The sequence below is a fragment of the Pseudomonas sp. DCB_BI genome, assembly GCF_026240995.1.
Classification (GTDB): domain Bacteria; phylum Pseudomonadota; class Gammaproteobacteria; order Pseudomonadales; family Pseudomonadaceae; genus Aquipseudomonas.
This window is the reverse complement of record NZ_JAPFCG010000003.1, coordinates 113,603-226,946: the sequence shown is the minus strand read 5'-3', so window position 1 is coordinate 226,946 and position 113,344 is coordinate 113,603. Positions and strand designations below refer to the sequence as shown.

General features: G+C 62.9%; 108 protein-coding genes (2 of these 108 cut by a window edge). 39 read left to right on the top strand and 69 right to left on the bottom strand.

From position 1 onward, the window contains the following. The 8 genes from gltB to pilM all read right to left on the bottom strand — a co-directional run. Window positions 1-388, bottom strand: partial view of a glutamate synthase large subunit gene (gene gltB, locus OO258_RS05035; RefSeq protein WP_266029063.1) — the 5' end (the start) only. Its footprint begins 4,058 nt before the window's first position; the window shows 388 of its 4,446 coding nt (coding positions 1-388); it begins with the start codon at window positions 386-388; the stop codon falls past the left edge of the window. Between the two features lie 374 nt (window positions 389-762). Continuing rightward, entirely contained in the window at window positions 763-2,376 is a 1,614-nt protein-coding gene (locus OO258_RS05030) for an AAA family ATPase (RefSeq protein ID WP_266029062.1), read from the bottom strand. A gap of 15 nt (window positions 2,377-2,391) precedes the next feature. Next, window positions 2,392-3,489 (bottom strand): 3-dehydroquinate synthase, encoded by a 1,098-nt coding sequence (gene aroB / locus OO258_RS05025; RefSeq protein ID WP_110745162.1) that lies wholly within the window; start codon window positions 3,487-3,489, stop codon window positions 2,392-2,394. A 97-nt stretch (window positions 3,490-3,586) separates the two neighbouring features. Beyond that, window positions 3,587-4,105, bottom strand: coding sequence for a shikimate kinase AroK (gene aroK / locus OO258_RS05020; protein ID WP_003249147.1), 519 nt, complete (start codon window positions 4,103-4,105; stop codon window positions 3,587-3,589). Window positions 4,106-4,109: 4 nt separating this feature from the next. Next, window positions 4,110-5,372 carry a type IV pilus secretin PilQ gene (locus OO258_RS05015; protein WP_266029061.1) on the bottom strand — a complete coding sequence of 421 codons (1,263 nt, stop codon included), beginning with the start codon at window positions 5,370-5,372 and terminating at the stop codon, window positions 4,110-4,112. Continuing rightward, complete coding sequence (locus OO258_RS05010) at window positions 5,296-6,297, bottom strand: pilus assembly protein PilP (protein ID WP_266029116.1); 1,002 nt, start codon at window positions 6,295-6,297, stop codon at window positions 5,296-5,298. The genes OO258_RS05015 and OO258_RS05010 overlap by 77 nt, the downstream gene beginning before the upstream one ends. 11 nt (window positions 6,298-6,308) lie before the next feature. Beyond that, window positions 6,309-6,845, bottom strand: coding sequence for a PilN domain-containing protein (locus tag OO258_RS05005; protein ID WP_266029060.1), 537 nt, complete (start codon window positions 6,843-6,845; stop codon window positions 6,309-6,311). After that, window positions 6,842-7,723: a type IV pilus biogenesis protein PilM gene (pilM, locus tag OO258_RS05000; RefSeq protein ID WP_266029059.1), complete on the bottom strand. Its 882-nt coding sequence runs from the start codon at window positions 7,721-7,723 to the stop codon at window positions 6,842-6,844. Before pilM ends, OO258_RS05005 begins: the two co-directional genes overlap by 4 nt. 180 nt (window positions 7,724-7,903) lie before the next feature. Between pilM and OO258_RS04995 the strand changes: the two genes are divergently transcribed. After that, window positions 7,904-10,354 carry a penicillin-binding protein 1A gene (locus OO258_RS04995; protein ID WP_371921796.1) on the top strand — a complete coding sequence of 817 codons (2,451 nt, stop codon included), beginning with the start codon at window positions 7,904-7,906 and terminating at the stop codon, window positions 10,352-10,354. Window positions 10,355-10,808: 454 nt separating this feature from the next. Here OO258_RS04995 and OO258_RS04990 read toward each other — a convergent pair whose 3' ends face one another. The 3 genes from OO258_RS04990 to rpmE all read right to left on the bottom strand — a co-directional run bounded on the left by OO258_RS04990 (window position 10,809) and on the right by rpmE (window position 13,295). Beyond that, a complete protein-coding gene (locus OO258_RS04990; protein ID WP_266029058.1) occupies window positions 10,809-12,077 on the bottom strand; it encodes a malic enzyme-like NAD(P)-binding protein in 1,269 nt (422 codons plus the stop codon). Between the two features lie 169 nt (window positions 12,078-12,246). After that, a complete protein-coding gene (locus tag OO258_RS04985; RefSeq protein ID WP_266029057.1) occupies window positions 12,247-13,077 on the bottom strand; it encodes a thermonuclease family protein in 831 nt (276 codons plus the stop codon). Window positions 13,078-13,079: 2 nt separating this feature from the next. After that, window positions 13,080-13,295 carry a 50S ribosomal protein L31 gene (gene rpmE / locus OO258_RS04980; protein WP_056794359.1) on the bottom strand — a complete coding sequence of 72 codons (216 nt, stop codon included), beginning with the start codon at window positions 13,293-13,295 and terminating at the stop codon, window positions 13,080-13,082. A 167-nt stretch (window positions 13,296-13,462) separates the two neighbouring features. Between rpmE and OO258_RS04975 the strand changes: the two genes are divergently transcribed. The 3 genes from OO258_RS04975 to OO258_RS04965 all read left to right on the top strand — a co-directional run bounded on the left by OO258_RS04975 (window position 13,463) and on the right by OO258_RS04965 (window position 18,306). Next, the gene (locus OO258_RS04975) at window positions 13,463-15,682 is read left to right on the top strand and encodes a primosomal protein N' (protein ID WP_110745170.1); all 2,220 of its coding nucleotides are present in this window, start codon (window positions 13,463-13,465) and stop codon (window positions 15,680-15,682) included. 187 nt (window positions 15,683-15,869) lie between these two features. Beyond that, a complete protein-coding gene (gene argS / locus OO258_RS04970; RefSeq protein ID WP_266029056.1) occupies window positions 15,870-17,606 on the top strand; it encodes an arginine--tRNA ligase in 1,737 nt (578 codons plus the stop codon). A gap of 1 nt (window position 17,607) precedes the next feature. Then, the gene (locus OO258_RS04965; protein ID WP_110745172.1) at window positions 17,608-18,306 is read left to right on the top strand and encodes an SPOR domain-containing protein; all 699 of its coding nucleotides are present in this window, start codon (window positions 17,608-17,610) and stop codon (window positions 18,304-18,306) included. Between the two features lie 66 nt (window positions 18,307-18,372). Here OO258_RS04965 and OO258_RS04960 read toward each other — a convergent pair whose 3' ends face one another. Beyond that, window positions 18,373-18,792 carry an NINE protein gene (locus OO258_RS04960; RefSeq protein ID WP_110745173.1) on the bottom strand — a complete coding sequence of 140 codons (420 nt, stop codon included), beginning with the start codon at window positions 18,790-18,792 and terminating at the stop codon, window positions 18,373-18,375. 166 nt (window positions 18,793-18,958) lie between these two features. On the opposite strand from OO258_RS04960, the gene OO258_RS04955 reads away from it, so the two are divergent. Next, complete coding sequence (locus OO258_RS04955) at window positions 18,959-19,588, top strand: C40 family peptidase (RefSeq protein ID WP_110745174.1); 630 nt, start codon at window positions 18,959-18,961, stop codon at window positions 19,586-19,588. 349 nt (window positions 19,589-19,937) lie between these two features. Here the strand turns inward: OO258_RS04955 and OO258_RS04950 are convergent, their stop codons facing one another. Beyond that, window positions 19,938-20,945, bottom strand: a complete 1,008-nt coding sequence (locus tag OO258_RS04950) for a type IV pilus twitching motility protein PilT (RefSeq protein WP_266029055.1) — start codon at window positions 20,943-20,945, stop codon at window positions 19,938-19,940. Window positions 20,946-21,010: 65 nt separating this feature from the next. Between OO258_RS04950 and OO258_RS04945 the strand changes: the two genes are divergently transcribed. The 9 genes from OO258_RS04945 (at window position 21,011) to OO258_RS04905 (ending at window position 27,569) form a co-directional block, all read left to right on the top strand. Continuing rightward, a complete protein-coding gene (locus tag OO258_RS04945; RefSeq protein ID WP_266029054.1) occupies window positions 21,011-21,697 on the top strand; it encodes a YggS family pyridoxal phosphate-dependent enzyme in 687 nt (228 codons plus the stop codon). A 38-nt stretch (window positions 21,698-21,735) separates the two neighbouring features. Then, complete coding sequence (proC, locus tag OO258_RS04940; protein WP_110745177.1) at window positions 21,736-22,554, top strand: pyrroline-5-carboxylate reductase; 819 nt, start codon at window positions 21,736-21,738, stop codon at window positions 22,552-22,554. Window positions 22,555-22,564: 10 nt separating this feature from the next. Beyond that, window positions 22,565-23,155, top strand: a complete 591-nt coding sequence (locus tag OO258_RS04935; protein ID WP_110745178.1) for a YggT family protein — start codon at window positions 22,565-22,567, stop codon at window positions 23,153-23,155. Window positions 23,156-23,243: 88 nt separating this feature from the next. Beyond that, complete coding sequence (metX, locus tag OO258_RS04930; RefSeq protein WP_266029053.1) at window positions 23,244-24,383, top strand: homoserine O-succinyltransferase MetX; 1,140 nt, start codon at window positions 23,244-23,246, stop codon at window positions 24,381-24,383. Between the two features lie 7 nt (window positions 24,384-24,390). Continuing rightward, window positions 24,391-25,011: a methionine biosynthesis protein MetW gene (gene metW / locus OO258_RS04925; RefSeq protein ID WP_003249106.1), complete on the top strand. Its 621-nt coding sequence runs from the start codon at window positions 24,391-24,393 to the stop codon at window positions 25,009-25,011. A gap of 22 nt (window positions 25,012-25,033) precedes the next feature. Further along, window positions 25,034-25,468: a DUF4426 domain-containing protein gene (locus OO258_RS04920; protein WP_266029052.1), complete on the top strand. Its 435-nt coding sequence runs from the start codon at window positions 25,034-25,036 to the stop codon at window positions 25,466-25,468. Beyond that, a complete protein-coding gene (rdgB, locus tag OO258_RS04915) occupies window positions 25,465-26,061 on the top strand; it encodes an RdgB/HAM1 family non-canonical purine NTP pyrophosphatase (protein ID WP_016502062.1) in 597 nt (198 codons plus the stop codon). Before OO258_RS04920 ends, rdgB begins: the two co-directional genes overlap by 4 nt. After that, the gene (gene hemW / locus OO258_RS04910; RefSeq protein ID WP_266029051.1) at window positions 26,058-27,233 is read left to right on the top strand and encodes a radical SAM family heme chaperone HemW; all 1,176 of its coding nucleotides are present in this window, start codon (window positions 26,058-26,060) and stop codon (window positions 27,231-27,233) included. Before rdgB ends, hemW begins: the two co-directional genes overlap by 4 nt. A gap of 9 nt (window positions 27,234-27,242) precedes the next feature. Beyond that, window positions 27,243-27,569: a DUF3392 family protein gene (locus OO258_RS04905; RefSeq protein ID WP_086978608.1), complete on the top strand. Its 327-nt coding sequence runs from the start codon at window positions 27,243-27,245 to the stop codon at window positions 27,567-27,569. 628 nt (window positions 27,570-28,197) lie between these two features. On the opposite strand, the gene trmB is transcribed toward OO258_RS04905, so the two are convergent. The 4 genes from trmB to OO258_RS04885 form a co-directional block, all read right to left on the bottom strand. Next, window positions 28,198-28,920 (bottom strand): tRNA (guanosine(46)-N7)-methyltransferase TrmB, encoded by a 723-nt coding sequence (trmB, locus tag OO258_RS04900; protein WP_060516925.1) that lies wholly within the window; start codon window positions 28,918-28,920, stop codon window positions 28,198-28,200. Window positions 28,921-28,929: 9 nt separating this feature from the next. Beyond that, complete coding sequence (locus OO258_RS04895; RefSeq protein ID WP_266029050.1) at window positions 28,930-29,742, bottom strand: thiazole synthase; 813 nt, start codon at window positions 29,740-29,742, stop codon at window positions 28,930-28,932. 54 nt (window positions 29,743-29,796) lie between these two features. After that, window positions 29,797-29,997, bottom strand: a complete 201-nt coding sequence (thiS, locus tag OO258_RS04890; RefSeq protein WP_110745194.1) for a sulfur carrier protein ThiS — start codon at window positions 29,995-29,997, stop codon at window positions 29,797-29,799. A 102-nt stretch (window positions 29,998-30,099) separates the two neighbouring features. Then, the gene (locus OO258_RS04885) at window positions 30,100-30,471 is read right to left on the bottom strand and encodes a DUF423 domain-containing protein (RefSeq protein ID WP_110745185.1); all 372 of its coding nucleotides are present in this window, start codon (window positions 30,469-30,471) and stop codon (window positions 30,100-30,102) included. A gap of 64 nt (window positions 30,472-30,535) precedes the next feature. Between OO258_RS04885 and mtgA the strand changes: the two genes are divergently transcribed. Further along, window positions 30,536-31,249, top strand: a complete 714-nt coding sequence (gene mtgA / locus OO258_RS04880; RefSeq protein ID WP_266029115.1) for a monofunctional biosynthetic peptidoglycan transglycosylase — start codon at window positions 30,536-30,538, stop codon at window positions 31,247-31,249. A 90-nt stretch (window positions 31,250-31,339) separates the two neighbouring features. Here the strand turns inward: mtgA and rpoH are convergent, their stop codons facing one another. The 4 genes from rpoH to ftsY form a co-directional block, all read right to left on the bottom strand. After that, window positions 31,340-32,194: an RNA polymerase sigma factor RpoH gene (gene rpoH, locus OO258_RS04875; protein WP_003249083.1), complete on the bottom strand. Its 855-nt coding sequence runs from the start codon at window positions 32,192-32,194 to the stop codon at window positions 31,340-31,342. A 111-nt stretch (window positions 32,195-32,305) separates the two neighbouring features. Continuing rightward, entirely contained in the window at window positions 32,306-33,331 is a 1,026-nt protein-coding gene (ftsX, locus tag OO258_RS04870) for a permease-like cell division protein FtsX (protein WP_110745186.1), read from the bottom strand. Beyond that, window positions 33,328-33,999, bottom strand: a complete 672-nt coding sequence (gene ftsE / locus OO258_RS04865) for a cell division ATP-binding protein FtsE (protein ID WP_012274659.1) — start codon at window positions 33,997-33,999, stop codon at window positions 33,328-33,330. The genes ftsX and ftsE overlap by 4 nt, the downstream gene beginning before the upstream one ends. Before the next feature lie 2 nt (window positions 34,000-34,001). Then, window positions 34,002-35,558, bottom strand: coding sequence for a signal recognition particle-docking protein FtsY (gene ftsY / locus OO258_RS04860; RefSeq protein WP_266029049.1), 1,557 nt, complete (start codon window positions 35,556-35,558; stop codon window positions 34,002-34,004). 231 nt (window positions 35,559-35,789) lie between these two features. On the opposite strand from ftsY, the gene OO258_RS04855 reads away from it, so the two are divergent. From OO258_RS04855 to OO258_RS04830, 6 genes are all read left to right on the top strand, one after another. Further along, complete coding sequence (locus OO258_RS04855) at window positions 35,790-37,145, top strand: M16 family metallopeptidase (RefSeq protein ID WP_266029048.1); 1,356 nt, start codon at window positions 35,790-35,792, stop codon at window positions 37,143-37,145. Further along, a complete protein-coding gene (locus OO258_RS04850) occupies window positions 37,138-38,628 on the top strand; it encodes a M16 family metallopeptidase (protein WP_266029047.1) in 1,491 nt (496 codons plus the stop codon). Before OO258_RS04855 ends, OO258_RS04850 begins: the two co-directional genes overlap by 8 nt. Next, window positions 38,628-39,230: a 16S rRNA (guanine(966)-N(2))-methyltransferase RsmD gene (gene rsmD, locus OO258_RS04845; protein ID WP_266029046.1), complete on the top strand. Its 603-nt coding sequence runs from the start codon at window positions 38,628-38,630 to the stop codon at window positions 39,228-39,230. The genes OO258_RS04850 and rsmD overlap by 1 nt, the downstream gene beginning before the upstream one ends. Window positions 39,231-39,324: 94 nt before the next feature. Then, window positions 39,325-40,626, top strand: a complete 1,302-nt coding sequence (locus OO258_RS04840; RefSeq protein ID WP_266029045.1) for a M16 family metallopeptidase — start codon at window positions 39,325-39,327, stop codon at window positions 40,624-40,626. Next, window positions 40,619-41,986, top strand: coding sequence for a M16 family metallopeptidase (locus OO258_RS04835; protein ID WP_266029044.1), 1,368 nt, complete (start codon window positions 40,619-40,621; stop codon window positions 41,984-41,986). Before OO258_RS04840 ends, OO258_RS04835 begins: the two co-directional genes overlap by 8 nt. A 66-nt stretch (window positions 41,987-42,052) precedes the next feature. Next, on the top strand, window positions 42,053-43,045 hold the full coding sequence (locus OO258_RS04830) for a hydrolase (protein WP_110747154.1): 993 nt from the start codon (window positions 42,053-42,055) through the stop codon (window positions 43,043-43,045). 12 nt (window positions 43,046-43,057) lie between these two features. Here OO258_RS04830 and OO258_RS04825 read toward each other — a convergent pair whose 3' ends face one another. Continuing rightward, on the bottom strand, window positions 43,058-43,912 hold the full coding sequence (locus OO258_RS04825; protein ID WP_266029043.1) for a sulfurtransferase: 855 nt from the start codon (window positions 43,910-43,912) through the stop codon (window positions 43,058-43,060). A gap of 35 nt (window positions 43,913-43,947) precedes the next feature. Further along, window positions 43,948-44,613: a TetR/AcrR family transcriptional regulator gene (locus OO258_RS04820; protein ID WP_266029042.1), complete on the bottom strand. Its 666-nt coding sequence runs from the start codon at window positions 44,611-44,613 to the stop codon at window positions 43,948-43,950. Window positions 44,614-44,764: 151 nt separating this feature from the next. On the opposite strand from OO258_RS04820, the gene OO258_RS04815 reads away from it, so the two are divergent. The 3 genes from OO258_RS04815 to OO258_RS04805 all read left to right on the top strand — a co-directional run bounded on the left by OO258_RS04815 (window position 44,765) and on the right by OO258_RS04805 (window position 47,186). Then, on the top strand, window positions 44,765-46,195 hold the full coding sequence (locus OO258_RS04815; RefSeq protein WP_266029041.1) for a coniferyl aldehyde dehydrogenase: 1,431 nt from the start codon (window positions 44,765-44,767) through the stop codon (window positions 46,193-46,195). 151 nt (window positions 46,196-46,346) lie between these two features. After that, the gene (coaD, locus tag OO258_RS04810; RefSeq protein ID WP_016489662.1) at window positions 46,347-46,826 is read left to right on the top strand and encodes a pantetheine-phosphate adenylyltransferase; all 480 of its coding nucleotides are present in this window, start codon (window positions 46,347-46,349) and stop codon (window positions 46,824-46,826) included. 108 nt (window positions 46,827-46,934) lie between these two features. Beyond that, window positions 46,935-47,186, top strand: coding sequence for a YfhL family 4Fe-4S dicluster ferredoxin (locus OO258_RS04805; RefSeq protein WP_003249063.1), 252 nt, complete (start codon window positions 46,935-46,937; stop codon window positions 47,184-47,186). Between the two features lie 210 nt (window positions 47,187-47,396). On the opposite strand, the gene mutM is transcribed toward OO258_RS04805, so the two are convergent. Both mutM and OO258_RS04795 read right to left on the bottom strand, forming a co-directional pair. After that, window positions 47,397-48,209 carry a bifunctional DNA-formamidopyrimidine glycosylase/DNA-(apurinic or apyrimidinic site) lyase gene (mutM, locus tag OO258_RS04800; protein WP_266029040.1) on the bottom strand — a complete coding sequence of 271 codons (813 nt, stop codon included), beginning with the start codon at window positions 48,207-48,209 and terminating at the stop codon, window positions 47,397-47,399. Between the two features lie 3 nt (window positions 48,210-48,212). Next, window positions 48,213-49,031, bottom strand: coding sequence for an HDOD domain-containing protein (locus OO258_RS04795; RefSeq protein ID WP_266029114.1), 819 nt, complete (start codon window positions 49,029-49,031; stop codon window positions 48,213-48,215). 180 nt (window positions 49,032-49,211) lie between these two features. Here OO258_RS04795 and OO258_RS04790 point away from each other — a divergent pair, with 180 nt between their 5' ends. Further along, on the top strand, window positions 49,212-50,408 hold the full coding sequence (locus OO258_RS04790) for a class I SAM-dependent rRNA methyltransferase (RefSeq protein WP_110747141.1): 1,197 nt from the start codon (window positions 49,212-49,214) through the stop codon (window positions 50,406-50,408). A gap of 59 nt (window positions 50,409-50,467) precedes the next feature. Here the strand turns inward: OO258_RS04790 and OO258_RS04785 are convergent, their stop codons facing one another. Next, on the bottom strand, window positions 50,468-51,124 hold the full coding sequence (locus OO258_RS04785; RefSeq protein WP_110747139.1) for a magnesium transporter: 657 nt from the start codon (window positions 51,122-51,124) through the stop codon (window positions 50,468-50,470). 478 nt (window positions 51,125-51,602) lie between these two features. Between OO258_RS04785 and ilvD the strand changes: the two genes are divergently transcribed. Then, window positions 51,603-53,444: a dihydroxy-acid dehydratase gene (gene ilvD, locus OO258_RS04780; protein WP_060544907.1), complete on the top strand. Its 1,842-nt coding sequence runs from the start codon at window positions 51,603-51,605 to the stop codon at window positions 53,442-53,444. A 95-nt stretch (window positions 53,445-53,539) separates the two neighbouring features. Here ilvD and OO258_RS04775 read toward each other — a convergent pair whose 3' ends face one another. Beyond that, window positions 53,540-54,595: a haloacid dehalogenase-like hydrolase gene (locus OO258_RS04775; RefSeq protein ID WP_266029039.1), complete on the bottom strand. Its 1,056-nt coding sequence runs from the start codon at window positions 54,593-54,595 to the stop codon at window positions 53,540-53,542. Between the two features lie 244 nt (window positions 54,596-54,839). Between OO258_RS04775 and OO258_RS04770 the strand changes: the two genes are divergently transcribed. Next, window positions 54,840-56,231 carry an L-cystine transporter gene (locus OO258_RS04770; RefSeq protein ID WP_266029038.1) on the top strand — a complete coding sequence of 464 codons (1,392 nt, stop codon included), beginning with the start codon at window positions 54,840-54,842 and terminating at the stop codon, window positions 56,229-56,231. A 132-nt stretch (window positions 56,232-56,363) separates the two neighbouring features. On the opposite strand, the gene OO258_RS04765 is transcribed toward OO258_RS04770, so the two are convergent. Continuing rightward, window positions 56,364-56,879 (bottom strand): dihydrofolate reductase, encoded by a 516-nt coding sequence (locus OO258_RS04765; RefSeq protein WP_266029037.1) that lies wholly within the window; start codon window positions 56,877-56,879, stop codon window positions 56,364-56,366. 54 nt (window positions 56,880-56,933) lie between these two features. On the opposite strand from OO258_RS04765, the gene OO258_RS04760 reads away from it, so the two are divergent. Beyond that, a complete protein-coding gene (locus OO258_RS04760) occupies window positions 56,934-58,325 on the top strand; it encodes a DUF2868 domain-containing protein (protein ID WP_266029036.1) in 1,392 nt (463 codons plus the stop codon). Further along, a complete protein-coding gene (locus tag OO258_RS04755) occupies window positions 58,318-59,682 on the top strand; it encodes a GTPase/DUF3482 domain-containing protein (RefSeq protein ID WP_266029035.1) in 1,365 nt (454 codons plus the stop codon). The genes OO258_RS04760 and OO258_RS04755 overlap by 8 nt, the downstream gene beginning before the upstream one ends. 122 nt (window positions 59,683-59,804) lie before the next feature. Here the strand turns inward: OO258_RS04755 and OO258_RS04750 are convergent, their stop codons facing one another. The 5 genes from OO258_RS04750 to OO258_RS04730 form a co-directional block, all read right to left on the bottom strand. Continuing rightward, window positions 59,805-60,830, bottom strand: a complete 1,026-nt coding sequence (locus OO258_RS04750; protein ID WP_266029034.1) for a putative 2-aminoethylphosphonate ABC transporter substrate-binding protein — start codon at window positions 60,828-60,830, stop codon at window positions 59,805-59,807. Window positions 60,831-60,848: 18 nt separating this feature from the next. Then, window positions 60,849-62,573, bottom strand: coding sequence for a putative 2-aminoethylphosphonate ABC transporter permease subunit (locus tag OO258_RS04745; protein WP_266029033.1), 1,725 nt, complete (start codon window positions 62,571-62,573; stop codon window positions 60,849-60,851). 1 nt (window position 62,574) lies between these two features. After that, window positions 62,575-63,633 carry a putative 2-aminoethylphosphonate ABC transporter ATP-binding protein gene (locus OO258_RS04740; RefSeq protein WP_266029032.1) on the bottom strand — a complete coding sequence of 353 codons (1,059 nt, stop codon included), beginning with the start codon at window positions 63,631-63,633 and terminating at the stop codon, window positions 62,575-62,577. Between the two features lie 146 nt (window positions 63,634-63,779). Continuing rightward, the gene (locus OO258_RS04735; RefSeq protein ID WP_266029031.1) at window positions 63,780-64,649 is read right to left on the bottom strand and encodes a LysR family transcriptional regulator; all 870 of its coding nucleotides are present in this window, start codon (window positions 64,647-64,649) and stop codon (window positions 63,780-63,782) included. A 9-nt stretch (window positions 64,650-64,658) separates the two neighbouring features. After that, window positions 64,659-66,872 (bottom strand): heavy metal translocating P-type ATPase, encoded by a 2,214-nt coding sequence (locus OO258_RS04730; protein ID WP_266029030.1) that lies wholly within the window; start codon window positions 66,870-66,872, stop codon window positions 64,659-64,661. Between the two features lie 83 nt (window positions 66,873-66,955). Between OO258_RS04730 and cadR the strand changes: the two genes are divergently transcribed. Then, the gene (gene cadR / locus OO258_RS04725) at window positions 66,956-67,399 is read left to right on the top strand and encodes a cadmium resistance transcriptional regulator CadR (RefSeq protein WP_010955676.1); all 444 of its coding nucleotides are present in this window, start codon (window positions 66,956-66,958) and stop codon (window positions 67,397-67,399) included. A gap of 113 nt (window positions 67,400-67,512) precedes the next feature. Here cadR and OO258_RS04720 read toward each other — a convergent pair whose 3' ends face one another. The 3 genes from OO258_RS04720 to OO258_RS04710 are packed head-to-tail and all read right to left on the bottom strand — an operon-like array spanning window position 67,513 to window position 70,139. Continuing rightward, window positions 67,513-68,484: a thymidylate synthase gene (locus OO258_RS04720; RefSeq protein WP_266029029.1), complete on the bottom strand. Its 972-nt coding sequence runs from the start codon at window positions 68,482-68,484 to the stop codon at window positions 67,513-67,515. A gap of 49 nt (window positions 68,485-68,533) precedes the next feature. Further along, on the bottom strand, window positions 68,534-69,340 hold the full coding sequence (lgt, locus tag OO258_RS04715; protein ID WP_110747109.1) for a prolipoprotein diacylglyceryl transferase: 807 nt from the start codon (window positions 69,338-69,340) through the stop codon (window positions 68,534-68,536). A gap of 16 nt (window positions 69,341-69,356) precedes the next feature. Next, on the bottom strand, window positions 69,357-70,139 hold the full coding sequence (locus OO258_RS04710) for a sulfite exporter TauE/SafE family protein (RefSeq protein WP_266029028.1): 783 nt from the start codon (window positions 70,137-70,139) through the stop codon (window positions 69,357-69,359). A 129-nt stretch (window positions 70,140-70,268) separates the two neighbouring features. Here OO258_RS04710 and OO258_RS04705 point away from each other — a divergent pair, with 129 nt between their 5' ends. Then, window positions 70,269-71,015, top strand: a complete 747-nt coding sequence (locus OO258_RS04705; protein ID WP_266029027.1) for an NRDE family protein — start codon at window positions 70,269-70,271, stop codon at window positions 71,013-71,015. A 115-nt stretch (window positions 71,016-71,130) separates the two neighbouring features. Here OO258_RS04705 and ptsP read toward each other — a convergent pair whose 3' ends face one another. Next, a complete protein-coding gene (gene ptsP / locus OO258_RS04700) occupies window positions 71,131-73,410 on the bottom strand; it encodes a phosphoenolpyruvate--protein phosphotransferase (protein ID WP_110747102.1) in 2,280 nt (759 codons plus the stop codon). Window positions 73,411-73,432: 22 nt separating this feature from the next. Continuing rightward, window positions 73,433-73,912, bottom strand: a complete 480-nt coding sequence (locus tag OO258_RS04695; protein ID WP_110747162.1) for an RNA pyrophosphohydrolase — start codon at window positions 73,910-73,912, stop codon at window positions 73,433-73,435. Between the two features lie 141 nt (window positions 73,913-74,053). Here OO258_RS04695 and OO258_RS04690 point away from each other — a divergent pair, with 141 nt between their 5' ends. Further along, a complete protein-coding gene (locus tag OO258_RS04690; protein ID WP_266029026.1) occupies window positions 74,054-74,710 on the top strand; it encodes an HAD family hydrolase in 657 nt (218 codons plus the stop codon). 130 nt (window positions 74,711-74,840) lie between these two features. On the opposite strand, the gene OO258_RS04685 is transcribed toward OO258_RS04690, so the two are convergent. Continuing rightward, on the bottom strand, window positions 74,841-75,266 hold the full coding sequence (locus OO258_RS04685; protein WP_266029025.1) for a DUF2269 domain-containing protein: 426 nt from the start codon (window positions 75,264-75,266) through the stop codon (window positions 74,841-74,843). Between the two features lie 38 nt (window positions 75,267-75,304). Next, complete coding sequence (gene ilvA / locus OO258_RS04680; protein WP_266029024.1) at window positions 75,305-76,819, bottom strand: threonine ammonia-lyase, biosynthetic; 1,515 nt, start codon at window positions 76,817-76,819, stop codon at window positions 75,305-75,307. Window positions 76,820-76,953: 134 nt separating this feature from the next. On the opposite strand from ilvA, the gene rpiA reads away from it, so the two are divergent. Continuing rightward, window positions 76,954-77,628, top strand: a complete 675-nt coding sequence (gene rpiA, locus OO258_RS04675) for a ribose-5-phosphate isomerase RpiA (protein ID WP_110747094.1) — start codon at window positions 76,954-76,956, stop codon at window positions 77,626-77,628. Window positions 77,629-77,732: 104 nt separating this feature from the next. On the opposite strand, the gene OO258_RS04670 is transcribed toward rpiA, so the two are convergent. The 4 genes from OO258_RS04670 to OO258_RS04655 all read right to left on the bottom strand — a co-directional run bounded on the left by OO258_RS04670 (window position 77,733) and on the right by OO258_RS04655 (window position 81,854). Continuing rightward, complete coding sequence (locus OO258_RS04670; RefSeq protein ID WP_110747092.1) at window positions 77,733-78,635, bottom strand: SdiA-regulated domain-containing protein; 903 nt, start codon at window positions 78,633-78,635, stop codon at window positions 77,733-77,735. A 90-nt stretch (window positions 78,636-78,725) separates the two neighbouring features. Beyond that, window positions 78,726-79,646 (bottom strand): SdiA-regulated domain-containing protein, encoded by a 921-nt coding sequence (locus tag OO258_RS04665; protein WP_266029023.1) that lies wholly within the window; start codon window positions 79,644-79,646, stop codon window positions 78,726-78,728. A 120-nt stretch (window positions 79,647-79,766) separates the two neighbouring features. Beyond that, window positions 79,767-80,432 carry a fumarylacetoacetate hydrolase family protein gene (locus tag OO258_RS04660; protein ID WP_266029022.1) on the bottom strand — a complete coding sequence of 222 codons (666 nt, stop codon included), beginning with the start codon at window positions 80,430-80,432 and terminating at the stop codon, window positions 79,767-79,769. A 15-nt stretch (window positions 80,433-80,447) separates the two neighbouring features. Further along, the gene (locus OO258_RS04655) at window positions 80,448-81,854 is read right to left on the bottom strand and encodes an FAD-binding oxidoreductase (protein WP_266029021.1); all 1,407 of its coding nucleotides are present in this window, start codon (window positions 81,852-81,854) and stop codon (window positions 80,448-80,450) included. 171 nt (window positions 81,855-82,025) lie between these two features. Here OO258_RS04655 and serA point away from each other — a divergent pair, with 171 nt between their 5' ends. Then, window positions 82,026-83,255, top strand: a complete 1,230-nt coding sequence (gene serA / locus OO258_RS04650; protein WP_110747083.1) for a phosphoglycerate dehydrogenase — start codon at window positions 82,026-82,028, stop codon at window positions 83,253-83,255. A 47-nt stretch (window positions 83,256-83,302) separates the two neighbouring features. On the opposite strand, the gene OO258_RS04645 is transcribed toward serA, so the two are convergent. Continuing rightward, window positions 83,303-83,779: a DUF4399 domain-containing protein gene (locus tag OO258_RS04645; RefSeq protein ID WP_266029020.1), complete on the bottom strand. Its 477-nt coding sequence runs from the start codon at window positions 83,777-83,779 to the stop codon at window positions 83,303-83,305. A gap of 220 nt (window positions 83,780-83,999) precedes the next feature. Between OO258_RS04645 and OO258_RS04640 the strand changes: the two genes are divergently transcribed. Next, window positions 84,000-84,488, top strand: coding sequence for a transporter substrate-binding domain-containing protein (locus OO258_RS04640; protein ID WP_266029019.1), 489 nt, complete (start codon window positions 84,000-84,002; stop codon window positions 84,486-84,488). Between the two features lie 87 nt (window positions 84,489-84,575). On the opposite strand, the gene OO258_RS04635 is transcribed toward OO258_RS04640, so the two are convergent. Together OO258_RS04635 and OO258_RS04630 are read right to left on the bottom strand one after the other, a co-directional pair. Continuing rightward, the gene (locus OO258_RS04635; RefSeq protein WP_266029018.1) at window positions 84,576-85,079 is read right to left on the bottom strand and encodes a DUF523 domain-containing protein; all 504 of its coding nucleotides are present in this window, start codon (window positions 85,077-85,079) and stop codon (window positions 84,576-84,578) included. Continuing rightward, window positions 85,066-85,698 carry a 2OG-Fe(II) oxygenase gene (locus OO258_RS04630; RefSeq protein ID WP_266029113.1) on the bottom strand — a complete coding sequence of 211 codons (633 nt, stop codon included), beginning with the start codon at window positions 85,696-85,698 and terminating at the stop codon, window positions 85,066-85,068. The genes OO258_RS04635 and OO258_RS04630 overlap by 14 nt, the downstream gene beginning before the upstream one ends. A 113-nt stretch (window positions 85,699-85,811) precedes the next feature. Between OO258_RS04630 and OO258_RS04625 the strand changes: the two genes are divergently transcribed. Further along, window positions 85,812-86,564: a DUF2059 domain-containing protein gene (locus tag OO258_RS04625; RefSeq protein WP_110743309.1), complete on the top strand. Its 753-nt coding sequence runs from the start codon at window positions 85,812-85,814 to the stop codon at window positions 86,562-86,564. Here the strand turns inward: OO258_RS04625 and OO258_RS04620 are convergent, their stop codons facing one another. Beyond that, window positions 86,565-87,491, bottom strand: coding sequence for an alpha/beta hydrolase (locus tag OO258_RS04620; protein ID WP_266029017.1), 927 nt, complete (start codon window positions 87,489-87,491; stop codon window positions 86,565-86,567). A 157-nt stretch (window positions 87,492-87,648) separates the two neighbouring features. Here OO258_RS04620 and OO258_RS04615 point away from each other — a divergent pair, with 157 nt between their 5' ends. Further along, window positions 87,649-88,218, top strand: coding sequence for a DUF6436 domain-containing protein (locus tag OO258_RS04615; protein WP_266029016.1), 570 nt, complete (start codon window positions 87,649-87,651; stop codon window positions 88,216-88,218). Here the strand turns inward: OO258_RS04615 and OO258_RS04610 are convergent. After that, window positions 88,197-88,763: a sugar O-acetyltransferase gene (locus OO258_RS04610; protein WP_266029015.1), complete on the bottom strand. Its 567-nt coding sequence runs from the start codon at window positions 88,761-88,763 to the stop codon at window positions 88,197-88,199. The two genes, OO258_RS04615 and OO258_RS04610, sit on opposite strands and share 22 nt — an antisense overlap. 86 nt (window positions 88,764-88,849) lie before the next feature. Between OO258_RS04610 and OO258_RS04605 the strand changes: the two genes are divergently transcribed. Further along, window positions 88,850-91,213: a penicillin acylase family protein gene (locus OO258_RS04605; protein ID WP_266029013.1), complete on the top strand. Its 2,364-nt coding sequence runs from the start codon at window positions 88,850-88,852 to the stop codon at window positions 91,211-91,213. Window positions 91,214-91,360: 147 nt separating this feature from the next. On the opposite strand, the gene OO258_RS04600 is transcribed toward OO258_RS04605, so the two are convergent. From OO258_RS04600 to OO258_RS04535, 14 genes are all read right to left on the bottom strand, one after another. Next, on the bottom strand, window positions 91,361-92,146 hold the full coding sequence (locus OO258_RS04600) for a MetQ/NlpA family ABC transporter substrate-binding protein (RefSeq protein WP_266029012.1): 786 nt from the start codon (window positions 92,144-92,146) through the stop codon (window positions 91,361-91,363). A gap of 175 nt (window positions 92,147-92,321) precedes the next feature. Continuing rightward, a complete protein-coding gene (locus tag OO258_RS04595; protein WP_266029011.1) occupies window positions 92,322-93,152 on the bottom strand; it encodes a sigma 54-interacting transcriptional regulator in 831 nt (276 codons plus the stop codon). Between the two features lie 64 nt (window positions 93,153-93,216). After that, window positions 93,217-93,798 carry an alpha/beta hydrolase gene (locus OO258_RS04590; protein WP_266029010.1) on the bottom strand — a complete coding sequence of 194 codons (582 nt, stop codon included), beginning with the start codon at window positions 93,796-93,798 and terminating at the stop codon, window positions 93,217-93,219. Between the two features lie 283 nt (window positions 93,799-94,081). Next, the gene (locus OO258_RS04585; RefSeq protein WP_266029009.1) at window positions 94,082-94,483 is read right to left on the bottom strand and encodes an ExbD/TolR family protein; all 402 of its coding nucleotides are present in this window, start codon (window positions 94,481-94,483) and stop codon (window positions 94,082-94,084) included. A 1-nt stretch (window position 94,484) separates the two neighbouring features. Next, entirely contained in the window at window positions 94,485-95,204 is a 720-nt protein-coding gene (locus tag OO258_RS04580) for a MotA/TolQ/ExbB proton channel family protein (RefSeq protein WP_266029008.1), read from the bottom strand. Between the two features lie 30 nt (window positions 95,205-95,234). Beyond that, entirely contained in the window at window positions 95,235-96,029 is a 795-nt protein-coding gene (locus tag OO258_RS04575; protein ID WP_266029007.1) for an energy transducer TonB, read from the bottom strand. A gap of 440 nt (window positions 96,030-96,469) precedes the next feature. Continuing rightward, a complete protein-coding gene (locus tag OO258_RS04570; RefSeq protein WP_110743321.1) occupies window positions 96,470-97,459 on the bottom strand; it encodes a sulfate/molybdate ABC transporter ATP-binding protein in 990 nt (329 codons plus the stop codon). 3 nt (window positions 97,460-97,462) lie between these two features. Beyond that, on the bottom strand, window positions 97,463-98,335 hold the full coding sequence (gene cysW, locus OO258_RS04565) for a sulfate ABC transporter permease subunit CysW (protein ID WP_110743322.1): 873 nt from the start codon (window positions 98,333-98,335) through the stop codon (window positions 97,463-97,465). A gap of 11 nt (window positions 98,336-98,346) precedes the next feature. Then, window positions 98,347-99,165 carry a sulfate ABC transporter permease subunit CysT gene (gene cysT, locus OO258_RS04560; RefSeq protein ID WP_010955699.1) on the bottom strand — a complete coding sequence of 273 codons (819 nt, stop codon included), beginning with the start codon at window positions 99,163-99,165 and terminating at the stop codon, window positions 98,347-98,349. 203 nt (window positions 99,166-99,368) lie between these two features. Next, complete coding sequence (locus OO258_RS04555; RefSeq protein ID WP_110632752.1) at window positions 99,369-100,376, bottom strand: sulfate ABC transporter substrate-binding protein; 1,008 nt, start codon at window positions 100,374-100,376, stop codon at window positions 99,369-99,371. 48 nt (window positions 100,377-100,424) lie between these two features. After that, window positions 100,425-100,607 carry a sulfur starvation response protein OscA gene (oscA, locus tag OO258_RS04550; RefSeq protein WP_003258557.1) on the bottom strand — a complete coding sequence of 61 codons (183 nt, stop codon included), beginning with the start codon at window positions 100,605-100,607 and terminating at the stop codon, window positions 100,425-100,427. Window positions 100,608-100,812: 205 nt separating this feature from the next. Further along, window positions 100,813-103,866, bottom strand: a complete 3,054-nt coding sequence (locus OO258_RS04545) for an efflux RND transporter permease subunit (protein ID WP_266029006.1) — start codon at window positions 103,864-103,866, stop codon at window positions 100,813-100,815. Then, complete coding sequence (locus OO258_RS04540; protein WP_266029005.1) at window positions 103,863-104,930, bottom strand: efflux RND transporter periplasmic adaptor subunit; 1,068 nt, start codon at window positions 104,928-104,930, stop codon at window positions 103,863-103,865. The genes OO258_RS04545 and OO258_RS04540 overlap by 4 nt, the downstream gene beginning before the upstream one ends. Continuing rightward, complete coding sequence (locus tag OO258_RS04535) at window positions 104,927-106,015, bottom strand: efflux RND transporter periplasmic adaptor subunit (protein WP_266029004.1); 1,089 nt, start codon at window positions 106,013-106,015, stop codon at window positions 104,927-104,929. Before OO258_RS04535 ends, OO258_RS04540 begins: the two co-directional genes overlap by 4 nt. A 314-nt stretch (window positions 106,016-106,329) precedes the next feature. On the opposite strand from OO258_RS04535, the gene OO258_RS04530 reads away from it, so the two are divergent. Beyond that, entirely contained in the window at window positions 106,330-106,785 is a 456-nt protein-coding gene (locus tag OO258_RS04530; RefSeq protein WP_266029003.1) for an REP-associated tyrosine transposase, read from the top strand. A gap of 109 nt (window positions 106,786-106,894) precedes the next feature. On the opposite strand, the gene OO258_RS04525 is transcribed toward OO258_RS04530, so the two are convergent. The 6 genes from OO258_RS04525 to OO258_RS04500 all read right to left on the bottom strand — a co-directional run. Then, window positions 106,895-107,788 (bottom strand): ABC transporter permease subunit, encoded by an 894-nt coding sequence (locus OO258_RS04525; RefSeq protein ID WP_266029002.1) that lies wholly within the window; start codon window positions 107,786-107,788, stop codon window positions 106,895-106,897. Beyond that, window positions 107,785-108,705, bottom strand: coding sequence for an ABC transporter permease subunit (locus OO258_RS04520; RefSeq protein WP_009681714.1), 921 nt, complete (start codon window positions 108,703-108,705; stop codon window positions 107,785-107,787). The genes OO258_RS04525 and OO258_RS04520 overlap by 4 nt, the downstream gene beginning before the upstream one ends. Then, window positions 108,702-109,844 carry a polyamine ABC transporter ATP-binding protein gene (potA, locus tag OO258_RS04515; RefSeq protein WP_110743329.1) on the bottom strand — a complete coding sequence of 381 codons (1,143 nt, stop codon included), beginning with the start codon at window positions 109,842-109,844 and terminating at the stop codon, window positions 108,702-108,704. Before potA ends, OO258_RS04520 begins: the two co-directional genes overlap by 4 nt. Before the next feature lie 71 nt (window positions 109,845-109,915). Further along, window positions 109,916-111,010, bottom strand: coding sequence for a polyamine ABC transporter substrate-binding protein (locus tag OO258_RS04510; RefSeq protein WP_266029001.1), 1,095 nt, complete (start codon window positions 111,008-111,010; stop codon window positions 109,916-109,918). A 158-nt stretch (window positions 111,011-111,168) separates the two neighbouring features. Next, on the bottom strand, window positions 111,169-112,266 hold the full coding sequence (locus OO258_RS04505; RefSeq protein WP_266029000.1) for a polyamine ABC transporter substrate-binding protein: 1,098 nt from the start codon (window positions 112,264-112,266) through the stop codon (window positions 111,169-111,171). Window positions 112,267-112,437: 171 nt separating this feature from the next. Then, a protein-coding gene (locus OO258_RS04500) for an aspartate aminotransferase family protein (RefSeq protein WP_266028999.1) crosses the window boundary here: on the bottom strand, window positions 112,438-113,344 show its 3' portion. It continues 455 nt past the right edge of the window; 907 of the gene's 1,362 nt are visible here — the last part of the coding sequence; the start codon falls outside the window, past its right edge; its stop codon occupies window positions 112,438-112,440.

Below are 113,344 nucleotides of genomic sequence, written 5' to 3'. Positions count from 1 at the left end.
GCACGCTGGTGTCGATCGGGACCTTGCGCCAGCCGACCAGCTTCAGGCCGGCAGCCTGGATTTCGCGGTCCATGTTGGCGCGGGCAGCTTCGGCTTTGACCGGGTCTTGGTTGAAGAACACCATGCCGACGGCGTACTGCTTGGGCAGCTCAACGGCGAAGTGCTCCTGAGCCACGGCACGCAGGAATTGATCGGGCTTCTGCATGAGCAGACCGCAACCGTCACCGGTCTTGCCGTCGGCGTTGATACCACCGCGGTGGGTCATGCAAGTCAGCGCCTGCATGGCGGTTTGCAGAAGGTGGTGGCTCGGCTCGCCCGTCATATGGGCGATCAGGCCAAAACCACAGTTGTCCTTGAATTCTTCGGGATGGTACAGACCTGTTTTCATAGACACATTCTCACCAGGTTCACCTCTCTACCGGAGGTAAATCTCTTTTTTAACAACCACTTACCATCCACGCCGATCAAATGCCAGCTTTTTTGCGGTGGCCATGGAAAACCATTGTTGCACAGCGACAGCGATGCCCACAAATTTTCATGTCTCACCATTGAAAATTTATGTCGCAATTTTGAATGTTTTTACGCCATGCGCCGTGATAGCGGCTTGGCTTGAGTCTGAAGCGTTTCAGCCATGACTGCAACTCGGGGCTTGTGGCCGGCAGCCTGGGACAGAAAAGCCTGCCGCGCTCAGGCGCAGCAGGCTAGTCGAAGTTCAGTAGTCGCTCAGCAACTGGGCGGCGGGGTGGTGCCGCCCGGCAGGTATCAGCGGGCCGAGGCCAGCTCTTGTTGGACGCTGGCGACGGTACGTGGCCAAGGTTTACCAGCCTGGACCTTCGCTGGCAAGTTCTTGATTGCCGCAACCGCTGCATCACGGTTGGCGAAGCTGCCGTAAGTCACTACATACAGTGGCTTGCCCTGCAGGTTTTTCTTGAAGTAGCGATAGTCGCCACCCTGGGCCTTCACGTAGGCCTGGGCCGAAGCCTCGGAGCTTGTGCCGAGGATCTGCACCACATAATTGCCCGGTTTTTGGCCGGCGTACCAGCCACCATTGGCACCCCCAGCGGCGGCTGGTTTTTCAGCAGGCTTGGCGGCCGGCTTGGCCACCGCGACCTGCGTCGGCGCGGGTGCAGGCTTGGCCGGTGCAACCGGCTTGGCAGGCTGGGTTGCAACAGGCTTCGACGCTGGCGCAACCGGCTGCACCGGCTGTGCCGGCGCACTCGCGACTGGCTGGGCCGGTGCAGGTGCAGGGCCAGCCGGCACGCCTTGCGGTGGCGCGATGGTTGTCACGGTGGGTGGCGGGTTGCCTGGCTGCAGGTCGGTTTCACCGGCCGGGCTGCCTTCTTCACCTTCGCCCATGCCTGCTGCCTGGGCCAGCGGCTCGCGCATTACCGGCTGCGACTGGCCAACCAGCGGCAACGGCATCGGCTGGGACGAGCCAGAGAACTCGATGTTGGCGCCCTGCTTGCCATCGCCCAGCGGCAACTGGGCCTGGGCGGCCGGCGCATCGGCAGGGGCCTTCTCGCCTTTCTTGGGCATCAACACCGCGGCCGCAACGGCGACCACGACCACAGCGGACAGCGCGAGCACATGTTTTTTAGGCATCTTGAACCCCATGGTTGGTCGCTTGACCGTCGAGCGGCTGGCGATCATGGCTTCGATCAAAGTGTCACGGGCGACCTGGTTGATGTTGCCAGGCCAGCCGTCGGAGTTTTCATGGATATCGACGATCTGTTCACGGCTGAACACCTCGATGCCCCGGCCAGCCCCTTCCAGGCGCTGCTCCAGGTACTCGCGGGTCTCCTCTTCACTGTAGGGGGCAAGCTCGATGATGTGGAAGCGCTCTTCCTCGACATTGAGCTCGTCCAGCCCGGCAATCAGCGATGGTTCACCGAACAGGAACACGTGCGGGCGCCCTTCCGGTACCCCCGCCGCCAATTCCAGCAACGCTTGGAGTGCCGACTCGTCGAGTTGTTCCGCATCGTCCACCAGCAAATACACTTCCTGACCGGTCAGCGCCAGCTGCACCACCTTGGACAGGATCGCCTGCACCTCAGGCTGGTCCACATCCAGCTCCTGAGCAACCTGGGCCAGCATGGCCGAGGCATCGCTGGCACTGCGGGCAGACACCACCACACTTTTTACAGCTTGCTTGTTGGTGCTGGCCACCAGGGCCTGGCGCAGCAGCGACTTGCCACTGCCCAACGGGCCGCTGACCACCAGCATCAGCTGGCTGTAACGTGCCAGATGGTGCAGCTGGCCGAGCACGGGCTTGCGCTGGGCCGGGAAAAACTTGAAGCCGGGCACGCGGGGCGCGAACGGATCGTGGCTCAACTGGTAATGGTCGAGAAAGGCCTCATCGGCATGCAAACTGGTCATTGCGCTGTCACAACCTCAAAGCTGGGCCACGATCGCGCGGTAATCCGCCGACAGCGTGGCCTGAAGAATCTCTTTCGGATAGTCGTCGGTCACAACGGCCTCGCCCATCTGGCGCAGCAGCACCAGACGCAGACGACCGTCGAGCACCTTCTTGTCGACCGCCATGTGCTCCATGAAATGCGCCGGGGTCATTTCCTGTGGTGGCACCACCGGCAAACCTGCATCCTGCAACAGGCGGATACCGCGATCGCGCTCGGCCTGGTCGATCCAGCCAAGGCGCATGGACATCTCCAGGGCCATCACCGTGCCCGCGGCCACGGCTTCGCCGTGCAACCACACGCCATACCCCATGTGGGTCTCGATGGCATGCCCGAAGGTATGCCCCAGGTTCAGCGTGGCCCGCACACCAGACTCGCGCTCATCAGCCCCCACCACAGCGGCCTTGGCTGCACAGGAGCGGCGGATGGCCTCGGTCAGGGCCGCCGAATCGAGGGCGCGCAGGGCCTGCATATTGTCTTCAAGCCAAGCGAGGAACGGCTTGTCGCAGATCAGGCCGTACTTGATCACTTCGGCCAGGCCTGCCGACAGCTCGCGCGCGGGCAGGGTCTGCAGACTGGTGGTGTCGATCAGCACCGCGTTGGGCTGGTAGAAGGCACCGACCATATTCTTGCCGAGCGGGTGATTGATGCCGGTCTTGCCACCGACCGAGGAGTCGACCTGGGACAACAGGGTGGTCGGTACCTGGATAAAGTCGACGCCGCGCTGGTAGCAGGCGGCGGCGAAGCCGGCCATGTCACCGATCACGCCGCCACCCAGGGCGACCACCGTGGTACGGCGGTCATGCCGCGCCGTCAGCAGGCCGTCGAAGATCAGCTGCAGGGTTTCCCAGTTCTTGTAGGCTTCGCCATCGGGCAACACCACCGGCAGCACCGCGTAGGCACCCAGGGTCTTGGTCAGGCGTTCGAGATACAGGGGCGCGACGGTCTCGTTGGAAACAATGGCAACCTGCCGCCCGGCAATGTGCGGCGCCAGCAGTTCGGCCTGATCCAGCAGGCCTTCGCCAATGTATATCGGGTAGCTACGCTCGCCCAGGTCGACCTTCAGTGTCTGCATGTATCCCCACAATGTGCTTGGGCGCGGCGCCGTTCGGGCAACCTGCGCGATAACGTTGAGCCTCGACTCGGCGCTGGTCGCCGAGGATAGTCCCGGGTTAACGGGGCGGCAACTGCTGCAAGCGCTCGAGAATATCGATCACCACCATGCGTGGTGGCCGCTCGTCGGTTTCTACCACCACGTCGGCGATCTCCCGGTAGAGCGGGTCGCGGGTTTCCAGCAAGGTCCGCAAGGTGGCCTCGGGATTGGCGGTGCGCAGCAACGGCCGGTTACGGTCGCGCGCGGTGCGGCCAACCTGCTGCTCCACTGAAGCATGCAGGTAGATGACCCGGCCACCCTGATGCAGCGCCTGGCGGTTGGCTTCACGCATGACTGCACCGCCGCCGGTCGCCAGGACCACGCCGTCGAGGGCGCACAGCTCAGCGATCATCGCCTGCTCGCGATCACGGAAGCCCGGCTCGCCTTCCTTGTCGAAAATCCACGGGATGTTGGCGCCGCATCGCAGTTCGATTTCCTTGTCGGAATCCTTGAACAGCAGGCGCAGCTCTTTGGCCAATAGGCGTCCAATGGTGCTTTTACCAGCGCCCATGGGTCCCACAAGTATCAAATTTCGCACAGAATCAACGACTCACAGCAATCGCCTGGTCACTCATGATACGCGGAGTCAGGAAGACCAGCAGCTCGGATTTTTTCTCTTGTAATGCATCGCGTCGAAACAGCCGCCCAACATACGGCAGATCGCCCAAAAATGGCACCTTGTCGACCACATTGTTTTGCGCAGTCGAGTAGACGCCACCGATCACGATCGTTTCACCGTCTGCCACACGAACCTTGGCATTTACCTCGTTCTTGCGGATCGGCGGCACGTTGTTCAAGGCATTGACGTAATCCGGCTCGTCCTTGGTCACCCTCACCGTCATGATCACCTTATTGTCCGGGGTAATCTGCGGGGTCACCTCCAGCGACAGCGAGGCCTCGCGAAACGACACCGAGGTGGCGCCACTCTGGCTGGTTTCCTGGTACGGCACCTCGGTACCCTTGAGGATCCGCGCGGTCTCCTTGTCGGCCGTGACCACCTTGGGCTGCGAAATGATCTCGCCATTGCCACTCTTTTCCATGGCGCTGAGTTCCAGGTCAAGCAACACGTCCCCGCGCAGCAGCCCAAGCCCGACACTGCTGGCGGCACGCTCCACCCCGAGGTCGACGAACAGCTCTTTGCCGGGGCGCAACCTGTCACCGTAGAGCGGCCCACCCCAGCGCACCCCCAGGCTTTTCTCGTAATCGACATTGGCCTCGACAATACGCGCCTCGATCGCCACCTGGCGGACAGGCACGTCCAGCTGCAGCAGCAGCTGCCGCAGCTCGGCAAGACGGTCAGCTGGCAGGTGCGCCACCAGGGTATTGGTACGCTCATCGGCGCTCAGGCTACCCGTGTGCATGCCGTCGCCCGCCAGGCTCGCCAGCAGCAGCTCTACCAGCTCGGCCGCCTTGGCGTGGTGAATGGGCAACAGTTGTCGATGCAAAGGCTGCAGGTGTGCTTCCAATGCTTGTTCCACCCGGCTGTCGGCTGACTGCGCGGCAAAATCAGCTGCCGGCGCCACCAGCAGCACATTGCCCTCCTGGCGCCGGGCCAGGCCCTTGCTGCGCAACACCAGATCAAGGGCCTGCTCCCACGGCACATCCTGCAAACGCAAGGTGACATTACCTTGCACCGCGTCGCTGGCAACCAGATTGATGCCGGCGTAATCCGCCAGTACCTGCAACACAGCGCGCACCTCAACATCCTGGAAGTTCAGCGAAAGGGGTTCACCCTGGTGGGGAGTCGCCGACGCCAACGGTATCCACAGCAGGGTTGCCAGCAGGTATTTCATCCACTTCTTCATGCTTGTCCGGGGCCTCCTTGCCCAAGCGCCCGGCGAGGGTGATGAACGCCGCGCGTTCGTGCCACTCTCCCGCCATGAACAACCGTTCACGCACTTCGACCTGTTGTGGGTCGATGTGCCTCACCACACCCTGATCGCGCCCTAAGCGGTCACCGGGGCGCACGCGATAGAGCTTGCCAGCGCCCATCAGCAACGCTTCATGGAACGCTCCACGTGCCAGGCTGCCAACCATTCGCAGCTGCGCCAATGGCACACCCACCAGGCCGGAGCCAGACGATCGCGTGGTAGCGGGGGCGAACGGATCTACTGAAGGCGCTGCCATGGCCGCCCGTGCCGGCACGTGGGCGAGCATTGCTGGCGCTGACAGGGGCCCAGGCGAGTGATAGGCATCGAGCCGCAATTGCAGGCGCAAAAGCCCAGCCTCGCGATCAGCCGCTGCCAGGCGCATGTCGCCGCTACGTAGCACCCGCGCCTGGCCCAACCATTCGTCCAGCCACAGCCGCAAGGCCGGGTAATGCCCAACCACCTGCAGTTCGAGCGGTACCCTGTGGAAACCGGTTTGTAGCTCACCTTCCTGGACGTCGAGGCGCTCGACATGCAGGCCATGCGCATGCCCCGAAACCGTCAGGCGCTCAAGCAGGTCGCTCATGCTCTCCCCCGCAGCCAGCTGCCAGCGCGCTGCCTGTAACCGCTGCTCGGCAACCGCCACAGCCGCCTGCAGTCGCTGCAGCTCGGCCAACTGCGATGCGCCGCTCGCCTGCAGCTGATTCAGTTCCGCACGCCTGACGTCCTCCTGCGCTTGTTGCTGCAATAGCGCCGGCAAGCGTAACGCGCAGCCCACACTGAATAGCCCAACAGCCAGCAACACTGGCGCCAGCCGCCGAAAGCGAGCGGAGCGCTCAGCCACACTCAGCCAGGCGAGCAATGCCGCGCTATTCACGACCAGAACGCCGAAACGCGCGCGATCAGCAGAAACTCATCGCCGCCCGGCAGGCTTCTCAGGTGTTTGAGCTCCAGGTCGAGCAATACGCTCGAACGGTTCAAGTCACGCATGAACTGCGCAACCACAGCCCCGGAGGCTGCCAGCCCGGTCATCTGTAAGCGGCCGCTTTCCAGGCTGAGGTCCAGTAACTGCAACCCCTCTGGCAACGCCCCCTCTAGGTCAGCGAACACCCCGGCCAGCACACCCTGGTGTGCACGCAATCCCTCCAGCGCCGCAGCTCGGACGAGCAGCGTGTCATGCTGTGCACGCACATCGGCCAGCGGTTGCAACTGCTCGCCCAGCAAATCGAGGGCTACCTGCTGCCTGGCATTGGCCAGCGCCTGTTGCTGCCCGCGCTGGCGGGCCAGCTGATCCACCAACGTCACCGCGCACAATGCCAATAATGCGCCAGCCACCAGCTGGCCGCGCCAGCGCCGCAAAGCCGCCTGACGCTGCCGTTCACGCCACGGCAGCAGGTTGAGCCGCATCATGGGCGCAACCCTCCGACAGCCAAGGCGCATGCCAGCAGCATCGAGCCGTCGACGTGTTCAAGCCCCGCCAGGCCAGGCAGGTGTCGACACGGCACGCCCAGCCGGCTGCCGAGGTCTTGCAGCCAGACCGGATCGAGCGACGCGCTGCTTGTAACCCACAGCTCTGCAGGCAGACGTTCCTCAGCTAACAGGGCCTGCAAATGCCCTGATAGTTGCCCAGCCATCTCCCCACCATCCGCCTGCAGCTCATGGCGCTGGAAGGCCCTGCCCGGCTGCCAGCCATAAAGGGTCACGCTGCGGGCCTCGATGCGCAGCAGCGCCACTCCCTCCAGCTCGCCCGGTGGCAACATGCGACACAAGGCAATGCTGTCGACCTCGACGGCTTCAAGCTGCAAGCCCGCCTGTTCAACAACGGACTCAAGTGACGCCAGCGCGCTCTGTCGACAGGCAGCGACCATCACCTCGGAGCAGCCTGGCTGCACGCTGGATGCCCCCATGACCTGGTAATCGAGGGCCAGATCCTCCAGCGGAAACGGAAAAAGCCGCTCGGCGTCAGCCAGTAGCTGCGCTTCAAGCTGCGCCCCATCGTGCGCCGTTGGCAAATGGCACGTTTTACAGATGACCTGGCAGGCCGGCAGTGCCAAGGCCACCTGCCGCTGCCTGAGACCGCTCCGTCGGTAGGCACGCTGCAGCGCCGCTGCTGCTACGCCGGGCTCTGCGATCCAGTTTGCGCCCGCTGTGGCCTGCAAAGGTTCTTGCGCCGAACCCACCACCCGCCAATGGCGATTGCGCCGTTGCAGTTGCACCAGGCGAATGGCCTCGGGGGCAATTTCCACTCCCACCAGTGAACCGGCATCCTTGCCGAAGCGTCCAAGCATCGCGGCTTCCTTGTTGTCTGTTGCAACCCCGCGGCAACACTGGGCCGAGACTGCCCGACGAGGCGACGAGCAGCCTGGCCGGTAACCCGGAGAGGCGAAAAATGCTTATAATGCCCAGCGTTTTTTGGTCCGCTGGACCTGCGTGCAATCCACTCCCAACCTGGACACCGAAAAGCCTTGATACGTCTGCTGAAGTTCTTCTGGTGGTCTTCCGTCGCAGTCATCTGCGCGCTCGTACTCGGTGTGAGCGGTGCGTTTCTGTATCTTAGCCCCAGCCTGCCCTCGGTCGATTCGCTCAGAAGCATCCAGTTGCAGATCCCTCTCAGGGTGTACAGCAGCGATGGCAAGCTGATTGCCGAGTTCGGCGAAATGCGCCGCTCCCCGATCCGCTTCGCGGAAATTCCCCCACAGTTCATTCAGGCGCTGCTGTCAGCCGAGGACGACAATTTCCTCAACCACTACGGTGTCGACCCCAGCAGCCTGATGCGCGCCGCCACCCAGCTGGTGAAGACCGGGCACATTCAGACCGGCGGCAGCACCATCACCATGCAGGTGGCGAAGAACTTCTTCCTCACCAGCGAGCGCAGCTTCTCGCGCAAGACCAACGAAATCCTGCTGGCCCTGCAGATCGAACGTGAGCTGACCAAGGACGAAATCCTTGAGCTGTACGTGAACAAGATCTACCTGGGCAACCGCGCCTACGGTATCGACGCAGCGGCACAGGTGTACTACGGCAAGTCGATCCGTGACGTGAGCCTGGCGCAGATGGCAATGATTGCCGGCCTGCCCAAGGCACCGTCGCGCTTCAACCCGCTGGCCAACCCGGTGCGTGCCAAAGAGCGCCGCGACTGGATCCTCGGCCGCATGTACAAGCTGGGCAAGATCGACCAAGCCAGCTACGAATCTGCCCTGGCCGAGCCGCTCAACGCCAGCTACCACGTGCCGACACCTGAGGTGAATGCGCCGTACATCGCCGAAATGGCTCGCGCGGAGATGGTCGGACGCTACGGCAGCGATGCCTACACCGAAGGCTTCCGGGTCACCACCACCGTTCCGAGCGACATGCAGGAAATGGCCAACAAGGCCATTCTCAACGGCCTTTCCGATTACGACGAACGCCACGGCTACCGTGGCCCTGAAGCACGCTTCCCCGGCCGTACCCAGGCAGCGTGGCTGCAGGAACTGGGCAAGCAGCGCACCCTTGGCAGCCTGGAGCCAGCCATCGTTACCCAGGTGGAAAAAACCGGCCTGACGGTACTGACCCGGGACGGTCAACAGGCCGAGGTTGCCTGGGACACCATGAAATGGGCGCGCCCGTTCATCAACAGCAACTCAATGGGCCGCGCACCGCAATCGCCAGCTGACGTAGCGCAGGTGGGCGACTTGGTACGCCTGCAGCGCCTTGAGGATGGCAAGCTGAAGTTCAGCCAGGTGCCCGGCGCGCAGAGTGCACTGGTCACCCTCGACCCCTACAACGGCGCGATTCGCGCCCTGGTCGGCGGTTTCTCGTTCGAGCAGAGCAATTACAACCGCGCCATGCAGGCCAAACGCCAGCCAGGCTCGAGCTTCAAGCCATTCATCTACAGCGCCGCGCTGGACAGCGGTTACACCGCCGCCAGCCTGGTCAACGACGCGCCGATCGTGTTCGTTGACGAATCGGTAGACAAAGTGTGGCGGCCGAAGAACGACACCAACACCTTCCTCGGCCCGATCCGCATGCGTGAAGCGCTGTACAAGTCGCGCAACCTGGTGTCGATCCGCCTGTTGCAGGCCATGGGTGTAGACCGCACCATCGACTACATCGCCAAGTTCGGCTTCAACAAGCAGGACCTGCCGCGCAACCTGTCGCTGGCCCTGGGTACCGCCACCCTGACGCCGATGGAGATCGCCACTGGCTGGAGCACCTTTGCCAACGGTGGCTACAAGATCAACCCGTACCTGATCGACCGCATCGAAAGCCGCAGCGGCGAGACGCTGTTCACCGCCAACCCGCCTCGCGTTCCGCAAGGCGCCCAGGACCAGGCCGGCCTGGCTGCACCTGAACAGCCGATCAGCACCGCAGCCATGCCTGGCGAAGCACCATCGGCCTTCGGCCAAGTGGCACCTGTGCCGCAGACGCCGGCTGTGGCCGAACAGATCATCGACGGGCGCACCACCTACATCCTTACCAGCATGCTGCAGGATGTGATCAAGCGTGGTACTGGCCGCCGGGCGCTGGCCCTGGGCCGCACTGACCTGGCAGGCAAGACCGGTACCACCAACGAATCCAAGGACGCCTGGTTCTCCGGGTACAACGCCGATTACGTGACCACGGTGTGGGTTGGTTTCGACCAGCCGGAAACCCTCGGCCGCCGCGAGTATGGCGGTACCGCGGCGCTGCCGATCTGGATGAGCTTCATGGGCGCGGCGCTGAAGGACAAGCCGGCGCATACCCCTGCAGAGCCGGAAGGCATACTCAGCCTGCGCGTAGACCCGGTCAGCGGGCGTGCGGCCTCGCCGAGCACACCGAATGCTTACTTCGAGCTGTTCAAGGCCGAAGACTCGCCGCCGTCAGTGGATGAACTGGGCAACGGCGCAGCGCCGGGCAGCCCGCTGCCGGCTGACGAAGCGGCGCCGATGGATCTGTTCTAAGGCAGGGCGCCTTATTCGGGTTTTGCGTGGGCGCGTGAATCGAGCGCCGCCCGCGCGGCGCTTCGCGGGGCAAGCCCGCTCCCACAGCTGTTGCAACGTGCCGAACCTCTCAGGCCATGGTCGCGTCTCAAGACATACACCAAGGCTGGCAACGCCGCTTCCACAGGTACTCCGCAGGCTTGAGGCTGATGCAGTCCCTGGGCAAACAACTGGCTTGCAAAGCACCTGAAAACTGGCCCGATCATGGTGCAAGCCACTGGCTTGCGCAATTTCTGGAATCTTGCGCGATCCCTGTGGGAGCGTACACCCGCGAAGCGCCGCGCGGGCGGCGCTCGATCTCACAGCCAACGAACATGTCGGGACGAACGCCTCGCAAACCCCACACTTTCCAATGCCCCAACAAAAAGCCCCGGCTCATGCGAGCCGGGGCTTTTTCATGTCGCTACGGGACTAATCAGCCGTTGAACACGTCATCCACGCTGGTCAGCGGGTAGTGCTTCGGATACGGCAGGGTAGCAACGCCGGATTCGATGGCGGCCTTGGCCACCGCGTCGGAAACGACGGTGATCAGGCGTGCGTCCAGGGGCTTCGGAATGATGTACTCACGGCCGAACTCCAGAGCCTGTACGCCGTAGGCATCGCATACTTCCTTCGGCACTGGCAGCTTGGCCAGGTCTTTCAGGGCGACGGCGGCAGCGATCTTCATTTCTTCGTTGATGCGCTTGGCGCGAACGTCCAGGGCACCACGGAAGATGAACGGGAAGCCCAGTACGTTGTTGACCTGGTTCGGGTAGTCGGAACGGCCGGTAGCCATGATCACATCGCTGCGAGTGGCGTGTGCCAGCTCTGGCGAGATTTCCGGGTCCGGGTTCGAGCAAGCGAACACGATCGGGTTGGCAGCCATCGACTTAAGGCCTTCTGGGCTCAGCAGGTTCGGGCCGGACAGGCCTACGAACACGTCGGCGCCGTCGAGCGCGTCAGCCAGGGTGCGCTTGTCGGTCGCGTGAGCGAACTGCGCCTTGTACTGGTTCAGGTCGTCACGACCAGCGTGAATCACGCCGCTACGGTCGATCATGAAGATGTTCTCGACCTTGGCGCCCATGCTCACCAGCAGCTTCATGCAGGAGATGGCGGCAGCACCGGCACCCAGGCAGACGATCTTGGCGTCTTCCAGCTTCTTGCCGGCGATTTCCAGGGCGTTGATCATGCCGGCGGCGGTAACGATGGCGGTACCGTGCTGGTCATCGTGGAACACCGGGATGTCGCACTGTTCGATCAGGGTGCGCTCGATTTCGAAGCACTCTGGCGCCTTGATATCTTCGAGGTTGATGCCACCGAAGGTAATCGAGATGCGGCGAACGGTGTCGATGAACGCTTGCGGGCTTTCCGATTCGACTTCGATGTCGAACACGTCGATACCAGCGAAACGCTTGAACAGAACACCCTTGCCCTCCATGACCGGCTTGGAAGCCAGTGGGCCGAGGTCACCCAGACCGAGGATGGCAGTGCCATCGGAAATCACCGCAACCAGGTTGCCTTTGCCGGTGTATTTGTAAGCCAGCTCTGGATCACGGCCAATTTCACGCACCGGCTCGGCAACACCTGGGCTGTAGGCCAGGGCGAGGTCACGGGCAGTGGCAGTGGGCTTGGAGAGTTCGACGCTCAGTTTCCCCGGACGAGGTTGAGCGTGATATTCGAGAGCGGCGGTTTTCAGGTCTGACATGGTGGGCATTCCGCTATTTACTGTTCTGACGGACCGCCGAGGATACGCAAAGAGCCGGGGAGTCACAAGACTGGTCGGTCACTTGTGTCAAGGCCTTTAGCCTACGACTTTACGCTAAAACCCACGGGGGCATACGCCTCACAGTGTGTACAATCCAATAGCGAAATGTCTACATCTTTCGACCTGAAATGCGCTGCAACATGCTCGGATCGGTCAATGGCAAGACCCAGCGCCGCTGGCCGGGCTTGAGGACGCCCCTGCGGGAACGATCCAGCACCCAGCCACGCGCTTCGACCTGGCGTCCCTTGAGGTTATCGAAGAAGCGGTCAGGGAAGTTACGTCGCAGACGAGCGGGAACCTGCAGCACCATGGCGCTGCCCAGGTTAAGCCAGACCCCGCCACGGTTGCGCTCGATGCTTTCGACACGGCCACTCACAAGCGCAAACCCCGACTGCCTGACATCGCTTGCGGGCACCACGGGCGAGCGCCGCCACAGGCCCACGCCGGCCCGGCGCGCAGCGTGCTCGGCAAGCTGCTGGCAGCCACTGAGGCGCACATTGGGGGCAACCGCCACATGCAAGCCCAAGCCTTCCCTGAGCAGTTGTGCCTCAAGATTGTCGCCATTAGGGCCGTATACATGCGCCAGTGTACGGCCGTATTTGTCTTTGGACTCGACCCCTGGCACAAGCCCGACGCGCCCGTCACTGCCCTTCACCAGGGCTTGCAAGCGCCGCTTGGCGGCTTCGGCATAGGGCTCGCTGGTGCGCCCCTTTCGGCCGATTTCCGGGGCGTTGATACCGATCAGCCGCACTCTGCGGCCATCGACCAGGCGCAAGGTGTCGCCATCGACCACCGCTCTCACCATGACCTGCTGCGGCCGATCCGGCAGCGGGCAAAACGCCAGGGCCGGTAACTGCCAGACGGCGGCCACAAAAAAGGCGCCCACGAGGGGCGCCTTCTTCAGCCGCAATGCGAAGCCCGAAGGATTCGCCATGCGCATGATTACTTCTTGGTACCGAACATACCGAAGCGATCGGCGAACTTCTGTACGCGACCACCGGTGTCCAGGACTTTCTGCTTACCGGTGTAGAACGGGTGGCACAGGTTGCAAACGTCGATCGACAGGGTGTTGCCCAGGGTCGAACGGGTTTCGAACTTGTTGCCGCAGCTGCAGGTGACTGCAACTACTTCGTAGTTCGGGTGGATACCTTCTTTCATGGTCACTTCCTCGAGCTGCGTGCCGCCACCCAACACCAATTGTTGAATACCGCACGTAATTAGGCGGCGAATAATACCAGAGCACAGCGCCAGTGCAAGTTGTCGCTTGCACCGACCGTCGTCTGCTAGGCTCGCCACTTCTTGTAACGCCCTCCGAGACTTTCCGCGTGCCCGACGTCATCCTGCGCCTTGCCCTGCCCTCCCCGCTGCGCCGCCTGTTCGATTACCAGGCCCCGGCGAGCATGGCACGCCAGGCCCTGACCCCGGGCATGCGCATTCGGGTGCCCTTCGGCCGTCGCGAAATGATCGGCGTGCTGGTAGAGGTGTGCGCACAAAGCGATGTGCCCGCCGACAAGCTCAAGCCGGCCAGCGCCCTGCTCGATCCGGTGTCGCCGATCCCGCCGTCGCTGTTCAAGCTGTGCCTGTGGACCGCGCAGTACTATCAGCACAGCCTGGGTGACACCTTGAGCTGGGCCTTGCCGACGCTGCTGCGCCAGGGCGAACCCGCCGAAATGCGCCAGGAACGCTTCTGGCGCATGGCCCCCGATGCCCGCCTGGACGACCCGCGCATCGCCCGTGCGCCGCGCCAGCGCGACGCCCTCAAGACCCTGGCCCAGCACCCGCACGGCGTGGCCCACAGCCTGCTGGCCAAGCTCAACTTGAACAAGGACAGCCTTGACCTGCTGCTGGCCAAGGAGCTGGTGCAGATCGAGGTGCGACGCCACCTTCCAGCGCTGCGCCATGAACATTGGCTGGCACAGCCGGAACTGCCGCTCAATGAAGAACAGCGCGATGCCTTTGACGCCGTGCGCGAGGGCTTTGGCGGTTTCGGTGCGTTCCTGCTGGCCGGTGTCACAGGCAGCGGCAAGACCGAGGTCTACCTGCAACTGATCCGCGAAACCCTGGAAGCCGGCAAGCAGGCGCTGGTGCTGATCCCGGAGATCAACCTCGGCCCGCAAACCCTGGCGCGCTTCGAGCAACGCTTCAACGCGCGCATTGCCCTGGTGCATTCGGCGGTGAACGACCGCGAACGCCTGGATGCCTGGCTGGCAGCGCGGGACGGCGAGGCCGACATCATCATCGGCACCCGTTCGGCATTGTTCACGCCAATGAAAAACCCTGGCCTGATCATCATCGACGAAGAACACGACGGCTCGTATAAACAGCAGGAGGGCCTGCGCTACCACGCCCGCGACCTGGCGCTGGTGCGCGCCCACCAGGAGAACATCCCGATCCTGCTTGGCTCGGCCACGCCGTCGCTGGAAACCCTGCACAATGCCCTCACCGGGCGCTACCGCCTGCTACGCATGAACCAGCGTGCCGGCGGTGCGCGCCCGCCGCGCATGCTACGCCTGGATGTAAAAAGCCTGCCTCTGGACAGCGGCATCAGCGGCCCGCTGCAGCAAGCGATTCGCCAGACCCTCGAAGCCGGCCAGCAGGTGCTGGTATTCCTCAACCGCCGCGGCTTTGCCCCGACCTTGCTGTGCCACGATTGCGGCTGGCTGTCGGAATGCCCCCGCTGCGATGCGCGGATGACCGTGCACCAGCGGTCTGGCGTGCTGCGCTGCCACCACTGCGGCTATGACGAACGCTTGCCGCACCAGTGCCCGCAATGCAACCACGTAGACCTGCGCCCGGTCGGTGCCGGCACCGAGCGCGCCGAAGAACGCCTGAAAGTGCTGTTCCCGGACTACCCTATCCTGCGTGTGGACCGCGACAGCACGGCTCGCAAAGACGCCATGCATAACCTGTTCAGCACCATCCAGAAGGGCCAGCCGAGCATTCTTGTCGGCACCCAGATGCTCGCCAAGGGCCATCACTTCCCCAGAGTGACGCTGGTGGCCATCCTCGATGCAGACGGCGGGCTGTTTTCCGGCGACTTCCGCGCCAGCGAGCGGATGGCGCAACTGATCGTGCAGGTGGCCGGACGTGCCGGCCGGGCTGAAGAACCCGGCAAGGTCATCATCCAGACCCACCTGGCCGACCACCCGCTGCTGGTTCAGCTGACCGAGCAGGGCTACTTCGCCTTCGCCGAGCAAGCCCTGGACGAACGCCGCGCCGCCGGGCTGCCGCCATACTCGCACCTGGCCCTGCTGCGCGCCGAGGCCCACAAGCCGGGGCAGGCCGAAGGCTTCCTTGACGAAGCCTGCGCCGCCGCCGAGCGCCTGGTGGCCGAACAACGGCTACCGGGCATCGAACTTCTTGGCCCGGTACCGGCTCCCATGGAACGCCGCGCCGGTCGCTTCCGCGCGCAACTGTTGATACAGGCCAATACCCGGGCGCCTTTGCATCGACTGATCAGCGCCTGGTTGCTAGTGTTGGAGCAGCTACCGAGCGGGCGTCAGGTTCGCTGGTCGCTGGATGTCGACCCGGTAGACCTTTATTGATTTCAGGAAGCAAATACCTCCAGTGGGAGCGGCCTCGCGTCGCGAAACGGCCGCAAAGCGGCCCCGGCATTCTTGAGGCTGGCAAGCCCCAAAGGTTGGCAACCCGCTCCCAGCCACGGATAATGCCCAGTTTTTCCACCTGCGCATCCAAGCGCTCCACCGCGCTTGCGGTCGAAAAGAGATCCCCATGAAAGACACCATTCGCCAGCTGATCCAGCAAGCCCTCACCCAACTCGTCACCGACGGTGTGCTGCCTGAAGGGCTGTCGCCGGCGATCCAGGTGGAAAACGCCCGGGACAAGACCCACGGCGACTTCGCCAGCAACATCGCCATGATGCTGGCCAAGCCGGCCGGCATGAAGCCGCGCGACCTGGCCGAAAAACTCATCGACGCCCTGCCGGCCAGCGCCGACATCAGCAAGGTCGAGATTGCCGGTCCAGGCTTCCTCAACTTCTTCCAGAACACCGACGCCCTGGCTAGCCGCCTGGATGCCGCCCTGGCCGACGCCCACCTGGGCGCACGCAAGGCCGGCCCTGCACAAAAGGTGGTGATCGACATGTCGGCACCCAACCTGGCCAAAGAAATGCACGTCGGCCACCTGCGCTCGACCATCATTGGTGACAGCGTGGCGCGGGTGCTGGAGTTCCTTGGCGACGACGTCGTCCGCCAGAACCACGTCGGCGATTGGGGCACCCAGTTCGGCATGCTGATGGCCTACCTGCAGGAAAACCCGATCACCAGCGACGAGCTGTCGGACCTGGAGAACTTCTACCGCGCCGCCAAGAAACGCTTCGACGAATCGGAAGATTTCGCCACCCGCGCCCGCGGGCTGGTGGTCAAGCTGCAGGCCGGCGACCCGGACTGCCTGGCCCTGTGGACACGCTTCAAGGACATCTCGCTGTCGCACTGCCAGAAAACCTACGAGCTGCTCAACGTCAAGCTGACCATGGCCGACGTGATGGGCGAAAGTGCCTACAACGACGACTTGGCCAATGTGGTGGCCGACCTCAAGGCCAAAGGCCTGCTGGTCGAAGACCAGGGCGCCCAGTGCGTGTTCCTCGACGAGTTCAAGAACAGCGACGGTGACCCGCTGCCAGTGATCGTGCAGAAGGCCGACGGCGGCTACCTGTACGCCACCACCGACCTGGCTGCCGTGCGCTACCGCAGCAATGTGCTCAAGGCTGACCGTGCCTTGTACTTCGTCGACCAGCGTCAGGCCCTGCACTTCAACCAAGTGTTCGAAGTGGCCCGCCGCGCAGGCTTCGTCGGCCACCCGATGCAAATGGAACACATGGGCTTCGGCACCATGAACGGCGCCGACGGCCGCCCGTTCAAGACCCGTGACGGCGGCACGGTGAAGCTGATCGACCTGCTGACCGAAGCCAAGGAGCGCGCCTACGCGCTGGTCAAGGAAAAGAACCCTAGCCTGGCCGACGAAGACCTGCGCCACATCGGCGAGGTGGTGGGCATTGGTGCGGTGAAATACGCTGACCTGTCCAAGCACCGCACCAGCGACTACAGCTTCAACTTCGAACTGATGCTCAACTTCGAGGGCAACACCGCGCCCTACCTGCTGTACGCCTACACCCGCGTGGCCGGCGTGTTCCGCAAGTTGGGCAAGGGCTTTGACGAAGTCGAGGGCAACATCGTGCTGCAAGCCGCCCACGAGCAGGACCTGGCCGCACGCCTGGCGCAGTTTGGCGAAATCCTTAACAACGTCGCCGAAAAAGGCACGCCACACGTGCTGTGCAGCTACCTCTACGACCTGGCCGGCCTGTTCTCCAGTTTCTACGAGAACTGCCCGATCCTGGCTGCCGAAACCCCTTCGCAGCAGCAGAGCCGCCTGCGCCTGGCAGCACTGACCGGCCGCACCCTCAAACAAGGTCTGGAACTGCTCGGCCTGGAAACCCTGGAGCGCATGTAAGTTGGCTGCCAAGAAAAAACCTGCCCCAAAACGCGGCGCCAGCCGCCAGACGGCGCCGGCCAAGCAGCCGATTCCCGGCTGGGTATGGCTGGCGGTCGGCCTGACCGTAGGCGCGTTCATCGTATTCCTGATGAAACTTGAACCTGGCGGCGATGACATCAAGCGCGCCAAGCCCGAGCAGCAGAAGGCGGAGAAAGTGGCCGAAGCCGGCAAGCCGGCGCAGGCCACCCCGCAGCAGCCGGTGAAGCCGAAGTACGACTTCTACACCCTACTGCCGGAGTCCGAGGTGATCGTGCCGCCAGAGGCCGTGCCCGAGAAAACGCCACCAGTACCGGCCCAGCCGGTAACCCCGGTGACCCCGGCCGAAGCGGCGAAAATCGATACCGCGCGTGCCCAGGCCGCGCTACTCGGCCAGACCCCGCCACCAGCACCACCGGTCATCAAGCCGGCTGCAACGACCCAGTACTTCCTGCAGGCCGGTTCGTTCCGCAAGCAGGCCGATGCCGACAAGGTACGCGCACAGATCATCCTGCTGGGCCAGTCGGTGAAGGTGGAATCGGGCACGGTCAAGGAAGAAACTTGGTACCGCGTGCTCGTCGGCCCGTTCAGTAACCGTGAACAGCTGACCGGGGCGCAGAAGCAACTGGCCGGGGCTGGTTTCGGCAACCTGCTGCTGCAACAGCGCCAGACCCGCCAGTAACCGCCCGCGGGTAACCTGAGCATCTGCAGGAGCAGCCTTGCGCTGCCCTGCTCCCCCATGAACGCCTCAACCGCGCCCTGCGTTCCGCTCGGAAACCTGGCCGTTCAGCGTCCAGAAGTCGTACAGCACGCCCACCAGGAACAGCCCGCCGGTAAAGAAGTAGATGATCGCGGTCACCCACTTGCCTTGATACAACCGGTGCAGGCCAAAAACCCCTAGGAAGGTCAGTAGTATCCAGGCGATGTTGTAGTCGATGCGCCCCGACTGGAACCTCAGGTCGGCTTCACGGTCCATGGACGGGATCAGAAACAGGTCGATCAGCCAACCGATGCCCAGTAGCCCGAAGGTGAAGAACCAGATGGTCCCCGTTACCGGCTTGCCGTAATAGAAGCGATGCGACCCGGTGAAGCCGAAAATCCACAGCAGGTAGCCAATGGTCTTGCTGTGGGTGTCGTGGAATGGCGTTCCCTGTTGATAACTGTTCATTCATAGCCCTCGTGGGTTATCCGAAAATTTTCTAAAAAAAAATGTGACTTTCTCGTCGCAGGCCGACGTACGGCAGCTAGGCAATCGACCAACGGATCAAAGATTGATCAAAAAGCTGTTATAAAGTTGCGCGCCCAACACATAACTATTCATAAGAGCTTCATCTATGCCGCCTTTATTCAAGACATGGCTGACCCTCTGCCTATTATTGCCCCTGGCCGCCCACGCCACCAATCGTGAGCAACGTCTTCCTAATGGTTTCACCGGCTATACCACCAATGCCTCGGTGAAACACGCACCGGCCAAGCACGCCCCGCTGCGCGCTCGTCCGGCCAATGCCGCCAGCAGCCGCAGCGGCATGCCGGTTGCCGCCATGTCGCCCAAACAGAGCAGCGATGTGCTCAGCCGTGCGGTGAATGTGCTTGGCACCCCCTACGTTTGGGGTGGCAGCAGCCCGAAAAAAGGCTTCGATTGCAGCGGGCTGGTCAAATACGCATTCAACGACGTTGCCGACGTCGACCTGCCACGCACCTCGAATGCCATGGCCCAGGGCCACGGCGTGAAGGTGGCCAAAGGTGACCTGAAGCCGGGCGACCTGATCTTCTTCAATATCAAGAGCCGCCGGGTCAATCACGTAGCCATCTACCTGGGTAACGACCGCTTCATCCACGCGCCACGCCGTGGCAAGCGCGTGAGCATCGATACCTTGAGCAAGCCTTACTGGCAGAAGCACTACGTGGTGGCCAAACGGGTGCTGCCGAAAGAGCAGCAACAGCTGAATCTGGCCAAGCGCTAAAAAGGTCAGACCTTTTCCCAGGCAAGCCCGCTGCCACCGCCAGCACAGCCTTTAAACCTGTGCCGTACCTGTGGGAGATTCCATGGTTTCTGGCAATGGCATCAGGGTTGCCAGGTGCTCGCCATGGCATCTTCAGCGTCTGTGAGATCGAGCGCCGCCCGCGCGGCGCTTCGCGGGGCAAGCCCGCTCCCCCATTTGTTTCGGGCCAGTATGACCTGTGCCTGACGCGCCCGACCGCCTGGGTTGTACGACGCGATATCGAGGTGTACGCCAAGGCGTTCGCGCGAAAATCCCACAGAAATAATTGGCCCGAAACAAATGTGGGAGCGGGCTTGCCCGCGAAGGGGCCTCAAGAGGCACTATGCCCTCTGATCAGTCCGCTCTCCTTCAGCCCCCGCATCGCCCCCTCCATCGTCCGCATCCCTTGCGCTGCACCCGCCTGCATCACCGAGCACAACTGCGCCATCCGGCCCTCCCGGACCAGGTTTCGCACTGCCGGCGTAGCCACCAGCACTTCCCGCGCCGCAACCCGGCCACCGCCCACACGCCTGACCAGCACCTGCGCCACCACCATCTGCAACGACTCGGCCAGCATGGCCCGTACCAACCCCTTTTCCTCGGCAGCAAACACCTCTACCAGCCGGTCGATGCTGCTGGCCGCCGAACGCGCATGCACGGTCGCCAGCACCAGGTGCCCAGTCTCGGCTGCACGCAAGGCCAGGCGAATGGTTTCAAGATCGCGCAACTCGCCAATCATGATCACATCCGGATCCTGGCGCAGCGCACTGCGCAGGCCCTGAGCGAAGCCACTGCTATGGCGACCGACCTCACGCTGATTGACCAGGCTCCGCTGGCTGCTGTGGATAACTTCGACAGGGTCTTCCAGGGTGATGATGTGCAGCGCCCGCTCCCGATTGAGCTGGTCGAGCAGTGTCGCCAGCGTGCTGGACTTGCCACTGCCGGTCGGGCCACCCACCAGGATCAAGCCATTCCGATACTGCGCAACAGCTTGAAACACATCCGCCAGGTCAAGCTCCTCCAGCGTAGCGATACGCCCCGCAATCAGGCGGAAGGTGGCCGCGGGCCCATTCAACTGGCGAAACAGGTGGACGCGAAAGCGCCCTAGTACAGGTAACTCCAGCGCCATGTCCAGTTCATCGCCCTGTGCCCACTGCGTGCGCCGCTCATCATCCAGCACGCCAGCCATGGCCTCGATCAAGGTATCTGCACCCAAGGGCGGCGAATTCATGCGCTGCAACTCACCATCCACGCGCTGCATCGGTATCTGGCCCGCCGCCAGGTGCAGGTCCGAAGCCCCCGCCTCCATGGCCCGGGCCAACAGGTCGGTCACTTCCATGAGACTCCCCAAAGGCCTTCAAGCAGGTAGAATGCCGCAAACCCTAAAGCTGCCGGCATCCATCCATGTCCACCCTAGCAGACAACCTTTCCGCGATTTCCGCCCGTATCGCCAGTGCTGCCCAGGCAGCCGGGCGTGAACCGGCCAGCGTTCAGTTGCTGGCCGTGAGCAAAACCAAGCCCGCCGCCGCGATCCGCGAGATGCACGCTGCTGGCGTGCGCGATTTCGGGGAAAACTACCTACAGGAAGCACTGACAAAGCAGCAGGAACTCGGCGACTTGCCCTTGATCTGGCACTTCATCGGCCCCATTCAGTCGAACAAGACCAAAGCCATTGCTGAGCATTTCGACTGGGTACATTCCGTGGACCGCCTGAAAATCGCCCAACGCTTGTCGGAACAGCGCCCTGCCGGGCGGGGGCCGCTGAACATCTGCCTGCAGGTGAATGTCAGTGGCGAGGACAGCAAATCCGGTTGTGCTCCCGCCGACTTGCCAGCCCTGGCCAAGGCTGTGGCGGCACTGCCTAACCTGCGCCTGCGCGGCTTGATGGCCATTCCCGAACCCACCGATGACCGCGCCGCCCAGCAGGCAGCCTTCGCCAGTTTGCGCACCTTGCAAGAGGGCCTGGACCTGGGCCTGGATACCCTGTCCATGGGCATGAGCCACGACCTCGAAGCGGCGATTGCGCAGGGTGCGACCTGGGTACGTATCGGTACCGCCCTGTTCGGTGCCCGCGACTACGGCCCTAACTGATTGCATGCTTAACTCACTCTTCCCCACAAGGACCTGACATGAGCAAGACTCGTATTGCGTTTATCGGCGCCGGCAACATGGCCGCCAGCCTGATCGGTGGTCTGCGTGCCCAAGGCCTGGAAGCTTCGCAGATCCGCGCCAGCGACCCGGGCGCCGAGACCCGCTCGCGCATCCAGGCCGAGCATGGCATCGAAGCCTTCGAGAACAATGCCCAGGCCATCGACGGCGCCGACGTAATCGTGCTGGCGGTCAAGCCGCAGGTCATGAAAGCGGTGTGCCAGGCCCTGCAACCCAACCTCCAGGACGGTCAGCTGATCGTGTCCATTGCCGCCGGCATCACCTGCGCCAGCTTGCAAAGCTGGGTAGGCGCCCGCCCGGTGGTGCGCTGCATGCCAAACACCCCGGCGCTGCTGCGCCAGGGCGTGAGCGGCCTGTATGCCACCGCCGAGGTATCTGGCGAACAGCGCCAGCAAGCCGAGCAACTGCTGTCGGCCGTGGGCACCGCCCTGTGGCTGGAGCAAGAACAGCAACTGGACGCCGTGACTGCGGTGTCCGGCAGCGGCCCGGCGTACTTCTTCCTGCTGATCGAGGCCATGACCGCAGCCGGCGAAAAACTCGGCCTGCCACGCGAGACCGCCTCCCAGCTGACCTTGCAGACCGCCTTGGGCGCGGCGCACATGGCCGTTGCCAGCGATGTCGATGCTGCCGAACTGCGCCGCCGTGTCACCTCGCCCGCCGGCACCACCGAAGCGGCAATCAAGTCGTTCCAGGCCAGCGGCTTCGAAGCCATTGTCGAGCAGGCGCTGCAGGCTGCGGCCACGCGCTCCGCCGAGCTGGCCGAACAACTGGGCAAATAAGGAGTTTTAGATGAATGCACTGTCCGGCGCCGCGATCTTCGTGGTGCAAACCCTGGTCAGCCTGTACCTGGTGATCGTCCTGCTGCGCTTTGTGCTGCAACTGGTCAAGGCCAACTTCTACAACCCGCTGTGCCAGTTCGCCGTCCGCGCCACGCAGCCGCTGCTCAAGCCGATCCGCCGCATCATCCCCAGCATTGGCGGCCTGGACACCTCGTCGCTGCTGCTGTCGGTACTGATCCAGGCGCTGCTGATGGCCTTCGTGCTGATGGTCACCTATGGCACCTTCGGCGACGTCCTGCACCTGCTGATGTGGGCTATCATCGGTATCACCTCGCTGTTCCTCAAGATTTTCTGGGTGGCCATGATCGTCATGGTGATCGTCTCCTGGGTTGCGCCCAACAGCCACAACCCGGCTGCCGAGCTGGCCTACCAGATCAGCGAACCGGTGCTGGCACCGTTCCGCCGCATCGTGCCCAACCTGGGCGGCATGGATATTTCGCCGATCTTCGCCTTCCTCGCGATCCAGGTGATCCAGTCGTTCGTCATGCCACCGCTGGCCGCCTACGCCGGCATGCCGCAAGAGCTGTGGCGGATGATCTGACCCCGCTTGCCCCCAGCCGCAAGCCTTTGCTTGCCGCTGGGGGTAGCGCTCTTTAGACTTACGCCTCCGTCAAGCGTGAGCAGGGTCGATGTCCACTGTCTTTCCCGAAGATTCTGTCGGTCTGGTAGTACCGCAAACCGCCCGGTTCGATGAACCGCTGGCCTTGGCCTGTGGCCGCTCCCTGGCCGGCTACGAGCTGGTCTACGAGACCTACGGCACCCTGAATGCCAGCGCGAGCAATGCCGTGCTGATCTGCCATGCCCTGTCCGGCCACCATCATGCCGCTGGCTACCATGCCGCCACCGACCGTAAGCCGGGCTGGTGGGACAGCTGCATCGGCCCCGGCAAACCGATCGATACCAACCGGTTCTTCGTGGTCAGCCTGAACAACCTCGGCGGCTGCAACGGCAGCACCGGGCCCAGCAGTGTCAACCCGGCCACCGGTAAACCGTATGGCGCCGAGTTCCCGGTATTGACCGTGGAAGACTGGGTGCACAGCCAGGCACGGCTGGCCGACCGCCTGGGCGTCCAGCAGTGGGCAGCTATCGTCGGCGGCAGCCTGGGTGGCATGCAGGCACTGCAATGGACCATGACCTACCCCGACCGCGTACGCCACTGCGTCGACATCGCCTCGGCACCCAAGCTGTCGGCGCAGAACATCGCCTTCAACGAAGTGGCGCGCCAGGCCATCCTCACTGACCCCGAATTCCATGGAGGCTCGTTCCAGGACCAGGGCGTGATTCCCAAGCGTGGCCTGATGCTGGCGCGCATGGTCGGCCACATCACCTACCTGTCCGATGATTCGATGGGTGAAAAATTCGGCCGTGAGCTGAAGAGCGACAAGCTCAACTACGACTTCCATAGCGTCGAGTTCCAGGTCGAGAGCTACCTGCGCTATCAGGGCGAGGAGTTTTCCGGCCGTTTCGATGCCAACACCTACCTGCTGATGACCAAGGCGCTGGACTACTTCGACCCGGCTGCCGCCCAAGGCGGCGACCTGGCAGCCACCCTGGCAGGGGTCAAAGCAGACTACTGCATCATGTCGTTCACCACCGACTGGCGCTTCTCCCCGGCCCGTTCGCGGGAGATCGTCGACGCCCTGATGGCGGCGCGCAAGAACGTCTGCTACCTGGAGATCGACTCGCCTTACGGCCACGATGCCTTCCTGATCCCCACACCTCGCTACATGCAGGGTTTCTCGAACTACATGAACCGCATTGCCATCTGAGGACAGCATGAGAGCCGATCTGGAAATCATCCACGACTGGATCCCCGCCGGCAGCCGGGTACTTGACCTGGGCTGCGGCAGCGGTGAACTGCTGGCCTCGCTGCGTGACCGCAAGCAGGTCACCGGCTATGGCCTGGAGATCGACGCCGACAACATCGCCGCGTGCGTGGCCAAGGGCGTCAACGTCATCGAGCAGGACCTGGACAAGGGCCTGGGCAACTTCGCCAGCAACAGTTTCGACGTAGTGATCATGACCCAGGCCCTGCAGGCCGTGGAGTACCCTGACCGCATCCTCGACGAGATGCTGCGCGTGGGTCGCCAGTGCATCATCACCTTCCCCAACTTCGGTCACTGGCGCTGCCGCTGGTACCTGGCGACCAAAGGCCGCATGCCGGTATCGGACTTCATGCCGTATACCTGGTACAACACGCCGAACATCCACTTCTGCACCTTCGCCGACTTCGAAGAACTGGTGCACGAACGCAGGGCAAAGGTACTCGACCGCCTGGCCGTCGACCACTTGCACCGTAACGGGTGGGGTGGCCGGCTATGGCCTAATCTTCTAGGTGAAATCGGCATCTACCGCGTCAGCAGCCCGGGCCTGCAAGAACACCAGCTCGCCGTCTGACGTCCACTGGAGGAATTGCCCCATGCGTCGCCTAGCCCTGTTCCTGATCAGCCTGTGCCTGGCATTGCCGGTACTGGCTGCCGATGCCGCCCGGCCCGAGCGCAAGGAAGTGTTTGGCGATGTGACGGTGCATTACAGCGCATTCACTTCGAGCATGCTCACACCCGAGGTGGCTGCGGCCACCGGTCTGGTGCGCAGCAAGAACCAGGGCGTGCTCAACATTGCCGTGCTCAAGGCCGGCAAGCCCGCCCCGGCACTGGTCAGCGGCACGGTCAAAGACCTGACCGGGCGCAGCAGCCCGCTGTCGTTCAAGCAGGTTACCGAACAGAGTGCGGTGTACTACATCGCCCAGTTCAAGATCGAACAACCCGAAACCGTCACCTTCGACCTGACCATCGAAACCGGCGGCATCAGCAACTCCCTCAGCTTCAACCAGGAAGTGTTCCCAGGCGAATGATGAATTTCCAGCAACTCGTATTGGCCAGCCATAACGCCGGCAAACTCAAGGAACTCCAGGCCATGCTCGGCCAGTCCGTGCAGCTGCGCTCGATTGGCGAGTTCAGCCAGGTCGAGCCGGAAGAAACCGGCCTGTCGTTCGTCGAGAACGCCATCCTCAAGGCACGCAACGCCGCGCGTATTTCCGGCCTGCCGGCCCTGGCCGACGATTCTGGCCTGGCCGTGGACTTCCTCGGTGGTGCGCCGGGCATCTACTCGGCACGGTATGCCGACGGCAAGGGTGACGCGGCGAACAATGCCAAGCTGCTCGAAGCCCTGAAAGACGTGCCCGAAGCCGAGCGCGGCGCGCAGTTCGTCTGCGTCCTGGCACTGGTACGCCATGCCGACGACCCGCTGCCGATCCTGTGCGAAGGCTTGTGGCACGGCAGCATCCTGTTCGAGGCCAGCGGCGAGCACGGTTTCGGCTACGACCCGCTGTTCTGGGTACCGGAGCGCAACTGTTCCAGCGCCGACCTGGCCCCGGCAGATAAAAACCAGCTCAGCCACCGCGCCCGTGCCATGGCCCTGCTGCGCCAACGTCTGGGCCTGGCATGATCGAAATGCTGTCCTCTCCCGGCGCGGCGGGCTTTGCCAGCCTGCCGCCGCTGGCGCTGTACATCCACATTCCGTGGTGCGTACGCAAATGCCCTTACTGCGACTTCAACTCCCACGCTGCCGGGCCTGAACTGCCGGAAGACGCCTACGTCTCGGCCCTGCTGGACGACCTCGACCAGGAAATGGCCGCCGTTCAAGGCCGACCGATCAGCTCGATCTTCTTCGGGGGCGGGACGCCCAGCCTGTTCAGCGCCGATGCCCTTGGCCGCTTGCTGCGCGGTGTTGAGCAACGCATTCCGTTCGCGCCAGACATCGAGATCACCCTGGAAGCCAACCCGGGCACCTTCGAGCAGGACAAGTTCAAGGCTTACCGGCAGACAGGCATCAACCGCCTGTCGATCGGCGTGCAAAGCTTTCAGCCAGCCAAGCTGCAGGCGCTGGGGCGCATCCACAACGGTGACGAGGCGGTGCGAGCCGCCGGTATGGCGCGCGCGGCCGGGTTCGACAACTTCAACATGGACCTGATGCACGGCCTGCCCGACCAGTCGCTGGAAGACGCGCTGGGCGACCTGCGCCAGGCCATCGACCTGGGACCGACGCACCTGTCGTGGTACCAATTGACCGTGGAGCCGAACACGGTGTTCTGGAATCAGCCGCCAGAGCTGCCCGAAGACGACATCCTCTGGGACATCCAGGAGGCCGGCCAGGCACTGATGGCTGACCATGGCTATCGCCAGTACGAGGTATCGGCCTATGCCCAGGCAGGCCGAGCGGCGCAACACAACCTCAACTACTGGCGCTTTGGTGACTTCATCGGCATTGGTGCCGGCGCCCACGGCAAGCTGACCTTCGCCGACGGGCGCATCCTGCGCACCTGGAAAACCCGCCTGCCCAAGGACTACCTGAACCTGGCCAAGCCGTTCAAAGCTGGCGAGAAGCTGCTGCCGGTCGACGAGCTGCCGTTCGAGTTCCTGATGAACGCCCTGCGGCTTACCGATGGCGTGGAGGCCGAACTGTTCACACAGCGCACGGGTTTGCCGCTGGCACAGCTGCGCGAGGCACGCCGCGCCGCCGAACAAAAGGGCCTTTTGCAGGTCGAACCGGATCGACTGGTGGCCACGCCAAGGGGCCAGTTGTTCCTCAATGACCTGCTGCAGTATTTCTTGACCTAAGGATGACCCATGGATCTGGTACTTGATCTGCTCGCGACGGTTTCCCGCTGGAGCCGCGGCAACCTGTCGGAGATTTCACTGGCCTTGGTAGGCTGCCTGCTGGTGCTGTTCGGCAGCGATGTCAAAGCCTGGGCCGAACAACGCCTCGGTGGCCTAGCGGGTGCACTGCGGGTGCCGTTCATGGCCCTGATGGTGATGATCGGCAGCGGTGCGGCACTGATCTACGCCACGCCGTGGGTGGTGAAGGGGCTGGGCCAGTTCAACAACTACGCGCTGGCGCCGGTGTTGCTGGTGGTGCTGGTGTTGATTGGTGTGGTGGCTGATCGCCGAGGGTAAGGGTTGCAAAAAGCTGCCCCGGGAAACCAGGGCAGCCCTACCACCTGACTAGCCCTTAACGGGCATCATCGAAGTGGTCACGCATGAAGTCCCGAACGGTCTTGAGCACAATCAAGATCCGAATGAGCTTCCAGACGCGGCTCAGCGCATCAAGCAAACGCTTCATATGCCTTGGCCTCCGTGTTGGCGGGCCAATCTTCCAGCATCTAACCGGCACTTCGATGCCTTCGAAAACTCTGGGGACGTGTTCGGTGAAGTGGCCAGGTTAATGGCCCTTCGAAGTCAGTTACCGGCACGGTTCTCAGGCCGTGTCGAAGGGGCCGGAAAGCAGAATTCTTCTCCTACCCGACCCATCACCGAATTTTTCCCCACAGGAGCAACACGATGATAATTGGGATGCGCAATCAAAGCTGTTAACCGCGCAGACACACGTGATGCTGGAATTTCTGATCGTTGACGCGCCCTTTTTGGCTGCTTATGATCCCCTGACTGTGGGGACGTTTTCGGTGAAGTCCCAGAGCGAAGGATACTCAGTCCTGTCGCTCACAAAAAAACCGCCTTTCTCAAGGCGGTTTTTTTCGCCCGCATTTCTGCAAGCACCAGCACATCGAAAGGCCAGATCAGCCGATCAATCCGCCTTCTCGAACTTCAAGTCCCACACCCCATGCCCCAGCCGCTCGCCGCGGCGTTCGAACTTGGTGATCGGGCGCTCTTCCGGGCGTGGCACGTAGGTGCCGTCGGCTGCACGGTTGCGATAGCCCGGGGCGGCGCTCATCACTTCCAGCATGTACTCGGCATACGGCTCCCAGTCGGTGGCCATGTGGAACACGCCACCGGGCTTGAGCTTGCGACGTACCAGCTCGGCAAACTCCAGCTGGACGATGCGGCGCTTGTGGTGGCGCGCCTTGTGCCAAGGGTCTGGGAAGAACAGCATCAGGCGGTCGAGGCTGTTGTCCGCCACACAGCGGTTCAGCACTTCGATGGCATCGCAGTCGTACACCCGCAGGTTCTTCAGGCCCTGAGTCAGTACGCCGTTGAGCAGCGCGCCGACACCCGGGCGGTGCACTTCCACACCGATGAAGTCCTGTTCAGGCGCGGCAGCCGCCATTTCCAGCAGGGAATGGCCCATGCCGAAGCCGATCTCCAGGGTGCGCGGCGCCGAACGGCCGAACACCTGGTCATAGTCCACCGGGCTGTCGGCCAGCGGCAGGATGTACAGCGGGCCGCCCTGGTCCAGGCCGCGTTGCTGGCCTTCGGTCATGCGCCCGGCGCGCATCACGAAGCTTTTGATGCGGCGGTGTGGGCGGGCTTCGCCGTCGGGGGTGATCGGCGTATCGTGCGATTCAGTCATCAGGAGCTCTTACTTGATCAGACCATCCAGCGGCGAAGAGGCGCTGGCATAGAGTTTCTTCGGCATACGCCCGGCCAGGTAGGCCATGCGACCGGCGACAATGGCGTGCTTCATGGCTTCGGCCATCAGCACCGGCTGCTGGGCGTGGGCGATGGCCGAGTTCATCAGCACTGCCTCGCAGCCCATTTCCATGGCGATGGTGGCGTCGGAAGCGGTACCCACACCGGCATCGACCAGCACCGGCACCTTGGATTCTTCCAGGATGATCTGCAGGTTGTAGGGGTTGCAGATGCCCAGGCCGGTGCCAATCAGGCCAGCCAGCGGCATGACCGCGATGCAGCCGACTTCGGCCAGCTGACGGGCGATGATCGGGTCGTCGCTGGTGTACACCATCACGTCGAAACCTTCCTTGACCAGCACTTCGGCGGCCTTGAGGGTTTCGATCACGTTGGGGAACAGGGTTTTCTGGTCAGCCAGCACTTCCAGCTTGACCAAGGTCCGCGACTCATGGGACTTGTAGCCATCGAGCAGCTCACGGGCCAGGCGGCAGGTACGAACTGCCTCGACGGCGTCGAAGCAACCTGCGGTATTTGGCAGGATGGTGTACTTGTCGGGCGACAGTACGTCGAGCAGGTTCGGCTCGCCCGCATTCTGGCCAAGGTTGGTCCGGCGCACGGCCACGGTGACGATCTCGGCACCCGAGGCCTCGGTTGCCAGGCGGGTTTCTTCCATGTCACGGTACTTGCCGGTGCCAACCAGCAGGCGCGACTGGAAAGTGCGCCCGGCCAGGATGAAGGGCTTGTCGCTACGAACGTTGCTCATCGTTGTTCCTCGGGAAAAGGTTGCAGGGCTTGCTTGAGAACCGCCAGGCTGCTGTCAGCCGCCACCGATGGCGTGAACCACTTCGACCTGGTCGCCGTCGTTCAGCAGCGTGCTGTCGTGCTGGCTACGCGGCACGATATCCAGGTTCAGTTCCACGGCAATGCGGCGCCCGCTCAGCTCCAGGCGCGTCAGCAGGGCTGCAACGCTCTCGCCGGCAGGCAGTTCGTAAGGTTCACCGTTCAGTTGAATGCGCATGCGCACGGCCACCATTGTTCGTTGGGGCCCGCATTCTAGCGCCGAACCGCCCTGCAACCCAAGGGCGGTGCGCGCCATTAGTCGCGATTGTGGACCACTCGGTCAGCCCAGCCGCCAGGCTGCCAGGCCCAGGCACAGCCAGCCGGCAAGGAAGCACAGGCCACCAATCGGGGTGATGATGCCCAGCTTGCCCAGGCCGCTGAGGGTCAGCAGGTACAGGCTGCCGGAGAACAGCACGATGCCTATGACAAACAGCCCCCCGGCCCAACCGACCAGGCGCCCGGGCAGGTGAGCAGAAAGCAGGGCAACACCGAAGATCGCCAGGGCATGTACCAACTGATAGGTCACGCCGGTATGAAAGATCGCCAGGTAGTCGGCCGTCAGACGATTCTTCAGGCCATGGGCGGCGAACGCGCCCAGGGCGACGCCGGTAAAGCCGAAAAAAGCGGCAAGCATCAGGAAGCTGCGAAGCATGGGACGACTCCTTGTATCGGGTCTGTATAATGGCCCCTTCCACCCAAACGGCCAAGCCATCGCCATGCTGCCAACCCTTATCCGCCGCCTCTCCCGCGCCCTGCTTTGGTTCGCTGCCGGCAGCATCGTGCTGGTGCTGGTGTTCCGCTGGGTGCCGCCGCCCGGCACGGCGTTGATGGTCGAGCGCAAGGTGCAGTCATGGGTGAGTGGCGAGCCGATCGACCTGCAGCGCGACTGGGAGCCATGGGAAAACATCTCCGATGAGCTAAAGGTCGCAGTCATTGCCGGCGAGGACCAGAAGTTCGCCAACCATTGGGGTTTCGACATCCCTGCCATCCAGGCGGCCCTGGCCTACAACGAGCGCGGCGGCAGCATTCGCGGGGCCAGCACCCTGACCCAACAGGTGGCCAAGAACCTGTTCCTGTGGTCCGGGCGCAGCTGGTTCCGCAAAGGGCTGGAAGCCTGGTTCACAGCCTTGATCGAGCTGTTCTGGTCCAAGGAGCGGATTCTTGAGGTTTACCTGAACAGCGCCGAATGGGGCAAGGGAGTGTTTGGGGCCCAAGCCGCGGCGCGCTATCACTTTGGTGTGGATGCCAGCCGGCTCAGCCGCCAGCAGGCCGCGCAACTGGCGGCGGTGCTGCCCAGCCCAATCAAGTGGAGTGCCAGCCGGCCAAGCGCCTACGTGGCCAGCCGGGCCGGCTGGATTCGCCGGCAGATGAGCCAGTTGGGCGGGCCGGGTTACCTGATGCAGCTCGACACCTCACGCAGCAAGCTTTGAATTTCGCGGTGATGCGCAGATCGAGCGCCGCGCACAAAAAAGCCGCTCGCCCCATCGGGGCCAGCGGCTTTCTTTACAATCAAGGCTCGATCAGGCAGCGATCAGCGCCTTGACCTTGTTCATCGCATTTTTCTCCAGCTGGCGAATTCGCTCAGCCGAAACGCTGTACTTGTCAGCCAGCTCATGCAACGTAGCCTTTTCTTCGGCCAACCAGCGCTGGTAGAGAATATCGCGGCTACGCTCGTCAAGCCCTTGCAGCGCTTCGTGAAGGTTGCTGGTGGAGTTGTCGCTCCAGTCGGCATCTTCCAGTTGCACCGCAGGGTCGTAACGATGGTCTTCCAGGTAGTGCGCAGGCGACTGGAAGGCGCTGTCGTCGTCAGCCTCGGCTGCCGGGTCGAAGGCCATGTCCTGGCCGCTGAGGCGGCTTTCCATCTCGCGCACTTCGCGCGGCTCGACACCCAGGCTTTCCGCCACGCGATGCACTTCGTCGTTGTTCAACCAGGCCAGGCGCTTCTTCTGGCTGCGCAGGTTGAAGAACAGCTTGCGCTGGGCCTTGGTGGTGGCCACCTTGACGATGCGCCAGTTGCGCAGGATGAACTCGTGGATCTCTGCCTTGATCCAGTGCACGGCGAACGACACCAGGCGCACGCCCATTTCCGGGTTGAAGCGCTTGACGGCCTTCATCAGGCCGACGTTGCCTTCCTGGATCAGGTCGGCCTGGGCCAACCCGTAGCCGGCGTAGCTACGGGCGATATGTACGACGAACCGCAGGTGGGCCATCACCATTTGACGAGCGGCCTCGACATCCTGCTCATAATAGAGACGCTCGCCCAGATCACGCTCCTGCTCGACCGTCAGCAGCGGAATGCTGTTGACCGTGTGCACGTAGGCTTCCAGGTTTGCACCGGGTACCAGGGCATAGGCAGGTTGCAACGATGTGGTCATTCAAGAACCTCCGACTTTCAAAACTCGCGCCTTGTGGGCGCTGCCAACATTGACCTGGAACGACGGTACAAGTTCCGCAGTGAAGAAAATGTCAATGCTGGCACGTAAAAACTATCGCGGCGCCAGCTCGTTCAGGTGGCGGGCGACTGCAATCCATGCACCGATATACCCCAACAGCACCGCTCCGATCAAGAGCGACAGACCATCGGACGCCGGCACCCCACCCAGGGCGAAGTCACTGCCATACAGCCCGGAAAGCCCTACCACCGCCTCGTTCAGCCAGTTCAGGCCAAACGCCAGGATACCCCACGCCAGCAACCCCGCGCCCAGGCCATACAGGGCGCCCATGTACAGGAAAGGCCGGCGCACGTAGGCGTCGGTGCCACCGACCAGCTTGATCACTTCGATCTCGACGCGGCGGTTTTCAATGTGTAGACGAATTGTGTTACCGATTACTAACAGCAGGGCAGAAATCAGCATCACGGCCAGACCAAAGACGAAGCGGTCACCCAGCTTGAGGATAGCGGCCAGCCGCTCGACCCAGACCAGGTCCAGCTGCGCCACTTCCACCCGTGGCAGCTCCGACAAGCGCTGACGCAAGGCGTCCAGGGCCGGCTTGTCGACCTCGGTCGGAGTGACTACCACCACCCCTGGCAACGGGTTGTCAGGCAGTTCGCGCAGGGCCTCGCCCAAGCCGGACTGTTGCTGGAACTCTTCAAGCGCCTGCTCGCGGCTGACATATTGCGCATCCGCCACGCCAGGCATGCCCTTGATCTCGTCGCGCAGCGCCTCTCCGTCACGGCTGCCGGCATCCAGCTTGAGGTACAGCGAAATCTGCGCTGCGCGCTGCCACGAGCCGCCCAGTTGCTCGACGTTCTTCAGCAGCAACGACAGGCCCATCGGCATACTCAGTGCCACCGCCATCACCAGGCAGGTGAAGAAGCTGCCGATCGGCTGCTTGCCCAGGCGGCGCAGGCTGTCGGCCATGCTGGCACGGTGGCTTTCCAGCCAGGCATGCAGCAGCGTGCGGAAATCCGGGCCGTCATCGTCTTCACCGCGCTTTTTCTTCGCAGGTTGCGGGTCGGCCGGCTTCGGCGCAACCCGCTCGGAAACCTTCGGCGTACGTGTAGTGCTCATTGGCCGGCCTCCCCATCGCCGATCAAGCGGCCGCGCTGCAAGGTGAGCATGCGGTGACGCATGCGCGCAATCAGTGCCAGGTCGTGGCTGGCGATCAATACCGTGGTGCCCAACCGGTTGATGTCCTCGAACACGCCCATGATTTCTGCCGCCAGCCGAGGGTCGAGGTTACCGGTGGGTTCGTCAGCCAGCAGTAGCGCCGGCTGATGGACGATAGCGCGGGCAATGCCGACCCGCTGCTGCTGCCCGGTGGACAGGTCGGCCGGGAACAGCTCGCCCTTGTCGGACAGCGACACGCGCTCCAGGGCCGAGTCCACGCGCTTGGCGATCTCGGCCTTGGACAGGCCGAGAATCTGCAGCGGCAAGGCGATGTTGTTGAACACCGTGCGGTCGAACAACAGCTGGTGGTTCTGGAACACCACGCCGATCTGCCGGCGCAGGAACGGGATTTGTGCGTTGCTGATCTGGCCCAGGTCCTGCCCGGCCAGCATCAGCTTGCCGCTGGTCGGGCGTTCCATGGCCAGCAGCAGGCGCAGCAAGGTGCTCTTGCCGGCACCCGAGTGGCCGGTGACGAACAGGAACTCGCCCCGGCGCGCCCGGAAACTCAGCTCATGCAAACCGACATGACCATTGGGATAGCGCTTGGCAACCTGTTCGAATCGGATCATGGTCAGTCTCGCTCGGCGAACAGAGCCTTGACGAACGGCTCGGCTTCAAAGGTGCGCAGGTCGTCGATGCCTTCACCGACGCCGATGAAACGGATCGGGATGTTGAACTGCTTGGCCAGGGCGAAGATCACCCCGCCCTTGGCAGTGCCGTCCAGCTTGGTCAGGGCCAGGCCGGTCAGCTCGACGCTCTGGTTGAAATACTTGGCCTGACTGATGGCGTTCTGGCCGGTGCCGGCGTCAAGCACCAGCAGCACCTCGTGCGGCGCCTCAACGTCAAGCTTGCCGATGACCCGGCGGACCTTCTTCAGTTCTTCCATCAGGTTGTCTTTGGTGTGCAAGCGGCCGGCAGTGTCGGCGATCAGCACGTCAACGCCACGGGCCTTGGCGGCCTGCACGGCGTCGAAGATCACCGAGGCAGAATCGGCACCGGTGTGCTGGGCGATGACCGGGATCTGGTTCCGCTCGCCCCACACCTGCAGTTGCTCGACCGCCGCGGCACGGAACGTATCACCCGCGGCCAACATGACTTTCTTGCCTTCCAGCTGCAGTTTTTTCGCCAGTTTGCCGATGGTGGTGGTCTTGCCGGCGCCATTCACGCCCACCACCAGGATCACGTAGGGCTTGTTCTGCGCCTGCACTTTCAGCGGCTGCTCGACCGGGCGCAGCAATGCTGCCAGTTCTTCCTGCAGCGACTTGTACAGGGCGTCGGCGTCGGCCAGTTGCTTGCGGGCGACCTTCTGGGTCAGGTTCTGGACGATGGCCGAGGTGGCTTCCACACCCACGTCGGCGGTCAGCAGGCGCGTCTCGATCTCGTCGAGCAGGTCGTCGTCGATGACCTTCTTGCCGAGGAACAGACTGGCCATGCCCTCGCCGATGCTGGCGCTGGTCTTGGACAGGCCCTGCTTCAGGCGGGCGAAGAAGCCGGGTTTGGCTGGTTCGGTAACGGTTGCGGCCGCCACACGCTCGGCCTCGGACTGCACGGGCTCTGCTACCGGGCGCTCAGGGATCGCTGGCGGAGCCTTCGGCTCCAAGTCAGGGACGAGAGCGACGGGCTCCTCGGCAACGGGCAAGACCAGGTTGCTGACCGGGGGTTCAACGGCTTGAACGACCTGTGCTGCTATTGGCGCAGGGGTTTCGACCTGTGGGGCGACAGGCTCGGCATTCGCGGGCACGCCCATGCCCACAGGGGTAGGCTCAGGCACCGGAGTAACCACAGGGGCCGGCGCAAGCTCAGGAGCCGGGGCAGCCACTGGGACAAGTGCAGGCTGAGGGACCGGCGCAACCACCGGGGCAGGTGCAGGCTCAGGGGCCAATGCTGGCTCGGTAGCCCGAGGGGCCTCAGGTGCAGGTACGGGGGCTTCTGCAACCGTCGGTGCCACCGGAGCAGCTTCAAGCTGCTCGACGGCGGACGCCGGTGCTACAGGCTCTACAGCCTGGGGTTCAGGGGCTTGTGGCTGTTCGGCGACAGGTTGCTGCGGCTTCTTTCGAAACCAGCTGAACAGGCCTTTCTTCTCGCCAGCCTCGGCCGGCGCTTTCTTGTCGTCGTTGGAACCAAACATGGAGGACGGCTATCTCAGGGTAGCGATGAGCCAGCAATGGCTCATCGGGAATTCTCTCTACGCAGAACAGACTATCTTGAAGCCGGCTGGTTCATGCGCAACGTTTTGTCTTAGTGTCCTGCGGGCCAGAACGGCGACAGGCATGGTCGCCAGGCAACCGGATCAGTATCCTAGCACCTCCTGGCCCGCCGACGCTAAACCCAGCGGGCCGTCGAACAGGTTGAACACCTTATGAATGCTCTAGCCCGCCGCGCCGCAGGCCTGTTGCTCGGCACGCTCTGCCTGCCGCTCGCAGCCTTCGCCGCCGATGTGCAACCCACCCACGAATTCATCCTCGACAACGGCCTGAAGGTGGTCGTGCGCGAAGACCACCGCGCCCCGGTGGTGGTCTCGCAGATCTGGTACAAGGTCGGCTCCAGCTACGAAACGCCGGGCCAGACCGGGCTGTCGCACGCGCTGGAACACATGATGTTCAAGGGCAGCGCCAAACTTGGCCCCGGCGAGGCCTCGCGGGTACTGCGTGACCTGGGCGCTGAAGAGAACGCCTTCACCAGCGACGACTACACCGCCTATTACCAGGTGCTGGCACGCGACCGCCTGCCGGTAGCGCTGGAGCTGGAGGCCGACCGCCTGGCCAGCCTGCGCCTGCCGGCCGACGAGTTCAGCAAGGAAATCGAGGTGATCAAGGAAGAACGCCGCCTGCGTACCGACGATCAGCCCAACGCCAAGGCTTTTGAGCTGTTCCGCGCCATGGCCTACCCGGCCAGCGGTTACCACACCCCGACCATCGGCTGGATGGCCGACCTGGAACGGATGAAGGTAGAGGAACTGCGCCACTGGTACGAATCCTGGTACGCGCCCAACAACGCCACGCTGGTGGTAGTTGGGGACGTCACACCCGACGAGGTGAAGGGCCTGGCGCAGAAGTACTTCGGCAGCATCCCCAAGCGCGCCGTGCCGCCAACCAAGCTGCCACTGGAGCTGGCCGAGCCTGGCCTGCGTCAGCTGACCCTGCATGTACGCACCCAGCTCCCAAGCCTGATCTATGGCTTCAACGTGCCCGGTCTGCCGACTGCCAAGGACCCGCGTACCGTGCATGCCCTGCGCCTGATCTCGGCACTGCTCGACGGTGGCTACAGCGCCCGCATGCCAGCCCGGCTGGAACGTGGCCAGGAGCTGGTGGCCGGCGCATCTTCCAGCTACAACGCCTTCACCCGAGGCGACAGCCTGTTCCTGATTTCGGCCACACCGAACGTACAGAAACAGAAAACCATGGCCGACGTCGAGAAAGGCGTGTGGCAATTACTGGACGAACTCAAGACCACCCCGCCCAGCGCCGAAGAGCTGGAGCGGGTACGTGCACAGGTCATCGCCGGTTTGGTCTACGACCGCGACTCCATCAGCAGCCAGGCCACCACCATTGGCCAGCTGGAAACCGTCGGCCTGTCCTGGAAACTGATCGACAGCGAACTGGATGAGCTAAAGCGCGTCACCCCGCAGGACATCCAGAACGCCGCGCGCACCTACTTCACCCGCGAACGCCTGAGCGTTGCCCATGTTTTGCCTGAGGAGCCCGCTCATGAGTGATCGTCGCGCACCACGCCCAACCCTGCTGGCCACCGGCATCCGCGCCCTGGCGCTGGCGGCAGTGCTGGCCGCCCCGGCCATGGCCGACAACGCCGCCAAGGCCGACAGCAACGCGGCTCGCCCGGCCAATACCTTGCAGTCGCTGGCCGAGCTGGATGGCAAAGCGCCCAGCCGGCGCCAGCTGAACATCCAGCACTGGAACACCGCCGAGGGTGCCCGGGTACTGTTTGTCGAGGCCCGCGAACTGCCGATGTTCGACCTGCGTGTCACTTTCGCTGCCGGCAGCAGCCAGGACGGCGGCACGCCAGGCCTGGCTGCGCTGACCAACGCCATGCTCAACGAAGGTGTGGCCGGCAAGGACGTGACCGCTATCGCGGAAGGTTTCGAAGGACTAGGCGCAGACTTTGGCAACGGTTCCTACCGCGACATGGCCGTGGCCTCGCTGCGTAGCCTCAGCGCCAAGGACAAGCGCGAGCCGGCGCTCAAGCTGTTCACCGAGGTGGCCGGCAAGCCTAGCTTCCCTGAGGACGCCCTCAAGCGCATCAAGAACCAGATGCTGGCGGGTTTCGAGTACGAGAAGCAGAACCCCGGCAAGATTGCCGGCAAGGCGCTGTTCGCCAACCTCTACGGCGACCACCCCTACGCTCACCCAAGCGACGGCACCGCCGAAAGCATAGACGGCATTAGCCTCGCACAGCTGCGGGCCTTCCACGCCAAGGCCTATACCGGCGGCAACGCAGTGATCGCCCTGGTCGGCGACCTCAGCCGCGCCGAGGCTGAAGCCATCGCCGCGCAGGTGTCTGCCGGCCTGCCCAAGGGCCCGGCGCTTGCCGCACCGGCTCAGCCCGCCGATGCCAAGGCAGGCCTTACCCATATCGACTTCCCGTCCAAGCAGACCCACCTGATGCTGGCTGAACTGGGCATCGACCGCCAGGACCCGGACTGGCCAGCGCTATCGCTGGGCAACCAGATCCTCGGCGGCGGTGCGTTCGGTACCCGGCTGATGAGTGAAGTGCGAGAAAAACGCGGCCTGACCTACGGTGTGTACTCGGTGTTCAGCCCGATGCAGGTCCGCGGCCCGTTCATGATCAACCTGCAAACCCGGGCCGAGCTCAGCGAAGGCACGCTCAAGCTGGTGCAGGGCATTCTCGCCGACTACCTGAAGACAGGGCCCAGCCAACAGGAACTGGACGACGCCAAGCGTGAGCTGGCCGGCAGTTTCCCGCTGTCCAATGCCAGCAATGCCAGCATCGTCGGCCAACTCGGCGCCATCGGCTTCTACAACCTGCCTCTGACCTGGCTGGAGGACTTCATGCAGCAGTCCCAGGCGCTTACCGTCGAGCAGGTCAAGGCAGCCATGAACAAACACCTGTCAGCCGATAAACTGGTGATCGTCACCGTTGGCCCGAAAGTGCCACAGAAAGCGCTGCCAGCACCCACTGACAAGCCCTCCGAGCAGCCGCTCGGGGTACCGGAGCACTAATGCCAAGATCCACCCCTCCCGCCCGCCCGCAAACAGGCCAAAGCAAGGGCCAGGGCCACCTGCGCATCATCGCTGGCGAGTGGCGCAGCCGCCGCCTGGCGGTGCCTGAAGGCGAAGGCCTGCGGCCAACGCCCGACCGCGTGCGCGAAACCGTCTTCAACTGGCTGGCACCCTACATCGAGGGCGCCCGGGTGCTGGACGCCTTCACCGGCAGCGGTGCCTTGGTGCTCGAAGCCCTGTCCCGCGGGGCGGAAGATGCGGTGGCGCTGGACAGCAACCCGGCGGCCATCGCCAACCTCAAGAACAACCTCGAGATCCTGCGCTGCCCGCGCGGGCAGATCCTGCAGACCGATGCCTTGCGCTACTTGCAAGGCCCGGCCAAGCAGCAGTTCGACGTGGTGTTCCTCGACCCTCCGTTCAACCAGGATCTGCTGGCCAACACGTGCAACCTGCTAGAGCAACACCAGTGGCTGAGTGAACAGGCGTGGGTCTACACCGAAAGCGAGGCAGCGCCGTCGAGCTTGCAGCTGCCAGGCAACTGGCGCCTGCACCGTGAAAAAAAGACTGGCCAGGTGCACTACGCACTTTGGCAGCGGGCCTGACCACGTAACCCGGGGCTGGTGTATTTAGTTACCGCCAACCGGCCTGGGGCATGGCTGAAGCTTCTCCTTCGATTCTTGCAGGAGCGCGTCAACCATGCCCCGAAACCCTTCCCCGCCTGCGCCCACCAGCGCAGTAAGCGCTTTTACACTGGCCAATGGCTTGCGTGTGTACCTTCGTGAAGACAGGCGCGCGCCGCTGGTCAGTGCGCAACTGTGGTATCACGTCGGCTCCAGCTATGAGCCTGAAGGCCACACTGGCCTTTCTCACGCACTGGAGCATCTGCTGTTCGAAGGCAGCAGCAAATTGGCCGGCGGCCAGTACTCCGCGTTCATGGCCCGCCTGGGTGGCAATCCGAATGCATTCACTGCCCAAGAAGCCACGGTCTTCCCGCTTACTTTGCCCAGCAATCGCCTGGAGATTGCGTTGGAAGCCATGGCCGACGTGATGGCAAGCGCAACCCTCGACAGCGCACCCTTCGCTCGCGAACTGGCGGTGGTCATGGCCGAGCGACGTGAAAATATCGATAACACCCCTCTCGCGCTGGCCCTGGAGCATCATCAGCTACTGGCCTATGGCAACAGCGGCTACGGCACGCCAGTGATCGGTCACAAAGCGGACCTTGGCCACATGACGCTGGCTGCAGCACGTACCTGGTACCAAAGCTGGTATCACCCTAACAACGCCACGCTTGCAGTAGCCGGCGACATTGCCTTGCCACAGCTGCAAACCCTGGTAACCCGGCACTTTTCAGCGATCCCCGCCAATCGCCTGCCGCTGCGACAAACCCACAAAGCCCCGCCCGCTCTTGTACGGCGCGACCAGACCCTGCGCTTGCAAGGCCTGTACACGGGCGTGATCCTCAGTTTCAACCTCCCCAGCCAATGTACCGCCGAGTCTGATGAGCAAGCTTATGCACTGAGGCTGCTACCCGACATCCTGGCCGACGGTCAAGCCAGCACCTTGCAACGCAGGTTGGTGTTGGAGGAACCGCTACTACGGGGGATCCGGTCAGATTATGAGCCCTGGCAACGGGGCGACAGCCTGCTGACCCTCTACGCCTTCTGCAGCCCACAGGTTACGCCAGAAGCAGCAGCCGAAAGGCTGATGCTGGAAATCAATGCGTTCCGCCACTCAGCCCCCTCCAAGGAAGGCCTTCAACGCGCCAAAGCGCGGCTGCTGGCCAGGCGAATGTTCGAAATGGACGATATCGGCAAACAGGCAGAAACCATCGGCAAGCAGGCCAGCTGCGGCCTGGACCCCGTGACGCTGGACGATGAACGGCAGGCCATCAACGCCGTGACAGCCGAACACGTTGGCCAGGCTGCCCTGGACTTCCTCACCGAAGACCGAGCCGCTATTACTTTTATGCACACCAAGGAGAGCGCTGATGAGTGACACTATTGCGCAGCCCCAGCAGACGGCCGATGGCGATGATATTTTTGGCGGCCTGATCTCTGCCCAGGGGCTGGACCTGAACCAGCTCACCCCCCATCAGACACATGTGCAAGCCTGGACAACAGCAACAGGCGCAGGTGTGAAGTTCGTCGAAGCACGTGGGTTACCTATCGTCGATGTGGTATTGCGGTTCAAGGCCGGCACAAGCCAAGACACCCTGCAATCCGGCCTGGCAGCCCTGACGCTGTATATGCTCGACGAGGGCAGCCAGCTTTACACCGCCGCCCAGCAAGCCGAGCGCATGGAGCGGCTGGGCGCGATCATGGACAAACAGGTCCGCCTGGAGCACGCGACATTGAGCCTGCGCAGCCTGAGCAGCAAAGCCCTGCTTGATCCTGCCTTGGCGCTTTTCATCGATCTTGCCGCACGCCCTGCCTTTCCAGCCCTTGCATTGGAGACGGTGAAGCGCCAGCTGTTGCAGTCCAATGCATCACGAGAACGGCGCCCCGACATCAGGGCCCGGAGCGAAGTTTTCCGCCATTTGTTCAAGGGGCACCCCTACGGCAACCCGTGGGGCAGCACAGCCGAGGGTATGGCAACTGTCACCCCTGAGGACTTGCGGGCATTCCACCAGCGTGCTTATTCCGCCAGTAACCTGGAAATGGTGTTGGTCGGGGACCTCTCGCTTGCTGATGCACAAGCCATTGCCCAGCAAATAAGCCAGGCCCTGCCCCAGGGCTGGTCCGCCGTTGAGCTGCCTGCCGTGCCGGCAGCAGCCAGTGCAACTGTGAACATCGAGCAGGAGGGTGCCAGCAGTGCATTGGTGTTGGCAGTGCCCATGAACGTACCCGCCAATGACCCGGAGTATCCAGCGCTGGTGTTGGCTAGCGAGGTATTGGGGGCAGACCTCGAATCCCGCCTGATGGTGGAAATGCGCCAACGCCGTGGGCTGACCTACGGTATCTACAGTCGAGTGTCGCCCATGAGTGCCGGTGGCCTGTTGAGCATCTCGTGGGAAATCGCCCCTGCGTACGTGCAAGGCTCGCAGGCTTTGGTAGAGGAGCTGCTGCGCGACTTCATCGACCAAGGCCCGACCCAGGCCGAGCTGGACCTGGCGCGCAATCGTCTGGCCGGGCAACAGCTACGCGGGATAGCGCAAAACAAGAGCCTGGCAGCGTTGCTCGCGCAGATCACCCATCAAAACCAGCCCGCGGACCATTTGAACACCTACATCGAGCGCATCGGCAGGCTGACCCCAGCGGACCTTCGCGCTGTCATGCAGCGCCGGCTCGACCTGGACCAGAAGGTGCTGGTCAGTGTCGGCCCTCAAGCCGAGCAGCAAGCGTTGCCGGCCCTCTAACAATAGCGCAGGTACTGTGGCGCTGTTTCATGGCACTCTAGGCAGGCACAACATGAGTCGCCCAGCATGCCCACTACCAGCGCCACGTTCCACCCAGCCTTCGGCCTGTCCAACCCCCATCTGCAAACGCTGTGGGGGCCATTGTGGCGCAAGCTGCCGGACCTGCCACGTAGCCGCGAACGCTTGTGGCTGGCCGACGGTGACTTCATCGACCTGGACTGGCACGGCCCGCACCAGCCGCATGTGCCATTGGTGCTGGTGCTGCACGGGCTGACCGGTTCGTCCCATTCGCCGTACGTCAAAGGTCTGCAGCAAAGTTTGCACGCACGCGGCTGGGCCAGTGTGGCAGCGAACTGGCGCGGCTGCTCGGGCGAGCCCAATCTCCTGCCCCGCAGCTACCATTCCGGCGCCAGCGAGGACCTGGCCGAAATTGTCAGCCACCTGCGCGCCCAGCGCCCACTGGCGCCGCTGTATGCGGTGGGTTACTCGCTGGGGGGCAACGTTCTGCTGAAATACCTGGGCGAGAGCGGGGTCGCCAGCCAGCTGGAGGCGGCGGTCGCAGTATCGGTGCCGTTTCGCCTGGACCACTGTGCCGACCGCATTGGCCAAGGTTTCTCCAAGGTTTACCAAGCGCACTTCATGCGCGAAATGCTGGCGTATGTACAGCTCAAGCAGCAGCACTTTCACGCCAACGGCCAACATGACCGGCTGGCGACGCTGCAGCGCTTGGGGCCACTGACCAAGTTGCGCACATTCTGGGACTTCGACGGCAGGGTTACCGCCCCCCTGAACGGGTTTCGCGACGTGCACGACTACTATCGTCGCTCATCGAGCCATTTCTTCCTGGGCCAGAACCGCACGCCGACGCTGATCATCCATTCCAGCGATGACCCGTTCGTGTCCTGCCACAGCTTGCCCACAGCCCGTGAACTGGCATCGCAAACCCGCTTCGAACTGCATAGCCGTGGCGGGCATGTGGGCTTTGTGGACGGCAGCCTGCGCAATCCGGGGTATTACCTGGAGCGCCGGATTCCGCAGTGGCTGGTCGAAGGTACCTAGCCCGAGCGGAATCTATTCGCCCGTAGCCACGCCGTGCGCGGGATTGTTGATCCACTCACTCCACGACCCGGCATACAGCTTGCCTAGCGGGTAGCCCGCCAGCGCCAAGGCAAACAGGTTATGGCAAGCCGTCACCCCAGATCCGCAGTAAGACACCAACTGCTCCGGCGCCCGCCCGGCAAGCATTTCGGCAAAGCGCTGCCTGAGCTGGTCCGCCGGCAAGAAGCACCCATCAGCGCCCAGATTGTCGGTAAACGCTGCGCATCGGGCACCTGGAATATGCCCTGCCACCGGGTCGATCGGTTCTACTTCACCGCGGAAACGCGGCAAGGCACGTGCATCGATCAACGTCAGGTCAGCACTGCCCAGGCGCTTGCCCAGATGCTCGGCATCGATCAGCAGCCTGGCGTCAGGCTCACCGCTGAAGGTGCCTTCGCGTCTGGGCGGTGGGTCCAGGCTCAGCGGCAGATGCGCCGCGTGCCAGGCCTTGAGGCCGCCATCGAGAATCGCCACGCCGCTGCGCTTGCCCAGCCAGGCCAGCAGCCACCAGGCGCGGGCGGCAAAGGCGCCAGGGCCATCATCGTACAGCACCACCTCGCTGTCGTTATCCAGGCCCCACTCACGCAGGCGCGCAACCAGCCGCTGCGCATCGGGCAACGGGTGGCGCCCGGTGCGGCCCTTGCTCACCGGCCCGCTGAGGTCACGGTCCAGGTCGGCAAAATGCGCGCCGGCAATATGCCCCTGGGCATAACTGCGTTGGCCATAGTCCACATCCTCGAGGGCAAAGCGGCAGTCGAGGATCACCAACTTGGGCGAGTCCAGGCGCTCGGCCAACTGCTGCGGGGTGATCAATTGCGCAAGCGGCATGACAATCTCCTGATCGATGGCACAAAGGCCCCGGGCTAGAGCTCCAGGGCCTGGTTGAACGGAACGTGAAATTCCTGGCACAGCGCGTCCACGGCATTGCGTGCGTTATCGGTGACAAAGCCGAGTTCCAGCACCAGCACCTGATAGACGCCGCGCTTGAAGGCTTCTTCACCCAGGTGCGCGGAATGTTCACGCGTGGTGCTGAGAAAACGTACCCATGAGGTCAGCACGATCCAGGCATTGATGGTCAGCGACTCGATCTGCGCCGGCGCCATGACCAGGATGCCAGCCTCGACGAAGCCACGGTAGATCGCCTGGCCCTGGTGCAGGCAGCGCTCGGAAAAGCGCCGGTAACGGCCGGCCAGCTCCGCGTCGCTATCCAGCAGGTGCTCAAGGTCGCGGTGCAGGAAACGGTAGTTCCACATCGCCGCGAGCAAGGCCTTGAGGTAGAAGCGCTTGTCCTCCACCGTGGCTGTTCGTCCTTGTGGAGGGCGCAGGAAGCTGTCCACCAGCGCTTCGTACTGGCTGAACAACACGGCGATGATCGCCTGCTTGTTGGGGAAGTGGTAATACAGGTTGCCGGGCGAGATTTCCATGTGCGCGGCAATGTGATTGGTACTGACACTACGTTCGCCCTGCTGATTGAACAGTTCCAGGCTGTTCTGCACGATGCGCTCTCGAGTCTTCATGCGCGGGGCCATGCTCAGCTCCCAATCTGCGGGCTTTCGACAAAGGGTCATCTTACGGCGATTCACGCCGCTGATGCACCGTTGCCTTGCATGAAAATAGTCGCACTATGGTACCAATCAAAGTATAGGCTCCAGAGACCTCAAGCCCAGCCGGGAGACCGCTGTGAACTCGACCATTGCCTCGCCTCCTGTGCATTCCGACAGCGAACTTGAAGCCTCGTTCGCCGCCCAGCGCCAGGCGTTTGCCGGCAACCCCATGCCCCCTGCAGCCCAGCGCCGGCAGTGGCTTGAAAGCCTGCGCGAGGCTCTGCTGGCAGACCAGCAGGAACTGATCGCGGCCATTGATGCAGACTTCAGCGGGCGCAGCGCCGATGAGACTTTGCTGGCCGAGTTGCTGCCGTCAGTGCAAGGCATCCGCCATGCCGAACGCCACCTGCAGCGCTGGATGCGCCCGGCCAGACGGACCGTGGGCATGGCGTTCCAGCCGGCCAGCGCACGGGTCCTGTACCAGCCATTGGGCGTGGTCGGTATCATCGTGCCGTGGAATTACCCGCTGTTCCTCGCCATCGGCCCGTTGACCGGCGCACTGGCCGCCGGCAACCGGGTGATGCTCAAGCTCAGCGAGGCGACCCCCGCCTGTGGGCTGGCCCTGAAGTCACTGCTGCAGCGGGTATTCCCCGAAGACCTGGTCAGCGTCGTGCTTGGCGAGGTCGAGGTTGGCCAGGCGTTCGCCCGCCTGCCCTTCGACCACCTGCTGTTCACTGGTGCCACCAGCATCGGCCGTCAGGTCATGCTGGCAGCCGCACAAAACCTGACCCCGGTGACCCTGGAACTGGGCGGCAAGTCCCCGGCCATCGTCTCGGCCAGCGTGCCGCTGGATGCCGCCGCTGAGCGCATCGCCTTCGGCAAGACGCTCAACGCCGGCCAGACCTGCGTCGCACCCGACTACGTACTGGTGCCACGCGAGCGCCTCAACGACTTTGCCGATGCCTATCGCAATGCCGTGCAGCGCATGTACCCACACATCGCCGACAACCCCGACTACAGCGCCATCATCAACCCTCGCCAGCTCAAGCGCCTGGAGCACATGCTGGAGGACGCCCGCAGCAAGGGCGCGCAAGTGATCGACCTGTACACCCACGAAGCGCGCCAAGGCCGGCGCCTGCCCCCGCACCTGCTGACAAAGGTGAACGACAGCATGCAGGTGATGCAGGATGAAATCTTCGGCCCGCTGCTGCCGCTGGTGCCTTACGACACCCTCGATGACGCGCTGGCGTACATCAACCAGCGCCCGAGGCCGTTGGCGCTGTACTACTTCGGCTACGACCGCAGCGAACAGCAACATGTCCTGCAATACAGCCATTCCGGCGGGGTGTGCCTGAACGACACCTTGCTGCACGTGGCCCAGGACGACCTGCCATTCGGCGGCATCGGGCCTTCCGGCATGGGGCACTACCACGGCCATGAAGGCTTCCTGACCTTCAGCAAGGCCAAGGCGGTATTGGCCAAGCAACGCATCAACGCCGCCCGGCTGATCTACCCGCCTTATGGCAAAGCCCTGCAGCGCCTGGTCTACAGGGTGTTCATCCGTTGACAGCAAAGCGCTGGTCGCCCGCCAGCACACAGCGCATGACAACGAATACGCCCACTGTCTATAGTGCCATCAGCCGGCCGCACGACTTGGCCGGGGCGCCGTCGCTGCGCTACCATCCGACTCCCCAACGCACTCCAGCCAGGATGACGCGATGAACCGAGTGTTGTACCCGGGTACTTTCGACCCCATTACCAAAGGCCATGGCGACCTGGTCGAGCGCGCTTCGCGCCTGTTCGACCACGTGATTATCGCGGTGGCTGCCAGCCCCAAGAAAAACCCACTGTTCCCGCTGGAACAACGGGTAGCGCTGGCCCGTGAGGTCACCAAGCACCTGCCCAATGTCGAAGTCATCGGCTTCTCTTCGCTGTTGGCGCATTTCGCCAAGGAACAGGGCGCCAATGTGTTTCTACGCGGCCTGCGTGCGGTGTCCGACTTCGAGTACGAGTTCCAGCTGGCGAACATGAACCGGCAACTCGCTCCTGATGTCGAGAGCCTGTTCCTCACGCCGTCGGAGCGTTATTCGTTCATTTCCTCGACCTTGGTCCGGGAAATAGCCGCATTGGGTGGTGATATCAGCAAGTTCGTCCACCCGGTGGTGGCCGAGGCGCTGACCGAACGCTTCAAGAAGTAATCTTTAGCGCCTGATCATCGCGCCCACGTGCACTGCGGGCGCGAATGCGGCACAATTGTGCCCATTGCGTTGAATATGCCCGGGCAACGCGCCCCGGCCGGAGTCCCCATGTCCCTGATCATCACCGACGATTGCATCAACTGCGACGTCTGCGAACCCGAGTGCCCGAACGAGGCCATCTCCCAAGGCGAAGAGATCTACGTGATCGACCCTAACCTGTGCACCCAGTGCGTGGGTCACTACGATGAGCCGCAGTGCCAGCAGGTCTGCCCGGTCGACTGCATCCCGCTGGATGAAGCGCACCCAGAGACCGAAGAACAGCTGATGGCCAAGTACCGCCGGATCACTGGCAAGGGCTGATCACCTGCCCCTCTCTGCATGGCTCCCATAGAACAAAACATGACTTATTGATTTGGCAGGGACTCCGTGGGAGCGGGCTTGCCCCGCGAACACCGGCAAAGCCGGTGCCATACACCGCGCGGCCCCCTTCGCGGGACAAGCCCGCTCCCACAATGACCGGCGTTCTCTGCGTGACAGCACATTTACTTCAATAGGCTTGCAGCGAACGTTTCATCGTTGGCAGCGCGGGCAGTACACGCTCGCCCGCTGCCCCAGCTTCACTTCGCGCAACGTCGTGCCGCATACCTTGCACGGCTGTCCACCGCGCCCGTAGACGAACAATTCCTGCTTGAAATACCCCGGCTGCCCGTCGCCACCGATGAAGTCGCGCAGGGTGGTGCCGCCCTGCTCGATCGCCGCCGCCAGCACTCGCTTGATCTCGATCGCAAGCTTCAGGTAACGCGCCCGGGAAATCCCGCCCGCCTCGCGCCGTGGGTCGATACCCGCGGCGAACAGCGCCTCGGTGGCGTAGATGTTGCCTACCCCCACCACCACCGCGTTATCCATGATGAACGGCTTGACCGCCATCGACCGCCCACGCGAGAGCTGGAACAACCGCTCACCGTCGAACAGGTCGGTCAGCGGCTCTGGCCCCAGGCGCAACAGCAACTCGTGGTTCAGTGGGTCCAGGCTCCAAAGCATGGCACCAAAGCGGCGCGGATCGGTGTAGCGCAGCATCAGCCCCGACTCCAGCTCGATATCCACATGCTCATGCTTGGCCGCCGGTAAGCCCAGCTCGACCACGCGCAGGTTGCCCGACATGCCCAGGTGGCTGATCAACGTACCGACCTCCGCATTGATCAGCAGGTACTTGGCGCGCCGCTCGACACTCACAATACGTTGCCCCGAAAGCCGCACATCGAGGTCTTCGGGGACCGGCCAGCGCAGGCGCCGGTCGCGCACTACCACACGGCTGACGCGCTGGCCTTCCAGGTGCGGCGCAATACCGCGCCGGGTGGTTTCTACTTCAGGTAATTCCGGCATGTGTCAGTGCCCGCCCAGCTCGCGAATGTTCTGCTTGAGGTTTTCGAAATCGTATTCCGACAAACCAATGTAATCGAGCACCAACGGGCCGACCACGTTCCATTCGTGGTCCACCAACTGGTTGCCCAGTACCCGGTAGGAGGCGCAGATGTGCTCGGCCATCTTCAGCACCGCCAACAGGTTCTTCAGCTGGTTCTGGGTATTGCGGCAGCTCTCGTCGCGGAACACCGCCAGGGCATTGTGGTGGTTGGCGATGGCCGCACTGAGGTGCTCGGGCAAGCGCCAGGACTTGGCGGTGAAATAGCCGACCACCGAATGGTTGGTGTTGAACGCGCGGTTTTCGGTGTCGACCACCCGCGTTTCCCCGTCGGCCTTGGCGTAGGCCTCTTCCAGCACATCCATGTAGTTGGGGAAGCGCTTGAGCATCAGCGGCACGCCACAGTCATGGAACAGGCCGAGGGTATAGGCCTCGTCCGCGGCCTGGATGCCGGTGCGCTTGGCCAGGGTCAGGCAGGTCATCGCCACGTCCTGGGCGGTATCCCAGAAGCGGTTGAGGGTGACGATGGTCTCGTCGCTCATCTCGCCCTTGATCGACTGGGCGTTGATCAGGTTGATGATCGACCGGCTACCCAGCAGGTTTACCGCGCGCTGGATCGAGCCAATCTTGTTGGACAGGCCGAATTGCGGCGAATTGACCAGCTTGAGCAAGGCGCCCGAGAGGCCCGGGTCCTGGGAAATCAGCTTGGCGATGGTTTCCAGGTCCGGGTCAGGCATGTACTGCTCGAACTGCAGGTCGACCATGATCTGCGGTTGCGGCGGGATGGTGATGCCTTGCAAGGCTTGCTGGATCTGTTCGGCGCTGAGTTCTTGGGACATACGTGCATACTCGGTTAGGACCGGCGATTTTACCCCCCTGGGGCTCGCCTTGACAGGCACTACACCTCTGAAGGCGAAGACCAGGCAGACACGCTATAATCCCGCTCTTTTTCCCGGAGCGACGTCATGTCCCTGCCCAGCCTTCGCCTCAAAGCCAATGCCGACCGCCGCCTGCGCGCCGGCCACCTGTGGGTCTACAGCAACGAAGTCGATGTAAGCGCGACCCCACTGCAAGGCTTCCAGGCCGGCCAGCAGGCCATTCTCGAGGCAGCCAACGGCAAGCCACTGGGCATCGTCGCCCTTAGCCCGAACAACCTGATCTGCGCCCGGCTGCTGTCGCGCGATATCAAGCTGCCACTGGACAAGTCGCTGCTGGTACACCGCCTGAACGTCGCCCTTTCGCTGCGCGAGCGCCTGTTCGACCAGCCTTGCTACCGCCTGGTCTACGGCGATTCCGACCTGCTGCCTGGGCTGGTGGTCGATCGATTCTTCGACATTCTCGTGGTACAGCTGGCATCGGCCACCATGGAAGCGCACAAGGACGACGTGATCGCTGCCCTGGTGCAAGTGCTCAAGCCAAGCGGCATCCTGTTCAAGAACGACTCCGCCGCCCGTGACGCCGAGGGCCTGCAGCGCTATGTCGAGACCGTCTACGGCGAAGTGCCAGACTGGGTGCCGCTGGAAGAAAACGGTGTCAAGTTCGAAGCCCCGGTTCGTGAAGGCCAGAAGACTGGCTGGTTCTACGACCACCGCATGAACCGTGCGCGCCTGGCCCCCTACGTGAAGGGCAAGCGTGTACTCGACCTGTTCAGCTACATCGGTGGCTGGGGCGTGCAGGCCGGCGCATTCGGCGCCAGCGAAGTATTCTGCGTCGATGCTTCGGGCTTTGCCCTGGATGGTGTGGAGCGTAACGCCGCGCTGAACGGCATCAGCGAGAAGCTCACCTGCATCGAAGGCGATGTATTCGAGGCCCTGCGCGAGCTCAAGGCTGCCGAAGAGCGCTTCGACGTGATCATTGCCGACCCACCCGCCTTCATCAAGCGCAAAAAAGACCTGAAAAACGGCGAAGCGGCCTACCGCCGCCTGAACGAACAGGCCATGCGCATGCTGAGCAAGGATGGCATCCTGGTCAGCGCCTCGTGCTCGATGCACCTGCCCGAGGACGACCTGCACAACATTCTGCTGACCAGCGCCCGTCACCTGGACCGCAACATGCAGTTGCTCGAGCGCGGCGGTCAGGGCCCTGACCACCCGGTTCACCCGGCCATCGCCGAGACCCGCTACATCAAGAGCATCACCTGCCGCTTGCTGCCAAACAGCTGATACAGCGATGTACGGGCTTCACCGCCCCCAATGGCCGGTGAAGCCCGTTCAGAACCGCATCAGATATCCAGCACCTGCGTCGCAATGCCGAAGTACACCAGCACCCCTGCCGCATCAGCAATCGACGTGATCAGCGGCCCGCTGGCGGTGGCAGGGTCCAGCTTGAAACGGCTTAGCAGGAACGGCAGGCTCATGCCGATCAGGCTGCCGACCAGCACGATCACGACCATGCTGCTGGCGACGATCAGGGCAATTTGCGGGCCTCCGCGGAGTACTCCCAGAAACGCTACCGCCAATGCCATGGTGCAGCCCAGCGCCAGGGCCACCCCGAATTCGCGACCCAGCATGCGACACCAGTCGCGCATGAACACCTCGCCTGTCGCCAGCCCGCGCACCATCAGCGTTGCCGACTGGGCACCGGCATTGCCGCCGCTGTCCACCAGCAACGGCAGGAAGAACACCAGGGCAATGTGTGCGGCGATGGTTTCTTCGAAGGCGGCAATACCCGCCCCCGAAAACAGGTTGCCGAACACCAGCAACACCAGCCATAGCACTCGCTTGCGGTACAGCAGCCCCAGTGTCGCATCCCGCAGGTTGCCAACGTGGTTCGTGATCGACGCGCCTTTGTGGAAGTCCTCGGTCACCTCGCGCCGCTGGGTTTCGAGGGCTGCCAGGGTGTCCGGCTGAAGGATGTTTTTATCGATTTGATGTTGCATGAAGTTCTCCAGGCGCCAACGCAGGCGCCTACAGACTTCAGCCTTGCGGGCTCAAGCCTTCGGCAGCCCTGGCGGCGGCGCGCTCAGTGCCAGATTGCAGGTTCGGGTAGAACCGGTAACTGGGAAGGTCCATTGAGGATGTGTCTCGTGATACCGCACATGCGGCGGCCGGATAATAGGCGTTCGGAGTGGGCTGGTCAGCCCCTTGCACCCCGTTTCGGAAGCGTCCTACAAGTACCGGCCAACAGGCCAAAGTCACCGCCCAGGCACATCTTCATTCCCTCGCCGCGCCAGCGGTGTAGAATCGGCCTATTCATCGCCAGTCATCCCCGGCGGGTTTATGAGCTCTGGCCAAGCACGCGGCGATCCCGCGCGGTCTTCGGCCCCATCCGTGCCAGTGGCAACCGGCCTGCGGCACAAAGGACAAGAGAAGCTCACTCCCCTTTTTGTGACCTGATTAAGCCGCCAGGAGTGTTTCATGCCTGATTATCGTTCCAAGACTTCCACCCAAGGCCGCAACATGGCCGGCGCCCGTGCCCTGTGGCGCGCAACCGGGATGAAGGACGAAGACTTCAAGAAACCGATCATCGCCATCGCCAACTCGTTCACCCAGTTCGTTCCGGGCCACGTGCACCTGAAGGACTTGGGCCAGCTGGTCGCCCGCGAAATCGAACGCGCCGGTGGCGTGGCCAAGGAATTCAACACCATCGCGGTCGACGACGGTATCGCCATGGGCCACGACGGCATGCTGTACTCGCTGCCAAGCCGCGAGATCATTGCCGACGCCGTGGAATACATGGTCAACGCCCACTGCGCCGACGCCATCGTCTGTATCTCCAACTGCGACAAGATCACCCCCGGCATGCTGATGGCCGCCTTGCGCCTGAACATCCCGGTGATCTTCGTTTCTGGCGGCCCGATGGAAGCCGGCAAGACCAAACTGGCCAGCCACGGCCTGGACCTGGTCGATGCCATGGTCATCGCGGCCGACTCCACGGCCTCCGACGAGAAGGTCGCTGAATACGAGCGCAGTGCCTGCCCGACCTGCGGTTCGTGCTCCGGCATGTTTACCGCCAACTCGATGAACTGCCTGACCGAAGCCCTGGGCCTGGCCCTGCCGGGCAACGGTTCGACCCTGGCCACCCACGCCGACCGCGAGCAGCTGTTCCTCACGGCCGGCCGCACCATCGTCGAGCTGTGCAAGCGCTACTACGGCGAGAACGACGAGTCGGTCCTGCCACGCAGCATCGCCAACTTCAAGGCGTTCGAGAACGCCATGATGCTCGACATCGCCATGGGCGGTTCGACCAACACCATCCTGCACCTGCTGGCAGCGGCACAGGAAGGTGAAGTGGCGTTCGACCTGCGCGATATCGACCGCCTGTCGCGCAAAGTGCCGCAGCTGTGCAAAGTGGCGCCGAACATCCAGAAGTACCACATGGAAGACGTGCACCGCGCCGGCGGCATCTTCAGCATCCTCGGTTCGCTGGCCCGCGGCGGCCTGCTGCACACCGACCTGCCGACCGTGCACAGCCGCAGCATGGAAGAAGCCATCGCCAAATGGGATATCACCCAGACCGATGACGAAGCCGTGCACACCTTCTTCAAAGCCGGCCCTGCCGGTATCCCGACTCAGACCGCATTCAGCCAGTCGACCCGCTGGGAGACCCTGGATGACGACCGTGAAAACGGCTGCATCCGCAGCTTTGAGCACGCCTACTCGCAAGAAGGCGGGCTGGCCGTGCTGTACGGCAACATCGCCCTGGATGGCTGCGTTGTGAAAACCGCCGGTGTCGACGAGTCGATTCACGTGTTCGAAGGCACCGCAAAGATCTTCGAGAGCCAGGACAGCGCCGTGCGTGGCATCCTCGCTGATGAAGTGAAGGCCGGCGACATCGTGATCATCCGCTACGAAGGCCCGAAAGGTGGCCCGGGCATGCAGGAAATGCTCTACCCGACCTCGTACCTGAAGTCCAAGGGACTGGGCAAGGCTTGTGCCCTGCTCACCGACGGCCGCTTCTCGGGCGGTACCTCGGGCCTGTCGATCGGCCACGCCTCGCCAGAAGCTGCTGCAGGCGGCGCGATCGGCCTGGTACGTGACGGCGACAAGGTGCTGATCGACATTCCGAACCGTTCGATCAACCTGCTGGTCAGCGACGAAGAGCTTGCCGAACGTCGCGTCGAGCAGGACAAGAAAGGCTGGAAACCGGCAGAAGTACGCCCACGCAAGGTGACTACCGCACTGAAGGCTTATGCCCTGCTGGCGACCAGTGCCGACAAGGGTGCAGTACGTAACAAGGCGATGCTTGAAGGGCTGTAAAGCACGTTAGGCCTGCCTGAAACAAGAACCGGCGCCTTGAGCGCCGGTTTTTTTATGCCCGTGTCCCCGCAGAAGTCAGCACAGGAACACATCAACTACTGTATCTGCTCCGGCGTCACGATCACCCAGTTCTTGTCCGCAGTCACCGGCAATCCTTCCTTGGCCTGTGCCGCCGCGTTTTTGGCAATCATCCCGTTCAACTGGTCCATGTACTTGGCCTTGCGGTTTATCCACAGGTGGATGCCGCCTTTGCCCACATCCACGCCATGAAACTGCATATAGCCATCGCTGGTCGGGGTGTCGCCGCACACCAGCACCGGTTTCTTCCATTCATCGATGTAGGTAAGGATCGCCGCCTGCTTGCCCGCCATCCAGGTGGCCGGGGTCCACAGGTAAGGGGTCAGCTCCAGGCCCTCGTTAGCCTTGGCATCGTAGTGCCCAGCGCCGATCTGCTTGCGCGCAGTGGTCAGCTGGCCGCTGGCGCGGTCCTTGAGTAGCAGACTCACGCCAATCACGTTCTGCGGCTTCACGTTGTAGCCGTACCTGGGATCTGACGCGACCATGCGCACCAACTCTTCGGAGGCAGCAGAGATCACGTAGACCTCGATGCCGTTCTCCATCAGCTTGTTGTAGAGCTCGGCCTGGCCCTTGAAGACCTTGGGCGGCTGGACCTCGATAGCCTTGATCTGGTCGCCTTCGTAATAGGTGCTGGGGATCGGCTTGGTCAAAGCCATCAGTTCATCCACTTGCACCTTGAGCTCCTTGAGGGTAAAGCCGGAAAACACCTGGGCCACCCACGGGTAGCAAACCATGTCGTCGATCTCGCACAACCGGTAGTAGTAACTGAACAGGCTTTCCTTGTGCTCGGCAGTGTCCTTGAACGGCATCAGCTTCAACGAAGGGTCGAGCTTGTCGCGGCTCAGCAGGCCCTTGTTTTCCATGAACGGAAGCAAGGCTTCTTCCAGGTCATAGCGGTAACTGGTGTTGTCCATGTCGAACACCGCGTAGTTACCTTTATGGGCGTTGGCGGCAATCATGCTGTCTAGCTGCTTGGCGGCCTCGGCCGGCCAATGCTTCAGCTCGGTGGCGAAGGTTTCGATACTGAACAGCAGGGACAGGCCGATGGCGGCGGCTTTCACAGCGACTTTCATGTGCGAATCTCCTGAAATGACCCAGAAACGCTAGTGCAACAATCTCTATCGACAACCCTTGATAACGACCTCCATGCACCAGCAAACGCCGTGTTTATTGCAATCTGCGACACATCGTTATTCCATAAACGACTATGCAAATTCCATTTGGGTATAAATTCGTTTGTTTTCAGGCTGTTAGCATTTCCGTTCGGAATCGCTCGCAGAGGCGATGCCATTTCTGCTTTTTTCTGCTGGAGCTTCAATGAACCTGCCGCTGTCACTTAACCTGCTGGCGTTCCTGGCCCTGTTGCTAGGCCTGGCACAAACCCGCCACACAGACTGGAGCCTGGCCAAGAAGGTGCTGCTTGGCCTGCTGCTGGGCGTGGTCTTTGGCCTGGTCCTGCATACCCTCTATGGCGCTGGGCACCCGGTGCTCAAGGCCACCATCGGTTGGCTCGACCTGGTGGGCAACGGCTACGTCGGCCTGTTGCAGATGATCGTCATGCCGCTGATCTTCGCCTCGATCCTCAGTGCCGTGGCACGCCTGCACAACGCTTCGTCGCTGGGCCGCATCAGCGTGCTGAGCATCGGTACGCTGCTGCTGACCACCGCCATTGCCGCACTGATCGGCATCGTGCTGACCAACCTGTTCGGCCTCAGCGCCGAGGGGCTGGTAGCCGGCGCCCAGGAAAGCGCACGCATGCAAGTTATCCACAGCGACTACGCAGGCAAGGTCGCCGACCTCAACATCCCGCAACTGCTGCTGTCGTTCATCCCCAGCAACCCGGTAGGCGACTTGGCCAGGGCCAAACCGACCTCGATCATCAGCGTGGTGATCTTCGCCGTGTTCATCGGCCTGGCTGCACTGCAGCTGATCAAGGACGATGCCGAGAAAGGCGAGCGTGCGCTGGCGGCCATCGACACCCTGCAGGCCTGGGTGATGCGCCTGGTGCGGGTAGTGATGAAGCTGACCCCGTATGGCGTTCTGGCGCTGATGACCAAGGTGGTGGCCAGCTCGAACATGGAAGACATTCTCAAGCTTGGCAGCTTCGTGGTGGTGTCATACCTGGGCCTGGCGCTGATGTTCGTGGTACATGCCCTAATCCTCGCCGCTACCGGCGTGAGCCCACTGCGCTTCTTCCGCAAGGTGTGGCCGGTGCTGACCTTTGCCTTCACCAGCCGCTCCAGCGCTGCCAGCATCCCGCTGAACATCGAAGCCCAAACCCGTCGCCTCGGTGTGCCGCAGTCGATCGCCAGCTTCAGCGCCTCGTTCGGCACCACCATCGGCCAAAACGGCTGCGCCGGTCTCTATCCTGCCATGTTGGCGGTGATGGTCGCGCCAGCGGTGGGCATCGATACCTTCGACCCACTGTGGATCGCCACCCTGGTGGCCATCGTCACGCTGAGTTCGGCAGGGGTTGCCGGGGTCGGCGGCGGCGCCACCTTCGCCGCGCTGATCGTGCTGCCGGCCATGGGCCTGCCGGTGGAGTTGGTGGCGTTGCTGATTTCGGTGGAGCCGCTGATCGACATGGGCCGTACGGCGCTGAACGTCAACGGTTCGATGACGGCGGGCGTGGTGACCAGCCAACTGCTGAAAGAAACTGACAAGGCAGTGCTGGCCGGCGATGAGCATGCCGAGCTGAGCCATACCTGACAGCTCGCCAGGGGCGCGTTGCGCCCCTTACGCGACAAGGCACTTCGGGTCTTGCTCAAAATTTGAACAGCCAGCAGTCGTCTGTAATAGCGGGTTTAGCCGCGCAGGGCTGCAAAGCTGGCCCCGACAACCTCAAACCTTGTCCCAAACCTCGAAGTGATAAGCCGGCTTACCTGCCTCAGCCTGTGCCTCGCTAGAAGTCAGCCTCCACTGCCCTTCATCAAACGCCGGGAACCACGCATCCCCCTCTGGCGCCAATTCCACCCGCGTCAGGTACATGCGGCTGACCAGGCCCTGCTCCAGCGCCTGCCCATACAGCTGCGCGCCGCCTATCAGCATCAGCTCGTCGACGCCTTTCTCACGCGCCCACTGCTCAGCGCGCACCAGCGCGTCTTCCAACGAGCCGAACACCTCGGCACCCTCGAGCTGCAGCCCTACCTGGCGGCTGACCACGATGTTCAACCGCCCGGGCAGCGGCCGCCCCAGCGAGTCCCAGGTCTTGCGCCCCATGATGATCGGCTTGCCCAGGGTGGTCGCCTTGAAGTACTTGAAGTCCCCCGGCAGGTGCCAGGGCATGGAATTGTCGATGCCGATCACGCGGTTCTCGGCGTGAGCCGCGATCAGGCTGAGGGGGAGTGATGTATTCATGCCAGCGAGGATAGCACCGGCCGTGTGGGTTATGCTTCTGCCCTGACCTGTGCAATGGAAGACCTTGTGACTGCACCGACATCACTGGACAAGCGCTGGCTCACCGAAGCGGTCCGCCTGCGCGAGGAACATGCCGGCCTGCTGGAAGACCAGGAAGCCAACCGCCATGCGCGCCAGCTCGGCGGCGACTTGGCGACACGCATCGAAAGCCGGGCGCTGTTCCTGGCAGAGCGGGACGGCATCACCACCGCCCTGCGCCACTGGAAGCAGGGCGCACGCCTGGCGCTGCTGGCTTTGCTGCTGCTCGCCGTGCTCAGCGGCGCCGGCCTGGCACTGGCCGCCCTCGGCGACGGCCAGCGCCCGGTCAACGTATTCTGGGCACTGGGCAGCCTGCTCGGGCTGAACCTGCTGACACTGCTGGGCTGGTCCATCGGCTTTGCCCTGAGCGGCGAGCATGGCGCGGGGCTGGGCCGCCTGTGGCTGTGGCTGAGCGAGCGCTTTGCCCGCGATGCCAAGGCTGCGCACTTGGCACCAGCGCTGTTGGTGCTGTTGCAACGCCAGCGCCTGAACCGCTGGCTGCTCGGCCTGCTGGTGCATGCCCTGTGGCTGCTGGCGATGCTGTGCGCGCTGGGCATGCTGCTGGCCCTGCTGGCCACTCGGCGCTATGGCTTTGTCTGGGAAACCACCCTGCTCGCTGCCGACCCGTTCATTCACCTGACCCAGGTGCTGGGGGCCGTGCCCTCGCTGCTGGGCTTTGCAGTGCCCGATGTAGCCATGATTCGCGCCAGCGGCGACAGCATGCCGGCCCTCGACCTGGCGCGTCAGCCCTGGGCCAGCTGGCTGCTAGGCGTGGTGCTGGTGTACGGCCTGCTGCCACGCCTGCTGCTGGCCGGGCTGTGCTGTTGGCGTTGGCGCCAAGGCCGTCAGCGCCTCACGCTGGACCTGAGCCTGCCCGGTTACGCACAACTGCGCGAAGCGCTGATGCCGCGCAGCGAGCGCATCGGGGTGCAGGACGCCGCCCCGCAAGCCTTGCCGCAGTTTGCCGCAGGCCAGCTGGAAGGTGGTAGCAGCGGTGCCCTGCTGGTCGGCCTGGAGCTGGACGACCAACGTCCATGGCCGCCCGCCTTGCCCAAAAGCGTGACCGATGCCGGCGTGCTCGACAGCCGCGAATCACGCAACCGGCTGTTGGAGCAGCTCAGTCGCTTCCCGCCGGCACGCCTGGCCATCGCCTGCGACCCACGCCGCTCGCCCGACCGCGGCAGCCTGGCGCTGCTCGCCGAGCTGGCACGTAATGCCGGGGCTACCCGTATCTGGCTGCTGCAGGCAGCACCTGGCCAGGCGCTCGATGCCCAGCGCCTTGGTGACTGGCACGAAGCCCTCGACCGGCTTGGTCTGCAGCATGCCGACACCTCACCGTTGACCTGGCTGGAGCATGGCCATGACTGAGCCACTGAAACTGGCCGTGGTCGGCCACACCAACGTCGGCAAGACCTCGCTGCTGCGCACCCTGACCCGTGACGTCGGCTTTGGCGAAGTATCCCACCGCCCCAGTACCACTCGCCATGTCGAAGGCGCGCGGCTTTCGGTGGACGGCGAACCCTTGCTGGAGCTTTACGACACGCCGGGCCTGGAGGACGCCATTGCCCTGCTCGACTACCTTGAACGCCTGGAGCGCCCGGGCGAGCGCCTGGACGGTCCGGCCCGTCTCGAGCGTTTTTTGCAGGGCAGCGAAGCGCGCCAGCGATTCGAACAGGAGGCCAAAGTGCTGCGCCAGTTGCTGGCCAGCGATGCCGGCTTGTATGTGATCGATGCGCGCGAGCCGGTGCTGGCCAAGTATCGTGACGAACTGGAAGTGCTGGCCAGTTGCGGCAAGCCATTGTTACCGGTGCTCAACTTCGTCGCCAGCCACCAGCACCGCGAGCCGCAATGGCGTGAAGCCCTTGCCCGGCTTGGGCTTCACGCATTGGTGCGGTTCGACAGCGTGGCCCCGCCAGAGGATGGCGAGCGCCGCTTGTACGAAAGCCTGGCCCTGCTGCTGGAAAACGCCCGCCCGGCGCTGCAGCGGCTGATCGACGACCAGCAGGCGCAGCGCCTGGCCCGCCAGCACAGCGGCAAGCGCCTGATTGCCGAGCTGTTGCTGGACTGCGCCGCCTGCCGGCGTAGCGTCGAGGCCGAGCCAGTTGCCGAAGCCCGGGCCATCGAAGCGTTGCGCCAGGACATTCGCCAACGTGAACAGCGTTGCGTCGAAGCCTTGCTCAAGCTGTATGCCTTCCGCCGCGAGGATGCTCATGCCAACGACCTGCCATTGCTGGATGGCCGCTGGGGCGACGACCTGTTCAATCCCGAGACCTTGAAACTGCTGGGCGTGCGCCTGGGCAGCGGCGTGGCAGCGGGGGCTGCGGCCGGGGCCGGGGTCGATCTGCTGGTTGGGGGGCTTACCTTGGGTGCGGCAGCGCTGGCGGGGGCAATAGCCGGTGGCGCGCTGCAAACAGCACGCAATTATGGCGCGCGGTTGATGGGCAAGCTCAAGGGCAAGCGGGAACTGACCGTTGACGACACCGTATTGCGCTTGCTGGCGTTGCGTCAGCAGCAGTTGATGGTGGCGCTGGATAGCCGTGGGCATGCGGCGCAGGACAGCATCAGGCTGGGTGAGCTGGATGAAAAGACCTGGCGCGAGGGCAAGTTGCCAGAGGCGCTGGTCAAGGCGCGGGCGCATCCGCAGTGGTCCACCCTGAATCCTGGGGCGAAGCTGAATCAGGCTGAGCGGCAGGAACAGCTGGAGGCACTGGTTGCGCAGATTTGAGGGGGATGCGAGGTGCATGCCTTGAAGGAGGTGTCACCTGTGAGATCGAGCGCCGCACGGGCGGCGCTCGATCTCACAGGCGACAAAAACCTCAAGGCCGACACATACCAGCCCTCACCCTATCACTGCGCTGCCACCTTCTCCGACTTGCCGTCATAGCGCTTGCGCCACTCGGCCAGAATCTGGTCACGGTTCTTCGAGGCCCAGGCAAAGTCATTCTTGATCAACCGCTGCTCATAGTCCGCCGGCAACTCGGTCTGTGGCTTGGCAACCCCCGGCGCAGCCAATACCGCGAAGTTTTCCTTGTACAACTCCATGGCCGCCGGGCTGGCCGAGAAATCCGCCAGGCGCTTGGCCGCATCCGCCTTGGGCGACCCTTTGATCACGGCAGTCGCCTCGATCTCCCAACCCAGGCCTTCCTTGGGGAGCACGATATCCAGCGGCGCACCCTGGCGCTTGAGCTGCACGGCCGGGTATTCGAACGAAATACCGATCGGGAACTCGCCCGCCGCCGCCAGCTTGCACGGCTTGGAACCCGAGTGTACGTACTGGCCGATGTTCTGGTGCAGCGCATCCATGTACGCCCAACCCTGCGGCTCGCCAAAGGTCTGCAACCAGGCACTTACATCCAGGAAGCCGGTACCCGATGAGGCCGGGTTGGGCATGACGATCTTGCCCTTGTACTCGGGCTTGGTCAGGTCCTGCCAGCTCACCGGCTTGCTCAAGCCCTGCTTTTCGGCCTCGATGGTGTTGAAGCAGATGGTCGCGGCCCAGACGTCCATACCGACCCAGGCCGGCGGGTTGGCAGCATCGCGGTAATTGGGCGCGATCTTGCCCAAGTCCTTGGGTGCATAGGCTTCGAGCATGCCGCCCTGGTCAAGGATGGCCAGGCTGGATGCCGCCAGGCCCCACACCGCATCGGCCTGCGGGCGCTCTTTTTCTGCCAGTAGCTTGGCGGTGATGATACCGGTGGAATCACGTACCCACTTGATCTCGATATCCGGGTTGGCCTTCTCGAAGGCCTGCTTGTAGGTCTTCAGCTGTTCGGCTTCCAGCGCGGTGTAGACCGTCAGCTGGGTATCGGCGGCCGACGCCTGCAGGCTGAACACGGCGGAAACGGCAGCGGCAAGTGCAAGGTGCTTGTACATGGGTAGATTCCTTACAGGTCAGACGGTCGCGGCGCGTTGGCGCCAGGCTTGGGAGCGGCGCAACAGGCCGCGTGAGGCTGCGGCCAGCAGCAGTGAAGCGCCGGCACTGGTCAGCAGGATCAAGGTGGACATGGCTGCGGCCCCCCCAACGTTGCCGGCGTCGTCCATGTTCAGCACGGCAACGGCAGCCAGGAGGGTGTCGGGGCTATACAGGAAAATCGCTGCCGACACGGTGGTCATCGCCGAGACGAACAGGTAGCGGATGATGTCCAGCAGGGCCGGCAGGCAGATCGGCACGGTCACCCGCAAAAAATGCTTGTACAACGGCGCCTTCAGCGACAGGGCGGCGGCCTCGAACTCGCCGTCGAGCTGGCGCAGCGCGGTGGTTGCGGTCATCTGCGCGGTTGTCAGGTAGTGGGCGACGGTGCACACCACCAAAAGCCCCATGCCGCCGTACAGCACATGCAACGGATTACCGTTGAGGTTGAAGAAGAAAACGTAACCCAGCCCCAGCACCAGCCCAGGCACGGCCATGGGGATGAAGCTGAGCAGGCGCAATGCCTGGTTGAGCAGCCGCTGGCCTTGGGTCTTCTCCATCAGGTAGGCACCGGTGAAGATCAGGATACTGCCGATCAGCGCGGTGCAGATTGCCATGGTCACGCTGTTGCGATAAGCCAGCCAGCCGCCGTCTGCGGTGTCCTCGAACAGGTAATGGCGCAGCGACAATGACAGGTTGTAGGGCCAGAAGGTGACCAGCGAGGAATACACGGCCATGCCAATCACCAGCAGCAGCGCCGCACACACCAGCAGCACAATCGCCAGGAAGCAGGCATCGCGGCCGCGCGACGGCTTGGGCTCGAACACCTGGGCGCGTCCGCTCATGGCCTCGCCCTGGCGCCGACGCAGCCAGGCATCGACGCTGAAGCTGAACAGTGCCGGGATCAACAGCACCATGCCGATCAGCGCACCACGCCCGAACTGTTGCTGGCCGACCACCGCCTTGTAGGCTTCCAGTGCCAGCACCTGATAGTCGCCACCGACCACAACCGGGACCCCGAAATCGGTGATGGTCAGGGTGAAGACCAGGCAGAATGCGGCGAACACCGCCTGGCGTGTGGCTGGCCAGGTAATGCTGGTGAACGCCCGGCCTGGCCCGGCACCCATGCTGGAAGCTGCATCGAACAGCCGGGCATCCGCTAGCGACAGCGCCGACAGCAGGATCATCAGCGCATGCGGGAAGGTGTAGATGGCCTCGCCCAGCACGATGCCCCAGAAGCCGTAGATGTTGTCGCTGAACAAACCACGCAACAGCCCCTGGTTGCCGAACAAATAGACCAGGGCAATGGCCGGCAGCATCGACGGTGCCAGCAGCGGCAGCAGCGATATCCCCCGCCACAGGCCTTTGGCCGGGATCAGCGTACGTTGCAGGGCATAGGCAAACAGGTAGGCCAGCGGCACCACGATGGCCGCGACGGTGAGTGCCACCGACAGGCTGTTGCCGAGCAACCAGTGGAAGGTGTCGCTGGCGAACAATTCACGGGCCGCCAGCAGGCCACCGCCCTGCCCTGCTTCAGCACTTAAGCCTCGCCAGAAGATCGCCAACAGCGGCAGCAACACCGCCAGCACCAGAAGAATCAGCAGCAGACTCTTGCCGCCGACGACGAACAACTGGTCACCCAGGGCGACGCCAGCACGCGGCGTGGCTTTGGCCTGGCTCAGCGGCAGGGACATTGGCGCGGCCATCTCAGGCAAACACCTGCAGGCTCTGCGGCGGCAGCGCCACCCAGATATCCTGCGAGCCCAGGCGCGGCATTGCCTCGGGGGACAGCTCGGCCATCAGGGAGTGGCCTGGCAGGGCCTTGAGCTCGAAGCTCATGCGGCAGCGGTTACCCAGGAAGGTAATCTCGCGGACCTTGGCCGGGAACAGGTTTTCTTCGTCCACCGCCGGGTTGACCGTGATTGCCTCAGGGCGGCAGAACAGCCTCCCGCTGCTGGCCTGGGCTGAGTCCGGGGCCAGGCGCATGTTCATGCCGCCGACCAGGGCATGGCTGTCACCGCTGCGCTGGAACGGCAGCCAGTTGCCTTGGCCGACGAACTCGGCCACGAACGGCGTGGCTGGCTGGTCGTAGATTTCCTGCGGGGTGGCGTACTGCTCGACCTGGCCGTTGTTCATCACCGCAATGCGGTCGGCCATCAGCATGGCCTCGTCCTGGTTGTGGGTCACCATCAGCGTGGTAATGCCCAACTGGCGTTGCAACTGACGCAGTTCGCTGCACAAATGCTCACGCACCCGGGCGTCAAGCGCCGACATCGGCTCGTCGAGCAGCAGCAGCGAAGGTGCCGGCGCCAATGCCCGGGCCAGGGCCACGCGCTGCTGCTGGCCGCCGGAAAGCTGGCCCGGGTATTTCTTTTCGCTGCCGGAAAGGCCTACCAGTTCGAGCATTTCCGCCACCCGCTGGCGGGCCTGCTCGCGGCCACTGCCGGTCAAGCCGTAGGCGATGTTGGCCTCGACCGTCAGGTTGGGAAACAGCGCATAGGACTGGAAAAGGATGCCGTAGTCACGCGCCTGGGGCGGCAGCTCGGAGATATCGCGCTCACCGATATACAGCGTGCCGCGGTCCTGACGCTCCAGGCCGGCGATGCAGCGCAGCAGCGTGGTCTTGCCACAGCCGGATGGGCCGAGCAGGCACACCAGTTCGCCGGCGGCGATGTCCAGCGAGACATCGTTGAGCGCAGTGAAAGCACCGAAGCGCTTGTGGATATTGTGCACTTTCATCGGTGCGCCGGAGGTGGTGGAGTGCATGGCAAGGCCTCATCGAAGAGATGGGCCCATGCTAGGAAGGCTGTGCGAACGTTCTGTGGCGTAAAGGCAAAAGCGGGTGATAGTGGTATAGGCAGATTTTGTATTGGCCTTGGTGGGCACGATCGCCGGCAGTCACGCCGGGGCTTTCAGAGATGCGAACCTGCAACTTCCTGCGCCACCCCCAGAAATGCCGCCGGTAACCGGGCTTGGCGTCGTTCTTTCAGGCAATACAGGTACTCGTGCATCACCGGTGCATTCTCCAGCGCCAACACCCGCAGCTCCGGGTTGTGCGGCACTTCATGCCGGGCTATCACGCTGATGCCAATGTTGCGCAGTACCGCCTCGCGGATCGACTCGCGGCTGCCAATTTCCAGCACAGTCCCTGCCTCGACCCCGGCCGCCTGCAACATCTGCTCAGTCAGCTTGCGCGTGGTCGAGCCTTTCTCGCGCATCAGCAGGCAATGCCCGGCCACCACCTCGATCGACACCGCTTGCCGACGCGCCAGCGGATGATTGCGGTGCACAGCCACCACCAACGGGTCAGTGCCCAGCACCCGCCGCACCAGCCGGGCGTCTTCCAGCAATTGCGACGAGGCGGCGATATCCACCCGGTAGTCCTCGAGCATCTCCAGCACTTGCTGCGAGTTGCCGATCTCTACCGCCACTTCCACCTGCGGCAGGCGTTCGCGGTAGATCTTCACCAGGTCAAGAATGTAGTAAGGCGCCGTGGCCGCAATACGCAGGCTGCCCTGAGCCTGGCCGCTGTTACGCAGTTCAAACTCGATGTCGGCCTCCTGCTGCAACAATGCCTTGACCATCGGCAGCAGGCGCACGCCCTCCTCGCTCAGCACCAGGCGCCGCCCGCCGCGGTAAAACAGCTCCACGGCGTACTGGCTCTCCAGGTTGCGAATCTGCGTGGTCACTGTGGGCTGGCTGAGGCCAAGCTTCTTCGCCGCCAGGGTGATACTGCCCAGACGGGCCACCATGTAGAAGGCTTTCAGCTCAGCACTCAGCATGCACGTCCCCTATTTGCGCAACAGGCGCAAGCCGTTGAACACCACCAGCAGGCTTACGCCCATGTCGGCGAACACCGCCATCCACATGGTGGCCATGCCGGCAAAGGTGATCGCCAGGAATATCGCCTTGATGCCCAACGCCAGAACGATGTTCTGCATGAGGATCGCCGCGCTTTGGCGCGACAGCCTGACGAAGGCAGGGATTTTCCGCAAGTCGTCGTCCATCAGCGCCACGTCGGCAGTTTCGATGGCTGTATCGGTACCGGCCGCCGCCATGGCAAAGCCGATCTCGGCACGGGCCAGCGCCGGTGCGTCGTTGATGCCGTCACCGACCATGCCCACCCGATGGCCCCGGGCATACAAAGCCTCAATGCTTGTCAGCTTGTCAGCAGGCAGCAGGTTGCCTTCGGCGCGATCGATACCCACCACGGCAGCGATGGCCTGGGCGGTATGCGGATTGTCGCCGGTCAACATGACCGTCTTGATACCCAGCTCATGCAGCTCGGCGATGGCCTGCCGGCTGCTGTCCTTGACCGTGTCGGCCACGGCGAACAGCGCCAACGGGCCAGAACGGTCGAGCAGCAGCACGACGGTCTTGCCCTGACGCTCCAGCGCATCCAGGCGGGCCTCCAGCTCAGGTGAGCACAGCCCCAGCTCCTCGACCAGGCGATGATTGCCCAGGTGGTAGACCTCTCCGTCGATGGTGCCGCGCACGCCACGCCCGGCCAAGGCCGCAAAGTCGTCAACCTCGCTAAAGGCCAGGCCCTGCGCCTTGCCGAACTGAGCAATGGCGCGGGATACCGGGTGATCCGAGCGCTCGCCCAGGCTGGCGGCCAAGGCCTGCGCCCGATCTTCGAACAGCGGCTGCAGAACCTTGGCATCCGTCTGTACCGGTTTGCCATGGGTGATGGTGCCGGTCTTGTCGAGGGCCAGGTAATCCAGGTGACGGCCGCCTTCCAGGTACACGCCGCCCTTGATCAGGATGCCTTTGCGCGCGGCAGCAGCCAGGCCGCTGACGATGGTCACCGGGGTCGAAATCACCAGGGCGCATGGGCAAGCCACCACCAGCAGCACCAATGCGCGGTAAACCCAGTCGAACCAGGCGCCGGCCATGAACAGCGGAGGGATGACCGCAACCGCCAAGGCTACGGCAAACACCGCCGGGGTATAGATGCGCGAGAAACGATCGACAAAGCGCTGGGTAGGCGCTCGCGCACCTTGCGCCTGCTCGACGGCCTTGATGATCCGCGCCAGGGTCGATTGCCCGGCAGCGGCGGTCACGCGAAATTCCAGCGCCCCCGCCTGGTTGATGGTGCCCGCGAACAGCTTGTCGCCCACCCCCTTCTCTACAGGCAGGCTTTCGCCGGTGATCGGTGCCTGATCGACGCTCGATTGCCCACTGGTCACTTCACCGTCAAGGCCAATGCGCTCGCCAGGGCGCACTCGCACCAACGCGTCGACGGCCACTTCACGCACCTCCACTTCGCGCCATTGGCCATCACCCTGCTGCACCGTGGCCATGTCCGGGGTCAATTGCATCAGCCCACTGATGGCATTGCGCGCGCGGTCCAGTGAACGTGCCTCTATCAGTTCGGCAACGGTAAACAGCACCATCACCATGGCCGCCTCCGGCCACTGGCCGATCAGTACCGCACCCGTCACGGCGATGCTCATCAGCGCGTTGATGTTGAGGTTGCGGTTTTTCAGGGCAATCCAGCCCTTCTTGTAGGTGCCAAGGCCGCAACCGAGGATCGCCACCAGCGCCAGGGCCGCCACCATCCACTCCGGTGCGAGTGCAGAAAAGTGCACGATTTCGGCGGTGATCGCGGCAATACCTGACAATGCCAGCGGCCACCAGCGGGTTCTGCCAGGTTGCGGCGCATTGGCACTGCCGTCGTCCTCGGCGCCAATAGGCTCGGCCTTCATGCCCAAGCTGTCGATGGCACGTTCGATATCGGCAGTGCCATTCAAGGTATGGCGCACGCCCAGCACGCGGTTGATCAGGTTGAATTCCAGCTGTTCGATACCCGCCAGCTTGCCCAGCTTGTCCTGGATCAAGGTCTGTTCGGTGGGGCAGTCCATGGCCTCGATGCGGAAACGGCTGAGCCGGGCATGGCTGCTGGAGTTTTCGCGAAGCTGCACGGTGGCGGACGCAGCGGCAGCGCCACAGCAACCGTGGGCGTGGTGGTCGTGCTTGTGTTCGTGGCTGACAGGCTGGTTCATGAGGTCATCCTTAAATTGAGCCTGTTGCCAAGTGAACACCCTGTAGCCACTATAGGGTCAAGCCACTTGTTGGAGATTGGGTGATGAAGATCGGAGAGCTGGCCAAAGCCACCGATTGCGCGGTGGAGACCATTCGCTACTACGAGCGGGAAAACCTGCTGCCAGAGCCGGCGCGCAGCGAGGGCAACTACCGGTTGTACACCCAGGCGCATGTGGAGCGGCTGACCTTCATCCGCAACTGCCGCACGCTGGACATGACCCTGGACGAAATTCGCAGCCTGCTACGCCTGCGCGACAGCCCCGACGACGCGTGCGGCAGCGTCAATGCGCTGATCGACGAGCATATCGAGCATGTTCAGGCGCGGATCGATGGCTTGGTGGCATTGCAGGAGCAGCTGGTGGAGCTGCGGCGGCGCTGCAACGCGCAGGGAAGTGAGTGCGCGATCTTGCAGCAACTGGAGACGAACGGGGCGGTATCGGTACCGGATACCGAACATTCGCATGTGGGGCGAAGTCACGGGCACTGAACCAGAAGCTTCGCGGGTGAACCCGCTCCCACAGGGCACTGCACATAACTAAGTCGTGCGCGGTGCCTGTGGGGTTCACCCGCGAAGAGGCCAGTTCAAACAATACAGACCTATCAGACCGCCATCGGCGCTGTCATCGGCGCATGGTGCTCATAGCCTTCCAGCCAGAAATCAGTCGGTTCGATCTTCTCCAGCCACTCCGGCTCATACTTGCCAGTCTCGGCAAATGCCGGAACACGGTCGCTGATCACCAGCTTCGGCGCTTCCAACGGCTCGCGCTTGAGCTGCTCGTTCAGCATGTCCAGGTGGTTTTCATACACATGGGCATCGCCTATGAAATAGGTGAACCAGCGTGGGGTATAACCGGTGAGGCGGCCGAACAGCGAGAGCAGCGCCGCGCCTTCAGTGAGGTTGAACGGCGTGCCCAGGCCCAGGTCGTTGGAGCGGATGTAGAGGGTCAGGGAAATCTCTTTCGTCTCTACATTCGGGTGGAACTGATACAGCAAGTGACACGGCGGCAGGGCCATTTCGTCCAGTTGCGCGCAGTTCCAGCCGTGGAACAGGATGCGGCGGCTGCCCGGGTCGTTGGCGATGGTGTCCAGGCACTGGCGCACCTGGTCGATGGCCTTGTACAGAATGACGAACGCGACGCCGTCCTCTTCGTCCTGTGCGATACGGCGGAAGCCTGCCTTCTCGGCCATTTCGATGGCGGCTGGGTTGCTCAACGGAATACGCTTGTAGCCCGGCCACTGGCGCCATTGCACGCCGTAGATCTCGCCCAGGTCGTCATGACCCTGGCGGAACGGGTTGGCCAGCCACTGGGCGTTTTCGTTGGCGTTCTGGTCCCAGACCTTGCAGCCCAGCTCGCGGAACTCACCAGCGTTCTTCACGCCACGCAGGAAACCGACCATTTCGCCGATTGCCGACTTGAACGCCAGCTTGCGCGTGGTAATGGCCGGAAAGCCCTTCTGCAGGTCGAAACGCAGCATGGCGCCCGGCAGGCTGATGGTGCGAATGCCGGTGCGGTTGCCCTGCAGCGTGCCGTTTTCGATAACGTCGCGGACCAGGTCCAGATACTGTTTCATGGCTTACCTGTAGCAAAAACGGCAGGGGATCGCCCTGCCGTGGGAATAATCAGGCGGGTTTCGCCGTGGGCTTGCGATTATAAGCCCACCAGATCAGGCCGAGGCCAGCCAGGATCATCGGCACGCACAGAATCTGACCCATGGTCAGCCAGCCCCAGGCGATGTAACCGAGCTGGGCATCCGGTACCCGAACGAATTCGACGATGAAACGGAAGATGCCGTAGAACAGCGCGAACATGCCCGACACCGCCATGGTCGGCCGCGGCTTGCGCGAATACAGCCACAGGATGACGAACAGTGCTACGCCCTCAAGGGCAAACTGGTACAGCTGCGACGGATGGCGCGGCAACTGCGCTGGGTCGCTGAACGGCGGGAAGATCATTGCCCATGGCACGTCGGTGGGCTTGCCCCACAGCTCGGCGTTGATGAAGTTGCCGATACGCCCGGCACCCAGGCCGATCGGCACCAGCGGGGCGACAAAGTCCATCAGTTCGAAGAACGACTTGTTGTTGCGCTTGCCAAACCACAGGGCCGCCAGCATCACGCCGATGAAGCCGCCGTGGAACGACATACCCCCTTTCCACACCTCGAAGATCAGCGTCGGGTTGGCCAGGTAGGCGTGCAGGTCGTAGAACAGCACGTAACCCAGGCGCCCGCCGACAATCACCCCCATCGACAGCCAGAACACCAGGTCGGACAGCTTCTCGCGGCTCCAGGTGGGGTCGAAGCGGTTCAGCCGGCGTGAGGCCAGCAGCCAGGCACCGCCGATGCCGATCAGGTACATCAGGCCGTACCAATGGATTTTCAGCGGCCCGATGGCAACGGCCACGGGGTCTATCTGCGGGTAAGGCAGCATGGAACTTCCTCTCGATTCAAATCAAAAAGCTGAGACCGACACAGAACAGCAGGGCTGCGAACAGGCGTTTCAACAAACGTGGCGACAGCTTGTGCGCCAGGCGCGCGCCGAAGCGGGCAAAAAACATGCTGGTCACGGCAATGCCGACCAGCGCCGGCAGGTACACGTAACCCAGGCTGTGGGGCGGCAGGTGCTCCTCATGCCAGCCCAGCAGCATGAAGCTGAGGGCACTGGCCACGGCAATCGGCAGGCCACAGGCAGAGGACGTTGCCACCGCCTGCTGCATGGGCAGGCTGCGCCAGGTCAGGAATGGCACAGTCAGTGAACCGCCGCCGATGCCGAAAATGGCCGAGGCCCAACCGATCACGCCGCCTGCGCCGACCAACGCGGGCTTGCCGGGGACGCCACGGCTGGCCTTGGGTTTGAGGTCCAGTGCCATCTGCGCGGCGATGACCAAGGCGAATACGCCAATGATCTTTTGCAGCAGCGGGCCCTGGATCAGCGAGGCGGTCTTGGCGCCGACACCCGCCCCGAGGAGGATGCCAAGGGTCATCCAGGCGAAGATCGGCCATTGCACGGCACCCTTGCGGTGGTGTTCACGCACGGCGTTGATCGAAGTGAAAACGATGGTTGCCAGTGACGTGCCGACTGCCAGATGGGTCAACACCGAAGCGTCGAAGCCCTGCAAGGTGAAGCTGAACACCAGCACTGGGACGATGATGATGCCACCGCCCACGCCGAACAGCCCGGCCAGCACACCGGCGCAGGCGCCCAACAGCAGATAGAGCACGAATTCCATTCGGCTTCCCCGAAAAATCAATCCGGCATGGTAACGGAACCCGGGCTCGGGGCTCTAGTGAACTCTGTGTCAGGATGGATCCGCCAAGCTGCTGTGGGTACAGTGACAAAAAACACAGAGGCCCGACCGATGTGCCTGATCGTATTTGCCTGGCGGCCGGGGCACACCCTGCCGCTGATCGTGGCGGCCAACCGCGACGAATTCTATGCCCGCCCTACCCAGCCCCTGGCGGCCTGGGAGGAGACGCCTGGGGTGCATGCCGGGCGCGACCTGGAGGCCGGTGGTACCTGGCTGGGGGTAGGTCCCCAGGGGCGCTTCGCCGCGCTGACCAACATTCGTGACCCGGGCCAGCCACCGGGGCCCCGCTCGCGGGGTGAACTGGTGGCAGCATACCTGCAGGGAGCGCTTGGGGTCGACGCGTACCTGGACCAGGTGGCCAGCCGCAGTGGCCAGTATTCGGGGTTCAACCTGTTGGTAGGTGACGAGCGGCAGCTGGGTTACCTGAATGCCCGGGACGCGGCGCCGCGCCTGCTTCAGGCTGGGGTGTACGGGCTGTCCAACGCAGGGCTGGATACGCCGTGGCCGAAGCTGGTGAAGGCGCGTAGCGGGCTTGAGGGCCTGCTGGAAACGCCGGACCCGGATCGGTTGCTGGCATTGCTGGCGGATAACGAGCCGGCAGCTGATGGTGACCTGCCCGAGACCGGCGTGGGGGTGGCGACCGAGAAATTGCTGTCGAGCGTATTCATCGCCAGCCAGAACTACGGGACCCGGGCGAGTACGGTGCTGATCGTGGATGATCTGGGACGAAGGCGGCTTATAGAGCGAAGTTTCGGGCCCTTTGGGGGGCATTTGGGCGAGGTAGAGTTAAAGGTTTGAGGGCCATGGGGCTGCTGCGCAGCCCATCGCGGCACAAGGCCGCTCCCACAGGGGTACGCGATCTCCTGTAGGAGCGGCCTCGCGCCGCGAAAGGGCCGCAAGCGGCTCCGAAAAATCAGAGGGTTTTATTGGCCCCTGGCCCGATCATCCGCGCCAACCCGAGGTTTTTCAGGGCCAGCTGCAGCGAGCTGTGGATAACCTGCGGGTTGTCATGGCTCAAGGCTTCGACCAGCAACTCCTTGGCCTTGCTCATGTTCACCTGCCGCAACATCCACTTCACCTTCGGCAGGTTGGTGGCGTTCATCGACAAGCTATCGAAGCCCATCGCCATCAGCAGGATTGCCGCCGCCGGGTCACCCGCCATCTCGCCGCAGATACTGACCGGCTTGCCTTCGCCATGGGCGTCGCGCACTACCGTGTTCAACGCCTGCAGCACCGCCGGGTGCAGGTAGTCGTACAGGTCGGCGACCCGCGGGTTGTTGCGGTCCACCGCCAACAAGTACTGGGTCAGGTCGTTGGAGCCGACCGAGAGGAAGTCCACTTGCCGCGCCAGCTCCTTGGTCTGGTACACCGCCGCAGGGATTTCGACCATCACGCCCACCGGTGGCATCGGCACATCGGTACCTTCGTCGCGCACCTCGCCCCAGGCGCGGTGAATCAGGTGCAGCGCCTCTTCCAGCTCATGAATACCTGAAATCATCGGCAGCAGAATGCGCAGGTTGTTCAAGCCTTCGCTGGCCTTGAGCATGGCACGGGTCTGCACCAGGAAGATTTCCGGGTGGTCGAGGGTGACGCGAATGCCGCGCCAGCCGAGGAACGGGTTTTCTTCCTTGATCGGGAAGTACGACAGCGCCTTGTCACCGCCAATGTCGAGGGTCCGCATGGTCACCGGCAATGGGTGGAAAGCCGCCAGTTGCTCGCGGTAGATGGCCAGCTGCTCTTTCTCGCTGGGGAAGCGCTGGTTGATCATGAACGGCACTTCGGTGCGGTACAGGCCGACCCCTTCGGCGCCGCGCTGCTGCGCACGGGCCACGTCGGCGAGCAGGCCGGTGTTGACCCACAGCGGCATGCGGTGGCCGTCCGGGGTGACGCACGGCAGTTCGCGCAGGGCATCCAGGCCCTGGGCCAGCTGGCGTTCTTCCTCGACCACGTCGCTGTACTGCTTGCGCAGCACTTCGCTCGGGTTGGTGAACACTTCGCCCTTGTAGCCGTCGACGATCAATTCGATGCCGTCGACCTTGGAGTATGGCAGGTCGACCAGGCCCATCACCGTGGGGATGCCCATGGCGCGGGCAAGAATAGCGACGTGGGAGTTGCCCGAGCCCAGGACCGAGACCAGGCCGACCAGCTTGCCTTCCGGCACTTCGCCCAGCATGGCCGGGGTCAGTTCTTCACTGACCAGGATGGTGTTGTCGGCATACACCAGCGACTGCGAGCGGGCTTCCTGCAGGTAGGCCAGCAAACGCCGGCCCAGGTCCTTCACGTCGGAAGCACGCTCACGCAGGTAGTCGTCGTCCATCAGTTCGAAGCGGTTGACGTGCTCGCCGACCACCTGGCGCAGGGCACCCTGGGCCCATTGGCCGGTCTTGATGACCTCGGTCACCTCGCCACCCAGCGCTGCATCTTCAAGCATCATCAGGTAGACATCGAACAGCGCCCGCTCTTCCGGGCGCAGCTGGGTGGCCAGCTTGGCCGACAGCTTGCGCATGTCTTCGCGCACGCCTTCAAGGGCGTTTTCGAACAGTTTCAGTTCGGCGTCGATATCATCGACGGTCTTGTCCGGCACCACCTCCAGGTCGGCCGGCGGCAGCATCACCACCGCACGCCCCACGGCAGCACCTGGCGAACCCGGCACACCGACGAAGCGCGCTTCCTGGATGCCCTTGCCCTGACGGCCCAGGCCCCGGATCGAGCCGGTGGCCTCGGCGTGGGCGATAACCCCGGCGAGCTGGGCGCTCATGGTGACCAGGAAGGCTTCTTCGCCCTCGTCGAACTGGCGGCGCTCCTTCTGCTGGATGACCAGCACCCCGACCACGCGGCGGTGGTGAATGATCGGTGCACCCAGGAAGGAGGCGAATTTTTCTTCGCCGGTTTCGGCAAAATAGCGGTAACGCGGGTGGTCGGCGGCGTTTTCCAGGTTCAGCGGCTCTTCCCGGGTACCGACAAGGCCCACAAGGCCTTCGTTGGGGGCCATGCTGACCTTGCCGATGGAACGCTTGTTCAGGCCTTCGCTGGCCATGAGTACGAAGCGGTTGGTTTCCGGGTCGAGGAGGTAGACCGAGCAGACCTGGCTGCCCATGGCCTCCTTGACGCGCAAGACAATGATCCCCAACGCCGACTTGAGATCTTTGGCGGAGTTTACTTCCTGGACGATCTTGCGCAGCGTATTGAGCATGGCTCGGGGTCGAACTCCGTCGTCAGTCGCGCGTCAGCAGACGCGGTGCTAGCTCTTTCAGGGCGCGCCGGTACACCTCGCGCTTGAATGTCACAACCTGGCCCAGCGGGTACCAATAGCTCACCCAGCGCCAGCCGTCGAATTCCGGCTTGCCGGTCAGGTCCATCCGCACCCGTTGTTCGTTGCTCACCAGGCGCAGCAGGAACCACTTCTGCTTCTGGCCGATGCACAGCGGCTGGCTGTGGGTACGAACCAGGCGCTGCGGTAAACGATAACGCAACCAGCCACGGGTGCAGGCAAGAATTTCCACATCATCGCGTTCAAGGCCAACTTCTTCGTTCAGCTCGCGGTACAGGGCATCTTCCGGCGTCTCGTCAGGGTTGATACCACCCTGGGGAAATTGCCAGGCATCCTGGTTGATCCGTCGAGCCCATAGCACCTGCCCGGAATCATTCGTGAGAATGATCCCGACATTGGGGCGAAAACCATCCGGGTCGATCACGGCAGCAACCTCGCAAACGCATGTCACCGCATTGTTCCACAAAGCTTGCGAGCGCAGCAACGCGCCCGCCAAGCTTATGTGCAGCTGCGTGAAAACTCCGTATTCTGCGGGCCTACCTTGTGGCTGATGCGAGTGACCGCGATGCGCCTGGCTTTATTCGACCTAGACAATACCCTCCTCGGTGGCGACAGCGACCATGCCTGGGGTGACTACCTATGCGAGCGTGGCATCCTTGACCCGGTCGCCTACAAGCAGCGCAATGATGACTTTTACCAGGAGTACCTCAATGGCACCCTGGACCTGCAGGCCTACTTGGCCTTTTCCATGGAGATCCTGGCCGCGACGCCTGTGGCCAGACTCGACGAATGGCACCGCGACTTCATGCGCGACTGCATCGAGCCGATCATCCTGCCCAAAGCCCTGGCCTTGCTGCAGCAGCACCGCGAGGCCGGCGACCAGCTGGTTATCATTACCGCCACAAACCGCTTCGTCACCGCGCCGATCGCCAAGCGCCTGGGTGTACGCGTGCTGCTGGCGACCGAATGCGAGATGCGCGATGGCCGCTATACCGGGCGTAGTACCGATATAGCGTGTTTCCGTGAAGGCAAGGTGACGCGGCTGGAGCGCTGGATGATGGAGAACGGCTTCGATCTTGAGGACAGCTACTTTTATAGCGACTCGATGAATGACTTGCCGCTGCTGGAGCGGGTTACGCATGCGGTGGCCGTTGACCCGGACCCAAACTTGCGGGCCGAGGCTGATAAGCGTGGGTGGCCGGTGGTTTCGCTCAGGGACTGAGATTCTCCTGCGCCGGCCTCTTCGCGAGTAAACCCGCTCCCACAGGATGCCGCACAAGGCCTGAAGGCAGCGCAATACCTGTGGGAGCGGGTTTACCCGCGAAGAGGCAGGTGCCGGCAACCCAGGACGCTCAGACCGGCTTGGCCCCCATCAGCCCGGCAATGGACAGGAAGCAGACCCCACTGAACACCGCCAGGGCCAGGGTAAACCGTAGCCCCACCACTTCTGCCTTGCGCAGCCGGTTCAACCGCACCAGCAGCCACCAGACGGCAAACGCGCCGAGTGTATAGATGACGCTGGAAGCCAGCACCCAGGTCTGCCCCAGCGGCCAACCGACAAGGTGCACCAGCCACCAGCCGGTGAACGGCATGCTCACCAGGCACAGCCCCATTAGCACCCAGACGAACACCAGCGGCCGCCGCAGCAGCTTGGCATAGGCCTCGGCATCGCCCTGGCGGCGGGCGCGCACGGTCCAGATCGCCAGGCCCAGAGCGCCCAGCAGCAGCAGGGCGGTGGCGATGATATGCAGGGTCTTGAGCGTGGTCAGGTGTTCCATGACGTCACATCCTTGAGCGATAAGCCAAGCGTAGACGCTCAGCCCAGGAACAGCTTGTAAGCCGGGTTCTCGGTTTCGTCCCAATAGGGGTAACCAATTTTGGCCAGCGCCGCCGGCACCAGGTGGCGCTCCTCCTCCGGCACCTGCAGCCCGGCCACCACGCGCCCGTCGGCCGCGCCATGGTTGCGGTAATGGAACATCGAGATATTCCAGCGCCCGCCCAGCTTGTTGAGGAAGTTGAACAACGCGCCCGGCCGCTCAGGGAATTCGAAGCGCAGCACCATCTCGTCACTGGCGCCGGCCGAATGGCCGCCGACCATATGGCGAATGTGCAGCTTGGCCAACTCGTTGTCGGTCAGGTCGGTCACCGGGAAGCCCTGATCGATCAGTTGCTGCACCAGCGCTGCACGCGGGTCGTTTTCGGGGTGGGTCTGCACACCGACAAAAATGTGTGCTTCGTCCGAAGTGTGCTTGCGGTAGTTGAATTCGGTGATCTGGCGCTTGCCGATGGCCTCGCAGAAGGCCTTGAAGCTGCCCGGGCGCTCGGGGATGGTCACAGCGATGATCGCTTCGCGCTTTTCACCCAGTTCGGCACGCTCGGCCACATGGCGCAGGCGGTCGAAGTTAACGTTGGCGCCAGAATCGATGGCCACCAGGGTCTGGCCGGCCACGCCGTACAGCTCGACATACTTCTTGATGCCAGCCACACCCAATGCGCCAGCAGGTTCGGTGATCGAGCGGGTATCGTCGTAGATATCCTTGATGGCTGCGCAGATTTCGTCTGTGCTGACGGTAACGACCTCATCCACGTGATGGCGGCAGATATCAAAGGTATGCTGGCCGATCTGCGCCACCGCCACGCCGTCGGCAAACAGCCCGACCTGCGGCAGTACCACGCGCTCACCGGCAGCCATCGCTGCCTGCAAGCAGTTCGAGTCATCCGGCTCTACGCCGATGACCTTGATTTCCGGGCGCAGGTACTTCACGTAGGCGGCAATACCGGCGATCAGGCCGCCGCCGCCCACGGGCACGAAGATCGCGTCCAGTTGGCCAGGGTGCTGGCGCAGGATTTCCATGGCCACGGTGCCCTGCCCGGCGATGGTGTGCGGATCGTCATAGGGATGGACGTAGACGAAGCCTTTTTCATCGACCAGTTTCAGCGAGTAGGCCAGCGCCTCGGGGAAAGAGTCGCCATGCAGCACCACCTTGCCGCCGCGGGAACGCACGCCTTCGACCTTGATCTCCGGGGTGGTCTTGGGCATCACGATGGTGGCCTTGATGCCCATTTCACGGGCCGCCAGGGCCAAGCCCTGGGCGTGGTTGCCGGCCGAGGCGGTGACCACGCCGCGGGCAAGTTCTTCCGAGCTCAGCTGGGCCAGCTTGTTGTACGCCCCGCGGATCTTGAACGAGAACACCGGCTGCAGGTCTTCGCGCTTTAGCAGGATCTGGTTGCCGAGGCGCTTGCTCAGCTGCCCGGCGCTCTGCAACGGGGTTTCGACGGCAACGTCATAGACGCGCGAGGTGAGGATCTTCTTGACGTACTGTTCGAGCATCGGGAAAGCATCACTGGGCCGCGGGACAAGGGCTGGGAGTCTACCCCAGCGCTACGTCGGGCGACCACAGCAAAGCCCTGCGAGCCGTTATACTAGGCAACTTTGAAACCGCCCCTGCCCCTTTCGGAGCCCGCATGACCCAGGACCAACTCAAACAGGCCGTCGCCCAGGCCGCTGTCGACTTCATTCTGCCCAAGCTGGATGAAAAGAGCGTTGTCGGCGTCGGTACCGGTTCGACCGCCAATTTCTTCATCGATGCCCTGGCTCAGCACAAGACCGCCTTCGATGGCGCCGTCGCCAGCTCCGAAGCCACTGCCCAGCGCCTGAAGGGCCACGGCATCCCGGTCTATGAGCTGAACAGCGTCAGCGAACTGGAGTTCTACGTGGACGGTGCCGACGAGAGCGACGCGCACCTGAACCTGATCAAGGGCGGCGGCGCGGCCCTGACCCGCGAGAAAATCGTCGCCGCGGTGGCCAAGACCTTCATCTGCATCGCCGACGCCAGCAAGCTGGTGCCGGTACTGGGTTCCTTCCCGCTGCCGGTCGAAGTGATCCCGATGGCCCGCAGCCACGTGGCACGCCAGCTGGTCAAGCTGGGAGGCGACCCGGTGTACCGTGAGGGCGTGGTCACCGACAACGGCAACGTGATCCTCGACGTGTTCAACCTGCAGATCACCAACCCGGTGGAGCTGGAAGCGCAGATCAACGCCATCGTTGGCGTGGTGACCAACGGCCTGTTCGCGGCGCGGCCGGCGGATCTGCTGCTGCTGGGTACCGCTGAAGGCGTGAAGAGCCTGAAGGCCGAGTAAAACCCTTCACGGGTAAACCCGCTCCCACAGGTACCCCACAGGCCTGGAACCGTGGCGATACCTTCTAGGAGCGGGTTTACCCGCGAATAGGCCCTGACAGGCGATCAATCAGTCGGCTGCCTGAACACATAGAACAGGTTCGGCTCACTGACCAGATAGATGGTCCCGGCCTCATCCATCGCAATCCCCTCCGCCTGCGGCACCGTCGCCTGCAACCCCTGGAAGCCCTTGCGCAACGACAAGGTACTCAACGGCCGCCCCTCGACATCCAGCTCAAGCACCAGCCGCGACTCGTCCGACAATGCCAGCAAATGCCCGCTGCGCTCATCGAACTGCAAACTCGACAGGTCCCGCACAAACAGCCGTGAATCGCGCTTGCGGTCCTGCACCACATGCACGGCGTAGGGTTTTTCCGGGGTGTCATGCGGGAAGCCGTGCACTTCGTAGATCAGCATCGGGTCACGCTCCTTGGCTACGAAAAGGCGCTTGCCAGCCGAATCATAGGCCAGCCCCTCGAAACCTTTGTTGCCGTTCAGGCCAATGCCCAGGCTGAGCTGCTCGGCATCGCCGGCATCGAGAAACAGCGTATCGTCGTCCAGGCGCACGCGGATCAGCCGCTGCTGGCGCTCGTCGGTGATCACGTAGCTGTTTGGCCCTACATACTCCACGGCTTCCGGGTCACCGAAGCCGGTCAGCGGTACGCGGCGTAAAATACGCCCATCCAGCGACAGTTCGATCAGCTCCGAACGGGCATTGGTGACGGTGAACAGGGTCTTGCGGTCGGGGTCGTAGGTCAGCGCCGATACGTCGTCATCCAGCCCTTCGATCGGCTGCGCCTCCACCACCACCCGGTAGCGGTCCAGGCCAATGCTTTGCTCGGCAGGCTGCCACCAGGTCTTGAGGTTGAACCAACCACGCTCGTACAGACGAAACTCCTGCCCGGCCCAGCCAAGCAGGAAAAGGCCGACAACGGCCACGGCAAGAAAAAAGCGAACGCAACGACGCATAAAGACAGACTCGACACAAGGATGGCGAATCTAACCACGAACAACTGAAGTAAAGCTTAATGCCAGCATCCGAAAAGCCTGAAACTGCTGTCAGTTTTTCCTGAAGCGATAGAACAACGCCGGCTCGCTGACCATGTACAGGTTGCCCTTGTCATCCATGGCCACTCCCTCGGCACGCGGAATGGTGTCATCAAGGCCATTGAAGCCGCCGAGCAAGGTCATGAAGCTGACCTGCTGGCCCTGCTCGTCCAGTTCCAACAGCATGTTGGAGTCGGCCGACAACACCAGCAGGTGGCCGGTGCGCGGGTCGACACCCAGCGCCGAAAGATTGCGCAGGTCGAGTTCATCGCTGGGCAGCGGCTGCTTGTCACCCTTGAGCGGGCTGCGGCCATCGGTGTTCCAGGTGTACAGCTTGGGCGGGCGCTCCTCGCCGATGATCAGGCGCTGGCGCAGTGGGTCCCAGGCTACAGCCTCGAAGCCCTTGTTGCTCTTTACCGACCGGCCCAGGTCGTAGCTTTTGAAGTCATCGTGATTAAGTGAAGCCGTTTGTGCATCCACCTTGACCAAGGTCAGGTCGTGCAGGCGCTCATCGGTGATGGCCAGGTAACCGTCTTCCAGCACGGCGACGCCTTCCGGGTTGTTCCAGCCGTTGAGCGGGATCTTGCGCAGTACATCGCCATCCAGATTCAGCTCGACCAGAAACGGGTTCTTGCCCATCACCGCGAACAGGGTGCGGGTGTGCGGATTGAAAGCCACATCCGAAGCTTCATCATCGTCCATGCCCGGTAACGCCTTGGCATTGATATCGACCTGGTAATCCGGCAACCACACGCTTTCGCTACGCTCGGCGGTGCTTTCGAAGCTTTCTCTTACCCACAGTGCACCGCGGTCATCCCAGTGCATGGCCACGGCCACGCCATAGCCGATCACTGCCGCCACGGCCAGGCCGAAGGGCCAGCGCAGGTAGAAACGACGCTTAGGGGTGACCGGGACGCTGGAGGAGGATGGCATGCGGTGATCCTGGGGAAATGGACGTAGGTGCGCGCATTATCCGGATGAGGTGTGAAAAATCGGTAAACAGGGCCGTCCTCTTCGCGGGCTTGCCCGCGAAGAGACCTGCCCGGTCTTGGCTCAAAGCACCCGGCTTTCGAAGCGGCTCACACCCGGCAGCTCGAGCACCAGTTCATCCCCGACATTGAACGGTCCCACGCCCGCCGGGGTACCGGTCAGGATTACATCTCCCGCCTGCAGTGAGAAATGCGCCGCCATGTGCTGAATCATCGGCACGATAGGGTTGAGCATCATCGCGCTGTTGCCGTCCTGGCGCACTTCGCCGTTCACGGTCAGGCGCACCGGGATGTCGGTCAGATCCTCGAAGCTGGCAGCCGAGACGAATGGCGGCAACACGCAGGCGCCGTCGAAGCTTTTGGCCAGCTCCCACGGCAGGCCCTTCTCTTTCAGCTTGGCCTGCACGTCGCGCAGGGTCAGGTCCAGCGCCGGGGCGTAACCGGAAATGGCGTCCAGGACCTCTTCTTCGGTCGGATGGGTCGACAGTGGCTTGCCCAGCAGCACGGCAATTTCTGCCTCGTAGTGCACCGAGCCGCGGTCCGCCGGGATCTTGAAACCGCCCTCGGCCGGCACCACGCAGCTCCCCGGCTTGATGAACAGCAGCGGCTCGGTGGGGATCGGGTTATCCAGTTCCTTGGCATGCTCTGCATAGTTCCGGCCGATGCACACCACCTTGCCCAGCGGGAAGTGGATGCGTGTGCCGTCTACGTACTGGTGCTGGTAACTCATGGCCGACTCCTTTGATTACTGCTTTTGTTCAGGAGCGAAGATCTTACCCGGATTCATGATGCCGTTAGGGTCGAACACGGCCTTTATTGCCTTCATGCAGGCAATTTCTTCGGCTGAGCGGCTGTAGCCCAGGTAGTCGCGCTTGGTCATGCCCACGCCATGCTCGGCAGAGATCGAGCCGTTGTAGCGCTCGACGATCTCGAATACCCACTTGTTGACCTTGGTGCACGAGGCGAAGAAGTCGTCCTTGCTCATGTGCTCTGGCTTGAGGATGTTCAGGTGCAGGTTGCCGTCGCCGATATGGCCGTACCACACCACTTCGTAATCCGGGTAATGCTCGGCGACGATGGCATCGATATCGCGCAGGAACGCCGGTACCTTCGATACCGTGACGGAGATGTCGTTCTTGTACGGGGTCCAGTGCGAAATGGTTTCCGACAGGTACTCGCGCAGCTTCCACAGGTTTTTCAGCTGGGTCTCGCTCTGGCTCATCACCCCGTCCAGCACCCAGCCCTGCTCGACGCAGTGCTCGAAGGTTGCCAGGGCCTGGTTGGCCACTTCCTCGGTGCTGGCTTCGAACTCCAGCAGGGCATAGAACGGGCAGTCGGTCGCGAACGGCGCTGGCACATCCCCACGCGCGAGGATCTTGGCCAGGCCTTTGTCGGAGAAGAATTCGAAGGCAGTGAGGTCCAGCTTGCCCTGGAAAGCGTGCAGCACCGGCATGATCGAGTCGAAGTCCGGCGTGCCCAGCACCATGGCAGTGAGGTTGCGCGGGGCGCGGTCCAGGCGCATGGTGGCCTCGACCACGAAGCCCAGTGTGCCTTCGGCGCCGATGAACATATGGCGCAGATCGTAGCCGGTCGCGTTCTTGATCAGGCCCTTGTTCAGCTCCAGCAACTCACCCTTGCCGGTGACCACTTTCAGCCCGGCCACCCAGTTGCGGGTCATGCCGTAGCGAATCACCTTGATCCCGCCGGCATTGGTGCCGATGTTGCCGCCTATCTGGCTGGAGCCGCTGGAAGCGAAGTCCACCGGGTAATACAGACCTTGCTCTTCAGCGTAGGCTTGCAGCTGACGGGTGATCACCCCAGGCTGGCAGACCACGGTGCGGTCGAAGGCATTGAAGTCGAGAATCTGGTTCATATAGTCGAAGGCGACCACAACCTCGCCATTGGCCGCCACGGCGCCCGCAGAAAGCCCGGTGCGCCCGCCCGACGGCACCAGCGCCACCTTGTGCGTATTGGCCCAGCGTACGATCGCCTGGACCTGCTCGACCGTCTTGGGCAGGACGATGGCACTGGGGGCTGGCGGGTAATGCTTGGTCCAATCCTTACCGTAGGCTTCGAGAGAAGCCGCGTCGGTCAGGACCTTGCCAGGGTCGACCAGGGTCATCAGTTCTTCAATAACAGCGGGGTGGGTCATCGCTGGAACTCTCGACTTATTCATAGTCACCCTGAGCACTCTTCACCTGTCGGGATAAGCTCAGATTGTGTCGCGTATGCTAGCATAGCCCTCCCGCTGTTCATGCTAAGGCTGCCCTCGCGCCTGGCATCACTCCTCGCCATTTTTTCTCCGGGATACAGGTTTACGCAGATGAGCAAGACTTCTCTCGACAAGAGCAAGATCCGGTTCCTTCTTCTTGAAGGTGTGCACCAGAACGCGGTCGATACCCTCAAGGCCGCCGGCTACACCAACATCGAATACCTCACTGGTTCGTTGCCGGAAGCCGAGCTGAAGGAAAAGATCGCCGATGCCCACTTCATCGGCATCCGTTCGCGCACTCAGCTCACCGAAGAGATCTTCGACTGCGCCAAGAAACTGGTCGCTGTGGGCTGCTTCTGCATCGGCACCAACCAGGTTGACCTGGCAGCTGCCCGCGAGCGCGGTATCGCCGTGTTCAACGCGCCTTACTCGAACACCCGTTCGGTAGCCGAGCTGGTGCTGGCCGAAGCCATCCTGCTGCTGCGCGGCATCCCTGAGAAAAACGCCTCCTGCCACCGTGGCGGCTGGATCAAGAGCGCGGCCAACTCGTTCGAAATCCGCGGCAAGAAACTGGGCATCGTCGGCTATGGCTCGATCGGTACCCAGCTGTCGGTACTGGCCGAGAACCTGGGCATGCAGGTTTATTTCTTCGACCCACTGACCAAGCTGCCGCTGGGTAACGCCGTACAGGTCACCAGCCTGAACGAGCTGCTGGGCCTGGCCGACATCGTTTCGCTGCACGTGCCTGAGCTGCCATCCACCCAGTGGATGATCGGCGAGAAGGAAATCCGTGCAATGAAGAAGGGCGCAATCCTGATCAACGCCGCCCGTGGCACCGTGGTCGAACTGGACCACCTGGCCGCCGCCATCAAGGACAAGCACCTGATCGGCGCTGCCATCGACGTGTTCCCGGTCGAGCCGCGCTCCAACGACGAAGAGTTCGAAAGCCCGCTGCGTGGCCTGGACAACGTGATCCTGACCCCGCACATTGGTGGTTCCACCGCCGAAGCCCAGGCCAACATCGGCCTGGAAGTGGCCGAGAAGCTGGTCAAGTACAGCGACAACGGTACCTCGGTGTCCTCGGTCAACTTCCCGGAAGTGGCCCTGCCGGCTCACCCAGGCAAGCACCGTCTGCTGCACATCCACGAAAACATCCCGGGCGTCCTCAGCGAGATCAACAAGGTCTTCGCCGAGAACGGCATCAACATCTCCGGTCAGTTCCTGCAGACCAACGAGAAAGTCGGTTACGTGGTAATCGACGTTGACGCCGAGTACTCCGACCTGGCGCAAGAGAAACTGCAACAGGTCAAGGGCACCATCCGTTCCCGCGTCCTGTTCTAAGTTTGCTTGCTGCATGAAGAAGGGAGGCCCTGGTGGCCTCCCTTTTTTCATTTCACTTCGACAGTGATTTTCTTCGACTCGACGCTCGGCTTGAACGGCACGTGGTACCGGTCACCCAGCACCAGCTGCAGGGTGTGCTTGCCCGGGGTCAGGGTGATGCTGGTTTCAGTCTGTGCCTTACCGAAGTGCAGCACCTGCGGGCCTGCTGGCAGTGCGGTGCCGGCCTCTGGCATCAGGCTGGTCGGCAGCGGCATGTCGGCTACCGGCTCTTTGTCCACATCCACCAGCAGGTGGTGATGGCCAGTGTGCGGGGTCTGGTCACCGGCCGGCTTCAAGCCCATGCCCTCGATGCCGAACTTGACGGTAAAGGTCTTTTCGACCGTAGCGCCATCGGCGGGGGAAACGATGACGACCTTGGCATCCTTGGGCGGCTCCTGGCTCTTCAGGGCGTCTGCGGCACTGGCGACCACCGACACTCCCATCAGCAGACCGGCTACGGCAGCACGCGAAAATAGGCTGTTCATTCACTTCTCCTGTGATTCACTTATTGACCGCCGCAATAGTCCAGCGGCAGCGGTGTTTCACCTTAGTTGAAATATTCGCCAAGGTGTTCACATTGCCTGACAGAAATATTTCCGTCAGGGTTAAACAATGCCGAGGCTTCAGGGTCATAGGCTGCGCTCGACCATGGCGAGGAAGAAAGCCGTGGCGAAAGTTATTCATCTGCGAAAAAAAGGGGCATTCATGCGTTCGACCATAGGGGTACTGCTGGCAGTACTGATCAGTCCATTGGCCCAAGCGGAGCTGATCGACGAAATCGCCGACCGGGGTGAACTGCGCATTGCCGTACAGGCCAACAACCAGCCTTACGCCTTCAAGCAAGACGACCACCTGACCGGTTTCGACATTGAGTTTGGCCAGGACCTGGCCAAGGAGCTGGACTTGCGCGCCGAGTTCGTCGAGGCCGCTGCAGCCGATGTGCTGCCCGGTGTCGAAAGCGGCAAGTACGACATCGCACTCACACCGTCTATTGAATCGCTCACCGTTGACGGCCCGCTCGATGTGAGCCAGCCGTTTGGCGAGCAGAAACTGGTGATCCCGTTCCAGAAGGACAACCCGGCTTTTGAAAGTGCAGTGAACAATGCCCTGCAGCGGTTGAAGGACAGCGGCCGCACTGCCGAGCTAGAGCAGAAGTGGTTCAAGGGTGTGCAGGAGACTGCAGCCGGGCAGTAAGATTCTTATCGCCTGTACTGGCCTCTTCGCGGGGGTGCGTGCTATCCCCGTGGGAGCGGGCTCACCCGCGAAAGGGCCGGCACAGGTTTAACCTGAAAGCTCAGCCAGGGCCCGCTGCGCCTGTTCCAGCTCCAGCTCGCTGAACACCTGCACCCCCGCCCGCCGCAGCAATGCCGTGGTCACCCCTTCACCCGTCACCTTCACCCCACTGAACGTGCCGTCATAGGTCAGCCGGTTGCCACATGAAGGGCTGCCCGACTTCAGCACCGCGACGCCAATTCCATGCCGCCGCACCAGCTCCAGCGCCAGCTGCGCACCGGCCAGAAACTCGGCAGTGACATTTTCACCCGTCACGGTAATCACCTGCGCGTCACCATCAAGCACCTTGCCGCCCTGCCCACCCGGGATCTCCGCTGGCGGGCGCGGGGTCGGCAACCCCCCGGCGACTTCCGGGCACAATGGCACCACGCGCCCTTCGGCCTGCCACTGCTGCAACAGGTCTGGGTGGCCACTGGCACGGCCGTCATAGCGCACCGGCTGCCCCAACAGGCAGGCACTGACAAGCACCTTGGGCAAATCAGAACGGGTCATTGCCCCGCCGCCTGAACCAGCCGGTCAACGATAGCCGTTCGCGCCCGGCCGGCAGTACTTCGTGAGGCACCTCGCCCGACAGGAACACCACCAGGCAACCCGCCACCGGCTCGACATCATGCTCGATACCGTCCGCGAGGAACATGCGCAACTGCCCGCCATCCTGCGGCTGCCAGCCCTCGTTCAGATAAAGCACCGCCGAGACCATGCGCCGGTCGTCGTCGCGAAAGCGGTCCAGGTGGCGGCGGTAGAATGCCCCCGGCGGGTACAAGGCAAAGTGGCACTCGAAGTCTTCCAGACCGAGGAACAGCCCCTGGTTGATGGCCTGGCGCAACTGGTCCATGGCGCCCAGGTACTGGTCGCAAGCCTCGGCCTGCCCGGGGTCGATCCACTGGATCTGGTCGCCGCGAATGGTCTCGCGCACCTCCTGGGCATCACCGCGCCCCACCCCGGCCGGGTTGAGTTCGCCTTCGGCGTCACGGCGCCGGCACTCGGCCGCCAGCGCGCGCACCAGGCCGCCAGGCAGGAAGAGCGCCTGCTGGGACCAGCCATGGGTGGCCAAATCGTCTACGACGGCCGCAAGCATCGGGTTTTCAGGGGAAGTGTGCATGGCGCGCATCATATCCATTCGCCTTGTCGGCGCACAGCGCCACTTGGCCGAGAAACACGCGGATATCTCGACAAACCGGCGCCGGGCCAAGGACAATAGCCACCTGCCGACAGGAGTCCTGAATGCGCCGTCTGTTTTCCCTGATTCTGCTGATGATCTGCACCACGCCTGTCTGGGCAGACAACCTGGATCAACTGTACAAGGCTGCCGGCTGGCCCGACCAGCGCGCCCACTTCAACGATGCCCTGACCGCCGCCCAGCAGCGCTATCGCAACAGTTTGCCACCCGCCGTGTACCAGGCGCTGGTCAACAACAGCAACCAGCGCTTCCAGGCCCAGGCGGTGGACCGTCGCGCCCAGGCAAAACTGCGCGCCAGCCTGGCCAACCCAGCACCGGCCCTGGCGTTCTTCCAGTCGCCTCTGGGGCGCAAGGTGGTGGCGGCCGAGCTCAAGGCCACGCGCAAGGACGAACTGGCCAAAAATGCCAAGGGCCTGCCGAAAATCCAGGCCAGCGACGACCGCCTGCTGGTCATCGGCCATCTGGCCCAGGCCCTGCCAGCACGTGAGGCCGGTGCCGAAGTCAGCCTGGCCATTGCCGGCGTGGCCGCCGACAGCCTGAGCTCGATGATCCCCGGCCTGTTCGGCGGCGGTCAGGCCCAGGGCCTGCTCGACGGCCAGCGCCAGCGGTTGATGGGGCAGATTGGCGAAGACCTCAACAACACCCTTCTCTACGTCTACCGCGACCTGACCGACGCCGAGCTGGAAGAGTTCGCCACTTTTGCCGAATCCCCCGACGGCAAGGCCTATTACCAGGCTGCCTTGGCCGCTGTGCGTGCCGGCCTGGCGGTTGGCCAGAGCAGCAACGACCTGAAGTGATCAGCCAAGGTGCTGGTCGATGAAGTGGAAGTAGCGCTGGCGAATGCCCGGCAGCTCGTTGGCCAGATGGTGACGCGCTTCGGGCAGCATCAGTATCTGCGGCTCGGCGAATTTGGCCTTCAGCACTTCAAGGTTGTAGGGCCAGTCCACCGTACCATCGGCCTCACCCTGCACGATCAATGGCCGCCGCGTACTGCGTGGCGCGGCCTCGATGCGTTTGACCCAGGCGATCAAGGCGCCCACCCAGGCGGTTGGTAGCCGGCGCGGTTGCAGCGGGTCTGCCTCAAGAAACGGCAGAAAGGCCGGATCGTTGGTGTTCTCGCTGAAGCGCCGCTCGATGCCGTTGACGAAGTGGCGCAGCACGCGATAGCTGAACTTCGACCAACGCCAGGAACAAGGCCGCACCAGCGGGGCCAGCAGGATGACCTGGCCATCGACAGGGCTGCGCGCGCCCTGGTACAGCAGATGATCCACGGCAATCGCGCCGCCGGTGCTTTGCCCGCACAGGTGCCACGGGTGCGGTAGCTGCAACGTACTCGCCTGGTAGAACAGGGCCTCCAGCACCTGCTGATACACCGCAAAGTCACTGATACTGGCGCGCTCGCCGCTGGACAACCCATGGCCGGGCAGGTCGCAGCTGACTACCGCAAAACCCTGCTTGAGCGCCCACTCGATCACGTGCCGGTACAGGCCCATGTGGTCGTAATAGCCGTGCAACAGGAACAGCGTCGCGCTTGGCTGCTCGGGCAGCCATGCCTGCGCGACCAGGTCGAACCCCGCGGCCTGAAAGCTGCCCAGCCAGCTGTGTGCCGGCAGGTTCAGGCCATAGAAACGCTGGTAGTCCTGCGCTTGTGCCGACAGAGGCTGGCGAGTGGTGAACGGCGCCAGGCTGGTGCGCAGGCGGTCGGGGTGAAAGGCAGGGGGCATCGGGTACATCCACATTGATGCAAGTATTGATCTGGAATCTTCAGCTCTGGCCGGCGCCATGGCAAGCTTGCTCACCTTTGCACAATCATCACCGATCAAACTGTTGGATCAACTGTCTTGCACAAAGCCTGCTCCCACAAAGGGCCATCGACTCTTCATGAATAGCCGAATCATCAAACCGCTGTGCACGGTAATCGCCTTGTTGGTCGGCGCAGTCATCCTCTGGCAGGCCTACACCACCTTCCAGGCCCGCTACCTGCGCCCGTTCGACAACCAGGCCACGCTGTTCGACGGCAGCCAACTGCAACTACCTGTAGGGCTGGCCGGCCCCGGCCCGGTTCGTGTGGTGCATTTCTGGGACCCGGCGTGCCCGTGCAATGTCGGCAACCAACAGCACCTGGGCGACCTGGTGAGCCAGTTCGCAGGCCACGGCGTTACCTTCCACGTGCTGCAAAAGCCCGGTAGCCACGGCCAGCTACCCGCTAACCTCAGCAGCTTGCAACCCATCACCGATCTGCCCGGCAGCCAGCACCTGCCCGCTTCCCCGGCCGTAGCCATCTGGGACCAGCAAGGCCGCCTGGCCTACTTTGGCCCGTACAGCGAAGGCGCGGTGTGCAACGCCAGCAACAGCTTCATCGAACCAATCCTCAGGGCCCTGCTCGACGGCCGCCAGGTCAGCGCCTCCAATACCCTGGCCGTGGGCTGCTACTGCCCTTGGGCGGGCTGACGCACCCGCGCAGGGTTACCCACCACCGTCGCACCCGCCGGCACGTCCCGGGTTACCACGCTGCCAGCGCCGACCACAGCATTGTCGCCAATGGTCACCCCCGGCAGGATGATCGCCGCACCGCCAATCCACACGTTGTCGCCGATCGTCACAGGCCGCCCACTCTCCAGGCCACTGCGCCGCACTTCAGGGTCAAGCGGATGGTCCGCCGCGTAGATTTGCACATTGGGGCCGATCTGGCAGTGGTCGCCGATACGCACGGGCACCACGTCGAGGATCACGCAGTTGAAGTTCACGAAGGTATTGCGGCCGACACTGATGTTGTAGCCGTAGTCGCAATAGAACGGCGGGCGAATCACTGTGCCTTCGCCGGCCTGATTGAAGTGCTCGACCAACAGCCCATGACGCGCATCATTCAGCAGTTCGACACTGCCGTTGTAGTGATTCATCCAGTGCTTGTTGGCGATCTGCTCGGCTTGCAGCTCGGGGCAGCCAGCGTGGTAGAGCTGGCCGGTGAGCATTTTCTGTTTTTCGCTGAGGGACATGGAAACTCCTTTGGGGGGCTATGCTCTGTTCGCGAATCCACCGATGATCGGACCCTATTTTCTGCTTGAACGCACAAGGAGTCTGCATGAAGCGCAGCCTGACCCTGCTGGCCGTGGTGGTTGCCGTGGCCGCCGGCGCCGGTTACTGGTACGTACAGGGCAAGCTGCCGCGACGCGACGGCGAGGTCGCCATCGCCGGCCTGCAGGCGCCGGTCAGCGTACGCTATGACGCCCGTGGCGTGCCGCACCTGCAGGCACAGAGCGAGCCAGACCTGTACCGCGCCCTGGGCTACGTGCATGCCCAGGACCGGTTGTTCCAGATGGAGATCATGCGCCGCCTGGCGCGTGGCGAGCTGGCCGAAGTACTGGGCAACAAGCTGCTGCCCACCGATACCCTGTTCCGCAGCCTGCGCATACGCGAGCAGGCCGCGCTGATGGCCAAGCGTCAGGACCCGCAGTCGCCCGCCGGGCAGGCCCTGCAAGCCTACCTGGAGGGGGTCAACAGTTGGCAGGCCAGCCACCCCAAGCCGATGGAATTCGACCTGCTCGGCATCCCCCCACGCCCGTTCACCGCCGAGGACACACTGAGCATCGCCGGCTACCTGGCCTACAGTTTTGCCGCAGCGTTCCGCACCGAACCGGCGCTGACCTACATCCGGGATCAGCTGGGCCCCGACTACCTGAACGTCTTCGTCCAAGGCTGGCAACCCGACGGGGCGCTGGGCAAGCCGCTGGCCGCGGCCGACTGGCGCACCCTGGAAGCCCTCGCCCGCCTGAGCCACGAAGCGCTGACCGACGCCGGCATCCCCCAGTTCGAAGGCAGCAACGCATGGGCCGTTTCAGGCAGCCGCACCCGCAGTGGCAAGCCATTGCTGGCCGGCGACCCACACATCAGCTTCGCGGTGCCAGCGGTGTGGTACGAGGCTGAGCTTTCGGCGCCCGGCTTCAACCTCTATGGCTACTTCCAGGCGCTCAACCCATTCGCTCTGCTCGGCCACAACCGCGACTTCGGCTGGAGCCTGACCATGTTCCAGAACGATGACGTCGACCTGATCGCCGAGCGCAGCAACCCGGCCGACCCCAACCAAGTCATGGTCGGCGGTAAATGGCAGGCGCTGGAAACAACCGAGCAGCAGATTGCGGTCAAAGGCGAAACGCCGGTCACCATCAGCCTGCGCCGCTCGCCCCATGGCCCGATCGTCAACGACGTGCTGGGCAACACCGCCGGGGCCACGCCAATCGCCATGTGGTGGGCGTTCCTGGAAACCGAAAACCCTATCCTCGACGGCTTCTACCAGCTCAACCGCGCCGACACCCTGGCCAAGATGCGTGAGGCCGCAGGCAAGGTTCACGCACCAGGCCTGAACTTTGTCTGGGCCAACGCCCGCGGCGATATTGGCTGGTGGGCGGCGGCGAAGCTACCGATACGCCCGGACGGCGTCGACCCGGCGTTCATCCTCGACGGCGCCAGCACGCAAGCCGACAAGCTCGGTTTCTATCCGTTCAGCGTCAACCCGCAGCAAGAGAACCCAACACAAGGCTACATCGTCTCGGCCAACTACCAGCCGCCAGCGGCGGTGCCGGTACCGGGTTACTACAACCTGCCCGACCGTGGCCGCCAGCTCGATCGCTACCTGGCCAACCCTGACGTGAAGTGGGACACCCAGAACAGCCAGGCGCTACAACTGGACACCGCCAGCGACTATGGCCCGCGTACCCTGGCCCCACTGCTGGCAACCCTGCGCGGTATAGCCGTAGATGACGAAGAGAAGGAGCTGGTCGAGCAACTGGCGGCCTGGGCTGGCGACTACCCGCTGGACTCGACCACTGCCACGCTGTTCAACCAGTTTCTCTACGAATTGGCGTTCGCGGCCCTGCATGACGAACTGGGCGACACCTGGTTCCCGGTACTGATCAGCACCCGAGCCATCGACGACGCCCTGCCGCGGCTGGCGGCAGATGCCGATTCACCTTGGTGGAACACCCGTGGTGGCAACCAGCGTACCGACCGTACGGCGGTGGTGCGTACGGCATGGCAGAACAGCCTGAAGCACCTGCGCGATACGCTGGGCAACGACCCGGCGCGCTGGCAGTGGGGAAAGGCCCATACCCTGACCCACAACCATCCACTGGGGGTGAAAAAGCCGCTGAACCTGCTGTTCAACGTTGGTGCGTTCGCTGCGCCAGGTACCCACGAGGTACCCAACAACCTCTCGGCAAAGATTGGCCCGGCGCCATGGCCGGTGACCTATGGGCCGTCTACCCGACGGTTGATCGACTTTGCCGATGCCGGGCAGGCGCTGACCAGCAACCCGGTCGGGCAGAGTGGCGTGCCATTTGACCGGCATTACTCGGACCAGGCCGAGGGGTATGTGCAGGGGCAGTATCAGCGAGCGCAGATGGGGGTGATTCCGGCGCAAAGTACCTTGCGATTGATACCAGGCGGATGATTCTGAGGGTACTACTGGCGCGGGTGGTTCGGCGTACGCCGCGCATTGTTGTGCGGCCTTGCGCCGCGAATGGGCCGCAGAGCGGCCCCGAAACAAAACGCCGACACAAGCGTGTCGGCGTTGGTCATGCCAGGACCTGCAACCGGATCAGAACGCCGGCAGCACAGCACCCTGGTACTTCTTGGCGATGAATGCTTTCACTTCCGGGCTGGTCAGCGCCTTGGCCAGTTTCTGCATGGCCTCGCTATCCTTGTTGTCCGGGCGGGCAACCAGGAAGTTCACGTACGGCGAGTCGGCACCTTCGATCACCAGCGCATCCTTGGCCGGATTCAGGCCGGCTTCCAGGGCGTAGTTGGTGTTGATCATGTCCAGGTCCACCTGGTCCAGCACGCGCGGCAGCATGGCCGACTCAAGCTCGCGGAACTTCAGCTTCTTCGGGTTCTCGGCGATGTCCTTGGGGGTAGCCAGGGCGTTTTTCGGGTCTTTGAGGGTAATCAGGCCAGCCTTCTGCAGCAGGATCAGCGCACGGCCGCTGTTGCTCCCCTCGTTCGGGATAGCCACGGTAGCGCCGTCCTTCAGCTCGCTAAGGCTCTTGACCTTCTTCGAGTAACCACCGAACGGCTCGACGTGCACGCCGACCACTGTCTCCAGGTGGGTGCCCTTGCCTTCGTTGAAGCTCTTCAGGTACGGCAGGGTCTGGAAGTAGTTGGCATCCAGGCGCTTCTGGTCAACCTGCACGTTCGGCTGGACGTAGTCGGTGAAGACCTTGATCTGCAGGTCCACGCCTTCTTTCGCCAGGGTCGGCTTGATCAGCTCGAGGATTTCGGCATGGGGTACCGGGGTAGCAGCAACCACCAGTTTCTCGGCAGCGGCGGCCAGGCCGGAGAACGACAGGGCAGCGGCCAGGGCAGTGGTGAGCAGGGTCTTCTTCATGGTGGTCCTTGTTCTGATTCTGGGCCATCAGCGATGGCGAATGGGGTGCCCAACCGATTCACCAGCGGGCATGAGGCGGACAATACCTAGATTTTTTATTCCGTAACAATATCTTTTACTTAGCTGCTTATTCCAAAACCAAAATGCCACCAGTCACTTTGCTTATGAGTGATGTCTAGCGCGCGTGCTTGAGCAGATCGAGATCTTCAGGCTGGATCTCAACACCGTCATTCACCAGCAAGGCAAAGTGGATGACGTTCTCGAGCTCGCGGGTGTTGCCAGGCCATGGATGGGCCTCCAGCACGTGCTGCGCAGCCTCGCTTACCAAGGGCACAGGGCGCTGCAGGCGCACACTGTAGATGCCCACGAAATACTCGGCCAGCGGCAGGATATCGCCCGGCCGCTCGCGCAACGGGGGCAGCTCCAAAGCCCCTTCGCGCAGGTATTGGTAAAGGCGTTCGTTAAAGCGCCCCGCACGCACTACCCGTGCCAGGTCGATGCTGCTGGCGGCCACCAGGCGCACATCCACCGGCTGCGGCTGTTGCGCGCCCACCCTTATGACCTCGCGGTTCTCCAGGGCCGCCAGCAGCTTGCCCTGGATGGCCAGCGGCAAGTCGGCAATCTCGTCCAGGTACAGCGTGCCGCCGTTGGCCGAGCCGAACCACCCAGCGCGGCTGCTGGCCGTGCCGCCATGGGTGCCGGCGCTGTAGCCGAACAACTCGGCGTCGGCGTAGGTGGGGCTGATAGCTGCGCAGTTGACCGACACGAATAGCCCGCCCCGGTCGCTGGCGCGGTGAATCTGCCGCGCGAGCAGCTCCTTCCCGGTGCCAGTCTCGCCACGGATCAGCACCGGCAAGGGTTGCGGCGCCAGGCGCTCAAGGTCCTCGCGCAGTTGCTGCGAGCGTGGGTCTATGAACACCAGCGCCTTGGCGCGGATGCTCAGCGGGCTCTTGTCCAGCTCGGGGAAGGTCAGCAGTGGCTGGCCAAACGGGTTTTGAAACGTCATGACGAACTCCCGCCCCAGGCCTTCATTGGCCGGGCGTCAGGTAAACGGAAAACGCTAAGGCCTATCAGGCGCGACGCAGTGCGCGCTGCTCGACCCGGCTTTGCAAGCGATACAAGTAGGCGAAACCTTGTTCCCAACGCTCATGGCCGGACTTGACGTTGATGTGCCCGGCGTTGCTCAGCAACCCCGCTTCGGCGCCCCACGCCTGGGCCAGGTACAGCGCCCGCGGCACGCTTACGGCAGGGTCGTTGTCAGAGCTGACGACCTGGCTGGGGAATGGCAAGGCTTCGGTCGGGATCGGCGCAAAGTTGCGCAGGGCCGGCGCACAGGTCGGCCGTTCGACGTCTGCCGGTGCCACCAGCAATGCACCCCGCACCTGCCGCCGCAAGGCCGGGCTGGCCTGCGCAGCCCAATGGGCGACAGTGACGCAGCCAAGGCTGTGGGCAATCAGGATCACCGGCGAGCGCTCGGCGGCGATCGCCTGCTCCAGCGCCTGGACCCAGTCCTGCCGTTGCGGGGTGAGCCAGTCGTGCTGCTCGACCCGCGCACTGTTGGGCAGGGTGCGCTGCCAGTGACTTTGCCAATGGTTGTCTGGCGATCCTTGCCAGCCCGGCACAATCAGGTAACGAATCGACTCATTGCGCATGGGGACGCCTCCAGTAAGTTTGCGTGCTTGGAGACAAGTATAGGGAGGGAGTTATATTCGTAAAGGAATAAGAAGCTATTTATTAATAACCAAACAACAGATAGCGTGTGCGATCCCTGTGGGAGCGGGCATGCCCGCGAAGCAAGCACCGCGGTGGATGGCACGGGCTTCGCCCGTGTTCGCGGGCACGCCCGCTCCCACCCGGATCAGGCAAAAAAAAGAGGGCCAACCCCTGCCAAGAGATGTGGCCCATAAGCACTTGCCTGAAGAGGTTTTGCAGGTATCAGCGCGCGGTTATCACTGCCAGTTTGCTGATCCCCGCACGTTCGATGGCTGCCATGGCCCGCGCCACTTCGCCGTAGTTCACGCCGTCATCGGCCTGCAGTTGCACACGCACGTCCGCGTCCTTGTCCTTGGCAGCCCTGAGGTTGGTTTCCAGCAGGTCGGGCTGGATCTGGTCCTTGTTGATGAACAGCTTGCCTTCACCGTCAATGCTGACCACCAGCGGGTCCTTCTGCTCCACCGGGGCCACGGCCTCGGTCTTGGGCAGATTGATAGGGATGGCGTTGGTCAGCAGCGGCGCGGTGACGATGAACACCACCAGCAGCACCAGCATGACGTCTACCAAAGGCGTGACATTGATTTCACTGAGGACTTCGTCGCTGTCCTGGGTCGAAAAGGCCATATCAGGACGCCTCCTTCACCGGCTGGGTGAAACCGGCCTGGGCTTTGTGCACAGCCGGGTGCACCAGCACGCGGAAGGCGCTCTTCTGCGCCAGGCTGTAGAAGTCGTGGGCAAAGTCATCCAGGTCGGCAGCCGTCAGCTTGAGGCGGCGCAGGAAATAGTTGTACACCAGCACCGCCGGCACCGCGACGGCGATACCTACACCGGTTGCCACCAGTGCAGCACCAATCGGCCCGGCCACGGTTTCCAGGCTGGCAGAGCCGGCCGCGCTGATACCCTTGAGCGCTTCCATGATGCCCCACACGGTGCCGAACAGGCCGATGAAGGGCGACGTGCTGCCGATACTGGCAACCACTGCCAGGCCGGTTTCCAGCGAGCGGCGCTCACGCACGATTTGCTGGCGCAACGCGCGCTCCAGGCGGTCCTGGTGGTTGATGGCGTGGCTCAGGTCATTGGCCTGGGTTTCGCCCACGGCGATTGCAGCGTAACCAGACTGGGCCACGCGGGCAGCCGGGCCAGGCAGCTCGTGGCTGAGTTGTGCCGCCGAGTCCAGGCTGGAGGCAGCCCAGAACTGCTGGTGGAAGCGTTTGTCCTGGTTCTTCAGCCGCACGAATTGCGCGACCTTGACCAGGGCAAGCCCCCACGTGACGACAGAGAAACCAACCAGCAGCCAGATGACTGCGCTTTCAACGGACTCAAGGGGGGATGCCAGCAGGCTCATGATGATGTCTTCCTGTGTTCTGCGAAAAAGTTAGCGAAGCTTGAAATCGATCGGCACGCTGACCCAGCCGGCCTGGGCCACGTCGCCCTGCTTGGCAGGCACGAAGCTCCAGCGCTTGACCGCGGCTAGCGCAGCGGCATCCAAGGCATCGCGGCCGCTGCTCTTCTGGATCTGAATTTGCCCGGGCTTGCCGCTGGGCAGCACCTCTACGCGCAATAGCACGGTGCCTTCCCAGCCACGACGCTGGGCCATCTGCGGATACTCCGGTGCCGGGTTTTTCAGGTACGCGGCGTTTGCCGAAGCCGGGGTTATCGGGGCCGGGGCAGGTGGTGCCGGAGCAGGCGGGGCCGGCGCCGCGACAGGCCTCGGCGGTGGTGCTTCGACCGGTTTGGGCTGGGGCTTCGGCGCTTGCTTGACCACTGGCTTGGGCACGGGCTTGGGCTTGGGTTTGGGCTTGGCGGCCAGTTCGTCGACTGCCGGTGGCGGTGGCACGACAACGGGCGGCGCAGGGGCTGGCGGCGGCGGCTCGACCACGGGCGGTGCCGGTGCGGCGAATTCGATGGTCATGGGCGGCACCTGCGGCGGCACCACCGGCAGCACTGGCGTGGGTGCCTGGCTGACCCAATACCCAGCTGCGCCATGCAGGGCCAGCACTAGCAGGCCGAGCACCAGCTTGTCGCGGCGCTTGAGCCCGCTGACCGGCGTGCGTTGCAGGCGCAGCTGGCCCAGTGGCAGGCGAAGCGTGCGTCCAAGCTCGACCAGGTCGCCCGGGGCCGGGCCCCATGGCTGGTCGTAGGCCCTGACGGCCGACTGGACATTACCCATTGATAAAAACTCCTGGGGTCTCGATTCAGGTGTGTGGCTGAATCATCGGGGCCAGAGGCTTATCTCTTAAAGTAATGTTTAAAATTATAGTTATAACTTAATTGAATAATGTTTTTGATGGGCAGCGTCAAAGCTACGGATTGCGTGGGCTGCGGCTTTCAGAGGTAAGAGCGATGCATTGAGGGCATACAAAATATTTGCGCAAGGCATGAGATTGCCGCGAGGCTCGCACCCTTGTTCACTTAAGCAATCGGGGCCGCCTTGCGGCCCTTCGCGGGCAAGCCCGCTCCCAAAGCAGCGTGCATTCCTTGAGGTTTGCGCCGTACTTGTAGGAGCAGGCTTGCCCGCGAAGGGCTGCAAGGCAGCCCCAATCGATGTCACATCGGGCTTAGGTGAACAGCATCAAGACCAAGCCCGGGCCTTTCACTCACAAAGCCGGCTCAGATGTCCGCCACCTTCTGCCAAACCTTTGGCCGGAAGAACAACGTCTCTCCCCGCGCCAACCCGGTCAGGCTGTCATGGTCCTTGACCACTTCGGCTTCGATCAGCTCGCTCTGCCCTTCCACCTTCAAGGTCACCCGTGTGGTCGCGCCCAACGGCCGGATATCTCGCACCTCGGCGGCATGGTGCCCTTCGGTCTCATGGCGCGACAGCGACACTTCGTGCGGGCGGAACAGCACATGGTGCCCTTCGCTCAAGGCCAACCGGTTGGAATCGCCGAGGAAGTGATAGACGAAATCGTTGGCCGGCTGTTCGTACACCTCGCCTGGCGAGCCGATCTGCTCGATCACACCTTTGTTCATCACCACAATACGGTCAGCCACTTCCATGGCCTCCTCCTGGTCGTGGGTGACAAACACCGAGGTCAGGTTGATATCCTCGTGCAGCCGCGCCAGCCAGCGGCGCAGCTCTTTGCGCACCTTGGCGTCCAAGGCACCGAACGGCTCGTCCAGCAGCAGCACCTTGGGCTCCACTGCCAAGGCGCGGGCCAGGGCAATACGCTGACGCTGGCCGCCAGACAGCTGCTCCGGGTAGCGGTCGGACAGCCAGTCCAGCTGCACCATGTTCAGCAGTTCATGCACCTTCTCGGCAATCCTGCTCTCGCTCGGGCGCTCGCCCTTGGGCTTCATGCGCAGGCCAAAGGCAACGTTGTCGAACACGCTCATGTGACGGAACAACGCGTAGTGCTGGAACACGAAACCGACGTTGCGGTCGCGCACGTCATGGCCGGACACGTCCTCACCATGGAACACGATGTTGCCCTGGTCCGGGGTTTCCAGGCCGGCGATGATGCGCAGCAGGGTGGTCTTGCCGCAACCGGACGGGCCGAGCAAGGCCACCAGTTCGCCGCTGTTGATGTCCAGGTTGATGTTGTCCAGGGCCTGGAAGCTGTTGAAGCGCTTGCTGACGTTACGAACTTCGATCGACATGAATCATTCCTCCGCGGCGCTGTGGCGCAGGCGGTTAATACGGTTCTCGCTCCACTGCTTGAGCAGCAGGATGAAGAGCGCCAGGATCAGCAACAGGCTGGCCACGCTGAAAGCCGCGACGTGGTTGTACTCGTTGTAGAGGATCTCCACGTGGAGCGGCAAGGTGTTGGTCACGCCACGGATGTGGCCGGACACCACCGACACCGCGCCAAACTCGCCCATGGCCCGTGCAGTACACAGCACCACGCCATAGATCAGGCCCCACTTGATGTTCGGCAGGGTCACGTGCCAGAACATCTGCCAACCATTGGCGCCGAGCAGGCGTGCGGCCTCCTCCTCTTGCGTGCCCTGCTCCTGCATCAGCGGGATCAGCTCACGGGCCACGAACGGCACGGTGACGAAGATGGTCGCCAGGACAATGCCGGGCAGTGCGAAGACGATCTGGATATCGTGGTCCTGCAGCCACGGCCCGAACAGGCCTTGCGCGCCGAACATCAGCACGTAGACCAGGCCCGCGATCACCGGCGACACCGAGAACGGCAGGTCGATCAGGGTGACCAGGATGCTCTTGCCGCGGAAGGTGTACTTGCTCACGCACCACGCAGCGCTGACTCCGAACACCAGGTTCAGCGGCACCGAGATGAACACGGCGAGCAGGGTCAGCTTCAGCGCCGACAAGGCGTCAGGCTCGAAGATCGCCTCGAAGAAGGTACCAAAACCGTTCTTCAGCGCCTGCGACACCACGATGACCAGCGGCAGCAGCAGGAACAGCGCGAACACCAGCCAGCCAAGGCCGATCAGGATGCGGCGCGAAGTGGCACTGCCACGGCGGGCGGCGTTGGCGGCGGCGCTGGTACTCAGGGATGAACTGGACATGCCGGCCTCCTTCAAGGGGTTTCGATACGGCGCTGCAGCAGGTTGATCAGCAGCAGCAGGATGAAGGAAACCACCAGCATCAGCACGCCGATGGCGGTCGCGCCGGTGTAGTCGTACTGGTCGAGCTTGACCATGATCAGCAGCGGCAGGATTTCGGTTTTCATCGGCATGTTGCCGGCGATGAAAATCACCGAGCCATACTCGCCCACGCCACGGGCGAAGGCCAACGCAAAGCCCGTGAGCCAGGCCGGCAGCAGTGCCGGCGCCAGGATGTGGCGGAACACCTGCAATGGCTTGGCGCCCAGGCAGGCCGCGGCTTCTTCCACTTCACGCGGGATATCGGCCAGCACCGGCTGCACCGTGCGCACCACGAACGGCAGGGTGACGAAGGTCAGTGCCAGGGTGATACCCAGCGGGGTGTAGGCGATCTTGAAGCCCAGGTCGGTGGCGAACTGGCCGACCCAACCCTGCGGTGCATACAAGGCGGTCAGGGCGATGCCGGCAACGGCAGTGGGCAGGGCGAAGGGCAGGTCGATCATGGCGTCGATGATCTTGCGCCCTGGGAACGTGTAACGCACCAGCACCCAGGCCAGCAGGGTACCGATCACACCGTTGATGATGGCGGCGAACAGGGCGGTGCCGAAGCTCAGCTTGAGCGCAGCGATCACCCGCGGCGCACTGATGATGTTCCAGAACTGCTCGAAGGTGAGCTGCGAGGCATGGATGAACATGGCCGCCAGCGGTATCAGCACGATCAGGCTGAGGTACACCAAGGTGTAGCCCAGCGTCAGCCCGAAGCCGGGTATGACGGGGGAAATACGACGTGACATAAGTATCCCTGGTTGAATGCACTTGGCCCAGTATCGATCCGGGGCCGGTGCAGGCTTCTGAATCCTGGGGCTGCTTTGCAGCCCATTCGCGGCACAAGGCCGCTCCCACAGGGATCGCGGTTCCACGGGGGATCGCGGCTCTTTGTGGGAGCGGCCTTGTGCCGCGAATGGGCCGCAAGGCGGCCCCCGCTTTTCCTTGGCGTTTACTGTGCCTGATAGATCTGGTCGAACACACCGCCATCATTGAAGAATTTCGGTTGTGCCGTCTTCCAACCACCAAAATCCTTGTCGATGGTCACCAGGTCGAGTTTCGGGAACTGCTTGCCGAACTCGGCAGCCACTTTCTCGTCACGCGGGCGGTAGAAGTTCTCCGCAGCAATCTTCTGCCCGGCCGGGCTGTACAGGTGCTTCAGGTACTCGGTGGCAATCTCGGTATTGCCCTTCTTCTCGGCGTTCTTGTCCACCACCGCGACCGGCGGCTCGGCCAGGATCGACAGCGACGGTACAACGATGTCGAACTTGTCAGCCCCACCGTCTTCCTTCAGCGCCAGGAAAGCTTCGTTTTCCCAAGCCAGCAACACGTCACCCTGGCCGTTGTTGACGAAGGTGATGGTCGAGCCACGGGCGCCGGTGTCCAGCACAGGGACGTGCTTGAACAGCTCCTGGACATATGCCTTGGCCTTGTCTTCGCTCCCGCCGGTCTTCAGGCCGTAGGCCCAGGCGGCAAGGAAGTTCCAGCGCGCACCGCCAGAGGTTTTCGGGTTGGGGGTAATGACCGACACGTCCTTCTTGATCAGGTCGCCCCAGTCCTTGATGCCCTTCGGGTTGCCCTTGCGTACCAGGAACACGATGGTCGAGGTATACGGGGTGCTGGCGTCCGGCAGGCGGGTCTGCCAGTTGTCCGGCAGGGTCTTGCCCAGCTTGGCGATTTCGTCGATGTCGCCGGCCAGGGCCAGGGTCACCACGTCGGCACGCAGGCCGTCGATCACCGCACGCCCCTGTTTACCCGAGCCACCGTGGGATTGCTGGATCTTCACCTTGTCGCCCGGGTGGGCCTGCTGCCAGTGCTTGATGAACTCGGCGTTGTACTGCTGGTACAGCTCACGGGTCGGGTCGTAGGACACGTTCAGCAGTTCGTAGTCCTTGGCGATGGCGGAACCGGCAAAAACAGCACTGGCCAGGGCGGCGAGCGCATAACGGCGAATGGACATGGTGAAGCTCCCGATTGGCATTTTTCTAGTTTTGAATGGGTGGCGCGATCAGCCGGTCTTGTTGCCGGGCTGTTGCAGGCGGAACTTCTCCTTGCGCTCGATCTGGACGACCTGAGCGTTGTGCACAGTGATCTCCACCGCACCGAACCGCAGGTCGCGCAGGGCGCTCTGGATTTCCCGCAGAATGGTGGCTTCGTCCTGACCGTCGATGCTACGCAGGGATGCACTCATGCTCGTTCTCCTTGGAGTGAGGGTGCCGGGCAGAGGTATGAAGGGGATTTGCGCCTGGCTTGAGGGCAATAGTAGTGAGGCGGAGTTATTCTTAAAAATACTGTTTAAGAATTTTTATATAACCAAAATAAATTCACGATTTCGCAGACGCCAGAACCCCCTGTGGGAGCGGGATCACCCGCTCCCACAAGGTCCGTACAAGGCTTCAGTTCTGTTTCTGCGGCTCGCGGATCTTGTACCAGGCCACGTACAGTGCCGGTAGGAACAGCAGCGTCAGCAAGGTGGCCACGATGATCCCGCCAATCATCGCGTAGGCCATCGGGCCCCAGAACACCTCGCGGGCAATCGGGATCATGCCCAGGCTCGCCGCCGCCGCAGTCAGCAGGATAGGCCGACGACGATGGTTGGTGGCCTCCACCACCGCATCCCACGGCGAGAAGCCCTGGGCTTCGAACTCGTCGATCTGGGTCACCAGGATCACCGAGTTGCGAATGATGATACCCGCGAGCGCCAGAATGCCGAGGATCGCCACAAAGCCCATCGGCGTGCCCGTAGGCACCAGCGCCAACACCACGCCAATCAGCCCCAGCGGCGCCACGCTGACCACCAGGAACAGCTTCTGTACGCTGTGCAACTGGATCATCAGGAAGGTCGCCATGAGGAACAGCATCAGTGGGAGGACCTTGGCGATCGGCCCCTGGGCCTTGCTGCTTTCTTCAACCGTACCACCCGTGGCCACTTCGTAACCGACCGGCAGCTTGCTGGCGAACTCGTCAATTTTCGGCTTCAGTTGGGCCACCAGGTCGGTGGGCTGGATGTCGCCGTTGACCGAGGCTTTGATGGTAATGGTCGGTTTGCGGTCGCGCCGCCATACCAATGGCTGCTCCAGCTCGTAGCGCACGGTGGCGAACGACAGCAGTGGGATCGAGGTGCCGTTGGGGGTGAGGATCTGCAGGTTCTGCAGAGTATCGGGCGAACCGCGCTCGCTGTCTTCGGCGCGGGCGACCACGTTGACCAGGTAGATGTTGTCGTTGACCTGGGTTATCTGCACGCCACTGACGATGCTGTTCATCACATTGGCCACGTCTTCCGACGATAGCCCCAGCTGGCGCGCCTTGTCCTGGGCGATCTCCACGCGCAGCACCTTACCGGGCTCGTTCCAGTCATAGATCATCTCGCCGATGTGCTCGTTCTGGTTAAGCAAGGTGGCCAGGTCGATGGCGTGCTTGCGCACCTCGTCGATACTGGAGCCACTGACCCGGTACTGGATCGGCCGACCCACCGGCGGGCCCATTTCCAGCGATTGCACGTTGGTGCCGATGCCGACGAATTCTTCATGCAGGATCTTCTGCAGGCGCTCGATCATGCCTTGGCGCTCTTCGAAGCCCTTGCTGACAATGACCAGCTGGGCGTAATACGGGTTCTGCAGCTGCTGGTCGAGCGGCAGGTAGAAGCGGATGGCGCCCTGGCCAATGTAGGTGCTCCAATGCACCAAATCGGGGTCATCCTTGATGCGGGCCTCGAAACGGTCGACCACCTTTCGGGTTTCCTCGATCGAAGCGTTTTGCGGCAGGTTCAGGTCGACCAGGATCTCCGGGCGGTCCGAGGAGGGGAAGAACTGGTTCTGCACGAAACGCATGCAGAACAGCGACAGGGCAAACAACAGGATGGTGCCGATGATCGTCAGCCAGCGATGACGCATGCACCACAGCAGCCCCCCTTCAAACGCCCTGCCGACCCGCCCAGGCTCGGCTTCGTGGGCCTTGAGCTTGCTGCTGCTGAGAATATGCACACCCAGCACCGGGGCGAAGAACACGGCAACGATCCATGACACCAGCAAGGCTACGGCAATGACCGCGAACAAGGTGTAGGTGTATTCGCCCGCGGAGCTGGCGTTGAGGCCGATCGGCACAAAGCCGGCCACGGTCACCAGAGTGCCGGTGAGCATCGGGAAAGCCGTGGAGGTATAGGCAAAGGTAGCCGCCTGCTCCTTGCTCTCGCCCATCTCCAGCCGGGTGACCATGACCTCCACGGTGATCATCGCATCATCTACCAACAGCCCCAGGGCAATGATCAACGCGCCCAGCGAAATCCGCTGCATGGTGATGCCGCTGTATTCCATGAACACGAACACCATCGCCAGCACCAGCGGAATCGAGCAGGCCACCACCAGGCCTGCGCGCATGCCCAGGCTGACGAAGCTCACCGCCAGCACGATCACCACCGCTTCGAACAGCGCACTGGTGAAACCGCCAACCGCCTGTTTGACCACCACCGCCTGGTCCGACACGGTGTGCACGCCAACACCTATCGGCAGGTCTTCGATGACTTGGTCCATGCGCTTTTTCAGCGCAGCACCGAATACCTGCATGTTGCCGCCAGCCTTCATGCCAATGGCCAAGCCGATCGCGGTCTGGCCGTTGTACCGGAACATCGGTGACGGCGGGTCGACATAGCCGCGCTCGATGTCAGCGATATCAGCCAGGCGGAAGAAGCGGTCGTTGATCTTGAGGTTGACGGTTTGCAGGTCCTTTTCCGAGGCGAACTGCCCGGAGGTACGCACCGAGATACGCTCCGGCCCAGCCTCGATCACCCCGGCCGGGGTGACCGCATTCTGCGCTTGCAGGGCCTGCATGACCTGGCGCTGGTCTATGCCCAGGGCGGCCAGCTTGCGGGTGGAGAAGTTCAGGTACAGCACTTCGTCCTGGGTACCGACAAACTCGATCTTGCCAATGTTGGGTACATCGCGTACTTCGGCCCGCGCCTGCTCTACATAGTCACGCAACTGACGCATGGTCAGGCCGTCGGCGGTAAAGGCGTAGATCGAGCCGAACACGTCACCGAACTCGTCGTTGAACCCCGGGCCCTGGATCCCGGCGGGGAACTGGCCACGAATGTCCTGGATCTTCTTGCGCACCTGGTACCAGATTTCCGGGATGTCCTCGGCCTTGGTGGTGTCACGCAGGTACACGTAGACCGTGGACTCGCCCGGGCGGGTGTAGCTCTTGGTGTAATCCAGCGAGTCGAGCTCCTCGAGCTTCTTCTCGATGCGGTCGGTAACCTGGTACAGGGTTTCATCCTGGGTTGCACCGGGCCAGCGGGTCTGGATGACCATGGTCTTGATGGTGAACGACGGGTCTTCCTCACGGCCCAGGTTGAAATAGGAAAAAATCCCCATCAGCAGGCCGACGAACATCAGGTACCAGACGAACGATTGATGCTTGAGTGCCCAGTCGGACAGGTTGAAGCTTCCTTTCATTGCGCATCCTCGTCGAAGGCGACCTTCTGGCCAGGCTTGAGGCTGTTAACGCCGGCAGTTACCACACGCTCGCCTGGCTGCACGCCGGAAGCCAGGATGATGCTGTCGGACGTGCGGTCGATCAGGGTGACGTCGCGGGGGGTAACCGTCTTCTGCTGGGTGTCGATCACCCACACCTGGGTCTTGCCGTCACGCTCGAGCAAGGCACTCAGGGGCAGCTCGCTGCGTGGGGATACTTGCGAAGTCAGGGTGACACTGATCGCAGTACCCAGGTGGAACGCTGCCGGGGTGCTCGCCAAGGTCAGTCGCGCACGGCGGGTACGGGTTGTCGGGTCGGCCTGCGGCTCCAGCTCGCGCAGGGTGGCGGTGGTGTCGATGGTAGGGTCGAGCTGCGAGGCGACAGTGAAGGTCAGGTCCTTGTTCAGTTGCTCAGCCAGGCCGATCGGCAGGTCGATCACTGCCTCCTTCACATCGGGCCGGGCCAAGGTCACCACGGCCTGCCCGGCGGTCACGGTTTGCCCGGCTTCGGCCTGCCAGGCGGTGATTACCGCCGCGTGGTCGGTGCGCAGGGTGCTGTAGTCGAGCTGGTCGCGGGCCTGGCTGAGTGCCGAGCGCGCCTGCTCCAGCGCGGCACTGGTGGTTTTCAGGTTGGTCTGGGCAATGTCCAGTTGCGCCTGGGCACCCACGCCACGGTCATACAGCTGTTGCTGGCGCCGGGCATCTGCCTGGGCATTGATCCATTGCGCCTGCACCTTGGCCAGGTCGCCTTCGGCGGCACGCAGCTGGTTCTGCTGGTCGGTGGGGTCGAGGGTGGCCAGCGTATCGCCCGGCTTGACCTGGGCGCCCACATCCAACCAGCGGCGGGCAATGCGCCCGGAAACCCGAAAGCCCAAAGTGCTTTCAAAGCGCGCTTCGATATTGCCGGCAAAGCGGCCCAGCTGCGACTGTACCTGGGGCTCCACTTTCACCGACAGTACTGGCCGGATCGGCTCTGGGGCTTGGTCCTCGCTTCCGCAGCCGGCCAGCAGCATGGCGGCCGAGAGCATCAGCAGCAGGCGTGTCATAACTCACCCCCTTGGGCCTTGGCATCGACCTTCTCAACCTGCATGCCCGGGTGCAGCAGCTGGCTGCCATTGACCACCACGGTCTCGCCCGCCTTCAAGCCGCTGGCGATCACGATCTTGCCGGTCAGGTAGCGGCTGACCTCGACCTTGCGCAATTCGACCTTGTCACCTTCGCCCACTACCCAGACGGCAGGCCCATGCAGTGCCTTGGTCAAGGCCGACCACGGCAGCTCGATGCTCGGCCGCCCCACCGCATTGGTGCTGGCCGTTACCGGCGCGCCCAGCTGCATGCCCGGTGGCACGTCCTTCAGGGCTACCTTGACCTGCACCGTGCCGCTTTGCGCCGACACGGTAGGTGTGATTTCACGGACAAACCCGTGCGCCTGGACCTTGGGGTCGTCCAGCAGGCTGACAATCACCCCGGCATCGCTGGGCGGCGCCACCAACAAGGATTCATAAACGTTGAACACCGCGTCGCGGTCACCGTCCACGGCCAGGCTGAAAATCGGCATGGTCGCTTGCACCACCTGGCCAACTTCGGCTTGACGCTCGGTGATCACCCCGGCGGCCTCTGAGACTAGTGCGGTGTAGCTGAGTTGCTCGTTGGCATTGGCCAGTTGCGCCTGGGCGGCCTTGAGCGCGCTCTGATTGCTGCGCAGCGAAGCTTCGGCAGCATCGTATTCGCTCTGGCTGGTGTAGCCCTTGGGCAGCAGCTTTTGCTGGCGTACGAAGGCCGCGCTGGTCTGGGTGACCCGCGCCTGTGCGGCGAAGACCTCGGCTTTAGCGGAGTTGACGTTGTTCTGCAGGTCTTTTGGGTCCAGCCGCGCCAGCACCTGGTTGGCCTTCACATGATCGCCCACGTCCACACTGCGCGAAATGATCTTGCCGCCAACGCGGAACGACAGGTCGGTCTGCACCCGCGCCTGTACGTCGCCGGTCAGGGTGACCCTGGCAGCGAAATCGGTGGGCTGCACCTGTTGCACGCCTACCCGAGGCAATGTCTCGGGGACCTCTTCCTTGCTACAGCCAGTGAGCATGTAAAGCAGCCCGAGGCAGACGACCGACAACGGACGTATCAACGCCATGCTGGCTCCTTGCTTGTGCACAAATGATTTGTGGAATGCGACTGTGAGCGTAGTTCAGGGTTCGATAAACATCACTGACGTGGGTCAGTCCGGTAATTTCACAGCCGGTGGGGGCCTCTTCGCGGGTGAACCCGCTCCCACGGAGATTGTGCCTATGCTGAATCCTGTGCAGTACCTGTGGGAGCGGGTTCACCCGCGAAGAGGCCAGTACAGGTACACATAACCGCTGCCATATCCAGAAACCATCCACTGCCTTGTGCGGGCGTCACAGTCACTACCTTTGGGAGACCATCTGCCTTACAAGGAAGAACCTGATGCCTAGGGCTCAATCCCATCTGCTTCGTCGTGGTCGCTATTCAGAACTCGGCAGGCTTTATCTGCTGACCACCGTTACCCATCAGCGAAAGCCGCTATTCGATGAGTTCCACCATGCCCGCTTGGTCATTCAACACTTGCGGCAATCCGATCAGGAACAAGCCTGCCGTTCACTGGCCTGGGTGTTGATGCCAGACCATCTGCACTGGCTGATCGAATTGAAAGGAACAACGCTGGATGCCTTGATGCGCAGGTTCAAGTCAAGGTCCAGTCTCGATTTACATCAGGCAGGGGTTGAACATCATCCGGTATGGCAGCCTGGGTATCAGGACCGGGCATTGAGAAGGGAGGAAAGCATGGTTCATGTCGCCCGGTACATTGTTGCCAATCCCTTGAGGGCTGGATTGGTAAGAAGTATCAGGGACTATCCGCACTGGGATGCAGTCTGGCTTTGAGTGTGTGCTGGGGGCATTCGCGGGTGAACCCGCTCCCACAGCGACCGTGCACTTTTTGAAGGTTGTGCACTACTACTGTGGGAGCGGGCGTGCCCGCGAAAGGGCCAGGTCAGGCTGACGCAGCCACCTGCGCCGGTCGCTTGATCTGCGGCTGCGAAGCGTTGGCCGCCGCACCCTCTTCGATTGCCTGTTGAATCGCCTTGCGACGACGCTCTTCGGCACGGCGGCTGAAGAACCAGACAAAGAAGGTGACCAGCGATACCGACAGCAAAATCAGGCTGGCCACTGCGTTGATTTCAGGCTTCACGCCCAGGCGCACCGCCGAGAACACTTCCATCGGCAAGGTGGTCGAGCCCGGGCCGGACACGAAGCTGGCCAGTACCAGGTCGTCCAGCGACAGGGCGAACGACATCATGCCGCCCGCCGCCAGCGATGGCGCGATCATCGGGATGGTGATCAGGAAGAACACCTTCCACGGCTTGGCACCCAGGTCCATCGCCGCCTCCTCGATCGACAGGTCCAGCTCACGCAGGCGAGCCGACACAACCACCGCCACATACGCCGCACAGAACGTTGTATGGGCGATCCAGATGGTGACGATACCGCGCTCCTGCGGCCAGCCGATCATCTGCGCCATGGCCACGAACAGCAGCAACAGCGACAGACCGGTGATCACTTCGGGCATTACCAGCGGCGCGGTGACCAGGCCACCGAACAGCGTGCGGCCCTTGAACCGGGTGACCCGGGTCAGCACGAAGGCCGCCAGGGTACCCAGCGCCACCGCAGCCACCGCCGTGTAGCAGGCAATTTCCAGCGAGCGCATCACCGAACCCATCAGCTGGGTGTTGTCGAGCAGGCCGACGTACCACTTGATCGACCAGCCGCCCCACACCGTCACCAGTTTGGAGGCGTTGAACGAGTAGATCACCAGGATCAGCATCGGCAGGTAGATGAACAGCAAGCCGAGCACCAGCATCAGCTTGGAGAAACTGAAGCGTTTCATGCGCGGCCCTCCATCTCTTTGGCCTGGCTACGGTTGAACAGCAGGATCGGCACGATCAGGATCGCCAGCATCACCACTGCCAGGGCAGATGCCACCGGCCAGTCGCGGTTGTTGAAGAACTCCTGCCACAGCACTTTACCGATCATCAGGGTTTCCGGGCCGCCGAGCAGTTCAGGGATCACGAACTCGCCCACCACTGGGATGAACACCAGCATGCAACCGGCGATGATGCCGTTCTTCGACAGCGGCACGGTAATTTTCCAGAAGCTGTTGAAGGTACTCGACCCCAGGTCCGAAGCAGCCTCCAGCAGCGAAGGGTCGTGCTTCACCAGGTTGGCGAACAGCGGCAGGATCATGAACGGCAGGTACGAATAGACCACGCCTATGTACACCGCCAGGTTGGTGTTGAGGATCTGCAACGGCTGATCGATCAGCCCGGTCCACATCAGGAAGCCATTGAGCAGGCCGTTGTTGCTGAGGATACCCATCCACGCGTAGACGCGAATCAGGATCGCCGTCCAGGTCGGCATCATGATCAGCAGCAGCAGGACCGTCTGGGTTTCCTTCTTGGCGTTGGCAATGGCATAGGCCATTGGGTAGCCGATCAGCAGGCACAACAGGGTGCTGAAGAAGGCCATCTTCAGCGAGCCAAGGTAAGCCGAAATATACAGCTCATCCTCGGTCAGCAGGCCGTAGTTGGCCAGGTTGAGCACCAGCTGGATCTTGTCTTCGACGTAGGTGTAGATCTCGGTGTACGGCGGGATCGCGACGTCGGCTTCGGCGAAGCTGATCTTCAGCACGATGAAGAACGGCAGCATGAAGAACAGGAACAGCCAGATGAACGGCACGCCGATCACCAGGTGTCGCCCCTCCGGGGTAATGCGCTGGAAGGCTCGCTTGAGCTTGCGCAGTTTCATGACCGCAGTACCACGCCGCTGTCGTCTTCCCACCACACGTACACTTCATCGCCCCAGGTCGGGCGCGTGCCCTGGCGCTCGGCGTTGGCGACGAACGACTGCACGACCTTGCCGCTCGGCAGCTCGACGTAGAACACCGAGTGGCCACCCAGGTAGGCGATGTCGTGGACCTTGCCGCGCGACCAGTTGTGCTCGAACTCGGGCTGCTTGGTGGTGACCAGCAGTTTCTCCGGGCGCAGGGCGTAGGTGATGTGCTTGTCTTCCACCGAGGTGGTGATGCCGTGGCCGACGTAGATCTTGCGCTCCAGCTCTGGGCTGGCAATGATCGCGTGGCCTTCGGCGTCATCGACCACATCACCTTCGAACAGGTTGACGTTACCGATGAACTCGCACACCAGGCGGCTGGTAGGTGTCTCGTAGATGTCGACCGGCGAGCCGATCTGGGCGATCCAGCCCAAGTGCATGATGGCGATGCGCTGGGCCATGGTCATGGCCTCTTCCTGATCGTGGGTCACCATCACGCAGGTCACACCCACACGCTCGATGATCTCTACCAGTTCCAGCTGCATCTGCGAACGCAGCTTCTTGTCCAGCGCGCCCATCGGTTCGTCGAGCAGCAGCAGCTTGGGGCGCTTGGCCAACGAGCGGGCCAGGGCCACGCGCTGGCGCTGGCCACCGGACAGCTGGTGCGGCTTGCGCTTGGCGTACTGGGTCATATGCACCAGCTTGAGCATCTCCGCCACGCGGGCATCGATCTCGGCCTTGGCCATCTTGTCCTGCTGTAGGCCAAAGGCGATGTTCTGCGCCACGGTCATGTGCGGGAACAGCGCGTAGGACTGGAACATCATGTTGATCGGCCGCTCGTAAGGCGGCATGTCGGTGATATCGACGCCATCGAGGAAGATACGCCCTTCAGTCGGGCGTTCGAAGCCAGCCAGCATGCGCAGCAAGGTGGACTTGCCAGAGCCGGAACCACCCAGCAGGGCGAAGATCTCGCCCTTGCGGATTTCCAGGGACACATCGTCCACGGCTACGGTTTCGTCGAATTTTTTCGTGACCCGGTCGATCTTGACCAGCACCTGCTTGGGTTGCTGGCCACCCTCGAGGGCTTTCTTATAGGCACCGGAGGCAACTGCCATGAGTGAAACTCCCAACAAGATTTTTGTGCCCGCGTGGCCTGTTCTGCAGGTGCCGGCGCGGGTCTGGATTTTTACTTGCCCGACTTGACCTTGGTCCAGCTACGGGTCATCAGCCGTTGCACCTTGGGTGGCAACTCTGAGTTCACGAACATCTTGTCCAGCACTTCCTGCGGTGGGTAAACCGCGGCGTCAGTCCTCACGGCCTGGTCCATCAGGTCGCCAGCCTTGGGGTTCGGGTTGGCGTAACCGACGTAATCACTGACCTGGGCGATAACCTCAGGTTTCAGCAAATAGTTGATGAAGGCGTGCGCCTCCTTGACGTTCTTGGCGTCCTTGGGGATCGCCAGCACGTCGAACCAGAGGTTGCCGCCTTCCTTGGGAATGGCGTAGGCCAGGTTCACGCCCTTCTTCGCTTCTTCTGCGCGGGCCTTGGCCTGGAACACATCACCCGAGAAGCCTGCCGCGACGCAGATGTCGCCGTTGGCCAGGTCGGTGATGTACTTGGACGAATGGAAGTAGGTCACGTAAGGGCGCACCGCCAGCAGTTTCTGCTCGGCCTTGGCGTAATCCTTGGCATCAGTGCTGTTGGGGTTCAGGCCCATGTAGTTGAGCACTGCGGGGAGCATTTCGTCCGCCGAGTCGAGGAAGGCCACACCACACTTGGAGAGCTTCTTCATGTTCTCGGGTTCGAACAGCACGGCCCAGGAGTCGATGGTGTCCACGCCCAGCGCGGCTTTCACCTTGTCGACGTTGTAGCCGATACCATTGGTGCCCCATAGGTAAGGCACCGCGTACTGGTTACCCGGGTCGTTCTTTTCCAGGCGCTTCATCAACGCCGGGTCGAGGTTGGAATAGTTGGGCAGCAGGTTCTTGTCGAGCTTCTGGAAAGCGCCCGCCTTGATCTGCTTGCCGAGGAAATGGTTGGACGGCACTACCACGTCATAGCCGGTGTTGCCGGCCAGCAGCTTGCCTTCCAGGGTTTCGTTGGAGTCGAATACATCCTGCACGGGTTTGATGCCCGTGGCTTTCTCGAAGTCCGCGAGTGTGGTCGGGCCGATGTAGTCGGACCAGTTATAGAAGTGCACCGTTGGCGCCGCTTGGACGCTGCATGCCAGCGTCAGGCCCGCGCCGGCCATCAAGGCCTTGCGGAATACAGAAATAGACAAGTGGGTGGTCCTCACAATCAGTGCCTGGGTAGCGACAATGCTGCCGCACACGCAAAACCGGCGCGCAACTTACCTTCGCAGCTTCGATGCCGCAATCATCAATTGCCTTTCACAGGCCCTGGGCCGGGAATCCCCAGCCCAGGGATGTTTCATCGGGCTTACTTGCCCGACTTGATCTTGGTCCAGCTGCGGGTGATCACACGCTGTACCGAAGCATCAGGCGCAGCGATCGCGTACAGCTGCTTCTTCACTTCGGCAGGCGGGTAGATGCTTGGGTCGCTGGAGATGTCCTTGTCCACCATCGCGGTAGCCGCCTTGTTGCCGTTCGGGAAGCGCACGGCATTGGTGATCTCAGCCATGATTTCCGGCTGCATCAGGAAATTCATGAACTGGTAGGCAGCGTCTTTGTGCTCGGCATCTTTAGGGATGGCGACCATGTCGTAGAAAGTACCGGCACCTTCTTTCGGAATGACGTAGTCCACTTTCACCTTGTCGCCAGCTTCGTGGGCGCGGGCCTTGGACTGCTCCAGGTCACCCGAGTAACCGACGGCCACGCAGATGTTGCCGTTGGCCATGTCGCCGATGTACTTGGACGAGTGGAAGTAGGTGATCGAAGGACGGATCTTGAGGAACAGGTCCTCGGCGGCCTTCAGGTCTTCTTTCTTGGTGCTGTTGCTTGGCAGGCCCAGGTAGTGCAGCGCGGCTGGCAGCATTTCGGTCGGGGCATCCAGGAAGCTCACACCGCAGCTCTTGAGCTTGGCGATATTCTCAGGCTTGAACACCGCGTCCCACGAGTCGATCTTGTCCACACCCAGCGCGGCCTTGACCTTCTCCGGGTTGTAGCCGATGCCGATCGAGCCCCACATGTACGGGAAGGCGTGCTTGTTGCCTTGGTCGCTGGCATCGCCGACGGCCTTGAGCAGGTCTTCGTCGAGGTTCTTCCAGTTCGGCAGCTTGGAACGGTCCAGTTCTTCGTACACGCCAGCCTTGATTTGCTTGGCCAGGAAGTTGTTGGACGGCACCACGATGTCGTAACCCGATTTGCCGGCCAGCAGCTTGGCTTCAAGGGTTTCGTTGCTGTCGAAAACGTCGTACTTGACCTTGATGCCAGTCTGTTTCTCGAACTTGGCGATGGTGTCCGGAGCGATGTAGTCCGACCAGTTGTAGACGTTCAACACCTTGTCTTCAGCCTGAACAGCGGAGGCCATGGCACCCATAAGGGCGGCGGCCAGCAACGTCTTGCCCATTTTCTTCATGCGTAATGCTCCAGAATTTTTTTGTTTAGCCTTCCGTTCAGCAGCCAGGACCCACGGTGCAGAGCGCGCGGCGACTGAAACAGTCGCTAGTCTGGCAAGTTACAAGGCCCTGTTTCAAGGAAAGCAGGGCGTTGTAACGACTTAATGTCACATCGCTAGCCTAGCAGGTGCTCAGTTGATCGCCTCGAGCGTCAGGTCCAGGCATTTGCGCGCCTTTTCCACCAGCTCGTCGATCTCCGCATGGCTGATCACCAGCGGCGGCGCGATGATCATGGTGTCACCCACCGCGCGCATGATCAGGCCGTTTTCAAAGCAGAAGTTGCGGCAGATCATGCCTACGCCCTTGCCTTCGTAACGGCTACGGGTGGCCTTGTCCTTGACCAGCTCGATCGCGCCGAGCAGGCCCAGGCCACGTACCTCGCCAACCAGCGGGTGGTCCCGCAGCTCACGCAACCGCTTTTGCAAATACGGTGCCGCTTCCGTGCGCGCCTTCTCGACAATTTTCTCGTCGCGCAGGATGCGCAGGTTTTCCAGACCCACCGCGGCCGCCACCGGGTGGCCGGAATAGGTGAAACCATGGTTGAAGTCACCGCCTTCGCTGATCACCTTGGCCACGGTGTCACGCACAATCACACCGCCCATGGGGATGTAGCCGGACGTCAGGCCCTTGGCGATGGTCATCAGGTCGGGTTCGAGCCCGTAGTAGTCAGAGCCGAACCACTCACCGGTACGGCCGAAACCGCAGATCACTTCGTCGGCGACAAACAGGATGTCGTACTTGGCGAGGATCTCCTTCACCTTCGGCCAGTAGGTCTCGGGCGGAATGATCACGCCACCGGCACCCTGGATAGGTTCGGCGATAAAGGCGGCGACATTGTCTTCGCCAACTTCGAGAATTTTCTTCTCCAGTTGCTCGGCAGCCCAGACACCGAATTCATCCGGGGTCATGTCGCCGCCTTCACCGAACCAGTACGGCTGCGGGATATGCACGATGCCCGGAATCGGCAAGCCGCCCTGCTCGTGCATGCCGCTCATGCCGCCCAGGCTGGCGCCAGCCACGGTAGAGCCGTGGTAGCCG

Coding starts and splice junctions, on each gene's coding strand:
- rsmD (WP_266029046.1), top strand. CDS start 38,628: ATGCCAAGATCCACCCCTCCCGCCCGCCCGCAAACAGGCCAAAGCAAG.
- pilM (WP_266029059.1), bottom strand. CDS start 7,723: ATGCTTGGACGCTTCGGCAAGGATGCCGGTTCACTGGTGGGAGTGGAA.
- rpmE (WP_056794359.1), bottom strand. CDS start 13,295: ATGAAAGAAGGTATCCACCCGAACTACGAAGTAGTTGCAGTCACCTGC.
- OO258_RS04570 (WP_110743321.1), bottom strand. CDS start 97,459: ATGTCGATCGAAGTTCGTAACGTCAGCAAGCGCTTCAACAGCTTCCAG.
- ptsP (WP_110747102.1), bottom strand. CDS start 73,410: ATGCTCAATACGCTGCGCAAGATCGTCCAGGAAGTAAACTCCGCCAAA.
- rdgB (WP_016502062.1), top strand. CDS start 25,465: ATGATGAATTTCCAGCAACTCGTATTGGCCAGCCATAACGCCGGCAAA.
- ftsE (WP_012274659.1), bottom strand. CDS start 33,999: ATGATCCGATTCGAACAGGTTGCCAAGCGCTATCCCAATGGTCATGTC.
- OO258_RS04895 (WP_266029050.1), bottom strand. CDS start 29,742: ATGAGCAACGTTCGTAGCGACAAGCCCTTCATCCTGGCCGGGCGCACT.
- serA (WP_110747083.1), top strand. CDS start 82,026: ATGAGCAAGACTTCTCTCGACAAGAGCAAGATCCGGTTCCTTCTTCTT.
- coaD (WP_016489662.1), top strand. CDS start 46,347: ATGAACCGAGTGTTGTACCCGGGTACTTTCGACCCCATTACCAAAGGC.
- OO258_RS04920 (WP_266029052.1), top strand. CDS start 25,034: ATGCGTCGCCTAGCCCTGTTCCTGATCAGCCTGTGCCTGGCATTGCCG.
- OO258_RS04730 (WP_266029030.1), bottom strand. CDS start 66,872: ATGAACCAGCCTGTCAGCCACGAACACAAGCACGACCACCACGCCCAC.
- OO258_RS04555 (WP_110632752.1), bottom strand. CDS start 100,376: ATGTCCATTCGCCGTTATGCGCTCGCCGCCCTGGCCAGTGCTGTTTTT.
- OO258_RS04705 (WP_266029027.1), top strand. CDS start 70,269: ATGTGCCTGATCGTATTTGCCTGGCGGCCGGGGCACACCCTGCCGCTG.
- OO258_RS04605 (WP_266029013.1), top strand. CDS start 88,850: ATGAAGCGCAGCCTGACCCTGCTGGCCGTGGTGGTTGCCGTGGCCGCC.
- OO258_RS04610 (WP_266029015.1), bottom strand. CDS start 88,763: ATGTCCCTCAGCGAAAAACAGAAAATGCTCACCGGCCAGCTCTACCAC.
- OO258_RS04545 (WP_266029006.1), bottom strand. CDS start 103,866: ATGAAAGGAAGCTTCAACCTGTCCGACTGGGCACTCAAGCATCAATCG.
- mutM (WP_266029040.1), bottom strand. CDS start 48,209: ATGCCGGAATTACCTGAAGTAGAAACCACCCGGCGCGGTATTGCGCCG.
- OO258_RS04740 (WP_266029032.1), bottom strand. CDS start 63,633: ATGCACTCCACCACCTCCGGCGCACCGATGAAAGTGCACAATATCCAC.
- OO258_RS04600 (WP_266029012.1), bottom strand. CDS start 92,146: ATGAAGAAGACCCTGCTCACCACTGCCCTGGCCGCTGCCCTGTCGTTC.
- aroB (WP_110745162.1), bottom strand. CDS start 3,489: ATGCAGACACTGAAGGTCGACCTGGGCGAGCGTAGCTACCCGATATAC.
- OO258_RS04655 (WP_266029021.1), bottom strand. CDS start 81,854: ATGACCCACCCCGCTGTTATTGAAGAACTGATGACCCTGGTCGACCCT.
- ftsY (WP_266029049.1), bottom strand. CDS start 35,558: ATGTTTGGTTCCAACGACGACAAGAAAGCGCCGGCCGAGGCTGGCGAG.
- OO258_RS04835 (WP_266029044.1), top strand. CDS start 40,619: ATGAGTGACACTATTGCGCAGCCCCAGCAGACGGCCGATGGCGATGAT.
- OO258_RS04760 (WP_266029036.1), top strand. CDS start 56,934: ATGGAAGACCTTGTGACTGCACCGACATCACTGGACAAGCGCTGGCTC.
- OO258_RS04580 (WP_266029008.1), bottom strand. CDS start 95,204: ATGAGCCTGCTGGCATCCCCCCTTGAGTCCGTTGAAAGCGCAGTCATC.
- OO258_RS04710 (WP_266029028.1), bottom strand. CDS start 70,139: ATGGAATTCGTGCTCTATCTGCTGTTGGGCGCCTGCGCCGGTGTGCTG.
- OO258_RS04955 (WP_110745174.1), top strand. CDS start 18,959: ATGCCGCCTTTATTCAAGACATGGCTGACCCTCTGCCTATTATTGCCC.
- OO258_RS04750 (WP_266029034.1), bottom strand. CDS start 60,830: ATGTACAAGCACCTTGCACTTGCCGCTGCCGTTTCCGCCGTGTTCAGC.
- OO258_RS04630 (WP_266029113.1), bottom strand. CDS start 85,698: ATGCGCGCCATGCACACTTCCCCTGAAAACCCGATGCTTGCGGCCGTC.
- cysT (WP_010955699.1), bottom strand. CDS start 99,165: ATGTCACGTCGTATTTCCCCCGTCATACCCGGCTTCGGGCTGACGCTG.
- OO258_RS04535 (WP_266029004.1), bottom strand. CDS start 106,015: ATGGCGTTGATACGTCCGTTGTCGGTCGTCTGCCTCGGGCTGCTTTAC.
- OO258_RS05005 (WP_266029060.1), bottom strand. CDS start 6,845: ATGATGCGGCTCAACCTGCTGCCGTGGCGTGAACGGCAGCGTCAGGCG.
- lgt (WP_110747109.1), bottom strand. CDS start 69,340: ATGCTGCCTTACCCGCAGATAGACCCCGTGGCCGTTGCCATCGGGCCG.
- OO258_RS04830 (WP_110747154.1), top strand. CDS start 42,053: ATGCCCACTACCAGCGCCACGTTCCACCCAGCCTTCGGCCTGTCCAAC.
- proC (WP_110745177.1), top strand. CDS start 21,736: ATGAGCAAGACTCGTATTGCGTTTATCGGCGCCGGCAACATGGCCGCC.
- OO258_RS04505 (WP_266029000.1), bottom strand. CDS start 112,266: ATGAAGAAAATGGGCAAGACGTTGCTGGCCGCCGCCCTTATGGGTGCC.
- OO258_RS04855 (WP_266029048.1), top strand. CDS start 35,790: ATGAATGCTCTAGCCCGCCGCGCCGCAGGCCTGTTGCTCGGCACGCTC.
- argS (WP_266029056.1), top strand. CDS start 15,870: ATGAAAGACACCATTCGCCAGCTGATCCAGCAAGCCCTCACCCAACTC.
- mtgA (WP_266029115.1), top strand. CDS start 30,536: ATGCTGCCAACCCTTATCCGCCGCCTCTCCCGCGCCCTGCTTTGGTTC.
- hemW (WP_266029051.1), top strand. CDS start 26,058: ATGATCGAAATGCTGTCCTCTCCCGGCGCGGCGGGCTTTGCCAGCCTG.
- metX (WP_266029053.1), top strand. CDS start 23,244: ATGTCCACTGTCTTTCCCGAAGATTCTGTCGGTCTGGTAGTACCGCAA.
- OO258_RS04640 (WP_266029019.1), top strand. CDS start 84,000: ATGCGTTCGACCATAGGGGTACTGCTGGCAGTACTGATCAGTCCATTG.
- OO258_RS04520 (WP_009681714.1), bottom strand. CDS start 108,705: ATGAAACTGCGCAAGCTCAAGCGAGCCTTCCAGCGCATTACCCCGGAG.
- ilvA (WP_266029024.1), bottom strand. CDS start 76,819: ATGCTCGAACAGTACGTCAAGAAGATCCTCACCTCGCGCGTCTATGAC.
- OO258_RS04660 (WP_266029022.1), bottom strand. CDS start 80,432: ATGAGTTACCAGCACCAGTACGTAGACGGCACACGCATCCACTTCCCG.
- OO258_RS04575 (WP_266029007.1), bottom strand. CDS start 96,029: ATGGGTAATGTCCAGTCGGCCGTCAGGGCCTACGACCAGCCATGGGGC.
- OO258_RS05015 (WP_266029061.1), bottom strand. CDS start 5,372: ATGAAGAAGTGGATGAAATACCTGCTGGCAACCCTGCTGTGGATACCG.
- cysW (WP_110743322.1), bottom strand. CDS start 98,335: ATGTCCAGTTCATCCCTGAGTACCAGCGCCGCCGCCAACGCCGCCCGC.
- thiS (WP_110745194.1), bottom strand. CDS start 29,997: ATGCGCATTCAACTGAACGGTGAACCTTACGAACTGCCTGCCGGCGAG.
- OO258_RS04690 (WP_266029026.1), top strand. CDS start 74,054: ATGCGCCTGGCTTTATTCGACCTAGACAATACCCTCCTCGGTGGCGAC.
- OO258_RS04765 (WP_266029037.1), bottom strand. CDS start 56,879: ATGAATACATCACTCCCCCTCAGCCTGATCGCGGCTCACGCCGAGAAC.
- OO258_RS04805 (WP_003249063.1), top strand. CDS start 46,935: ATGTCCCTGATCATCACCGACGATTGCATCAACTGCGACGTCTGCGAA.
- OO258_RS04540 (WP_266029005.1), bottom strand. CDS start 104,930: ATGACACGCCTGCTGCTGATGCTCTCGGCCGCCATGCTGCTGGCCGGC.
- OO258_RS04720 (WP_266029029.1), bottom strand. CDS start 68,484: ATGAAACAGTATCTGGACCTGGTCCGCGACGTTATCGAAAACGGCACG.
- OO258_RS04775 (WP_266029039.1), bottom strand. CDS start 54,595: ATGAAAGTCGCTGTGAAAGCCGCCGCCATCGGCCTGTCCCTGCTGTTC.
- OO258_RS04595 (WP_266029011.1), bottom strand. CDS start 93,152: ATGACGTTTCAAAACCCGTTTGGCCAGCCACTGCTGACCTTCCCCGAG.
- OO258_RS04635 (WP_266029018.1), bottom strand. CDS start 85,079: ATGACCCGTTCTGATTTGCCCAAGGTGCTTGTCAGTGCCTGCCTGTTG.
- OO258_RS04755 (WP_266029035.1), top strand. CDS start 58,318: ATGACTGAGCCACTGAAACTGGCCGTGGTCGGCCACACCAACGTCGGC.
- OO258_RS04770 (WP_266029038.1), top strand. CDS start 54,840: ATGAACCTGCCGCTGTCACTTAACCTGCTGGCGTTCCTGGCCCTGTTG.
- OO258_RS04735 (WP_266029031.1), bottom strand. CDS start 64,649: ATGCTGAGTGCTGAGCTGAAAGCCTTCTACATGGTGGCCCGTCTGGGC.
- OO258_RS04790 (WP_110747141.1), top strand. CDS start 49,212: ATGTCCCTGCCCAGCCTTCGCCTCAAAGCCAATGCCGACCGCCGCCTG.
- potA (WP_110743329.1), bottom strand. CDS start 109,844: ATGGCAGTTGCCTCCGGTGCCTATAAGAAAGCCCTCGAGGGTGGCCAG.
- OO258_RS04615 (WP_266029016.1), top strand. CDS start 87,649: ATGAATAGCCGAATCATCAAACCGCTGTGCACGGTAATCGCCTTGTTG.
- OO258_RS04670 (WP_110747092.1), bottom strand. CDS start 78,635: ATGCGTCGTTGCGTTCGCTTTTTTCTTGCCGTGGCCGTTGTCGGCCTT.
- ftsX (WP_110745186.1), bottom strand. CDS start 33,331: ATGAGCACTACACGTACGCCGAAGGTTTCCGAGCGGGTTGCGCCGAAG.
- OO258_RS04530 (WP_266029003.1), top strand. CDS start 106,330: ATGCCTAGGGCTCAATCCCATCTGCTTCGTCGTGGTCGCTATTCAGAA.
- metW (WP_003249106.1), top strand. CDS start 24,391: ATGAGAGCCGATCTGGAAATCATCCACGACTGGATCCCCGCCGGCAGC.
- OO258_RS04665 (WP_266029023.1), bottom strand. CDS start 79,646: ATGCCATCCTCCTCCAGCGTCCCGGTCACCCCTAAGCGTCGTTTCTAC.
- rpiA (WP_110747094.1), top strand. CDS start 76,954: ATGACCCAGGACCAACTCAAACAGGCCGTCGCCCAGGCCGCTGTCGAC.
- OO258_RS04620 (WP_266029017.1), bottom strand. CDS start 87,491: ATGCCCCCTGCCTTTCACCCCGACCGCCTGCGCACCAGCCTGGCGCCG.
- OO258_RS04945 (WP_266029054.1), top strand. CDS start 21,011: ATGTCCACCCTAGCAGACAACCTTTCCGCGATTTCCGCCCGTATCGCC.
- OO258_RS04850 (WP_266029047.1), top strand. CDS start 37,138: ATGAGTGATCGTCGCGCACCACGCCCAACCCTGCTGGCCACCGGCATC.
- ilvD (WP_060544907.1), top strand. CDS start 51,603: ATGCCTGATTATCGTTCCAAGACTTCCACCCAAGGCCGCAACATGGCC.
- OO258_RS04935 (WP_110745178.1), top strand. CDS start 22,565: ATGAATGCACTGTCCGGCGCCGCGATCTTCGTGGTGCAAACCCTGGTC.
- oscA (WP_003258557.1), bottom strand. CDS start 100,607: ATGAGTGCATCCCTGCGTAGCATCGACGGTCAGGACGAAGCCACCATT.
- rpoH (WP_003249083.1), bottom strand. CDS start 32,194: ATGACCACATCGTTGCAACCTGCCTATGCCCTGGTACCCGGTGCAAAC.
- OO258_RS04905 (WP_086978608.1), top strand. CDS start 27,243: ATGGATCTGGTACTTGATCTGCTCGCGACGGTTTCCCGCTGGAGCCGC.
- OO258_RS04825 (WP_266029043.1), bottom strand. CDS start 43,912: ATGCCGCTTGCGCAATTGATCACCCCGCAGCAGTTGGCCGAGCGCCTG.
- OO258_RS04645 (WP_266029020.1), bottom strand. CDS start 83,779: ATGAACAGCCTATTTTCGCGTGCTGCCGTAGCCGGTCTGCTGATGGGA.
- OO258_RS04745 (WP_266029033.1), bottom strand. CDS start 62,573: ATGGCCGCGCCAATGTCCCTGCCGCTGAGCCAGGCCAAAGCCACGCCG.
- OO258_RS04525 (WP_266029002.1), bottom strand. CDS start 107,788: ATGAAACGCTTCAGTTTCTCCAAGCTGATGCTGGTGCTCGGCTTGCTG.
- OO258_RS04585 (WP_266029009.1), bottom strand. CDS start 94,483: ATGGCCTTTTCGACCCAGGACAGCGACGAAGTCCTCAGTGAAATCAAT.
- OO258_RS04960 (WP_110745173.1), bottom strand. CDS start 18,792: ATGAACAGTTATCAACAGGGAACGCCATTCCACGACACCCACAGCAAG.
- OO258_RS04785 (WP_110747139.1), bottom strand. CDS start 51,124: ATGCAACATCAAATCGATAAAAACATCCTTCAGCCGGACACCCTGGCA.
- trmB (WP_060516925.1), bottom strand. CDS start 28,920: ATGACTGAATCGCACGATACGCCGATCACCCCCGACGGCGAAGCCCGC.
- OO258_RS04625 (WP_110743309.1), top strand. CDS start 85,812: ATGCGCCGTCTGTTTTCCCTGATTCTGCTGATGATCTGCACCACGCCT.
- OO258_RS04885 (WP_110745185.1), bottom strand. CDS start 30,471: ATGCTTCGCAGCTTCCTGATGCTTGCCGCTTTTTTCGGCTTTACCGGC.
- cadR (WP_010955676.1), top strand. CDS start 66,956: ATGAAGATCGGAGAGCTGGCCAAAGCCACCGATTGCGCGGTGGAGACC.
- OO258_RS04685 (WP_266029025.1), bottom strand. CDS start 75,266: ATGGAACACCTGACCACGCTCAAGACCCTGCATATCATCGCCACCGCC.
- OO258_RS04985 (WP_266029057.1), bottom strand. CDS start 13,077: ATGCGCATGGCGAATCCTTCGGGCTTCGCATTGCGGCTGAAGAAGGCG.
- OO258_RS04950 (WP_266029055.1), bottom strand. CDS start 20,945: ATGGAAGTGACCGACCTGTTGGCCCGGGCCATGGAGGCGGGGGCTTCG.
- OO258_RS04990 (WP_266029058.1), bottom strand. CDS start 12,077: ATGTCAGACCTGAAAACCGCCGCTCTCGAATATCACGCTCAACCTCGT.
- OO258_RS04840 (WP_266029045.1), top strand. CDS start 39,325: ATGCCCCGAAACCCTTCCCCGCCTGCGCCCACCAGCGCAGTAAGCGCT.
- OO258_RS05030 (WP_266029062.1), bottom strand. CDS start 2,376: ATGACCAGTTTGCATGCCGATGAGGCCTTTCTCGACCATTACCAGTTG.
- OO258_RS04590 (WP_266029010.1), bottom strand. CDS start 93,798: ATGCGCAATGAGTCGATTCGTTACCTGATTGTGCCGGGCTGGCAAGGA.
- OO258_RS04820 (WP_266029042.1), bottom strand. CDS start 44,613: ATGGCCCCGCGCATGAAGACTCGAGAGCGCATCGTGCAGAACAGCCTG.